107 protein-coding genes and 5 pseudogenes are annotated in these 110500 nt (G+C 32.9%); 18 read left to right on the top strand and 94 right to left on the bottom strand.

Annotated elements, in window-relative coordinates; all coding sequences use genetic code 11:
* Positions 1 to 129 precede the first annotated feature (129 nt).
* From ACFOZZ_RS01445 to ACFOZZ_RS01490, 10 genes are all read right to left on the bottom strand, one after another.
* On the bottom strand, positions 130 to 453 hold the full coding sequence (locus ACFOZZ_RS01445; RefSeq protein ID WP_279068422.1) for a hypothetical protein: 324 nt from the start codon (positions 451 to 453) through the stop codon (positions 130 to 132).
* On the bottom strand, positions 450 to 944 hold the full coding sequence (locus ACFOZZ_RS01450) for a methylated-DNA--[protein]-cysteine S-methyltransferase (RefSeq protein ID WP_055233371.1): 495 nt from the start codon (positions 942 to 944) through the stop codon (positions 450 to 452). Before ACFOZZ_RS01450 ends, ACFOZZ_RS01445 begins: the two co-directional genes overlap by 4 nt.
* 52 nt (positions 945 to 996) lie before the next feature.
* Positions 997 to 1362, bottom strand: a complete 366-nt coding sequence (locus ACFOZZ_RS01455) for a family 1 glycosylhydrolase (protein ID WP_376814595.1) — start codon at positions 1360 to 1362, stop codon at positions 997 to 999.
* Positions 1363 to 1411: 49 nt separating this feature from the next.
* Complete coding sequence (locus ACFOZZ_RS01460) at positions 1412 to 2278, bottom strand: N-acetylglucosamine kinase (RefSeq protein WP_376814538.1); 867 nt, start codon at positions 2276 to 2278, stop codon at positions 1412 to 1414.
* A gap of 127 nt (positions 2279 to 2405) precedes the next feature.
* Positions 2406 to 2549 carry a hypothetical protein gene (locus ACFOZZ_RS01465; RefSeq protein ID WP_376814539.1) on the bottom strand — a complete coding sequence of 48 codons (144 nt, stop codon included), beginning with the start codon at positions 2547 to 2549 and terminating at the stop codon, positions 2406 to 2408.
* A gap of 13 nt (positions 2550 to 2562) precedes the next feature.
* The gene (murQ, locus tag ACFOZZ_RS01470) at positions 2563 to 3462 is read right to left on the bottom strand and encodes an N-acetylmuramic acid 6-phosphate etherase (RefSeq protein ID WP_279078849.1); all 900 of its coding nucleotides are present in this window, start codon (positions 3460 to 3462) and stop codon (positions 2563 to 2565) included.
* 81 nt (positions 3463 to 3543) lie between these two features.
* Positions 3544 to 4380, bottom strand: a complete 837-nt coding sequence (locus tag ACFOZZ_RS01475) for a MurR/RpiR family transcriptional regulator (RefSeq protein ID WP_329967224.1) — start codon at positions 4378 to 4380, stop codon at positions 3544 to 3546.
* 141 nt (positions 4381 to 4521) lie between these two features.
* Entirely contained in the window at positions 4522 to 5088 is a 567-nt protein-coding gene (locus ACFOZZ_RS01480; RefSeq protein WP_376814540.1) for an RpiB/LacA/LacB family sugar-phosphate isomerase, read from the bottom strand.
* 66 nt (positions 5089 to 5154) lie between these two features.
* Positions 5155 to 5298, bottom strand: a complete 144-nt coding sequence (locus tag ACFOZZ_RS01485) for a hypothetical protein (RefSeq protein WP_376814541.1) — start codon at positions 5296 to 5298, stop codon at positions 5155 to 5157.
* A gap of 643 nt (positions 5299 to 5941) precedes the next feature.
* Positions 5942 to 6544, bottom strand: a complete 603-nt coding sequence (locus tag ACFOZZ_RS01490) for a hypothetical protein (RefSeq protein WP_376814542.1) — start codon at positions 6542 to 6544, stop codon at positions 5942 to 5944.
* Between the two features lie 130 nt (positions 6545 to 6674).
* Between ACFOZZ_RS01490 and ACFOZZ_RS01495 the strand changes: the two genes are divergently transcribed.
* Positions 6675 to 7241, top strand: coding sequence for a SprT-like domain-containing protein (locus tag ACFOZZ_RS01495; protein ID WP_376814543.1), 567 nt, complete (start codon positions 6675 to 6677; stop codon positions 7239 to 7241).
* 135 nt (positions 7242 to 7376) lie between these two features.
* Here ACFOZZ_RS01495 and ACFOZZ_RS01500 read toward each other — a convergent pair whose 3' ends face one another.
* The 22 genes from ACFOZZ_RS01500 to ACFOZZ_RS01605 form a co-directional block, all read right to left on the bottom strand.
* A complete protein-coding gene (locus ACFOZZ_RS01500; protein ID WP_376814544.1) occupies positions 7377 to 8690 on the bottom strand; it encodes a DUF4236 domain-containing protein in 1314 nt (437 codons plus the stop codon).
* A gap of 406 nt (positions 8691 to 9096) precedes the next feature.
* Positions 9097 to 9504: a hypothetical protein gene (locus tag ACFOZZ_RS01505; RefSeq protein ID WP_055233381.1), complete on the bottom strand. Its 408-nt coding sequence runs from the start codon at positions 9502 to 9504 to the stop codon at positions 9097 to 9099.
* A gap of 200 nt (positions 9505 to 9704) precedes the next feature.
* Positions 9705 to 10070, bottom strand: a complete 366-nt coding sequence (locus ACFOZZ_RS01510) for a hypothetical protein (RefSeq protein WP_376814545.1) — start codon at positions 10068 to 10070, stop codon at positions 9705 to 9707.
* A 240-nt stretch (positions 10071 to 10310) separates the two neighbouring features.
* Positions 10311 to 10898 carry a rhomboid family intramembrane serine protease gene (locus tag ACFOZZ_RS01515; protein WP_329966622.1) on the bottom strand — a complete coding sequence of 196 codons (588 nt, stop codon included), beginning with the start codon at positions 10896 to 10898 and terminating at the stop codon, positions 10311 to 10313.
* Positions 10899 to 10954: 56 nt separating this feature from the next.
* A complete protein-coding gene (locus ACFOZZ_RS01520) occupies positions 10955 to 12115 on the bottom strand; it encodes a toxic anion resistance protein (protein WP_215657841.1) in 1161 nt (386 codons plus the stop codon).
* Between the two features lie 18 nt (positions 12116 to 12133).
* Complete coding sequence (locus ACFOZZ_RS01525) at positions 12134 to 12997, bottom strand: toxic anion resistance protein (protein WP_055234570.1); 864 nt, start codon at positions 12995 to 12997, stop codon at positions 12134 to 12136.
* 59 nt (positions 12998 to 13056) lie between these two features.
* Positions 13057 to 14154 carry a 5-bromo-4-chloroindolyl phosphate hydrolysis family protein gene (locus ACFOZZ_RS01530; protein WP_376814546.1) on the bottom strand — a complete coding sequence of 366 codons (1098 nt, stop codon included), beginning with the start codon at positions 14152 to 14154 and terminating at the stop codon, positions 13057 to 13059.
* Between the two features lie 22 nt (positions 14155 to 14176).
* A complete protein-coding gene (gene hxsA3 / locus ACFOZZ_RS01535) occupies positions 14177 to 14755 on the bottom strand; it encodes a His-Xaa-Ser repeat protein HxsA3 (RefSeq protein ID WP_376814547.1) in 579 nt (192 codons plus the stop codon).
* Positions 14748 to 16187 carry an MORN repeat-containing protein gene (locus ACFOZZ_RS01540; RefSeq protein WP_376814548.1) on the bottom strand — a complete coding sequence of 480 codons (1440 nt, stop codon included), beginning with the start codon at positions 16185 to 16187 and terminating at the stop codon, positions 14748 to 14750. Before ACFOZZ_RS01540 ends, hxsA3 begins: the two co-directional genes overlap by 8 nt.
* Before the next feature lie 11 nt (positions 16188 to 16198).
* A complete protein-coding gene (hxsB, locus tag ACFOZZ_RS01545; RefSeq protein ID WP_376814549.1) occupies positions 16199 to 17590 on the bottom strand; it encodes a His-Xaa-Ser system radical SAM maturase HxsB in 1392 nt (463 codons plus the stop codon).
* Positions 17587 to 18693, bottom strand: coding sequence for a His-Xaa-Ser system radical SAM maturase HxsC (hxsC, locus tag ACFOZZ_RS01550; RefSeq protein ID WP_376814550.1), 1107 nt, complete (start codon positions 18691 to 18693; stop codon positions 17587 to 17589). Before hxsC ends, hxsB begins: the two co-directional genes overlap by 4 nt.
* Entirely contained in the window at positions 18690 to 19715 is a 1026-nt protein-coding gene (locus tag ACFOZZ_RS01555; protein WP_376814551.1) for a prepilin peptidase, read from the bottom strand. Before ACFOZZ_RS01555 ends, hxsC begins: the two co-directional genes overlap by 4 nt.
* Positions 19712 to 19915 (bottom strand): HxsD-like protein, encoded by a 204-nt coding sequence (locus tag ACFOZZ_RS01560; protein WP_055289723.1) that lies wholly within the window; start codon positions 19913 to 19915, stop codon positions 19712 to 19714. The genes ACFOZZ_RS01555 and ACFOZZ_RS01560 overlap by 4 nt, the downstream gene beginning before the upstream one ends.
* On the bottom strand, positions 19908 to 20273 hold the full coding sequence (hxsD, locus tag ACFOZZ_RS01565; RefSeq protein ID WP_215657411.1) for a His-Xaa-Ser system protein HxsD: 366 nt from the start codon (positions 20271 to 20273) through the stop codon (positions 19908 to 19910). The genes ACFOZZ_RS01560 and hxsD overlap by 8 nt, the downstream gene beginning before the upstream one ends.
* Positions 20274 to 20542: 269 nt before the next feature.
* Positions 20543 to 21199 carry an RDD family protein gene (locus ACFOZZ_RS01570; RefSeq protein ID WP_055234422.1) on the bottom strand — a complete coding sequence of 219 codons (657 nt, stop codon included), beginning with the start codon at positions 21197 to 21199 and terminating at the stop codon, positions 20543 to 20545.
* 14 nt (positions 21200 to 21213) lie between these two features.
* Positions 21214 to 22395, bottom strand: coding sequence for a MalY/PatB family protein (locus ACFOZZ_RS01575; RefSeq protein WP_278779890.1), 1182 nt, complete (start codon positions 22393 to 22395; stop codon positions 21214 to 21216).
* A gap of 1 nt (position 22396) precedes the next feature.
* Complete coding sequence (locus tag ACFOZZ_RS01580; RefSeq protein ID WP_376814552.1) at positions 22397 to 23485, bottom strand: M24 family metallopeptidase; 1089 nt, start codon at positions 23483 to 23485, stop codon at positions 22397 to 22399.
* A 56-nt stretch (positions 23486 to 23541) separates the two neighbouring features.
* Entirely contained in the window at positions 23542 to 24864 is a 1323-nt protein-coding gene (locus ACFOZZ_RS01585; RefSeq protein ID WP_055234428.1) for a PTS sugar transporter subunit IIC, read from the bottom strand.
* A 23-nt stretch (positions 24865 to 24887) separates the two neighbouring features.
* Positions 24888 to 25220, bottom strand: a complete 333-nt coding sequence (locus ACFOZZ_RS01590; RefSeq protein WP_006506879.1) for a PTS sugar transporter subunit IIB — start codon at positions 25218 to 25220, stop codon at positions 24888 to 24890.
* A 1-nt stretch (position 25221) separates the two neighbouring features.
* The gene (locus tag ACFOZZ_RS01595) at positions 25222 to 25542 is read right to left on the bottom strand and encodes a PTS lactose/cellobiose transporter subunit IIA (RefSeq protein WP_055234431.1); all 321 of its coding nucleotides are present in this window, start codon (positions 25540 to 25542) and stop codon (positions 25222 to 25224) included.
* A gap of 4 nt (positions 25543 to 25546) precedes the next feature.
* Complete coding sequence (gene ypdE, locus ACFOZZ_RS01600; protein WP_376814553.1) at positions 25547 to 26590, bottom strand: aminopeptidase; 1044 nt, start codon at positions 26588 to 26590, stop codon at positions 25547 to 25549.
* Positions 26583 to 28487 carry a BglG family transcription antiterminator gene (locus tag ACFOZZ_RS01605; RefSeq protein ID WP_278779885.1) on the bottom strand — a complete coding sequence of 635 codons (1905 nt, stop codon included), beginning with the start codon at positions 28485 to 28487 and terminating at the stop codon, positions 26583 to 26585. The genes ypdE and ACFOZZ_RS01605 overlap by 8 nt, the downstream gene beginning before the upstream one ends.
* A 175-nt stretch (positions 28488 to 28662) precedes the next feature.
* Between ACFOZZ_RS01605 and ACFOZZ_RS01610 the strand changes: the two genes are divergently transcribed.
* Both ACFOZZ_RS01610 and ACFOZZ_RS01615 read left to right on the top strand, forming a co-directional pair.
* A complete protein-coding gene (locus ACFOZZ_RS01610) occupies positions 28663 to 28995 on the top strand; it encodes a phosphoribosyl-ATP pyrophosphohydrolase (protein WP_376814554.1) in 333 nt (110 codons plus the stop codon).
* Positions 28988 to 29947 (top strand): HNH endonuclease domain-containing protein, encoded by a 960-nt coding sequence (locus ACFOZZ_RS01615; protein WP_376814555.1) that lies wholly within the window; start codon positions 28988 to 28990, stop codon positions 29945 to 29947. The genes ACFOZZ_RS01610 and ACFOZZ_RS01615 overlap by 8 nt, the downstream gene beginning before the upstream one ends.
* A 281-nt stretch (positions 29948 to 30228) precedes the next feature.
* On the opposite strand, the gene ACFOZZ_RS01620 is transcribed toward ACFOZZ_RS01615, so the two are convergent.
* From ACFOZZ_RS01620 to ACFOZZ_RS01665, 10 genes and pseudogenes are all read right to left on the bottom strand, one after another.
* Positions 30229 to 30609 (bottom strand): helix-turn-helix transcriptional regulator, encoded by a 381-nt coding sequence (locus ACFOZZ_RS01620; protein WP_376814556.1) that lies wholly within the window; start codon positions 30607 to 30609, stop codon positions 30229 to 30231.
* Between the two features lie 16 nt (positions 30610 to 30625).
* Positions 30626 to 30805, bottom strand: a pseudogene (locus tag ACFOZZ_RS01625) (hypothetical protein); the annotation flags it as partial.
* A gap of 558 nt (positions 30806 to 31363) precedes the next feature.
* Complete coding sequence (locus tag ACFOZZ_RS01630; RefSeq protein ID WP_376814557.1) at positions 31364 to 31993, bottom strand: ATP-binding cassette domain-containing protein; 630 nt, start codon at positions 31991 to 31993, stop codon at positions 31364 to 31366.
* Positions 31994 to 32132: 139 nt separating this feature from the next.
* A complete protein-coding gene (locus tag ACFOZZ_RS01635) occupies positions 32133 to 32393 on the bottom strand; it encodes a hypothetical protein (protein ID WP_376814558.1) in 261 nt (86 codons plus the stop codon).
* Positions 32351 to 34237, bottom strand: a pseudogene (locus ACFOZZ_RS01640) (heavy metal translocating P-type ATPase). The gene ACFOZZ_RS01635 and the pseudogene ACFOZZ_RS01640 overlap by 43 nt, the downstream one beginning before the upstream one ends.
* Before the next feature lie 36 nt (positions 34238 to 34273).
* Positions 34274 to 34501 carry a DUF1490 domain-containing protein gene (locus ACFOZZ_RS01645; protein WP_376814559.1) on the bottom strand — a complete coding sequence of 76 codons (228 nt, stop codon included), beginning with the start codon at positions 34499 to 34501 and terminating at the stop codon, positions 34274 to 34276.
* A 92-nt stretch (positions 34502 to 34593) separates the two neighbouring features.
* The gene (locus ACFOZZ_RS01650) at positions 34594 to 35448 is read right to left on the bottom strand and encodes an EamA family transporter (protein WP_376814560.1); all 855 of its coding nucleotides are present in this window, start codon (positions 35446 to 35448) and stop codon (positions 34594 to 34596) included.
* Positions 35449 to 35496: 48 nt separating this feature from the next.
* A complete protein-coding gene (gene tkt / locus ACFOZZ_RS01655) occupies positions 35497 to 37470 on the bottom strand; it encodes a transketolase (protein ID WP_278860903.1) in 1974 nt (657 codons plus the stop codon).
* A gap of 69 nt (positions 37471 to 37539) precedes the next feature.
* A complete protein-coding gene (locus ACFOZZ_RS01660) occupies positions 37540 to 38727 on the bottom strand; it encodes a M20 metallopeptidase family protein (RefSeq protein ID WP_279147916.1) in 1188 nt (395 codons plus the stop codon).
* 83 nt (positions 38728 to 38810) lie between these two features.
* Positions 38811 to 39212, bottom strand: a complete 402-nt coding sequence (locus ACFOZZ_RS01665; protein WP_279068538.1) for an SIS domain-containing protein — start codon at positions 39210 to 39212, stop codon at positions 38811 to 38813.
* A gap of 420 nt (positions 39213 to 39632) precedes the next feature.
* Between ACFOZZ_RS01665 and ACFOZZ_RS01670 the strand changes: the two genes are divergently transcribed.
* On the top strand, positions 39633 to 41324 hold the full coding sequence (locus ACFOZZ_RS01670; RefSeq protein WP_278779785.1) for an ammonium transporter: 1692 nt from the start codon (positions 39633 to 39635) through the stop codon (positions 41322 to 41324).
* Positions 41325 to 41340: 16 nt separating this feature from the next.
* Here ACFOZZ_RS01670 and ACFOZZ_RS01675 read toward each other — a convergent pair whose 3' ends face one another.
* Positions 41341 to 42657: an MATE family efflux transporter gene (locus ACFOZZ_RS01675; RefSeq protein WP_376814561.1), complete on the bottom strand. Its 1317-nt coding sequence runs from the start codon at positions 42655 to 42657 to the stop codon at positions 41341 to 41343.
* Positions 42658 to 42727: 70 nt separating this feature from the next.
* On the opposite strand from ACFOZZ_RS01675, the gene ACFOZZ_RS01680 reads away from it, so the two are divergent.
* A complete protein-coding gene (locus ACFOZZ_RS01680; RefSeq protein ID WP_376814562.1) occupies positions 42728 to 43342 on the top strand; it encodes a Crp/Fnr family transcriptional regulator in 615 nt (204 codons plus the stop codon).
* Positions 43343 to 43403: 61 nt separating this feature from the next.
* Positions 43404 to 44243 carry an HAD family hydrolase gene (locus tag ACFOZZ_RS01685; protein WP_215656836.1) on the top strand — a complete coding sequence of 280 codons (840 nt, stop codon included), beginning with the start codon at positions 43404 to 43406 and terminating at the stop codon, positions 44241 to 44243.
* 150 nt (positions 44244 to 44393) lie between these two features.
* On the opposite strand, the gene ACFOZZ_RS01690 is transcribed toward ACFOZZ_RS01685, so the two are convergent.
* From ACFOZZ_RS01690 to ACFOZZ_RS01800, 23 genes are all read right to left on the bottom strand, one after another.
* Positions 44394 to 44696: a hypothetical protein gene (locus ACFOZZ_RS01690; RefSeq protein ID WP_279147314.1), complete on the bottom strand. Its 303-nt coding sequence runs from the start codon at positions 44694 to 44696 to the stop codon at positions 44394 to 44396.
* Between the two features lie 523 nt (positions 44697 to 45219).
* Positions 45220 to 45405: a hypothetical protein gene (locus tag ACFOZZ_RS01695; RefSeq protein WP_279147315.1), complete on the bottom strand. Its 186-nt coding sequence runs from the start codon at positions 45403 to 45405 to the stop codon at positions 45220 to 45222.
* Positions 45406 to 45436: 31 nt separating this feature from the next.
* On the bottom strand, positions 45437 to 45874 hold the full coding sequence (locus ACFOZZ_RS01700; protein ID WP_279147316.1) for a hypothetical protein: 438 nt from the start codon (positions 45872 to 45874) through the stop codon (positions 45437 to 45439).
* 27 nt (positions 45875 to 45901) lie between these two features.
* Positions 45902 to 46528, bottom strand: a complete 627-nt coding sequence (locus ACFOZZ_RS01705; RefSeq protein WP_376814563.1) for a tetratricopeptide repeat protein — start codon at positions 46526 to 46528, stop codon at positions 45902 to 45904.
* 167 nt (positions 46529 to 46695) lie between these two features.
* The gene (locus tag ACFOZZ_RS01710; RefSeq protein WP_279148364.1) at positions 46696 to 47076 is read right to left on the bottom strand and encodes a hypothetical protein; all 381 of its coding nucleotides are present in this window, start codon (positions 47074 to 47076) and stop codon (positions 46696 to 46698) included.
* Between the two features lie 78 nt (positions 47077 to 47154).
* Positions 47155 to 48219, bottom strand: a complete 1065-nt coding sequence (locus tag ACFOZZ_RS01715; RefSeq protein ID WP_329966660.1) for a YARHG domain-containing protein — start codon at positions 48217 to 48219, stop codon at positions 47155 to 47157.
* Between the two features lie 14 nt (positions 48220 to 48233).
* Positions 48234 to 48482: a hypothetical protein gene (locus ACFOZZ_RS01720; protein ID WP_279078493.1), complete on the bottom strand. Its 249-nt coding sequence runs from the start codon at positions 48480 to 48482 to the stop codon at positions 48234 to 48236.
* Between the two features lie 2 nt (positions 48483 to 48484).
* Positions 48485 to 49603 (bottom strand): toxin glutamine deamidase domain-containing protein, encoded by a 1119-nt coding sequence (locus tag ACFOZZ_RS01725; protein ID WP_376814564.1) that lies wholly within the window; start codon positions 49601 to 49603, stop codon positions 48485 to 48487.
* Between the two features lie 9 nt (positions 49604 to 49612).
* Positions 49613 to 50599, bottom strand: coding sequence for a DNA/RNA non-specific endonuclease (locus ACFOZZ_RS01730; protein WP_376814565.1), 987 nt, complete (start codon positions 50597 to 50599; stop codon positions 49613 to 49615).
* The gene (locus ACFOZZ_RS01735) at positions 50592 to 51014 is read right to left on the bottom strand and encodes a hypothetical protein (RefSeq protein ID WP_279148353.1); all 423 of its coding nucleotides are present in this window, start codon (positions 51012 to 51014) and stop codon (positions 50592 to 50594) included. The genes ACFOZZ_RS01730 and ACFOZZ_RS01735 overlap by 8 nt, the downstream gene beginning before the upstream one ends.
* A gap of 1 nt (position 51015) precedes the next feature.
* The gene (locus ACFOZZ_RS01740) at positions 51016 to 53838 is read right to left on the bottom strand and encodes an ATP-binding protein (protein ID WP_376814566.1); all 2823 of its coding nucleotides are present in this window, start codon (positions 53836 to 53838) and stop codon (positions 51016 to 51018) included.
* Between the two features lie 11 nt (positions 53839 to 53849).
* Complete coding sequence (locus ACFOZZ_RS01745) at positions 53850 to 54926, bottom strand: zinc ribbon domain-containing protein (protein WP_279078503.1); 1077 nt, start codon at positions 54924 to 54926, stop codon at positions 53850 to 53852.
* A gap of 130 nt (positions 54927 to 55056) precedes the next feature.
* Positions 55057 to 56217, bottom strand: a complete 1161-nt coding sequence (locus ACFOZZ_RS01750; protein ID WP_376814567.1) for a hypothetical protein — start codon at positions 56215 to 56217, stop codon at positions 55057 to 55059.
* Positions 56174 to 56956 carry a hypothetical protein gene (locus ACFOZZ_RS01755; protein WP_376814568.1) on the bottom strand — a complete coding sequence of 261 codons (783 nt, stop codon included), beginning with the start codon at positions 56954 to 56956 and terminating at the stop codon, positions 56174 to 56176. The genes ACFOZZ_RS01750 and ACFOZZ_RS01755 overlap by 44 nt, the downstream gene beginning before the upstream one ends.
* A complete protein-coding gene (locus tag ACFOZZ_RS01760) occupies positions 56886 to 57383 on the bottom strand; it encodes a hypothetical protein (protein ID WP_279078507.1) in 498 nt (165 codons plus the stop codon). The genes ACFOZZ_RS01755 and ACFOZZ_RS01760 overlap by 71 nt, the downstream gene beginning before the upstream one ends.
* The gene (locus ACFOZZ_RS01765) at positions 57370 to 57942 is read right to left on the bottom strand and encodes a hypothetical protein (RefSeq protein WP_376814569.1); all 573 of its coding nucleotides are present in this window, start codon (positions 57940 to 57942) and stop codon (positions 57370 to 57372) included. The genes ACFOZZ_RS01760 and ACFOZZ_RS01765 overlap by 14 nt, the downstream gene beginning before the upstream one ends.
* A gap of 288 nt (positions 57943 to 58230) precedes the next feature.
* Positions 58231 to 58773, bottom strand: a complete 543-nt coding sequence (locus ACFOZZ_RS01770) for a DNA/RNA non-specific endonuclease (RefSeq protein WP_376814570.1) — start codon at positions 58771 to 58773, stop codon at positions 58231 to 58233.
* Positions 58770 to 58931, bottom strand: coding sequence for a hypothetical protein (locus tag ACFOZZ_RS01775; protein WP_376814571.1), 162 nt, complete (start codon positions 58929 to 58931; stop codon positions 58770 to 58772). The genes ACFOZZ_RS01770 and ACFOZZ_RS01775 overlap by 4 nt, the downstream gene beginning before the upstream one ends.
* Positions 58928 to 60091 carry a type IV secretory system conjugative DNA transfer family protein gene (locus ACFOZZ_RS01780; RefSeq protein WP_376814572.1) on the bottom strand — a complete coding sequence of 388 codons (1164 nt, stop codon included), beginning with the start codon at positions 60089 to 60091 and terminating at the stop codon, positions 58928 to 58930. Before ACFOZZ_RS01780 ends, ACFOZZ_RS01775 begins: the two co-directional genes overlap by 4 nt.
* Positions 60081 to 60860 (bottom strand): M48 family metalloprotease, encoded by a 780-nt coding sequence (locus tag ACFOZZ_RS01785; RefSeq protein WP_376814573.1) that lies wholly within the window; start codon positions 60858 to 60860, stop codon positions 60081 to 60083. The genes ACFOZZ_RS01780 and ACFOZZ_RS01785 overlap by 11 nt, the downstream gene beginning before the upstream one ends.
* 77 nt (positions 60861 to 60937) lie before the next feature.
* Entirely contained in the window at positions 60938 to 61987 is a 1050-nt protein-coding gene (locus tag ACFOZZ_RS01790) for a hypothetical protein (protein ID WP_376814574.1), read from the bottom strand.
* Position 61988: 1 nt separating this feature from the next.
* Positions 61989 to 63242, bottom strand: a complete 1254-nt coding sequence (locus ACFOZZ_RS01795; protein WP_376814575.1) for a type IV secretion system DNA-binding domain-containing protein — start codon at positions 63240 to 63242, stop codon at positions 61989 to 61991.
* Positions 63243 to 63322: 80 nt separating this feature from the next.
* Entirely contained in the window at positions 63323 to 66358 is a 3036-nt protein-coding gene (locus ACFOZZ_RS01800; RefSeq protein WP_376814576.1) for a CHAT domain-containing protein, read from the bottom strand.
* Between the two features lie 136 nt (positions 66359 to 66494).
* Between ACFOZZ_RS01800 and ACFOZZ_RS01805 the strand changes: the two genes are divergently transcribed.
* From ACFOZZ_RS01805 to ACFOZZ_RS01815, 3 genes are all read left to right on the top strand, one after another.
* Positions 66495 to 67355 (top strand): hypothetical protein, encoded by an 861-nt coding sequence (locus ACFOZZ_RS01805; RefSeq protein WP_376814577.1) that lies wholly within the window; start codon positions 66495 to 66497, stop codon positions 67353 to 67355.
* 168 nt (positions 67356 to 67523) lie between these two features.
* The gene (locus ACFOZZ_RS01810) at positions 67524 to 68342 is read left to right on the top strand and encodes a sensor histidine kinase (RefSeq protein WP_376814578.1); all 819 of its coding nucleotides are present in this window, start codon (positions 67524 to 67526) and stop codon (positions 68340 to 68342) included.
* Between the two features lie 11 nt (positions 68343 to 68353).
* Positions 68354 to 69061 carry a LytR/AlgR family response regulator transcription factor gene (locus ACFOZZ_RS01815; RefSeq protein ID WP_376814579.1) on the top strand — a complete coding sequence of 236 codons (708 nt, stop codon included), beginning with the start codon at positions 68354 to 68356 and terminating at the stop codon, positions 69059 to 69061.
* Positions 69062 to 69121: 60 nt separating this feature from the next.
* On the opposite strand, the gene ACFOZZ_RS01820 is transcribed toward ACFOZZ_RS01815, so the two are convergent.
* The 7 genes from ACFOZZ_RS01820 to ACFOZZ_RS01850 all read right to left on the bottom strand — a co-directional run bounded on the left by ACFOZZ_RS01820 (position 69122) and on the right by ACFOZZ_RS01850 (position 77197).
* Complete coding sequence (locus ACFOZZ_RS01820; protein WP_376814580.1) at positions 69122 to 71764, bottom strand: vWA domain-containing protein; 2643 nt, start codon at positions 71762 to 71764, stop codon at positions 69122 to 69124.
* 563 nt (positions 71765 to 72327) lie between these two features.
* Entirely contained in the window at positions 72328 to 72837 is a 510-nt protein-coding gene (locus ACFOZZ_RS01825; protein WP_376814581.1) for a hypothetical protein, read from the bottom strand.
* 272 nt (positions 72838 to 73109) lie between these two features.
* Positions 73110 to 73652, bottom strand: a complete 543-nt coding sequence (locus ACFOZZ_RS01830) for a hypothetical protein (protein ID WP_376814582.1) — start codon at positions 73650 to 73652, stop codon at positions 73110 to 73112.
* 9 nt (positions 73653 to 73661) lie between these two features.
* The gene (locus ACFOZZ_RS01835; RefSeq protein WP_055233054.1) at positions 73662 to 74696 is read right to left on the bottom strand and encodes a helix-turn-helix transcriptional regulator; all 1035 of its coding nucleotides are present in this window, start codon (positions 74694 to 74696) and stop codon (positions 73662 to 73664) included.
* Positions 74660 to 75280, bottom strand: a complete 621-nt coding sequence (locus tag ACFOZZ_RS01840) for a hypothetical protein (protein WP_376814583.1) — start codon at positions 75278 to 75280, stop codon at positions 74660 to 74662. The genes ACFOZZ_RS01835 and ACFOZZ_RS01840 overlap by 37 nt, the downstream gene beginning before the upstream one ends.
* Positions 75281 to 75392: 112 nt before the next feature.
* Positions 75393 to 76289 (bottom strand): hypothetical protein, encoded by an 897-nt coding sequence (locus ACFOZZ_RS01845; RefSeq protein WP_040390084.1) that lies wholly within the window; start codon positions 76287 to 76289, stop codon positions 75393 to 75395.
* Between the two features lie 47 nt (positions 76290 to 76336).
* Positions 76337 to 77197, bottom strand: a complete 861-nt coding sequence (locus tag ACFOZZ_RS01850; protein ID WP_278860299.1) for a DegV family protein — start codon at positions 77195 to 77197, stop codon at positions 76337 to 76339.
* A 95-nt stretch (positions 77198 to 77292) separates the two neighbouring features.
* Here ACFOZZ_RS01850 and ACFOZZ_RS01855 point away from each other — a divergent pair, with 95 nt between their 5' ends.
* Genes ACFOZZ_RS01855 through ACFOZZ_RS01865 form a run of 3 tightly spaced genes read left to right on the top strand, consistent with a single transcriptional unit; the run spans position 77293 to position 78948 of the window.
* Positions 77293 to 77889: an IMPACT family protein gene (locus ACFOZZ_RS01855; RefSeq protein WP_376814584.1), complete on the top strand. Its 597-nt coding sequence runs from the start codon at positions 77293 to 77295 to the stop codon at positions 77887 to 77889.
* 2 nt (positions 77890 to 77891) lie between these two features.
* Entirely contained in the window at positions 77892 to 78446 is a 555-nt protein-coding gene (locus ACFOZZ_RS01860; protein WP_055233045.1) for a manganese efflux pump MntP family protein, read from the top strand.
* A gap of 58 nt (positions 78447 to 78504) precedes the next feature.
* Positions 78505 to 78948 (top strand): dUTP diphosphatase, encoded by a 444-nt coding sequence (locus tag ACFOZZ_RS01865; protein ID WP_055233042.1) that lies wholly within the window; start codon positions 78505 to 78507, stop codon positions 78946 to 78948.
* A gap of 232 nt (positions 78949 to 79180) precedes the next feature.
* On the opposite strand, the gene ACFOZZ_RS01870 is transcribed toward ACFOZZ_RS01865, so the two are convergent.
* From ACFOZZ_RS01870 to ACFOZZ_RS01945, 16 genes are all read right to left on the bottom strand, one after another.
* The gene (locus tag ACFOZZ_RS01870) at positions 79181 to 80434 is read right to left on the bottom strand and encodes an aromatic acid exporter family protein (protein ID WP_376814585.1); all 1254 of its coding nucleotides are present in this window, start codon (positions 80432 to 80434) and stop codon (positions 79181 to 79183) included.
* A 2-nt stretch (positions 80435 to 80436) separates the two neighbouring features.
* Positions 80437 to 81228 (bottom strand): DUF4866 domain-containing protein, encoded by a 792-nt coding sequence (locus ACFOZZ_RS01875; protein ID WP_055233038.1) that lies wholly within the window; start codon positions 81226 to 81228, stop codon positions 80437 to 80439.
* Positions 81229 to 81343: 115 nt separating this feature from the next.
* A complete protein-coding gene (locus tag ACFOZZ_RS01880) occupies positions 81344 to 81889 on the bottom strand; it encodes a hypothetical protein (protein ID WP_320803615.1) in 546 nt (181 codons plus the stop codon).
* A complete protein-coding gene (locus tag ACFOZZ_RS01885; protein WP_376814586.1) occupies positions 81870 to 82637 on the bottom strand; it encodes a DUF4430 domain-containing protein in 768 nt (255 codons plus the stop codon). Before ACFOZZ_RS01885 ends, ACFOZZ_RS01880 begins: the two co-directional genes overlap by 20 nt.
* On the bottom strand, positions 82637 to 83773 hold the full coding sequence (locus ACFOZZ_RS01890) for a prenyltransferase/squalene oxidase repeat-containing protein (protein ID WP_376814587.1): 1137 nt from the start codon (positions 83771 to 83773) through the stop codon (positions 82637 to 82639). Before ACFOZZ_RS01890 ends, ACFOZZ_RS01885 begins: the two co-directional genes overlap by 1 nt.
* Before the next feature lie 2 nt (positions 83774 to 83775).
* A complete protein-coding gene (locus tag ACFOZZ_RS01895) occupies positions 83776 to 86151 on the bottom strand; it encodes a homocysteine S-methyltransferase family protein (RefSeq protein WP_376814588.1) in 2376 nt (791 codons plus the stop codon).
* Positions 86151 to 86798, bottom strand: coding sequence for a vitamin B12 dependent-methionine synthase activation domain-containing protein (locus tag ACFOZZ_RS01900; protein ID WP_055233028.1), 648 nt, complete (start codon positions 86796 to 86798; stop codon positions 86151 to 86153). Before ACFOZZ_RS01900 ends, ACFOZZ_RS01895 begins: the two co-directional genes overlap by 1 nt.
* The gene (metF, locus tag ACFOZZ_RS01905; RefSeq protein ID WP_055233026.1) at positions 86795 to 87658 is read right to left on the bottom strand and encodes a methylenetetrahydrofolate reductase [NAD(P)H]; all 864 of its coding nucleotides are present in this window, start codon (positions 87656 to 87658) and stop codon (positions 86795 to 86797) included. The genes ACFOZZ_RS01900 and metF overlap by 4 nt, the downstream gene beginning before the upstream one ends.
* A gap of 40 nt (positions 87659 to 87698) precedes the next feature.
* A complete protein-coding gene (gene mfd, locus ACFOZZ_RS01910) occupies positions 87699 to 91142 on the bottom strand; it encodes a transcription-repair coupling factor (protein ID WP_376814589.1) in 3444 nt (1147 codons plus the stop codon).
* Between the two features lie 9 nt (positions 91143 to 91151).
* Positions 91152 to 91706: an aminoacyl-tRNA hydrolase gene (pth, locus tag ACFOZZ_RS01915; RefSeq protein WP_055233022.1), complete on the bottom strand. Its 555-nt coding sequence runs from the start codon at positions 91704 to 91706 to the stop codon at positions 91152 to 91154.
* Between the two features lie 9 nt (positions 91707 to 91715).
* Positions 91716 to 93803, bottom strand: a complete 2088-nt coding sequence (pulA, locus tag ACFOZZ_RS01920) for a type I pullulanase (protein WP_055233020.1) — start codon at positions 93801 to 93803, stop codon at positions 91716 to 91718.
* Between the two features lie 138 nt (positions 93804 to 93941).
* Entirely contained in the window at positions 93942 to 96530 is a 2589-nt protein-coding gene (locus tag ACFOZZ_RS01925; protein WP_376814590.1) for a hypothetical protein, read from the bottom strand.
* 209 nt (positions 96531 to 96739) lie between these two features.
* Positions 96740 to 96997 carry a DUF1292 domain-containing protein gene (locus tag ACFOZZ_RS01930; protein ID WP_055234767.1) on the bottom strand — a complete coding sequence of 86 codons (258 nt, stop codon included), beginning with the start codon at positions 96995 to 96997 and terminating at the stop codon, positions 96740 to 96742.
* On the bottom strand, positions 96997 to 99393 hold the full coding sequence (locus ACFOZZ_RS01935) for a glycogen/starch/alpha-glucan phosphorylase (protein WP_278779611.1): 2397 nt from the start codon (positions 99391 to 99393) through the stop codon (positions 96997 to 96999). Before ACFOZZ_RS01935 ends, ACFOZZ_RS01930 begins: the two co-directional genes overlap by 1 nt.
* 3 nt (positions 99394 to 99396) lie before the next feature.
* Positions 99397 to 101304: a 1,4-alpha-glucan branching protein GlgB gene (gene glgB, locus ACFOZZ_RS01940; protein WP_055234763.1), complete on the bottom strand. Its 1908-nt coding sequence runs from the start codon at positions 101302 to 101304 to the stop codon at positions 99397 to 99399.
* A 92-nt stretch (positions 101305 to 101396) separates the two neighbouring features.
* On the bottom strand, positions 101397 to 102386 hold the full coding sequence (locus ACFOZZ_RS01945) for a nucleoid-associated protein (protein ID WP_279067800.1): 990 nt from the start codon (positions 102384 to 102386) through the stop codon (positions 101397 to 101399).
* 120 nt (positions 102387 to 102506) lie between these two features.
* Here ACFOZZ_RS01945 and ACFOZZ_RS01950 point away from each other — a divergent pair, with 120 nt between their 5' ends.
* The gene (locus ACFOZZ_RS01950; protein ID WP_055234760.1) at positions 102507 to 103772 is read left to right on the top strand and encodes an AI-2E family transporter; all 1266 of its coding nucleotides are present in this window, start codon (positions 102507 to 102509) and stop codon (positions 103770 to 103772) included.
* Here ACFOZZ_RS01950 and ACFOZZ_RS01955 read toward each other — a convergent pair.
* From ACFOZZ_RS01955 to ACFOZZ_RS01965, 3 genes and pseudogenes are all read right to left on the bottom strand, one after another.
* Positions 103765 to 104568, bottom strand: a complete 804-nt coding sequence (locus ACFOZZ_RS01955; protein WP_376814591.1) for a MerR family transcriptional regulator — start codon at positions 104566 to 104568, stop codon at positions 103765 to 103767. The two genes, ACFOZZ_RS01950 and ACFOZZ_RS01955, sit on opposite strands and share 8 nt — an antisense overlap.
* Positions 104569 to 104761: 193 nt before the next feature.
* Positions 104762 to 104917: pseudogene (locus tag ACFOZZ_RS01960) on the bottom strand (zinc ribbon domain-containing protein); the annotation flags it as partial.
* Between the two features lie 15 nt (positions 104918 to 104932).
* On the bottom strand, positions 104933 to 105925 hold the full coding sequence (locus ACFOZZ_RS01965; protein ID WP_376814592.1) for an RNA-guided endonuclease InsQ/TnpB family protein: 993 nt from the start codon (positions 105923 to 105925) through the stop codon (positions 104933 to 104935).
* 730 nt (positions 105926 to 106655) lie between these two features.
* Between ACFOZZ_RS01965 and ACFOZZ_RS01970 the strand changes: the two genes are divergently transcribed.
* From ACFOZZ_RS01970 to ACFOZZ_RS01990, 5 genes and pseudogenes are all read left to right on the top strand, one after another.
* On the top strand, positions 106656 to 107432 hold the full coding sequence (locus tag ACFOZZ_RS01970; protein ID WP_278780417.1) for an SDR family NAD(P)-dependent oxidoreductase: 777 nt from the start codon (positions 106656 to 106658) through the stop codon (positions 107430 to 107432).
* 10 nt (positions 107433 to 107442) lie between these two features.
* Positions 107443 to 107706, top strand: coding sequence for a hypothetical protein (locus ACFOZZ_RS01975; protein ID WP_376814593.1), 264 nt, complete (start codon positions 107443 to 107445; stop codon positions 107704 to 107706).
* A gap of 18 nt (positions 107707 to 107724) precedes the next feature.
* Positions 107725 to 108657: pseudogene (locus ACFOZZ_RS01980) on the top strand (OFA family MFS transporter); the annotation flags it as partial.
* Positions 108658 to 108802: 145 nt separating this feature from the next.
* On the top strand, positions 108803 to 109060 hold the full coding sequence (locus ACFOZZ_RS01985; protein ID WP_055233631.1) for a type II toxin-antitoxin system Phd/YefM family antitoxin: 258 nt from the start codon (positions 108803 to 108805) through the stop codon (positions 109058 to 109060).
* Positions 109050 to 109382, top strand: a complete 333-nt coding sequence (locus tag ACFOZZ_RS01990; RefSeq protein ID WP_376814594.1) for a type II toxin-antitoxin system RelE/ParE family toxin — start codon at positions 109050 to 109052, stop codon at positions 109380 to 109382. The genes ACFOZZ_RS01985 and ACFOZZ_RS01990 overlap by 11 nt, the downstream gene beginning before the upstream one ends.
* Before the next feature lie 66 nt (positions 109383 to 109448).
* Here ACFOZZ_RS01990 and ACFOZZ_RS01995 read toward each other — a convergent pair whose 3' ends face one another.
* Together ACFOZZ_RS01995 and ACFOZZ_RS02000 are read right to left on the bottom strand one after the other, a co-directional pair.
* Positions 109449 to 110015: a DUF4143 domain-containing protein gene (locus ACFOZZ_RS01995; protein WP_376814596.1), complete on the bottom strand. Its 567-nt coding sequence runs from the start codon at positions 110013 to 110015 to the stop codon at positions 109449 to 109451.
* Positions 109992 to 110351: pseudogene (locus ACFOZZ_RS02000) on the bottom strand (AAA family ATPase); the annotation flags it as partial. The gene ACFOZZ_RS01995 and the pseudogene ACFOZZ_RS02000, both read right to left, overlap by 24 nt.
* Between the last annotated feature and the right edge of the window lie 149 nt (positions 110352 to 110500).

Here is a 110500-nt window from a genome sequence, read left to right on the forward strand (position 1 = left end):
ATCCACGATTGAACAATTAAGGAGAGTTACTTTTTTTGTTTCCTCCTCGTCATTTCATATTGTCTAATAAACTGACCTACGCATCCTTCATCACACTACAAAAGAGAAGGATGTCTTTTTAGATTCAAATCAATCTAATGCATCTTCTGCAAACTTGATACTACTTGAAACATTATGTTTCTTATATTCATCTGGATATTTAATCATCAGATTCTTATATACCTCTATAACCTCCTTACTCTGTGTATTCTCTGCAAAATCATCAATAATTTCACTAATCCACCCGTACTCATCTGCAGTACATTCATTCTTTAGATATTCAATTGTTGATGGAATATCTTGACTTAATATTTCTATTTCTTTTTTCCAACATTGTTCAATTCCAAATGACCACTCATCAGACATTTCTGAACGTTCTCTTATTACTTCTCTGAACTTAACTACATCCATCATTTATTCCCTTCTAACTCTAATAACGCTTCTTTTCTATCTATACCACCTGCATAACCGGTTAAGCTTCCATTACTCCCTAACACTCTATGACAGGGTACTATAATACTTATTCTATTATGTCCTACTGCTCCTCCTACTGCCTGTGCAGAGAATCTTTTAACACCTCTTCTTTGTGCTAATATATTCGCTATTTCTCCATAAGTCATTGTATGGCCATACGAAATATCACAAAGAATTTCCCATACTTCCTTTTGGAAATCTGTACCTATTAAATGAAGAGGAAAATCAATAAGTGGCTGTTCTTTCTTAAAATAAAGATCAAGCCATCTCTTTACCTTTAAAATAAGTTCTGTTTCTTTTTCTTCATAAGGTTCTTTTAATCCTGCTGCATAATACTTCTGATTCTCAAACCATAAGCCATATACACCTATTTCATCTACCGCAATAAGTATATCTCCTAATGGTGATTGATAGTGTCCAATATAAGTCATATGAAATCCTCCATATGTCTATCATATCAAAAAAAAGACTCATAAGAGTCCCTTAATTGAATTGTTTATGTTTATTTTCAATAAAGTCATGATACCATTTAAAGCTATCTTTCTTATATCTCTTATAAGTACCCTGACCTAGATTATTAGCATCTACATAAACAACGCCATAACGTTTTTCCATTTCACAGCTTCCTGCAGAAACGATATCAATCACACCCCACATGATATAGCCAATAACATCTACACCATCATTAATCGCTTCATCTATAATATCCTGTGTGAGTAGTCTTGTAGATGTTGTCGCATCAGATTTTCTTTTTAAATAGGGTCTACAATCCTGTGTATCTAAGCCCTTACCGCCTTCTTTATAACCACCTTCATACTGGCTGCTAGCAGTGGCTCCACCCCATAATATATCTTTTGTTTTGCATAGTTGTCTTCTTCATTAAAAAAAACTAAGGTTTTCACCCTAGTTTTTTTGCAAACTTATAAGCACCATATTCCGGTGTATGGATAGGTGAAATAAGATTATCTATTGTTTCATTCAAAACAGGTAGAATATAGTGAGAAGCATGATCAAATACACCTCCAATATAAGAAATACGAGGTGTTGAATCATGTTCTTTTAAGAGTGTTTGTATGAGTGAACGAATTTCTAATGCTGCCTGTTTATATATTTCTATCGCATAAGGATCTCCCTGATTGGCAGCTAATCCATTGATATAAGCATAGGATGCAGTAGATGTACGATCAAGACTATTCATAAATGTGATGATATCATAATCAATATCTAGATGACATTCTTCCATAATCAAATCATAAAGAACTGTTTTTTCTAGTCTACCATCTATTTCTTTACAGAATGTATGAAACATCTTCTTCGCAATCCAATAAGCACTGCCTTCATCTCCTAATTGATAACCCCAGCCTCCACAACGTGTCAGCTTATTATTCTTAAGTGATAAGGCGATACTGCCTGTTCCTGCAATGACCACAATACCATCATGACCATCTAATGCACCTTCTATCGCAATTCTTACATCACTTTCTACGACAAAAGTTCTATCTTCAAATGCTTCTTTACATATGTATTCTATTTTATCTCTTAATTCTTTCTGTTGGCCATATCCTGCAAGTCCTGCACCAATAATGGCAGTATGATCAGGATCTAGCTGATTGACACCATCTCTTAATATTTCAATAGATTGATCTTGTAGCTGAGTGAGAACATGTACTGTAGGAAGGATTAATTCTTTTAAACGAGATCCGTTCTCATCAAAAAGAACCATCTTTGTTTTTGTACCTCCGCCATCTATACCTATATACAACATTTCTGTTACCTCTTAATTTTCAGATGTTTCGTTTGCCTTTTCTTCTTCTATTAATTCACAATCATACATCTTAAAGAATGGATAATACATAGTTACCATTATTAACACTATTTATATTGTGTGTTATTCATCCCATACCTAAAGGAGTGGGCTTTCCGCACAATTTTTTTAAAGCACTCTTGAAACCATACATAGGGATATCATAATCCGTCATACCAAAGACATTCTTGTTTTGTTTATTGTTTTGATTTTTTACAATGTACTTATTCATCTCATATCCTCCTCTATAGATTACTTTTTACAGTTTGACTGATATTTCCATTGTTTTTAAGAAGAGCTTCTTCACATTCTTTTTCATCTTTACCTGTTAAACCAGATAGAATCGCAATCTTTACATTGTAGTGACATTTAGTTAATAGTGCGATTGATTCTTCTTCAGAACAATCTAAAGATTGTGAGACAATGTTGACAGCTCTGATCTTAAGTTTTTCATTGGTAGGCTGTACATCAACCATAAGGTTTTTATAGACCTTTCCTCTTTTGATCATTACAGATGTAGAAAGCATATTTAAGACAAGTTTTTGTGCAGTACCAGCCTTCATTCTTGTAGAGCCAGTCACAACTTCTGCACCCGTAATTACTTCTATTGGATAGTGAGAGTATTTTGATATTTCCCCATTGTGAACACAACAGATAGAAACTGTTTGGCATCCTAGTGTGCGCGCATATTGAAGTCCGCCAATGACATAAGGTGTTCTGCCTGATGCTGCAATACCACATACAACATCTTTGTCTGTTAAGTGGATATTCTTTAAGTCCTCTATAGCGAGTTCCTGAGAATCTTCTGCACCTTCTATTGCAGTTGTGAGTGCGATGTTCCCACCGGCGATTAATCCTTGTACTAGACGAGGATCAACGCCATAAGTAGGAGGGCACTCTGATGCATCTAGTACACCTAATCTCCCTGATGTACCAGCACCAATATAAATCAGTCTGCCACCTTGACTCATCTGTTGATAGATACAGTCAACAGCATCTGAAATTTGCGGTAAGACGTCTTTTACAGCTAATGCAACCTTCTGATCTTCATTATTAATAGTAGTAAGAATATCTATCGTAGACATTTCATCTATATGTAATGAGTCAGGATTTGACTGTTCTGTATCTAAGTTATTTAAGTTCATTCTAGTTCCTCCCTTCCAATATCATTATAGACTTGTTGAAATATTATTTCCAAAACAAAAGACTCATAGTGAAATATGAGTCTACTTTTTGAGTATAGAGACATTGTCTTTAGAATCTATGAGATTCTTTTTATGTTCTTCAAAGTTCTTCTTAAATACACCATAGTACAATAAGTCAGTTATCACAAATGAAGAGATACGAGAAGAGATAGCACCAATACGTAGGGCTTTTTCTTCACTTGGTACTTTAAGTGAGTAGGTACTTAGTTTAGAGATTGGATTAGAGTTAATTTGTGTAATAGAAATAACTGGTATTTGTTTTTCATGTAACACTCTAGCAACATCTACTAAGCCTGTGGTAGAACCTGAGTAACTGATAATTAGTGCTGCATCATTTTGATCCATGCTTTGGGTGAAGGTCATCTGTACATGAAGATCAGCGTTATAGATTACCTTCTTACCTATACGCATGAGTTTTTGATAGATATCTAAACCAATAACAGATGAACCACCTACACCAAAGAGATAGATAGTAGATGCATTATTAAGTAAATCTATTGATTGTTCAAGGGTATCAATATTTATTAACTGATATGTTTTTAAGACTGTATTCATGTTTAATCTACAGCCTTTTTCTACTAATGTACTGATATTATCTTCTGGTTCAAAGATGAGATCTACTTCTTGTTGTTTTTCTTCTTTAGCTGATTGAGCTAGGTTCATCTTTAAATCACTGAAGCCTTTAAAACCTATTTTCTTTGAGAAACGGATAATAGCAGCTGCAGAGGTATTTGTCTTTTCACCTAGTGCTTGAGCAGAATCCTGTAAGATATCATTTTCTAATATATATTCAGCTATGAGCTTTTCTGTTGCAGTATAGCTATCATTGTATTCTTTTATTCTTAAATATGCGTTCATGGGATCACCTCCGATCACCCCTATTATAGCATATAGAAATAGTTGTTTTGTATATGAAAATATTCCCTAGAGAGGGGAGCTATTTTAAATAATCACAAGATAAACACTTAATTACATTAATCGTCATCTATCAAATTAAAATTATTGTGCATGTATTTTATGTTTTACTTTCTTAACCATATCCAAATCTAACTTATTCAAAAACATTTCAAAATCAATTTGTGATTTTGCTTTAATTTCTTTTAGTTTTTTAGCATCCGCAATCTTTCTTTTTGCTTCACTTTTAGGATATCCACCACCAAATGGTTCTGAAAATAATGCTTTGATTGTTTCCTCAAAATTCTTTTCACCTGTATATGTATACTCTTCCCCAAGAGGTAAAGATACTACATTTCCATTATTGATCTGTGCAAATAAATAGGCATCTTTCGCAGTTGGAACATACCCGCATAAAACACCAGGCATACTATTACAAGCAAGCATCATCCCTTGTCCTGAAGAACATCCAGTTACCACAAAATCAACTATATGACTGTTTATGAGCATCCCAATCAACAACGCAATCTCAACATAGGTAAAATTTTCATCTTCATCTACAAAACATCCAAAATTAATAACTTCTGCATCTTTTGCATATTTCTTTGTATATTCATAAAGCATCTCATTTTTTGATACTTGTGAACTTGCTTGTACAACCGCTATCTTCATTGTTACCTCCAGTAGTGTATCTATATTTTTAAGACTGTATTCACATTTAATCTACTTCTTGCATCTTTAGATCACTAAACCCTTAAAACCTGCTTTCTTTGAGAAACATATATTAGCTGTTGCAGAATCTTGTAGGATATAGTCAGCCATTAGCTTTTCTGTATAGGTATAGCTATCATTGTATTCTTCTATTATTAAGTATACATTCATAGGACTACCACCGATTACCCCTATTATAGCATATAGAAATACTTACTTTGTAAAGAAAAGAGCCTTTGTGTTTGAATAGTCAAATACAAAGGCTTTTTCAGGAGGTTGTCTAGTTATATGTAAATTTAATAATGGCACCTAGTCCTGACAATAGGACAATTGAGGGCATATATGATACAAATGTAGTAATCAAGTTTGAAACCGTACTCGCAATCCAAGGCCCAAACATAGGAATAATTAAATATATTAATAAAAACTGAATAACATGTTCCATAGGCTTATATACTAATCAATCCATTGATTGATTACCTTTCTTAATATTTTCTATTATGAGTTGTTTAATTAGACTGATAGAGATAAATCCTGCCTAAAGTGTTTCTAATAGATCTGTTACTTGGGTTAACCTTTATGACAAGTCATTATTTGAATGCACAATAGGCAGGTTATTTAAAAATTCTATGATTTGTTTTCCTTTTGAATCACCAACCTTCATTTATAATGTATGTCCTTTTATTTTTCCCTCTTTTTACACATTCTTTTTCAAATAATTGAATTCTATTAATCAAATATGAAAAAGAGGATAGATGGACTACAAATCATCCATACTATCCTCATATATAATTCCTACCATCTGTGATTTATTCTAATTTAAGTTTTCTTCGTCTACTCCCTCATATACTTTCATTAACTTATTATTGATACTCTCTTCATCTGACATCATTAAATGTTTAAATCTTTCTATAGACTCATCAAACATATTTGGATCATAAGTGATATGTTTACCCAAAAATAAATTACCAGCATTATAATAAGTATCAATCTTTAACAGAAGTGCGTGTTTAGTAATCATAATTTCATCCAAACAATGTTGCTGTACAATTTCGATAAGTTTAGTGTACAAACGTACCTTGAACAAATATTTAGACATTTTGTTTTTTCTAGAATTGTAATCATCACTCTTTCTAACAAACTCACGAGAAAATTTCATTATATATTTACTACGTTTGATATGATATTGATATGTTTTGTCATGATAGAGTTTGATGTTCTGACTAATATACTTATCAAACATACACTTGTGTTGCTTTGTATAATCTTCCATTCGTTGTGATCCATAGACTAATGCATGAGTGATTCCATGTAAACGTGTCAGAAATAAAGGGTGATTTAATCCTTTATATTTAATGCTATTCAATTCTTTAATTTCTTTTTTTGATTTAACTTTATCTAATGATTCATATTTCATTGTTATCACCGTCCTCACTTATAATGTATGTCCAGTTATTTTTCCTATTTTTGTCACATCTAAAACTCTATTCTTACTAAAACCGGGAAAAAAATACTCCCTTACATTATGAGTAAAGGAGATGATTAAAATGTCAAATAAAGTATGGGATGAAGAAAGAATTAGAGAAGAATTTAAAAAGCTAGATAGTATTACTGGACTACATGGGGCTGATTTACCTATCACATTTGGGAAAGCTAAACATACATTAGGATGTTTCTATATTGATACTATTAATAAAAAACCTAAAAAGTTTCATTTCTCATTGTTTTATTTTGGGAATCCTAAATGGTCTGAAGCATCTGCTTTAGATGTAATCAGGCATGAATATGCGCATTATATGGATTATATGTTTAATGGCAATTCAAGTCATGGTGCTTCATGGAAAGCGTGTTGTCGAAAGATTGGAGCATTACCTTCAAGGCTTTATAATCCAAAAGTAGAAGAGATTAATCTCCATATGGAGAATAAACAAAAGGAACTTGATACACAGATTGAATCTATTAAACAAGGAAGTATGGTTATTCACCCTACATATGGTATTGGTATTGTGAATAGTATTTCAGATGATAAAAGAAAACTATACATTAACTTCAACAATGAAATGAGATGTTTAAGTGCTCCATGGGTGACTGAACATTGTCAGATTATTAAGTAAGGACCTGGGAATTATTCCAGGTCCTTTATTATTAGAAGTCTATTTTATATTATAAAATGCTTTTTGCTTCATTTTGTACTTTATTTGATACTGTTATGCATAGTATCCAAAACTTATTAGTTTATTTACATATTCTTACTCAAATGGTTTTATCTCTCTTAATAAGCCTGTAGAAGTCATATTGGAACGATTCTCTACAGACATACAGAATTCAACAGGATTAATATTTGAGAATCTTTTATGTTCAAAATCACTTCTATTAAATCTAATAGAGTAAATATAACAATCAAAAATATCTCCTGTTTTTTTCTTTCTTTGTGTATATCCTGATATCTGTATTTTATTGATTACTGGAGAAATATTGAAAACATGACCACTAATATACATTGCAAGCCCAAACACTACCTGAGCATATTCATTCTTTAATTCGGCCTGTGTTTTCTTTTTTTCTTTAATATTACCAGAAGCATTTTTAACCATTACAGTAGCAGGCAAATCTTCTATTTCTGGTAAATCAACATCAAGATTGAATGCTTTATCATCATTATTCCATTCATAATTAATATTCATCTCAACAGGTAAATTAATACTAGAAACCCATTTGTCAAACATATTAAGTATATCTTCTTCGGAACCGTTCATCTTATTTATCAAAAGCATTTTTCTTTGTTCATATTCCTTTTGGAATTGAATATCTAGTTCTTGTTTCTTTTTATTCTCTTGCTCAATATGTAAATCATTTTCTTTATTCCATTGATTTAGTTTTTCATCAAATCTTTCTTGATAATGGTCCTCTACATACTGTTTTCTTTTTTTGCCAACAAATAAGAAGAAACCTTTTACAGTATCTTTAGCCTCTTCTTCTAATTCATGACGTACTAGTAATTCATTAGGTTTTTGTTTGCCGTATGCTGTTATCGTATATTTTTTAGGTTTAAGTCTCTCAATTTCTTTTTCAAACTGACTTCTACTTCTTACTGTAGGTGTTAACTTATAAATATTAATATATCTGTCTATTTCATCTTTTTGAGATTTTTTTACTATATCATCTATTCTTTTTTTACGCTGTATATCTAAAGATTCTACTTCTGCTTTGTACTCTGGTGTTGCTTTGATCCTTCTAATAAGAGAACTATTAGTTAATAACACGCCCCTATCATCATATATTTCTACTTTTCCTTTATCATCCATTCTTAATTGAAAATGGGCAATTGTATTGCTTGATGTATTAGTTGTAGTAGTTCTTCTTTTACGTGAATTGCTAGGTTGTTCAAGCTTAGTGTATGAAGAATAAGATAATCCAGTACCTGGAATACCTACAGTATTTCTAACACCGTGCTTATTGATATTAACAGAACATCCTCTTCCACCTAGTGATAAACTAGGACCTGATTTAGATAAATTCATTCTAACGCCTTTACATATTTTTATTGATTTTCTATATCTCATTCCCATTATGATTTCACCCCTAATTCTAATAACAATATATCTTATTATAACTTTTTTAATACAGTTATTCACATAAAAAAGATAATTCATTACTTAATGTTCTTATTTTCTAATCACCACACACATCACCAATATTTAACGTTAGTAGATTTCTGTTATTAATGCCTTTTCTATCATATAAAACAAAAAACCTCACAATAAATCATGAGGTATTTTATGCCACCAAAAAATTCAGGGTTCAACCTTTTAATACTAAAACACAGTATTTAGTCACTAGAAAACATAAACTAATTCTTATAAAGAATACAGGAATGTATCAAAATTAAACTGTTTATATCATTTTAATCAATACTTAAGAGGATTACCAGGATTCTATCTATTTCATTGGCCTTCTTACAGTCTTTTATTAATTATTCGATTTAAATTCTATATCTCCTTCAATTTTAAAGTATTCCACTTTACCATAAAATATACTTTTGCTTACCTCTATGTTTTTTAACTTATTTTCACTATACTCGCCTGACAACATATTATTCCAATATTTATCTATTTCTTCATCAGTCAAATTATCATCAAATACCTTTGAATACTTTATGAATTCTTCTTTAAGATCATCATTAGTCACGTTATTACGGGAATAACCTTGAACATAAACAGCCATTTCATCACCAATCATGTCTTTACCATATATCCATATTTCTAATTTATCGTTTGATATACCAACTATATCAGGTCTATCGTGTCCTCTTAGTGTTCTCATACTTACCATATCACTGGTAATATCTGGATCATTGATTTCGTTATATTTATTCAAAAAAGAGTCTCCCTTTTCGGAAAAGTGTTCCTATATGTATTTAGCTTAAACTAATATGAATATTTATTCATTTCATCACTTTTTATTCATTTCTCACTAAAACTAGGTGAATTTTTTATCATGTGAACACTTAGTGTTTGAGATGTGAATTTGAGAAAAGCCACACCAGATATGACTGATGTGGCTTTGGTTTTTATTTCTTATTTACCAAAAGTACTAGATGCAATCTCTATGTGACCTATTGATGTTCCATTTGATAACTCCTTTGTAGGACAGTATGTACAAGTTATAGAGCTATTTGTCTCATATCCTTCAATCATGTAATCTCCATCATTATTAGTGGTAAAATCAGCAATGGTCTTTTCTATTTCCTCATCAGTAGCACCTAATGTTTTTAAGCAATCAGTAAATACCGAATAGATTTCTTCCTCTGATAAACTGCCAAATGAATATGAAATGCAGAATGCTTCTGCGCCAGCATCTGTTGCATTTATCATTTCAAGATAACAATTATTTGCATATGCAAAGTACTTTGTGCGAATGTTTCCTTTGCTAATGTCTGTCATTTCATACCCTGCGATTTCTTGGAACTCTGAAATGAATTTATTTACTATTTCATCGTCAGCATAAATCAATTTTTCTTTTGCCTTTTCTTGACTCCAGAGGAATTATTTTCTGATGTATCTTTAATTGTACTTTTTGATTTATTTGTTGTGCCGCAACTTACTAATACCAAACAAAGAAGCAGTATTATTGTTTTTCTCATATTAACACTCCTATTCATTTCACTTTTACATTAAACATTACTATCTGTTAAATCCATATTTTGCTTTCACATTTAATCCATATCCAATGATTGCACCAACTATACCACCGACAATATGTGCCATATTTGAAATATTATTCTGAACCGCAATACCCTCATATACCTGTTGCCCGATAAAAATAGCTGCAACCAATATGAATGTGATTGGAATTTCACCTTCTCTAAAATCAGTAAATGAAGCAAGCATAATAAAGGCGAATACTACTCCACTTGCTCCACATAAACCTATATTCCAAAATAAGAAGTAGTTTATTAATCCAGTTACAACAGCAGTTATCAAAATCACTTCTAATATAGCTTTTGAACCATGTTTTTCTTCAAGCATTGGTCCAAGAAGCAATAAATATGATGCGTTACCAATAAAATGACTCCATCCAACATGACCAAATACATGTGTTACAAATCTAACATAAGTCATAGGATTCAAAAAAGAAGAGTGGTAAGTCATAAATAGCGTCTTTGTAATCTCACCATTAGAAGCAATTCCTAATAGTGTAGCAACAAAACAAATCGATACAAATGATAAAGTGACAGGTGCATTAAATCTTAGTTTTAGTCTTTTCCCCATATTCATTCAACCTTTCAAAAAAGGGAAGATATTCCAAATCCTCCCTGTTATCTTTATTAATTCTTTTCAGAACCAACTATAGCACTCTTTAATTCTTCTTCTAGTTTAACCAATTCTTCTTGTGCTTTAGCTCTTCGTGCAGCACCTTGTTCATGAATTGTAATCACTTCATTAATAGATGAAATCAAAGCATTATTGCATTGCTTTAAAGTATCAATATCGACAATTGAACTTTCAGATTGTTTTGCACTTTCAATAGTAGCCATTTTTAAAGTTTCAGCATTCTTTTTTAATAGTTCATTTGTTTTTTCTGAAAGTGCACCTTGTGCTTCTAATGCTCTGCTTGTATGTTCAATACCTAAAGAAAGTACAAGTTGGTTTCTCCAAAGAGGAATAGTATTAGCTAATGATGATTGAAGTTTATCCATCATCTCACGATCATTATTCTGAAGCATACGAACTTGAGGTGCTGACTGTAAAGAAATCACTCTAGTTATTTCTAGATCAGACAGCTTTTTCTCAAATCTGTGACACAAATCTTCAAAATCTCGATATGCTTGTACATCTTCCTGCTTATTTGTTTCTTCAGCAGTATTTTTTAATTCTACAAGTTTTGTACGTCTTGCTTTATCTAATGATTTTTTACCAGCAATAATATACATAGTTAATTCTTTATAATACTGATAGTTCAATTCATACATTTGCTGATACATAGAGATATCTTGTTCAAGCACATCTCTATGCTTCATCAAATCTTTTTCAATTCTATCAACATTACTTTCTGCCTTAGCATAATTCGCTTTGATAGAATCCACACTTCTTTTCGCTTTTTGGAATACTCCTAAAATACCTTTTTTATGAGGTTCTGTTGTTGCATTTAAAGCAACAGTAAGCTCCTTTAATGAATCGCCAACTTCACCTAAATCATATGTTTTTACTTTCTTTAATATACTTGTAGAAAACGCAGAAATATTAGTCTGAGCTTTCATCCCGTAATTAATAACCTGATTCACATTTCCAATATCAATTTCATTTGAAAACTTTTCTACCATTTGTTTTTCTTCATCAGAAAGCATACTTTCATCAAAAGTTCCTGCAGAATAAGTAGGTTCTTCCTCTTTTTTTACTACACTTTGCATTGTTGGAACAGAATCCAACAATGCATCATCAGGCTTTTGTTCAGCGTCTAATGTTAACTGTATCTTTTCTTCTTCCATAATAAAACCTCCAATATTTTATCTCAGAGATTTGTTCAACTCTAATCGAATATCGCCATCTCTTTTTTCAATTCTATCGAGTTCATCCAAAGCATTTTTTAATGATTCGTTCACCATTAATAATTCATCAATATCTAATTCTTTAGATTTACTTTTCTTCTGCTTGGAAATATAACCTTCTGCAGCCTTTACCATTCTTTGTTCTATTTCAATATTTTGGTTTACCTTCTCTACTCCTAGTAATAGAGTAATTTGATTTCTCCATATTGGAATAGTAGTAGAAACTGCCTCTACAATTCTATCTACCAACTGAGTATTATTCTCCAACATTAAGTTAATTTGAACTTTACTTTGCATAGCTACAGTATTTGAAATCTGCAAACTTTCAATTCTTTTAGAGAGCCTATTATACCAACTCTTTAAATCTTCAGAATCGTCATCATCTCGTTGATTTAAAAAGTTGTTGCCATATGCAATTACTTTATTCAAATTTGTTGAAGTAGTGTCTAATTGCTTCCCTAATTCTTCAAATATTTTAGATTCTTTAATAATTTGAGCTTCTTGTAATTTCAAAGAAAGTTCCATTTTATCAATATAGTAAAGTACATCATTGTATTCTCTCACTAAAGACCTTCTTTTCTTATCTTTATTTCCAAATAAGAATGTAGGCTTCTTTTTAATTGAATCCTGGAAAACATCTATTTGATTTGATATATCTTGAATAAGGTCTTCTAACTCATTGTTTTGAGTAAGTAATTGATTAGAAACCATTTTAGAAAATTCTCTTAAATGTTGTTGTGCATCACACCCAAAAATCAATATACTATCAGAATTTCCAACTAATAGTTGATCCTGTGTTGCTATATTAAAATCATCATCCAAATTGTTTCACCTCATCAATTCTTATCATTTCATAAGATTCTCTTGTTTCATAAGAATTTTTACATTGTGGAAATATCTGATGCTATATCAAGCTCTTTTGCTTGATAGAACTTATCTAATATACTATCAAAAGAAACTATAAGCTTATCAAAGGCTTCTGCAATATCTTTTTTAGATTTCTCCAAACTCTTTCCTTTCACTTCTTTTTCATCAATTTCAATATAAGAGTCAAGTAGTTTCTTTGTGGTAGGAAGATAATAATTCATAAACATTCCTAGTTTATCCGCATATTGTGGACTTAAATCTAATTCATAGAATATCATTGAGACTATTTTTTCCATCTTATCTAGTTTATCTGATATTTCTTTGTCTTTAATTATATCATTACTTTGATGAATCTTCTCAATATATTCTTGTCCTTGATCAAGAAGAGCTTGTATTTCTTCAGTACGTTCTCCCATTCTTAAACGTTCTTCCACTTTTTTCTTATAGTATCTATCATAAGATGCCTGCTGCTTTTTATATTTCTCGTACATTTCATTAGAAACAATAAATATTAAATTATCTGTTCCAAAATGTCCCTGTGGTATAAGTTTTAAGTCAATAGCCATATTTAGGTCTTTTATGACTTGAGCTATTGGTATTTTAGAATAGTCAGCTAAATCTCCAATTAATTCTATATCTTTATAACGAAGATCTTCATAATACAAATCATAACGTTTATAGAAATGAGATATGGAAACTGAATTTCTTACAACCAAAATGTTTAAGATAAAAATCACTACCGAAGCAATAATCCCTAAAATAGAAAGAATCATGAAATCTTTTGAATATATTAATGTGCCAATTAAAACAAATATAAAATATAAACATACAAGATTAATAAGTATTCCTATTGCACTTACAACCTTATCAATATATCTACGTTCATATTTGAAAACATATTCTCTTTCCGTAGTTTCTGTTGCTATTTTACTAATTTGTGCAGGCAATTGAGAAAATGAACCATTCAGAATACTTTTATTCAAAATATCAGTTGCTTTTTGTGATTCTTTCAAAAATTTGTCTTCAAAACTTATATCCTTTACTTCACTTACATTTTCTATAACTTCTGGTTCTCTATTCTTTTTTAGAAAGATTTTTTTTAATTTATCCATCAATTATCCCCCTTCCACACAATTACTTAATTTTCTCTGTTGCAGAAGGCTGATGTCTAATTTGAGCATCAACTTGAGCAGCTGAGCTTGAAGTTGGAACTGCAAGTGTCGGTATAGCACTTGATGCTGGTGTTCCGTTAGGAAGTTGTATAGTTTGATTAATACCTGCCAACTTAAATGTATCAGCATTTGCAGTTGCAGGTGCACTTTTTATAGTTGGTACTGAGGCAGCCGCAGAAGCAGCTGAATTTGAAGAAGAACCTCCAGCAAATGATCCAGAACCAGTATATGTTCCAGAAGTTCCATTACTGTGTGACGCGTGGTTTGAATGATTAGAGTGACTCGAATGACTTGAGTGACTTCTATGGCTGCTATGATTCGCATTGCCATGACTTCCACTAGATCCTGATTGATGTGAAGCATGTGATTTATGTGAGCCGTGTACTGCCTGAACAGCATCCATCTGCATCATACTTCCTAAAACAACAATCATTGTACCAAGCATTAATAGTTTATTACCTGGAATATTACCTTCTTCATCCTCTATAAGATCAGATATATTTTTTTTGAATTTTGGAAACATTTCTTCTACATTATTCATATTTTTTCACACACTTTCCATTCGACCAATCTGTCTTATAAGATGTTGTCGAATCAGTATAATAAGTACAGATTCCATCTGGACTGTTGTTTTTAAATGTACCTTCAAGTCTTTCACCTGTTGATTTAGAAGTATAATAGTAAGTACCTGATCCATTCATTTGATCATTAGACCAATCACCTTTATAAGATGATCCATTAGACCAATAATAGTTACCTGATCCTGATTTCTGACCATTATCTACTTTGCCACTATAGCTATCACCATTACTATATTTAATTTTTGCTTCACCTGTTAATTTGCCATTACTCATATCACCTTTATAAGTTGTACCATTATTTAATGATATATCTACACTTGTAGGTGTTCCTGAGGTTACTGAATACTCATAAGTTCCAGCATCATTTTTACAATAATAGTCACCATCAGAAAAAGTATTCATTTTAAAAGTTCCTTTTGCATAATTACCGTTAGAATACTTATATTCTCCAGAGCCTTCCATTTTATCTTCATGCCAATCACCATTATATTCATCACCTGAAGACCATTTATAAACACCTTTACCGCTTCTTTTTCCGTCTACAAATGCCCCAAAATAACTATCTCCATTAGTAAATACCATTGTTCCACTACCTGTTAATTTTGTTGAAGTACATGTTCCTTCATAACTTGATCCATCGGTAAACTTAATAATAGCTTTAGAAATTATACCATTACTATATGTGATATCATAATCACCTGTTTCATTTTTAAATGTGCATGTGCCTTTATAAAAATCATTTTCTGAAAATGTTCCTATATATGTAAAACCGTCGGGTGTAATGTATTTGCCTTTACCATGCATCATGTCATTTTTCCAATGACCATCATAAATCACACCATCTTTCCATTTAAAAACACCTGCGCCTTGTTTCTTTGAAGCTACAAGGTCCCCCTTATATGTCCCCTCTTTAGGTATATGAAGCGTTCCAAGACCTTCTAATCGGTTTTCTTTCCATGTGCCTTTATAATTCGCACCTGTTTTAAACGAAAACTGTCCTTTACCAGAAAAATAACCAAAATCAGTCTTCCCAGTATAGAGACCTTTTGTGAGTGTTATATGTCCAGTGGAACGCATTTCGTGTTCTCGAAGGACTCTACTCATTAAATTTTCAGAACTTATGTTAGATCCCAAAAGACATACAACAATCAATTCAGCAGCTAATAATAAACTTAATTTTTTTCTGTATTGTTTATTTCTATTTTTAATTGCTGCCTTATTTTCTTCTTTAGCAGTCATGACAATGTTATTACTGTTTTGCTCTTCATCATTAACTAATTCATCATTAATATCAATTGTATCATTATCCTCATTTTCTTCATCAATTATATCCACAGTGTTTTCATCACTGCTTTGATTGATTTCTTCTTGAGGTCGTTTCTCTTTTTTCATATGTATCCCTCTTAATCACACCAAGAATTTAATATATTAATCGTTTCTGTATCATTCTCATAGAATTTCAAAAATAAATAGTCTAATATTCCCTGATAAACTCTACACTTATATCCTCTTGGCTGTTTTTCTATAACATCACCATAAAGTGAATAATTCACAACTGGACATGTTCCACAATATGGCTGATAAACACAATCACAACAAGTAGGAATTGTTTCTAAAATACTTGATGCACATACAGTTTTACATGTTCCGTTATTTATTAAATCTTTATAGCTGCTTTCATATACATTTCCCAATTTAAACGTGCTTTGACCCATCTCATGTAACATTCTTCCTTCATCACAAGTAAAGATATTACCATCAGCATAATATGCTAACTGGCCTACACCTGCTCCACATGGAGATCTTAATTCCATGTAGTTCATAAAATAACCTTTAATTCTCTTTAAAAGAATTGACGCATGATTTTCTTTTATAAATCTTCCCTTTTTGTTAATTTCAATAATTTCACCTAATGCCTTTATATAGAACTCTACAAATTCTTCAGGAGTGTAACCTATATCCTCCCATCCCTTTGTCGCTTTACCTAGCGGCGTTAAAGGTCTAATAAAAATACAATCAAAACCTAAATCTACATATGCATGAACAATTTCTTTAGGATAGTTAAGAGAAAATCTAGTAGTTGTTTCTATTGCACCCACATTCAACCCATTTTCCCTTAATTTGTCTATTGAATTAATAACCTTTTTAAACGTAGGTTTTCCATCTGCATAAGGACGATTATGATTATGAACTAATTCATTACCATCTATTGATGTTGAAATATCAAATTTATACGATTTAAAAAAATCCAGTATTTCATCATTTAATAGTGTTAAATTGGTTACTACTGTATATGTTATGTCATGATCATCTTTATGCTTTTCTGTGTATTCTACAATATGTTTTATAATTTCAAAGTTAACAAGAGGTTCTCCACCCTGAAATTCAAAACATAATGATTTTTCTGGTGATTGCAATGCAATATCTACTGCTTTTTCAGCCATTTCTTTATCCATAACTAGATGTGAACAGCTTTCACCATTATTAGCCTGACAATAAATGCATGACATGTTACATATTGTTGTAACAACAAAGATATGTAACGCAGTTGCAACATTAACATGTCCTTTGATTCCCCTAAGTGCATATTGATTATTTGATGAAAACTCTAGTTCTGATTCATCATAAATCATTCTTTTTTCTATTAATTGTTTATATAACTCTGAATTTAGTTCTAATTTCAAAGAGAGTATCTTATGAAATTCTTCCTTACTAACAAATATATACTGCCCAAAATCATTTGTCATAAGAACTCTGTCACCAAATTCTTTAAAATTAAAGTAATTTAATTTCATACAATCGCTTTTAGTTCTCCCTTTTCCAATGACAGTGTTCCTGCAAAAACACCACCACATGATTTCTTCATTTCACATTCATCACATACTTCACCATATCTTACTTTATATGGTGAAATACTCTTCTTACACAATGTCCAAAATTCTTTACTCACTGAGCACAATGGGAAGTTGTATAACCTCACATCTATACCATTTTCTATTAATACTAAAGCTGCATCTTGTGCTAATCTGCCAGCTTCTTTATATGATATCCACACTTTGTCTTGATTAACTCTCGCACTTCCAGTCATTTCCATTGCCATAATACTAACATATTCTACTTCCGAAAACTCCTGAGAAATAAAAAGTGCTAAATCATGTAAATTTGAAGCATTCAACTTACTTACAACTATTCGTAATTCTACACGAATATTGGCTTTCAATAGTTTTTTTATTCCTTTAACTGTTTGTGCAAAACTTCCCTTTGACTGTGTAATCATATCATTTATTTGTGCATTAGAACCATGTATAGGAATAGCCACGATACTATTATCTGGTACTGTTTCAATAAATTTCTTCATAAACGAATCTACTGCAAAAATTCTACCATTTGTAAGAAATAAAAATTCAGTACATGTAAATTTATCATGTAAGTATTGAATGAATCTGAATATATCTCTTCCTATCATAAATGGTTCTCCACCTGTAATAGTGAGATGAGGCGTATCAGAAGGTATATGTTTTGCGATTTCTATAAGTTTATCAACATCTGAATTTTTCCCTTTCTGTCTAGATACATTGGGTGAAGGACACATAATACAATTAGAGTTGCATTTACCAGTTACAAAAAATGCATTATCTAATGATTCATCATCATAACAAGTTATTAATTTCCCATTTTCCCATAATTTAAAAACATCATAGTTATGTGCTGACTTGATTTTATCTATTATTTTTTCGTCTGTAGATATTATCACATCTTCTGGATACAATTTTAAACTATTATCATCCACATAAATAAAATCTAAGTCCTCTTTAAGCAAATTATCAAATGTATCCTGATCAAGAGCCAAAGATACTATTCTATGCGTTCCATTGTATTTTTCTAATTTAAAAATCATTTAATCACACCCCATATAACAAAATAACTTAAAAATCCACTAAATATAAAAATAGCAAATGGAATCTTACGTACAATTGTAATTGTTTCTATCTTTCTACTTTTAGACCATCTACAAATACTATTAACTTGTTCTTCTGTAAGTCTACTTTTTAAATCTTCTGTTGATACTGGTGGAAGTCCACGAACTCTTGAATTCTGCATCACCATAGAGGACATACTTGAAAGTATCATTCCTTTTTTTAAGTCCGCTATATTTATTTCTTCATATAATATTGTTCTTATAGTCATCTGAAAGATCAATAAAACTATTACCATAATGTAGTTTTCAGGATTAAAAGAAAAAGGTAAAAATCTAAAAAACAATCCAATTCCAATATTCAACAGATAAACACAGATAACTAATATCCACTTTTTTAATAGAACACTTTTACCAATAAACCATGCTAATGCCATACATATCGCCCTGATGATCCATTCATTTATATATATTCCCTGAATAGCGAGATAAATAAAAAAAAGATTAATTAAGCAGATATAACCTGAAGCAGATATAAAAGATTTGAAAAAAGATAATAAGTAACCTGTGATATAAGTCTTTGACAATTTAGTTTCCCCTTTGATTAAGGAGAACAGTGAAGATACTAATAGATAAATATAACCATAGAAAATACCTATGCAAAGAGCAAAAAATAATGTTGCCTTGCTTGTACCATACATTAAATAATTACTTGCAGGATATAGCAATGCCATAACTAAAGAAAGCTTACAGTCTCCACCTGCAAATGTATGTGTATAGAATAACGTCAAACTAATCAACGCAATGACTACAAAGTTCAATAAGAAAGATAAAAATAAATTTCTTGCAAAATAACCGTAATACACCGTATCCAAAATAAGACCCATTATCATAAATATTAATAATGTCTTGTTGTAAATACGTCCTTCTCTAGTATCAGTTATCGAAGCTAGAATACCAAGCACTATCAATAAGCTTATTAATAAAATTTCTACAATACTCATTTTAAATTCTCTGTATTAATTAGATAGTTTTCAAATTCTTTTATTGTAATATCAGGATCATATTTGCAGTCATCAAAGGTAAGTTCATAATATGAATCCTTTTTCGTGATTTTTATATCAGCAAATCCCCTATACGCTTCACAAGTTTCCCTTATGTTTGCATACGAATAGATATCAGTACTTAATAATAATTTAGTCATTAGAATCAAACCAATCCCTTAATATTTCATCTTCATTGTATTCTATTTCATCTTCTGTATCTAATTCTGCATTCTTTTCAGTTGAAGCAACTACACTCGTAGCCACTGCCCTCGCCAACATTAATTCGCGTATATTCTTAGTTTGTAGATATATTTCATGTCTAGCACTTTGTGCTAATATTTCATTCTCAAATTCTTTTTCAGAAACTTCTTGGTTTTCATTTTTAGATACTATAGATACATAATAATAATCTTTATCAGCATCTAAATGTAAATATGCTTTATCCGTAAAATTATAGGCAGCTTTAATAAGTGCCGTCTTCGAATAAAGTTCTTTACTGTATTTTAGTTGTCTCATTTTGTTTCCCCATTTTTATTTTTTAAATTACAGTCCGCATTTAGAAATGCTACTTTACTCATAAAATTTTTCCTTTATTTACATGAGTATCACACTTCAATATTACTCGTTTCTATAAAAATATCAACTCATGCAACACAAGAGGAAATGTTTTGAAGTGAAAAGTTTAATTCTACATTACCATTACTTCCCGTTGCTTTTTCCACTCGTCTTTTACATCTTCATACCTAGATGTAAAAAAAGATGGGTAAAAATGCCCATCTTGAGTCTTATGCGTGTTTATTTCTTTTTTTACGTCTTTCTTTTCTATTCTTAGGTACAGGTGCTTCTTCCTCTATACCTACTACTGTTGTTTTCGCAATATAGTCATGAATAGCTCTTCTAGAGCCTGTATTATAGACCATTACACCTGAGATAATAGTCAATACAGCACCAATAGCTGTTAAGTAATATTCAAAATAGATTCCTGTCGCAAGAGTCAACATCTGTCTTAAATAGCGGCTCACAATCATAGATACACTTTCAATAAGTAATAAGCCAACAATGTTTCTTAATACAAGTGTTTTGATATCTAGTGGCTGCCAGTCTAGTCTGACAATCTTTAATTTCATGATCTTCTTACCAAGTGTCTGACCTGGATACACTTTATATGGAATATATACAAAATAGATTACTGCCACTACTAAGCATAATAATCCTGCGACATAACCCCACCATTTAGGAAATCCTAAAGCGGCAAATACATATAAATCACTAAACATATCATCACGTTTAGTGACCATGCTGTAGATTGCGACGGCAGGTAATCCACAAAGGACACCTCCAATTACCCAGTCTAAAACATAGGCAAATACTCTAGAGGCAAAAGGGACTTTAGATGGCTTTCTATCTAGCCAGAATGTTAGTTTGTTCCATAAAATACGCATAAGACAATCTCCTTCTATTTATTATATAAGTAATCCATTGCTTTCTTGAATCGTTTTAATCCTTCTTCAATCTTAGAGCGAGGACAACCTAAGTTCATTCTTAAATACTTTGCACCATTTTCACCATAGATTTCACCTTTCATAATGGCGACTCCTCCCACATTCACAAGTGCATCCTGAATCTCATCAGAAGTGAATGGGACATCTCTTGCATCAATCCAGGCAAGATATGTGGCTTCTGGTCTTTGGAACTTGAAGTCTTTTAATTCATCTCTTATAAAGTTTTCTACGAGCTCCATATTTCCACGAATATATTCATTTAACTGATCAATATAGTCATCACATTCAGTATAACCAATCATAGTGGCATACATACCAAATATACTTGCTGAATTAAGAAAATCTCTTCTTCTTGTTACACCTAGGAATTCATCTCTAATCTTTTCATCAGGAATAATAACATAAGAACCTATGAGACCTGGTGTATTTAATGTTTTACTTGAAGAACTTGCTGTAAAGATATCTTTATATTCACCATAGTATTTCATTAATGGATGATGTTTCGCATCTTTAATTCTAATATCCATATGAATTTCGTCTGAAATGATCTTTACCTGATATTTCTTACAGATTTCAATCATACGATGCATTTCCTCATCACTCCATATTCTACCTGTTGGATTATGAGGTGAACAAAGAAGTAATAGAGTACTTTCCTGAGCCTGCTTTTCAAATACATCAAAATCAATCTTGAATGTACCCTCTTCCTTTATCAGATGATGTGAAACAAGTTCTCTATCATTTTCTTTAATCACACTAATAAAAGAATCATACATAGGGTTCATAGTCAATACCTTGTCATGAGGTTGACTTAATAAGCGAATGAGTAATGACACAGAATACATCACAGATGGGCTATAAAGAATCCAGTCTTCTTCCATATCTGTATCAAATCTTCTTTTAAAATAAGTAGTAATAGAAGATTTGAAATCATGATGATTCCATCTTGTATAACCATAAATCTGATGATCTGCTACTTCATGAATCTTTTTTGTGATTGGTTTAGGAATAATAAAATCTGTATCAGAAATAGAGAATGGTATTAAATCCTTCTTATTAAAACGGTCTTCAATATAATCCCATTGTGTACAATAAGTACCTAAACGATTATGTACTTCATCAAAATCATAATGCATACTATTTTTCCTCCAGTATTATATAGTCCTTAGTTGTTTTATTAAGTGGAACACCTACTCCATTTTCAATAAGGACATCATCTTCTATTCTAATGCCACCTACTCCAGGTATATAAATACCAGGTTCACATGACATCATCATACCTTCTTTTAAAACTGTCTGACTCTTACTATTTAAAATAGGTCCTTCATTACTATCAGTCACACCTATTCCATGTCCAAGTCCATGATCAAAATACTCACCATAACCTGCATCAACAATCACTTGTCTTGCAGCCTGGTCACAATCACTAGCAAGAGCGCCTTCTTTAATAGCCTTTAAACCAGCAAGCTGTGCTTCTAATACAACATCATAGATTTTCTTGTAACGTTCCTCTGGCTCACCAATAAAGCATACACGTGTCATATCTGATTGATAATTATTATACTGAATACCAAAATCAATCATGATGGGTTCATGTGCCTTCACTCTTCTACCAGTTGGTCTTCCATGAGGTAAAGCTGTTCTTTCACCACTTGATACAATCGTATCAAATGACATCTGTTGTGCACCTGATGCAATAGAATAATATTGAACTAAAGCACTGATTTCATACTCAGTCATACCAACTCGAATATGTTCAATCACTTTTGAATAGATATCATCTGTCATCGCAATCGTTTTTCTCATTGCGGCTATTTCTTCAGAGTCTTTCACAATTCTTAAATTCATTATATCTTCATCTAATAAACAAATATCAACGCCCAATTGCTTCATTTGTTCATATTCATTAACTAGTACTTCATCCGCTTCTACACCTAGATTCTTACAGTTCTCTTCCTTAAGTAGTCTTTCTACTGCAGCTAAATAGTTACGGCCTGTTGTATGAGGATTATGAAGAACGATTTCTAAATCAAATTCTGTTTCTTTTGCTTCTGTAAGATATCTACCATCTAGAATCAAATAACCCTTAGATTGTGTAATCAGAATCTTGCATCCACTTCCTGTCATTGTAGACATCCACTTCTTCATTGTTTTGCTTTTGAGTAATAAAGCATCTATGTTCTTCTCTTTTAAATAGTTCTGAACTATATCTATTCTTCTAGCCATATGTATATACCTCTTATAAAAATATAAGGGGCAAGCGAATGCCTGCCCCTTTGATATTAAAAGTCTAAGTCTAAATCGTCTAAAATTGCAGCATCTTCGTCTGAAATAACATTATTAGTATCTTTCTTTTCAACATCTTGTCCATAACGTTTTTCATAAATCTTGAAGAATGGATACCACACAACAATTGATGCAATCATCTGAGCCGCATTGACTACAATAGACATCATGTCGAAGTTAGTTAAGTAACCTTCTAAGAATACACCAACGTATGGAGGTGTAAAGATAGATTTTTCCATAATTCCAAAGTACATAGCGAAACCACCAAAACTTCCGATAATTCCACCAAAGATTACGTAAGGAATAAAGAATATAGGGTTTAATACGATTGGAGCACCAAATAGGATTGGTTCATTGATACCAAATAATGCTGGAATAAGGGCAACACGTCCTACCTGTTTTAAAGCCTTATTCTTAGATAATAAGCACCAGAATACTAATCCGATTGTAACACCAGTACCAGTGAAGTTACCGAATGCTGATTCAGGACCTGGACAGTAGAAATGAGGTAATGGCTGTTTAGCTAAGCTTGCAGCAATATTGTCAGCTAAGAACTGAGTTGAGATTGGGCTTGTAATAGGGCTTAATACTGATGGATGAATACCAAAGAAGAATAATAAGCACTGAAGCATTTTTAAGAATAAATAAGCAATTGGGTTATCCATTGAACCTACTAAAGGTGCGAATAACTTAGTAAAGATTAAAGGAGGCATTGTATTGAATACATTGATACATACAATACGTACGATTAAGAAGAAACCAATAACAATCACTGATAATGGAATCATTTCAAATGATCTAGATACGAAGTCAGGAACTGATTCTGGCATCTTGATAGTGAATTTCTTCTTTTTACACCAGCGGAATAATTCAACCGCAATAATAGATGCGAACATAGCCGCAAATAGACCCTTAGGACCAAAGAAAGTAGTATCTAATCCTCCACCTTCTTTTGTCTGGTAAGTCATGATAAAGAAAGAAATTAATGCCATGCTGACAGCACCAGGAATGTCCTGTTTATAGCTGTTAGCTAAATGATATGCAATAATGATTGATACATATACTGACATTAAAGCCATACCTACATTGTATGGAATGTAGATTAAATCAAGATTCTTTAAGATCCAAACTGATACAGGATGTTTTGCACCAATCATGTTTGGGATAGCTTCTGGAATCAAACAGAAACTACCAATGATTAGTAATGGTGTTAAGGCAACCATTGATTTTTTAATAGCACTTAAATGAACCTGTTTATCCATCTTGTTTGCAAGTGGAGTCAAGTACTTGTTCATTAAGGCTTCGAATTTATCAAACATTTTAGTCCCTCCAAATTATTTTTTTATTTTGCCATGTCTGCTTTTCTACGTGCGATTAATACCTGTTTCATAACAGTTGCACCATCCATTTTTCCATATACTTCTTGATCAACGATTACATATGGAATATGGTATGGTTCAATAATTGGCTTGATGTAGTCCAATTTATGCGCAATCTGTGGTCCAATAACTAATACATCGCAGTCTTCTACTTCACTCTGTAAGATATCTACTGGAATCGCAACAAAGCTGAAGTCATCTTCATTTAGCTTTGCACTCTTCTTGACGACAGCTTTCATGCTGTCCATCAACATAGTTGTTGAGAAACCACCTGCACAACATAAAACGATTTTCATTTTACTTTCCCTCCTTTGCTTCAAAGATTGTTATTAACTCTTCAATTAGATCCCTTGCTAATTGAGATGTCATGTAATGGTCCTGGGCATGAACCATTAATAACCCAACTACTGGCTTTTCTTCAGTGTCTGACATTTCAGCCTGAATAAGCTTAGTCTGAATAGAATGTGCTTCGATGTCTATTTTTCTTGCTTCATCTAATAGTCTTCTCGCTTCATCATATTCTCCTGTTTTTACTTTCTTCAATGCTTCAAAAGCCATAGATTTGCTTTGTCCTGCTGAAGAAATGATTCCGATAATTTGTCTTTCCATTTCAGTCATGTTCTTAACCCTCCATAATAAATGTTGTCATTGCCTGATATTGTGAATTATCTATTTGTATTAATTTACAAATCAATTGAATCAAATGTTGTAAGTCATTGCTATGAACCATTGAATAAGATCCATGACAATAACGTAATGGAATACCTAATACAAGTGCTAAGCGTCCTCCCGCTTCTAAATGTGCATTACCTGCATCTGTTCCTCCACCCTTAAACATATCGCACTGATAAGGAATGTTATTCTTATCAGCCACTTCTTTAACATAGGCCAATAATTTTCTATTAGGAGCCATTGTTTTATCATAATGAACAATCATTGGACCATGTCCAATCAATCGGGTATTTGTATAGTTCTTTACAAGTTCTGGATTATTTGCGACATCAATCGCATATACGATATCTGGATTAATAAGATGTGTAGCTGTTTTTGCACCACGTACACCGACTTCTTCACTACTTGTTGCAACGAAGTATAAGTCATGTTCATTGAACTTCACCTGCTTTAAGGCTTCTGCAAGTACATAACATCCTGAACGGTCATCCATTGCTTTACCCATATAAACATGAGGCTGAATTTGACGCATACTTGATGCAAAACAGACCATATCACCAATAGAAATACCAAGGTCTTTCACTTCCTGGGCTGTTTCACAGCCAATATCTACATACATATCTTTAACCTGGCCATTACTATCCTTAGTCACATTCAATAAGCCTTCATACTTACCTCCATCAGATGTTGTCACACGCACAATCTGCATTTCCTTACTCTTATCTAACACACCACCTAATGGCATTAAATAGAGGAAACCAATATCTGAGATATATCTCACTTCAAATCCGACTTCATCCATATGTGCACAAAACATGATCTTTAAAGGATTTAAACTACATCCCTTTTTATGAAAAATCACACTGCCTAAAGAGTCACAATAGACTTCGTCACAATAATCTTTTAATTCATGATAGAGAATATTTCTTACTTCATCTTCACATGATGCAATACTATCTGCATCACTGAGTCTTTTAAGTAATTCATCATTCATGTTGAACACCTCCTAACTCATCTAACACTGCCATCATTTCTTCAAATGACTGGACTTCTAAAATTCTTTCTATATATTTTGGTTCATGCATAAGCGCATAGAGCTTCTTTGTAAGAACCTTATACATTTCTATCTGATCCTTTCTTAAACAAACCATGAATACGAGTTTGACTGTTTTCTCGTGAGATTCAAATGGTTTCTTTAAGATTCTTACAGATATCATGTTTTTTAATGCATCTGTTTCTAATGGGTGAGGAATACAGATTCCATTCATATAAATCGTACTAACATAGGATTCACGTTCTAATACAAGATCCGCAAATCCCTTCTTACCATAGCCTTGTTCTTCTAATTCAATCGCCATACGATAAATCAAATTCTCATAATCATCATCTTCATCTATCTTAAAGAAGTCTTTAGAGAAGAATGACTGATACATTGGTTTATCATTAATCAACGTATAAGGATCATAGTCATCTGTCTGTAAGATCTGCTTAATACGCTGTAAATCCTTGTCATCCAGTAATTCCTTGATATAGATAATAGGTGCCTTGATATCAAAAGAAAGCGGCATAATTGTAAATACAAGGTCAGGACAATAATCTAGTAAAGCATCCTGTTGTAAGAATGAGAATGTCTTGACTGTTGCTTTTGGAAAAAGTGATTCTATCTGCAGTTTGATCATATAAGCACTGCCTCCTCCAGAGGAACAGACCACACCAATACGATCATAAAGCTGTAGTTTTTGTTGTTTTTCCTTTTCCATATGTCCTGCAAAATGCATAGCGACAAACCCGACTTCATCAAAGGTTGGCTTGACATCATAGAGTTCTTGAAGCATATCACAGAACTGTATGGCGATATTAAATACTACTGAATTGGTAATACTTAATTCGTTAGCTAATTCATTCTTATAGGAAATCTTATCATGAAGACGGTCTATAAGTAATGTGACATGGATAAGTAACATCTTCTTAAAGTCTTCATCCTGTAAGAATGTTGTTTCATACATTTCATCTGTTTTCTTTAAGAAGTCATTGATGACTTCTTCTAGGTTGGTACATTTAAAACCAATATTTTCTAAACGTTTTCTAAGATTCTTATTTAAGACTGTAATCAATCCATCAATGCTTTCATTAGAGAACTCAACATGATAGAGACCTTTCAACACATCAATCACTTTTTTAGCTAAGCGATGGATTGTAATATCCTGATATGTATAGTCTTCATCCTGTTCACTATGAATAGAAGCACTATAAACCATGATTTTTAAATAGTCTGTAATATTAAGTAACTCATTGTAGTTTACATTCACATTTTCCTGCGTAAGTAAACCTATAAAAGATTGTTCGACAAACTTAAAATCTCTTGTGACATCATTGACTGCTGTCTGAATAAAGAAACTGCCGTTAATGTATTCTTCTGTAAGGTACTTCTTAAAATCTTGGTCCAAGCCATTGATTTTAATTCCATAGTGTTGTTTTCTTTCTATTTCAAAATGATACACCTTCGCAATTTTTTCTACGATATGCATATCATTCTTGATCACTGTCTTAGAGACCTGAAAGATATCCGCAATCTTATTCATTGAGATATAATCTTCTTGAATGGCAAGATATGATAATATATGCGCAGGTCTTTCATTAGTAGAAACATAGAATGTTTCATTCAATGTTTCTAAGAAATCATTGAACAATGTTTCATTGGTGATTTCTAATAAGTATCCCTGTTCTCTTTTCATATGAAGCAGGAATCCTTTACGTGGAGAAATGCGCATGAGATAAGAAATATCATTTTGAATTGTTCTTTTGGAAACATTGAATTTTGTCACAAAGTAATTCGTTGGCAGATATTTAGAATTGTCTCTGAGTTCTTTAAGTATTGAATATAATCGCACGTTTCTCCCTCCTTACAATCACATTATATAAAGTAAGCCCTTCCAACAAAAGGTAACCTTCTTCATATATACATGCAATAAAATGTCCTTTAGTGATATTTTACCATACAGTTTTTTTTTAAGTAACTTTCATAATGATTTGGGGTGATGTATGATTAATGAAGAGGTGATGCCAATGAAACATATTCATAATAAGTTAGTCAGAGATCGTATTCCTGAAATCATAGAGAATGATCATAAGACTTGTGTAACAAGAATACTCAATGATAATGAATATCTTGTATGCTTGAAAAGTAAATTATTAGAAGAGTGTCATGAGGTAATGAATGCTGAAGGTGAAGATATTAAGAAAGAGATAGCGGATGTCTTAGAGGTATTAGAGGCACTAGAAAATACACTTCATATTGATCATAAAGAAGTACTTTCTATCAAAGAAAAAAAAGCACACAATAATGGTGCCTTTGATAAGAAGATCTATCTTGAATATGTAGAGGATTCTTATGAATAAGTATATACAGGACTGGCTTGATGTGATTGAGTACATGAATAATGATAATACATATAAGTTAGCATGGGGACGTGCTATTCTTGAGAATGTTTATTCACTTAATTTTGTAGAAGAAAATAATGTGATTACATTTAATGCAATAGCACATAAAATGGTGAAGTATTATTGGAATCAGACATTCTTCTTTAATTTAAGACAAGGATCTAATATCAAAAAGAAACCTGTCATAGTCCAGCAGGTTGATTTACTTATTGAAAAATATAAAGAGTTATCAGGGTCTTCTATTCCTATCTGGTTTGATAAAGCTGAACTTGTATTAAGCACAGAAGAAGACTTCTATAAGAATGTATTAAAGAAATGTGCAAGAAAGCTGAAGGATGATGTATCTTGGCGTTTTATGAATGTAAATAAGGAAACAAAGAATCTTTATGTACTTAATAAAGATTATCTCTACATCTCGATCAATAAAGAACAAGTATTCTTACTAAAAGAATATGGTTTTGTCTTATCACAACTACTCAATTACAAATGGGCACAGTTATTAGAGAAGTTTAATAATGCCCCACGTATTACTTCTAAAGTAAAAGGTATCTCTGATAATCAGATCAGAAGAAATAATCTCACTAAATATAAAAATATCTTACTTGAAAATATGAATAAACCGATTGATTTCTATACAGGAGAAGAATTACAGCCTGATGATATTAGTGTAGATCATGTGATTCCTTGGTCATTTATGTATAGTGATGATATCTGGAATCTTGTTTTGACTTCTAAAAGTCATAATTCTTCTAAGTCCAATCATATTCCTAGTAAAGAAATCATTGAACAATTGAATCAAAGAAATAAAGACCTTGTAGAAACAATCAACAATAGTAAATACAAAGAAGAACTGAATATTGCGATTGCGCATAGTTATGTGGATCAGTTCTACCTATCAATGAAACTATAATTTTTTCTAGTTTTTTGAATTTTATTGAATTTAGTAATAGAGTTTTCTACAATAATCATAGAGGAACTTAATTGATATTAAGCTGACTCCTTAAATAAAAAAGCCTATTGAGATGCTCATCTCGCCAGGCTTTTTTAGTTTGTATAAAATAATATTTATAAGGGGTTTTATTTTTAGATTTTTATTTGTTTTTTGTATTCAATTGCATTGCGACAAGGATTTTATTAGTATATTTATAGAATGTTTTTTTCATAATATATTTTCCTTTTTGTCTGGCCTGTCTATTCATTAGACAGGCTCTTTTCTTGAATACATTTAAGCAGGTCTTCGGGTGTGACCTTATATAATCTTGATAGGGCAATAAGATTGGTTGTATTGGGATCACTTGTTCCGTTCTCCCATTTAGAAACAGCTTGTCTACTTACACCTAATGTTTCTGCAACAAACTCTTGAGTCATCTTACAACGGAGACGGTTTTCTTTAAGGGATTCTCCTAAAGATTTCGCATTCACTTTTTTCTCTTCTCGTAAATCTTTAGAATTAATATATTTCTTAAGAGCTTTGACTACTAATATAAAGAGATAAACAGCTGCACAAAATAAGGAGATCATAAATACAATATACATGATGGCAATAATATGACTAATCACTTCATAGTTCATATCTCTCTCCTTTCATCTATTTTCTTCCATAACTCTTTATTTGATTTAGAGCACGTTGTGGAACTTTCGATTCAGATATAATCCTTTGGTTGATGACTATCTTCTTCTTTGTTTTTAACTTGATGTAAGTTCCTGGACAATAAGAGTCTGCTTGAATAAATGTCACACGCATTGACTCTCCTAATGCATTATAACAAACAAGAACATATTATTTACCAATGGGTTGTTTATGACCAAAATCATCGATGAGCCATGATTCTCTATTCACATCAACGCGAGGAATCTGTGTATAGTAGCAGTCAGATAAAGTATGGTCAGTACTGTAATATCTGTTTACTGCAATTGTTACTATACCAATTAAATAATAAATACAAACAATATGACCTTCTTTTTCATATTCACCCTTCGATTCTCCATTTTGTTGAATAATGCAATATAAAATAGACTTTCATGATCATGCAGGAAGATATTGGTTACTATGTCAAAAGGATCATGAAAGTCTTTATAAGATTCAACTGGGGTTATAGTTTAAGCAGGATGTCACTAAAGACTGATGTTGACTACATTTGAAAGAATTATCCGGTTATTTATTCTTCTGTATATTCTATGAAATTGAGAGTATCCGTATTAATGACTTAATCCTATTATGAGGGGAAAGAAGTCGAGAAATGTATATCTCTGGATTAAATAGCACAAAAAAATTGAATGATGTAATAACCTCAGAATCTTATTGGCATACTTATTCATGATTCAATCAAAGAGTTCCCTCCTTAATCTCTTTGATAGTTCCATATTCTATGATGCAATGGTGCGTGACAAGTCCTTTTAAGTGGTTGATACAATGACTAGAGAGCAGTTTCGTAATACCTTCTTTATTGAGTGCAAGAAGAAGCTGTCTAATAGAAGCTATTTCGTCATTATTGAGATCTTCCATTGGTTCATCAAGTAGGAGAATAGCTGGATGTCCTAAGAGAGCTTTCGCAATCGCAAGGCGACATTTCATATTGTGTGAGAAGTCACGATAAAGTAACTGTTGGTCCTGCAACCCCACAAGAGATAGGACATCTTTAACTTCTTTTTTGTCATAAATACCTTTTATGAGACAGTGATAGTAAAGGTTCTTAGATGCATTCAAATGATTAAAGAAGTGGCTGTTGACAGCGTAGCCTATTCTTTTTCTATTACGTCTTAAATACTTTTCTTGAGTACTTTCTAGAATACTCACTTGTCCTTGACCATAGTAGGTTTTACCAAGAATGATTTTAAATAGAGTTGTTGCCTGTTTTCCCACTATGCCATATATTTCTCCATACTTCACTGTGACGCTGATGTCGTTTAATAAGGGATATCTATTAGATATATGGTTGAGTGAGATTGCGTCCATTTTTTCAACTCCTTTTCATGAATAGTGCCTCAACAAGAATATTACAAAACCGCAGTTTCATCCACCAACTATCACGTAAACTTGAGTTGACATTTGTAGTTTTCCTAGGAAATAAAAAAGCCCAGAACGGGGCTGTACATCAATTTTCTAATAATGATGTAGAAGATGATATCGCAAATATAAATGTAGAACCATTATGAATAAGTGATGTTGTACTAGCAGGTAAGACACCAAACATACCTAATAATATTAATCCTAAAGTGACTATTCTTGTATAGTTACGCTTGATTCTTTTCATTAATAGTTTTGATAATTGTTTAAATACGACAATTTCTTCTAATGATGAAGAAGTAAGTGTCACATCTGCAAGTTCTTTCGCAATATCTGAACTATCCTGCAAAGAGATAGAGACATCTGCACAAGATAAGGCTGGAGTATCATTAACACCATCACCACTATAACAACGGTATGTCCTTCATCTTTGAGTTTCTTGACATAATCGGCTTTATCTTCTGGCAATACACCCGCTAAATAACCATCAATATTGAGTTCTTCTGCAATATGCTTAGCTGCATTTTCACTATCACCTGTCACCATGATGATATTCTTAAAACCACTGCTTCTAAGATTCATGATTGTTTCTTTTGCTTCTCGTTTAAGTGGATCATAAATAGAAATAATACCTGCAGTTTCTCCACCTATTGCGAGGAATATCAAAGAACTGGCACCTTCACTTTGTAAGTTATTGATGAGTGTTTCTATCTCTTCTGTTTTAGTAATATGTTCATCTTCAAATACAAAATGATCACTACCCATAATAGCACGCTGATCACGATAAATAGTCGCAATACCATGCGCAATAATATACTTTACTTCAGCATGTTCTTCTTCATGACGTAATTGTTCGAGTGATGCCTGTTTTACTATTGCATTGGCAACACTATGTGGGAAGTGTTCTTCTAAACAAGCTGCAATACGTAATACTTCTTCACGTGTATAATTTCCTACTGGTGTCACTTTCTAGACAAATGACTGAGCATTTGTGAGGGTTCCTGTTTTATCAAAGACAATCGTATCTGCCTGATCCATTGCTTCTAGGTATTTACCACCTTTAACCATAACAGAATGACGACCTGCTTCCTGCATCGCACTAATAACAGAAATAGATGTAGATAACTTAATCGCACATGAATTGTCTACAAGTAATACTGATGAAGCACGTATAAGATTTCTTGTGGCAAGTAATAATCCAAAGAAAGCCACAAAACTATAAGGGACAATTGCATCTTCAAGATGTTCAGCACCTGATTGAATACCTGCTTTCAATGATTCGTTTGTATCAATCATATCTACATTCTTATTAATACGGCTTTCTAATTGTAGATTTCTTACCTTGATATAAATCTTACCTTCTTCTACAACAGTCCCTGCAAAAACAGAACTTCCTTGTTTTACCATCTTACTTAATGGTTCACCAATAAAGCTTGATTCATTGATCATGGCTTCACCATTTACTACTTCACCATCTACTGGAACCATAGAACCTGTCTGTACAACGACAATATCTTCTTTCTGTAAATGAGTTGTAGGAATCTGTTTTTCTTTTCTTTCTTCTAATACCCATACTTTATCAATATTCACAGACAGTGTTTCTTTGAGCTGCAATGATGTAGTTTTCTTTGTATAGTATTCAAGTAATGAAGAGATATTCAATAAGAACATGATATTACGTGCTGTACCCCATTGTCCTGATAATAAAGAAACAGAAATACTAGTGGCATCAAGTACTGGTGCATCAATACGTTTATGTACAAGAGAGTCCAGTGCTTCTTTCACATATTGAATAGTATGATAAATGGTTAATACGTTTCTTATTGGTAGTGGTAGAAACCATTTAGAGGCATATCTTTTTGCGATAATACCAGTGAATTTTCCAATGTATTGATCGTTGATATCACGGTGATCTATAAGATACTTGTTTTCTTTAATGATCTTTTCATAGGGTGCATCATCAAAGTGAGGTATATCTAGAGAGTTGATTTTGTCAATCAAAGCATCTCTTTGATCAACACTATAAGTGAACAAAATAGAACCTGTTCTTTCATTGACATCGGCTGATTCAACCATATCCCATTTACATAATGCGAAATGTAAGGCTAGTGCCTTATTTCTAGAAAAGCGATAACGTCCATAACGTATTCTCATACGTCCTGGTATGTCATGTACTATACGATACTCTAACATTCTCTTATCACCTAAAAAATAGGAAATGACTATTTCCTATTTTGCTTCTTTCTTGCTTTTCGATTCAGCATAGATATCTTTTGCGTCTTCTACAATGGTATCATAAGTGGCAAGAGCTTCATCTTTGATTTGCATACCAGTAGCAACTGATTTTACAGCTGCATTTCTTGCGCAATCGCTCTTTACAAACTTACTACCTGCAACTGTAGCGGCTACACCACCTACAAATGAGCATAATAATTTGTTTTTGAATAAGTCTTTCATATTCTTTTTCTCCTCTGTTAGTCCTAACTAACAAAATCATGATCACACTATAGAGAAGGTTTGTTAAAAAAGTGAGAGGAGTATAACTTTTGTTAGAAAAGCATAACCAAGGTACCAGATACTATTAGTATTAATCCAAGCAATGATTTCTTAGAGAGTTTCTCATGAAAAATAAGATAAGAGAATAATACAGTAAATAGAATACTCAACTTATCTATAGGAGTGACTAAACTTGCTGGTCCATTTTGCAGGGCATGGTAGAAGCATAACCAGGAACCTCCTGTGGCTAAGCCTGATAACACAATAAAGAGATATTCTTTCTTTGATATACTCTTCATATTCATTTCACTATGCGTTACAAAAACCACAATCCAGCTCATAACAAGTACAATACTTGTACGAATGGCTGTACCTAGATTACTTTCAATATTTGTGATACCAATCTTACCAAGTATTGTCGTCAAACTTGCAAAGACAACAGAAAGAACAACATAAAGTAACCAGGCATTACTTGTCTGTTTATTATCTTCCTTCTTTTCTACCATTAAATATGTACCTGCTGTAAGAATGATCATACCTAAGATTTTATAGACTGTGACACTTTCTTTGAAAAATATAAGAGAAAGAATAATCGTCAATACAACACTTGTCTTATCTACAGCTGTGACTTTATTGATATTACCTAATTGTAATGCCTTAAAGTAACATAACCAGCTTGCTCCAGTAGATATTCCAGAAAGAATTAAGAATAGAAATGTCTTATGGGTGATTGTATGGATTGTATCAAATGAGCCAACTATTCCTACCATGATCCATGAAAAGATGAGTACAACAATAGTACGTAATGCAGTCGCTAAGTGAGAGTTTGTATGTTCAATACCACATTTTGCGAGAACTGCTGTAAGTCCTGCAAAAAAGGCAGAACCAAATGCATAAAGTATCCACATAAAAAAGCCTCCTTATAATACTATTATAAGAGGCTAAAATGAATTTGTTTAGAATTCTTTGATGGCTTTGATTACATCTTCTACAGTTAAATGGAATTCCTTGAATAAGTCTGCTGGCTTACCTGAAGCACCAAATGTATCCATAGTGACATATTTGCCTTTGAATCCTGCGAATTCACCCCAAGATAAACGGCTTCCTGCTTCTACAATAATTCTATTTTCTACACATGATGGTAAAATAGATTCTTTGTATTCTTCAGACTGTTCTCTGAATAATTCCTGACAAGGCATAGAAACGATTCTGATATTTAAGTTAGGGTCTTTTAATTGTTCTTTAGCTTTGACTGCTAAGTCTACTTCTGAACCTGATGCAATGATGATGATATCTGGCTTACTCATGCAGTCATCAATGATATAACCACCTCTTAAGGCACCTCTGTTACTGCCTACCATCTTAGGTAAGTCCTGTCTAGAAAGGATGAGAGATGTAGGTGTTTCTTTTGAACTCATTGCGACATACCAGCCGGCTTTTGTTTCAAATTCATCACATGGTCTAAATACATACATGTTAGGCATTGCACGAAGCATAGTCAACTGTTCTACTGGTTCATGTGTTGGTCCATCTTCCCCTACACCAATACTATCATGAGTAAATACATAAGTAAGTGGAAGCTTCATTAATGAAGACAAACGAGCCATAGGTTTTACATAGTCACTAAATACAAAGAATGTAGCCACATATGCCTTTAATCCACCATATAACATTAAACCATTACCTACTGCAGCCATAGCCTGTTCTCTTACACCAAAGTGGATATTACGTCCACCATAGTTGTCTGCACTGAATTCACCTTCACCTTTTAAGACTGTCTTATTAGAAGGTCCTAAGTCGGCTGAACCACCAATGAAGTTAGGGGCAAAATCCTTAATAAGGTTCATTGTTTCACCACTTGCAGCACGAGTTGCAATATTGTGATGTTTATTTGCCCAGAATAATGGATTATCCTTGAAAATTCTTGCAAAGTCAGGGTTAAAATACTGTTCCCATACAATCTTCATTTCTGGATATTCTTCAAAATATTTATCCTGCATAGAAGTCCAAGCATCATATAAATCATCTACACGTTTTTGTGTAGAAGCTAGATAATCATATACTTCTTCTGGTACATAGAATTCTTCCTGTGGAAGACCAAGTTTTTCTTTTAATGCCTTGACGTTATTCACGCCAAGTGGTGCACCATGAGTGCTTTCTGAACCTTCGTTTGGACTATCTTTACCGATAGTTGTCTTGATTTCAATGAACTTAGGTTTACCTTTAATAGTCTTTGCTTTTTCTAATGCAGCAAGTACTTCATCTAAGTTATCTCCATCTTCTACAGTTAATGTTTCAAAACCAAATGCCTTTACTCTGTCTGATACATTTTCTGTAAATGTGATGTTTGTGTTACCTTCGATAGAAATGTTGTTTGAATCATATAAGATGATGAGCTTTTCTAACTTAAGTGTACCAGCGAGTGATAATGCTTCTGAAGAAATACCTTCCATCATACATCCATCACCAGCTAATGCATAAACATAATGATCAAATAGATCATAACCTGGTTTATTAAATACAGTAGCTAAATGAGCCTGACCCATTGCCATACCAACAGCCATGCCTAAGCCCTGTCCTAAAGGACCTGTAGTGGCATCTACACCTACTGTATGTCCATATTCTGGATGTCCTGGTGTAAGTGAACCTAACTGTCTAAACTGCTTTAAATCATCCATAGTTAAGCCATAACCATATAGATGTAATAAACTATAAAGCATGCTTGAACCATGTCCTGCCGATAAAATAAAACGATCTCTGTTAACCCATTCAGGATGCTTTGCACTATGGTTTAATACCTGTGACCATAATACATGAGTGAATCCAGCAGCCCCTAAAGGAAGTCCTGGATGTCCTGAATTTGCTTTCTGAATCATATCTGCACAAAGTGCTTTAATTGTATATACTGTTTTTTGATCAATCTTGTTCATTTTTTCTGTTTTCTCCCATTCATCATTGGTAAATATTATACCTGTTCTCTTTTTGTGAATGCAAGATATTTAGTACTTCACATTCCAATTCATTGCAGCATTATATAAGAAATACAGGCCATACATTAAGCAGCCTTCATCAAAAACAGTGGCTTTGTTATGAAGACCATAAATATAACCATCCTGTTTACATCCTGCCGCCAGAGTCACAAAGAGTGAAGGTACATTGGCAGTAATATGGCCAAAGTCTTCTGAGATTGTAAGAGGTAGTTCTAACTTCTTAATATAACCACCAAATACATCTTTTTCTACATCCATAATAGATTTAAGTAATGCAGGATCATTATAGACACTTGGTGCCTGCTGTAAGATTGTAATGCCTGCCTGGGCATGATACATTGAAGCAATACTTTGTACTAATTCATTCACTCTTACCATAATATATTCCTGATCATCTGGACGATAACATCTTAGTGAACATTTCATATAGGCTTTTTCTGGAATAATATTATGGGCTTTACCTGCATTCATAATACCAATTGTAAGTACATCATCATGACTCATGCTGATTTCTTTAGGAATGATTTCCTGTAATTGCTGATAGATATGAACAGCCACACGCAGTGCATCAATACCTTTTTCCGGCATAGAACCATGTGAACTCTTACCTGTAATATTGATTTCAAAGATTGTAGACGCTGTTGTCATTGCTTTACGAATCGTACGGATTGTACCTGTCTTATCTTCTGTCGCCGGCATGACATGTAAGCCTACTGCCGCATCAACACGAGGATACTTTAATACCCCATCTTCTATCATCATCTTACAGCCAACTAGTCCTTCTTCATGGGGCTGGAAGACAATCTTGATCTGTCCTTTGAGTTTCTTTTCATTCTGTTTCAAAAGCTTGGCACACATCAACATCATAGAAGCATGCATATCATGTCCACATGCATGCATAGATCCATTAATAGACTTAAAAGGAAGATTTGTATGTTCCACAAGTGGTAATGCATCCATATCACTTCTAAGTAAAAGAATCTTCTTATCATGAGGTCCTACAAGTACTTCAATACTTCCTCCGGGATTCACAATAATATTCTCATAGCCATACATTTCAAGCAGTTTCACTATATATTCCTGTGTCTGAGGAAGAGGATGACCGACTTCTGGATGTTCATGAAAATGTCTTCTCAATCGTATTAATTCCTGTTCAATATCCTTGTTGTTTGATATCCATTTTTCTATCTTTTCCATAACTTACACCTACTTTTCCATTTCTTGAATAATACGTCTTGTATTAATAATCTTTTGTGCATATTCTTCTTTATTACGTTTCACTAATCCATAGTAAAGAAGATCAACAACATAAGTGAAGAATAACGAGAACTAATCGCTCCGATACGTAATGGCTGTTCCTGTGAAGGAATAGTTAATACATAATCTACTAACTTACCAAGCTTATTATAAGCAGATTGTGTAATTGCGACAGATGGGATGTTCATTTCCTTTGCCCATTTAGCCGCAGTGACTATACCTTTTGTTTTTCCACAATATGAAACAAAGATAGCTAAATCTTCCTGTGTCATAGCAGGTATAAAAGTCTTCTGTAAATGAATATCAGGGCAATAATTAGAAGGCTTCCCTATCCTCATAAGCTTATGTATAAAATCATCACAGACAATAGCTGAACCACCTACACCAAATAAGTAAACATGTTTCCCTTGTTCTAAAGCTTTCACAACATCTTCTAATGTAGATAATATGTTTAATCAATAGTCACAATCTGAGAATGATGTACTTTATTCATAAGTGTTGCCATATCTTCTTCTGGATGTACTAAAAAACTTTCCCCTTTTTATAATTACCCTCAAAAAAAGTATACCATGATTTTCTTTTTTATCGCATTTTTTATGCCATAATATAAAAATTATACATGTTTTAATAATTTTTTATCACTTTATAATATTTTTTTATTATCTATCAATAATTCATTTTATCATGAATATGAGGTGCTTTTTTTCGCTTATTCCGATAAATGTATATGATAATTTAACGTTATTGTGATAATTTTTTATTGACATGACCATTTTCTATTCGTATAATGCAGTCATACCAGAAAGGTAAAAAGAAAACATAAACATGATAAAGGGGGAGTGCTTATGGCAAAGGTTTTAACTGAAGTTTTTGGTATATGGTATTTAATTGGTGCCGCGTTTGTATTCTTTATGCAGGCAGGCTTCGCAATGGTTGAGGCAGGGTTCACCCGTGCTAAGAACGCTGGAAATATCATCATGAAGAACTTGATGGATTTCTGTTTAGGAACTGTTGCTTTTCTTATTGTAGGTTATAGCTTCTTATGTGGGAGCGATGTAGCTAACGGATTTATTGGCTGGGTTGGTTTTGGAAATGGTCCATTAACTAACTTTGCATCAACTGATTGGTCTAGCTTCGTATTCAACTTAGTATTCTGTGCAACTGCAGCAACTATCGTATCTGGAGCTATGGCAGAAAGAACTAAGTTCTTAAGTTATTGTATTTATTCATTCGTTATTTCTTTAGTTGTTTATCCTATTGAAGCTCATTGGGTTTGGGGACCTGATGGCTGGTTAGCAGCAATGGGATTCCATGATTTCGCTGGTAGTGCAGTTATTCACTTCGTTGGTGGTTTAACTGCTTTAATTGGGGCTAAACTTCTTGGTCCTCGTATTGGTAAGTTTAATAAAGATGGAAGCCCAAATGGTATTCCTGGTCATAGTTTAACTATTGGTGCTTTAGGTGTATTCATTCTTTGGTTTGGCTGGTATGGATTCAACGGTGCTGCTGCAAAGAATGGTACTCAGTTAGCAACTATCTTCGCAACTACTACTGTTGCACCAGCACTTGCAACATGTACTGTTATGATCTTTACTTGGTTAAAGTATGGTAAGCCTGATGTAGCTATGAGCTTAAATGGTTCTCTTGCAGGTTTAGTTGCAATTACTGCTGGATGTGATGCAGTCAATGTAATGGGTGCTTGTATTATTGGTATTTTATCTGGATTTACTGTTTGTTTCTTTACTTGGTTATTAGATTATAAATTACATATCGATGATCCAGTTGGTGCTGTCGCTGTTCATTTTGGTAATGGTTTACTTGGTACTATCTGTGTTGGATTATTTGCCTGCGGTACTGATACAATGCCTGAGGCTCAAGGTCTATTCTACGGAGGAGGCTTTAAGTTATTAGGTACTCAATTACTTGGCTTATTATGTATTGGTGTTTGGACTGCTGTATTAATGACTATTACATTCGTAGTTATTAAGCATACCGTTGGTCTTAGAGTTACTGAAGAAGAAGAAATTACTGGTCTTGATAAGCTTGAACATGGTTTAGAGAGTGCTTATGCAGGTTTCGCATTAGAAACAGAGACATATACTGGTGCTACTGCTGCAACTGTTTCAGCTCCTGAATTAAGTGTTGCAGAAGCTGTTCCTACTGTTGCAGTCAATGGGGAAGGTAAGATCAGTAAGATTGTTATTATTGCGAAAGCAGAAAAGATGGATGCTTTAAAAGTTGCTATGAATGATATTGGCGTTGCTGGTATGACAGTGACAAGAGTATCGGGCTGTGGTGTTCAAAAAGGACAGACTGCTTATTATAGAGGCGCTAAGGTTGATATCCAGTTATTGCCTAAAGTAAAGGCTGAGATTGTTGTATCTAGTATTCCTGTACAGACAGTTGTAGATGCAGCAAGAAGTGTTCTATACACTGGTCATATGGGTGATGGTAAGATCTTTATCTATAATGTAGAGAATGTCGTAAGAATCTCTTCTGGTGAACAAGGTCCTGAAGCCTTAAGCTATGAAGACTAATAAAAATGAGACTCGATTATTCGAGCCTCATTTTTTTGACGAGTAATAAACCTATAATAAGTGTAATGATATCACTGATACATTGTGCAAGAAGAATGCCCATATAGCCTAATAATGCCGTAAGGACAATCATTACAACAAAGAATATCACGCCCTGTCTTGATAAAGAGATGATCATTGCGCCTGTCGCATAACCTGCTGATTGAAAGAGTGTTGTGAGTATTAATACAACCCCTACAAAAGGTGTAGAGATAGATAAGCATCTCAACATTGTACTTCCCTGTGAGACAATTGCTTGATTCTTCATGAAACATGACATGATAGAAGGTGTAAAGAGACATAATATAAGTGTCATAACGCAGGCAAAGGATATAATGACTAAAGCATCAAAGCGTAAGACTTCTTTAAGTCTCTTTTTATTGCATGCTCCGATACAATATCCAATGAGTGGCTGTGCACCAAAGGCAAAGCCAACAAGAACCATCATAATAATCATATTGACTTTTAATGCGATTCCCATGCTGGCAATCGCATTTGATCCATAGGGACGTAAATATTGATTAGTAAGAGTGACTGCAAAAGACTGCATAATATTTGTAAGAGAAGCTGGGATACCAATAAAGATGAGACCTTTTATATGACGTGTATCACAATGGGCATCCTTTAAAGAAACACTGAGTTCTGGACATTTACGTTTAATCACATAAACTAAATATGCATCTGTAACAAAGTTAGAGAATACAGTCGCAATTGCGACACCTGTGGCTTCCATATGAAATACAAATAAGAAAATAGGATCAAGAATGATATTGATGACACAACCAAGAATTGTACCTATCATAGCATCCTGAGCATGTCCTGCACATCTGATTAGATTTGTAGGAATCATCGATAGAATTATGAAGACTCCCCCAATAGAAATCACATGATAATACTGTAAAACATAAGGTCTTGTAGATGCTTCTGTTCCAAGTAATGAAAGAATAGAATTCTTAAATAGAATCATGATTAAAGAGGTAAGAAGAGAGACCCCGATAGCATAATAAAAGCATACTGCACTGACTCTTTTTGCTTCTTTAATTTCTTTATTCCCAAATAGACGAGAGATTACTGAACTGCCTCCTAGTCTAAATATATCTCCTAAAGCAATCATTAATGTAAATAGAGGTGCACATAATGAGACACCTGCAACAAGATTTGTATTTTGTGTTTGTGATACAAAGAATGTATCGACTAAGTTATAGACTAAAGTGACCATCATAGAAAGAACTACTGGTAAAGCAATCTTAAAGTAAGCTTTCTTGACAGGCATTGTTTCAAATAATTCATTCATTGTATTAACCTCCTGCCCTATCTTATCAGTTTTGTTTGAGATTTATTGTGTCATATGTCACAATAGAGATGTGAAAGAGATAAAAGATAAACTGTTAATAGAGAAATATAGTGACTCTATATCTTCTTATGTTCATTTAGATAATGTAGGTCTTCAGATGTTTGAGTTTGAGAAAGGAGAGTTAATGATTCAGCCTTCTTTTCCTTTTCATTCTATTTATTTTTTAGTGAAAGGAAGCGTAAATGTTTATTCAATTCAGGCAGATGGTAGACAGTTTGTGACAGGTGTAAAGAAAGAAATACCTATTCTTGGAGATATTGAGTTTGTCACAAAAAAGAAGCCTCACTTATTTGTAGAGGCTTTAGAGAATGTAGTGGTATTAAGTATTGATACACTAAGATATGAGAAAGAGTTGAATGAAGATGTGTTGTTTCTTCATTCAGTCATTCATTCCTGCGTAGATATTATTCAATCTGTGCAGTATGATCAAAACTTTATGAGACTGGAAGAGAAAGTAGTCGCATATATGAAGTATCAGTGTGATGATCATATATTAAGAAGAATAGAAAAAACATCAGAAATACTTCACTGTAGTAGAAGACAACTACAGAGAGTGCTTCATGAATTAGTGGAGAAAGATATACTTATTAAATTAAGTAAAGGTGTTTATTGTTTCAAAAAATGATGGATTGATACTGTTTAGGTTATGGTTTATGTATAATAAGAAATATATAAAGGAGACAGATATGGGTAAAATAATATTTCTAGATGTAGATGGTACATTAATTGATTATGAAGCAAAATTACCTGCTTCAGCAGCTAAGGCAGTAGACATGGCACGAGCAAATGGACATAAGGTATATATTTGTACAGGATGTTCTAAGGCTGAAGTACTACAGCGTAATTTATGTGATTTAGATGGTATGATTGGTGGTAATGGTGCTTATGTAGAAGACCACGATGAAGTTGTAATGCATCAAGGATTGTCAAAGGAAGATGTAAAACATATTGTAGATTGGTGTAATGAGAGACACTTAGGATTCTATCTAGAAGCTAATAGCGGTATGTACTGCAATGACTATATGTTAGAGCAGGGGCCTGAAACAATGGTTAAGTATGCTCAGGGTAAAGGAGCCGACCTAGAGAAAGCAAAGGAATCTTCTAAAGCATTCATGGATGGATTTATTCATTTACAAGGTGAAGATTTATATAGAGATGATGTAAATAAGATTAGCTTTATCTTAAGCTCTTATCAGGATCATTTAGATTCTAAGGTGGAATTCCCTGACCTTATTGCGAATACATGGGGTGGTAAGGGTGAAGTAGCCTTATATGGTGATTTAGGACCTACTGGTATTACTAAGAGACATGCCATTGAAGTATTAATGGAACATCTTGGTGCTGACTTTAAGGATACTATTTCTTTTGGCGATGCAAAGATTGATTTATCAATGTTTGAATGTTGTGCTTATAATGTCGCTATGGGTAATGGTGGTCCAGAAATTAAAGAAGCAGCAGATTATATTACGACTGATGTCAATGATGATGGACTTTATAATGCATTTAAGCATTTAGGACTAATTTAAAAGCCGTTGTGAGTGTAATGCTCACAACGGCTTTTTTTGCAATATTTAATAAATCAAAAGAAAACTAACTTAAAATTCAGGAAATCCCAAGTTATTTTAAATTACCGAAACATGTTCAATATGCCTAAATCGAATTATAGGTAAAATTTATTAAGACATGAGCCATATTATAATACGCACCATCCATACACACCAAAGCAATGATAGTACTATCCCAAAAACACTCTTTATTGAATTCCATGTAGTATGAGAACTATCATTTCCAAATAGATCATAAATGTTCCCTACGACAAAGAATATACCTATCAATAAAGAAAGACCAAACATTGAAACTATCGCAATCCCTAGAATAGTATTTATAAGACCTCCCCATACCTCCCAGGCACCATACAGAATTAGTCCTATACCTGCAATTACCCAAGCAGGGATTATTATCCACCAAATAAGATACATATCACATCGCCTCCTTTTAAATATACCTAACGAAAGTAAATAAATGATATCATGAATTATTTAGCAAATTATTTAAACGTCATTTTTAGTTGGTATGTGACTCTTTTAACATCGCAATTAGTTCACTTTAATGCCTACAATAAAATAGTTTAATTTTCTCTCTTGTTTTGACTTCGGTTAATTGGAAGTTCTTGATCATCAAATAATTTAAACCTATCTTATTCATCCCCATATGCATGAATCCCGTTATCTAGTAAATTAAAAATAAGTGTTGGTAATACTAAAACATCTAAATAGAAATAATATGAGCGCAGTAAAGGGCAGTCATTTCTGACTGCCCTTTAAAAGTGGAACCCCCCAAACATTTAAAGCAAGTTTTCTATTGCCACACCTTAAAAATTAAAGGTTCAACTTATACTAGTCATCCCTCTTAATTCTATTTTCACTGCCACATCCAGATTATCATACCAAATATACACACACATATTTATGCTTTGGAAACTCTATTGCATACTATAAACAATTATTTGTAATGGAAACAACCATTTCTTTTGCTTGGATCATTGTATCCGCCATATGAACCACGACAATAAACTCTACCATAACTGTCTGTATCATTCCAATCAGCATATACACAATCACAACAATTTCCTTTAAATGTTCCTTCTGGAATTTGAATAACTTGATTAATCTTCTTTTCTTTCTTCATATTCTTATCTCCTTAATATAACTTCTAAATTCTATAAAGTTTCCACACATTCGACTGAATCTTGCACAATATTTAGTTCTGATCCATTCATAGAACAGCAATATGATATGATTTCTTTTTCTGGCAAAACAACAATCGGGAAATATAGTAACTTCTTTGATTTAGGCATTGCATGCAATATACTTTTAATATAGGTGATATCACCTTCAGATAAGGTAGAAACACTATGAAAATGTGTATGAAACAACCCATAAAATTCAATATCCTTCTCTGCCCATTCAAGAAGTATAGAATTCAACCTTTTTACATTTGGCGTATAATGACAATGCCTAAATTCATCTTGCCTGCCCTCATCAAATACTACAGATGTAATCGTGTTATTATTACCTCCTAGCATACCTCCTGACTCGGGCATATGTTCAGGAACATTGTTTATTATTTCCTCATATATTGACTTAAGAATTCTCATTACAATATACTCCCTTCCAAATATTTCTTATTTTGGGTTCTCTAGATATTGTGGATAATTACAACGAGCATTGTTCATTACATCTAGAATAAATTCGCTACCTCCTGGAATTCCATTATCAACCAAATGATTAAGAAGTTTTAGTGCATCAGCACTTTCTTTAGGTGCATTATCAACATGTAAATAGGCACAAGATAACCAAAAAACAACATCATCCAATGTATATCCATTTTGATTAGTCGTCATAATCATATTAGCTAATTCTATTTGTGATTTTGCATGTCCTTGTTTAGCTGCCATTTCAAAATACTGCACTGCTTTTTTGTCTCTTCCGAGTAATCCTATTTCTCCTGCTCTATAAAGAAATCCTAACATATACTGTCCAAAAGCAGATCCATTGTCAGCTCCGATTTTTAAATATTTGACTCCTGTTTTTTTATCCTTAGGGATACCATACCCAAATAATAAATGTATTGCAGTTTGAACATGAGCTTCTATATGACCATGATCTGCTGCCATCTTATAATATTTATATGCAAGTTTATCACTCTTCTCAACGTGCATTCCTCCATTATAGCAATTAGCAACCATCACCATAGCATTCACATCACCACTCTCAGCTTGCGCAACTAATGCTTTAAAATTTTGATCCATAACTAACTCCTTTCTCGCTTCTATTATTTATATCAGTACATATTAGACTTATACTTCCATATCGATTGTGGAGCGCTTTCTTTTTGCTCTTTATTATATTATTAACACCTTTTCTACAGTATCTTTATTTAAATGCAATAAGTTATTTTTAAAATTCATTTAATGTTCTATAAACTATTGATAGTAAAAGAAGCCGTTGTGAGTTTAATGCACACAACGGCTTTTTTAATATCTTCTTTTGTATCTGTAGAGAATTTAAAAGGTATTTTCTTATCTATTTTATATGTTGTACTGTATTCACGTAAATCATTATTCTTGTCATATGTCTTAATCTGAATGTTGATATATTGTTCTTTAAACTTATATGACTTGATATGAAGACATAGACTGTAATAGTCACCTACCATACGTGATCTATTTGTTGTACAGGTAATGCCATAGGGTACATCTATTTCTACAGGAATAGATGTTTCAAAGCGATGATAAGCAAAATAAAGAGCAATAACTGCAATAATAGAAAGACCTATTATAAACTTCTTCTTTTTCATATCAACGCCTCCCCTCCTTTAAATTCTAACAAATTAGAACATCGAGTACTAGAGGAAGTTCTCTAATTAAATAAAACCTTATCTATAGCCTTTTTCCTTAGCTACAGTTGTAAGTAAATTAATATTTTCACGCTCATAGTTATTTAACATGCTATCGTTCCATGTAGACTGATTTATATCTGGATTAGAGTGATACCAGCTTTTATCTTCAAAGTATTCTTTCAAATCTTCTGTTTGATATGTATAACCATGTCTTGCATAAATTTCATTAATAGCAAGTCTATTTTCTTCTTGTGATAAATCTTCTACATCACTTCTAGTGAGATATTCTGAATCACTTGTTGGAAGGATATAATCTTCATCTTCGTATTCATCATAGTCATCATCATAATCTTCATCGTCATCATAACTATCAGAAATATAATCATTATATATATCTGTGGCTTCCTCATACGCAAAACATCCCCATTTTGAAGGAGTTATATCACTATATTTATATGTTTTGTCTGGTGTTTCATAACGACAAAGTACACCATCATCATAATAACATAATTTATACCAATCATCTGAGTTATCAGGATCATAAATATATGCATACTTTAAACTTCCATTAGCAATGTAGTAATTTCTATTATATTTTTGATCTTTTTCATCAGATTGGATAAGAATAATACTATTTGAATATACTTTAATATTGCTATTAATAGACTTACAATTACTTGATTTTTGATGATTCATTATATAAATAATAGATGATGAAAATGAAGTTTTACCTAACGAATCATATCTATCCGTATCACCAGTTTTTTCTATATAAGGTTTCCAAAAAGATTTATATTTATCATAAGAATAATAAAGAGGATAATCCTCATCTTTCGCTGAACTTTTCAATATTTCAACGTCCTTATCTTTATCTGTTCCAAAAGCATAACTTGATTTCTTATTCTTAACAAAAAGAGCACCACCAATAATTGCAGCCACTACTAAAGCAATCGCAATCGCTTTTTTATTTGGTTTCTTCGTATTTTTTACAGGTTCTTTCTTAGGAATAACAGGAGTTGCATCTTGCACTAACTTATATCCACAATATCCACAGAACTTCCCATTATCTTCTATCTCTTTACCACAATTCGGACATATCATAACATATTCCTCCCCTATTCTAAGAAGTCTATAGTTCTAGACTTCTCTAACTTTTCAAAATTCTTTTTATTAGGCAAATGAAATAGATGTATATTTCCGTTTGCCTTATCAATTTCTATCGCATTAATACCAAACTTTCTTTTGCCTTCAATACCCCCACTAAATATCCATGAGTCTTCAGTTTCTTTACAATCAAGAATTACTTCATTACTTTTTGCAAAATAATCTTTTGCATGAGTGATTGCATCTACAAAATCTATCATATCTACACCTCTTCTACACAATCAAAGATAGCTCTATTTGGTTTTAAGTTATCTATTCGACATATACTTGTTTCATTTGATTCTACTGTTTTAAAGAAAGAATCTTCGAGAATTTCATTATTCTGTGGATCTACAAAGATTGTTTTACCTGCTCTTTGTTCAGCCACAATAAGATGGCTATCATCCGAACCTTTAAAGCCTATAGAAATTTCAGCACGTGATCCATCTCCCCATGATTTCATATATTGTTTGATATCTTTCAAACCACTACCTGAGCACTTAATTTCTTGTGGATTATCCCACATACTTAGATATTCATACTGATAGATATCATCATCACAAGGTAAAGGCTTTGCAGTGACATTGTATCCTCTTTTTCTCATTTCATATGCAGGTACACATCTCTGACAATTACCTTCGAATTCTTTACCCTTGCCATAATTTGGATTTGCTTGACTCAATATATCTGCCTGAGACACATTACTATCTAAACGAGGTAATCTATCAATAGCTTGATCAAGATTAAATGCTGGAATCTTAAAATCAGGATATGCTTTTTGATGTAATTCTCTCCATTTTGGATCTTGAGAATAATTATCTCCATGAAGATAATCTTCTTTTCCGTAATTCTTTGAAGCCATATACTCATTCAATTCAGTTTTCGCATTTTCAATGCTTAATTGTTTAGAAGCATCTTCAAGATAATCATCAAATTTCTCACCATTCACTTCTTGTAATTGCTTTAATCTCAATAAGTAATCAGTAAGCTGATTATCTTCTTCAACAACTACCTCTAAACTAGAAGTAACATCTTCACCGATTGCTTCTAAACCCTTAAGCTGAGAATAATCAGATTCTCTATCTTTCTTTTCCTCAAGAATTGAGTCGATTAAGTTTTCTATCTTTTCATTTGTCTGTGCTTTCTTTTCTTGTATAGCTTCAATATCTTTTTCAGTAACAGCCTTGTTTTCTTTAAGAATATTTGCAACAACCGTGTCAGCACTTAAATTCTCAATAGAAGATTCTATATGATTTAGAATACTGTTTTTTTCATTGAGTTCTTTACTTTGTTGCTCAATTTCTCTTCCACAATTTTCAATATCTACTTCATAGTCTCTCATAATAATTCCTTACATATACTCAGAAGCTATTTTTTCCCATTCTTCACGGTCTTTATGGCTCTCATTTGTAAATTCATAATAGTCATGAGAAATTTCACCTGTTGTCTTATTCTTTACAGCTACATGAATCATAACTGCTTCAGGTCTACTTGTTATACTGTGAAAATTTTCTACTTCATAATAAACAATGTTATTAGGATCAGAGGCTAATTTCTTAACATTCAATTCTACACGAAGCATATCTCTCTGGTTAACATTACAATTTTGTGCATCAAGGTTAACATCAGAAGTAACTCCACCAAGAATATAAGCAATAAGATGTCCACCTTGATCATCAGGACGGCGATCTTCACCACCTGCTTGAACTTGTGCCTTTGCATCTCGTTTACTCTGTGGACCTACTTTCACAATTCCAAATGCCTTTTTACCTGTAGGCGTTTCAATATATGTATAATTTCCAGGTTCTGCATCAAAATTAATACTATTAGAGCTTTTTAATACATCTTCATCATTACGACTATAATCTTGTTTTTCACTACTGCTGCTATTGGTTTCTCCAAGACCCATTTTCTCTCTTAACTCTTTTTCAAGAGTTTGATTATAATCCAAAAGATCGCTTAGTGTTTCAAGACACTTTTCATAGAATTCATTTTTTTCATCAAGCACTGCTATAGCATCAGACACATCTTCACCTATTGACTCTAAGCCTTCTAACTGACCATAACTCTGTCCATCACTTGCCTGTTCTTCTTTAATTGTAGAAATTATGTCAGTAATGCGATTCACAAGTTCATTGTTCTTTTCTTGAACTTCAGCTAGTTCCTCTTCTTTTAATTCTCTATTTTCCTGTAGTGATTCAACTACAGCCTGATCAGAACTTAGCTTTTGAATTGAAGATTCAATTTGTTTCAATGATTTTTGTGTTTCATCTTGTTCTCGCTTATTCTCTTTTAAGTCAGAAGATACATCTTCTATTTGTGATTCAATGTTATCCATTTATTTTATTCTTTAATTCCTTAATTTTATTTTTACCTTGCTCTATAGCTGCTGATCTGCTTTCTACAACCTGCATCGCTTCTGAAACATCTTCACCAATACTAGTTAAGGAATTTAATTCTGTTTTTGATGTATTATTTTCTTGCTCCATATTTTCATAATCAGACTCTAACTCATCTAAATCTGATTCTAGATTCTGCAACTTATCTTTAGCAGCTTCTACATCCTGTTCTCTACTTTCCTTGTTACCTTCTAATTTCTCTTTAACTTCATTATCCTCGATATTATTTATAGCTTCTTCAATTTTAGCTAGCTTATTTTGCGCTTCTTCCAACTCTTGTTTACTTTCATCAATTTCTTCAGCCTTACTCTCTAAATCATTCTCAACTGTTTCAAGGTTTTCTAAACTTGCCATCTTAATCTCCTTTCTTTTTTAGTGATTGTAAATACTTATCATAACTTTCATAATCATGATAACTTTCCAAGTATTCGGTAAGCTTTAAAGCACAATCATCGCATTTATGACATTGTGCTATCTGTTTCTTTGCAAATTCCTGGAAATGGATAAATGCACAATATCCAAATTCATCTCCTACTTCACCAAACTTTTCTTTTAAACGTGCATATTCTGGAATAACAAATGTCTTATATAACTGACAAATTCCAAGTCTTGCACGTAATGATTCACGTAGTTTACTATCATTCGCAAATTTTAATTCATAAAGATCTACATTATTTTCAAATGTTTTTCTTGTAAATGCTTCTACTTGATCTCTTACTCTTCTATTACAAGTTTTACAGCACTTATTACATAATTCATATGGCTTATAAAGTTCAGGATGATTCATTTCATAGTCCTGCATCATAACCTTTAATTCAGAATCTAGTGGTGGTTCTTCAACTTGATGGAATTCTTTAAAGTTCAGCATTCTTACAAGTCTTACATGATCTTCACCTTCATGATAAATATAGGCATGACCTGATTTGAAATGTACAACCTGTTTCATTTGTATTTCATCCAAGTCCATTGTATTACCAATAACTTCTCTATCATCTTTTGCAGTCATACGCATTAATACTTTAACGTTTGTTTGTTTAACAGCCTGTGCTGCAATTGCGGTAGGAAGCTGATCAGCAATCAAAATGCCTTCTCCTAATGCTCTCATTTCAGCAAGCATATTTACAAATATTTCAATAGTATGTGCTTTAGGGTCTGCTCTGTTTTCACTGCCATTACCAGTAGAAGCAATTAAGTTATGCGCTTCCTCTACTAAAAGCATATGTTTTAGTTTACTTCCTGATCTTCTTTCTACCTTACAGTATTCATATACATAAGTAAGAAGGAACATCATCATAAGTGATTTTTCACTACCATTTAAACTATCTAATTCAAGAACAACTGGACCATTCATTAAATCTTCCATTGGAATAGATTTCTTAGTATCCAGCATTTTTCCTTTAGAACCATGTCTTAATGAATTTAATCTTTCAAGCAATGATGCCTGGAAGTCACTCTTCATTTTTGCATCAAATCCAGAATGAGAAACAATATATTCAGCACTTTCACATAAATCTGATAATGTTGGTGTTTCCAATCCTGGTTCTCCACCCACACTACCGTCATACCAGCCTTTAAGCTGATATGTACGCTTAATAGCCTGTTCTAGGAAGATTGGTAATGGATCAAATAAATCAAATGCGCCAATAAAACATGATTGTAAGCTTGAAATATGTCTTTCTAGTTTAATACCTGGTAAGACTTCCATAGGGTTAAATCTAAATGGACTAACTCCTTCATCCCCTAATGTAAATACTTTAATATCTGTCATTTCTTTTAATGTCTTTAAAGCACGATATTCTGTTTTTGCAGGTTCAAGAACAATAAAAGGTATATGATGATCCCATAACTGATAAAGGATATTAAACATGGCAGTTGTTTTACCACTACCAGGAACACCTACAATAAGTCCATGCTTTGCGAACTGCTGTACATCAAAAGATGCAGGTAAATCCACACCACTTGAATCATCAAGATAGTTACCTAATCTAATTTCATTTTTAATTGCTTTTCTAGTAGAAAAATCTCTTAATCCTGTATCTAATCTAAGACCTGGAAATCCTGTCTGCTTTGGGATAGGAATTCTAAAATAGTTACTAATTTCTTCTAATGAACAAAGTCTATTGAATCTCTGTGCACGATAAGGTGCTGTATCTCTATTCGCAATCCAGTAAGGTGTTGGTTGAATACTTACATTAAGATATTCATAATCATTGAGCATAGTATCAAAGATCTTAACACCTTTTTTAAAGATTCTTACTTGACCTTCATTCTTAACAGAATTAGACAATAATGAATGTGAAATCATTGCCGCATTGTCTTCAGAAAATACTCTTATAGAACTTAAAAATAAACGACTTACTTCGTATTGTTTATTCATCTTGTCATAATTATCTGAAGGAACACGCATGATAGGGACTGGTTCACCTGACCAAAGAACATCTCTTGTTTGAGGTCTATATAGTTTTTGCCCATTCATGACTTCTTTCATGCGTTTTAGATTAATACTGATCCAATCTCTTTCATCTTCTAAATAATATGTAGGAGTAATACAGATATCAACAACTGCACGTTTGTCATAATGCATTAAAGCGTCACAAAGTGTTTCTACATTATTGTCTGTTGCCTGCCATGTAGAGACTGAATAAAACTTCTCTCTATAATCATCAAGATAGATTTTCTGATCATCTTCAACAACATAAGGAACTTCACCGCAGTATTCTTGTTCATGCTTTAAAACTTCTGCACATTCATTCGCAAAAGAAGCATCCAATACTTCAGAACCTTTTAAATCTTCATGTTCTATATAAGAGAATGTATATTCTTTAGGTAACATAGACATAAATAGATTTCTTTTTTCTTCAGATTCTTCAGAAGAAAGAATATCTAAACCACTGTATCTGAAAATAATATAAACATTGATTTCTAAATCCTTCTTGAATAATCTTAAGGAAATTGACCAATCTGATCCAAGATTATGAAATTGTCTAAGCATCAACATCTGCTTCTTAGCTTCTTCTATTACTTTTTCAGCTGTTTTTTCTGCGAGATAAGAGAATCTTAAATCAGAAAAATCTGGAACACCTTGTAATTTAAATATAAAATACTTAATATTTTTTTCTTTATAACAAGAGGTAAATTCTGTTCTACTTACCTCATTCCAATCGAGTATATTTGCCATAGTTATCTATCCTAACGATATTCGTTTCTTCTTCTAGATACTAACTGTTCCAAATCATTTAAGTCATTCTTCTCTACTTCAGAACTAACTACTTTACCTTTAATTAATTCAGCTGAAACCTGTTTAACAGTGTCATATACAGCATCAAATATTCTACTTAACTGACCATTAGAATCTTCCTGGAAAGAACACATAAGTGATTTTCTTTCCCATTCATCCCAAATTCTATTCCATTCTTTAATATCTTTATCAACTTGTTTATTGTGTTCAATAGCTGAAGCTCTGCTCATATTGAGGTTAATGCCATAGCCTATTAAACATATTCCAACAATAAGACAAACTAACAATAATCCAGATATTTCAGCGCCAACTGCCATCCCGATTACAATTGCAACAACTCCATATAAAATTAGAGATAGACCATTATTTGGAGGTAAATCCACTTTAGTTCCTGGTACTTTTGTAAGATGTGGAGGAGTGATAAAAATATTCTCTTCTACGAATGTAAACTTACCAATCTTATTAAAACTTAATAAACAGCTATAGGGATTCACAACATTCTTATCTAGTGAATGAATCACATAACGTGATTGATATTCATCCATTCTATCCCAGACAACATCTTCTTTCGAAATCTGTACAGGTACCATATTTTCATTAAGTTTTGCCTGTACAGCACTTATAAACTGATTTTCTTCAAGAGTTAATTCAATTTCATTATAAAAATGTTCTTTCTTAGAATCCTTTTTTAACCAAGTCCATAAAGGTGTTAAACCAACACTTACCTCAATGTTCTCACCATCATACTTCTTATATTTCTCTTTTTCTTTTTGCTGCTTTTCTTTAAGACTCTTATTCACTTTATTTGCAACATCTTTTGCACCTTCATATGCAGTGCTTGTAAATTCATTAATAGATTCTTTTGCAGCAGAATAATCAATACTATCAATTTTAGATTTCAAGTAATCACTATTCACTTTAGCCTTTGAAGCAATTGTTTGTTTCTCTTCAAATTTTTCTCCACAATTAGTACAGAATAACTGGTCATCCTTTAATTCCTGACCACAATTTGGACAAATTTTAGACATTATTATTTCCTCTTCTTTCTGAATATATTTGACTTAATTTTAACACTCCCCTACTTTGTCATTTCTTTATGTGTCATAAGAAGACTATAGAGTTCATATCTAACAAAACATAAAACCACTTAGCCTGGTTTTATGTTTCACTATCCTTTATTACAACTGTACGATTTAGTTTCGCCACCTCTTCATTAAATCCCTGCTCATTCCATTCATCTTGATGGTAGATGCTTTTATAACTAAATGAACAGATTTTATTAATCTTAGTGGGATCAACCCCTTTTTCTAATAAACCGTTCTTAACGGTTAAAGCACGCTCGTACCCAAGCTTCTGTAGTCTTTCATCAGATGTGGTCTTGTCGAAGGCTGTCGTACCATAGATATTTACTGCACCAGTATAGTTACTCAAAAAAGAGACAACACTATTCAACTTCTCTGGATTTAACAAATTGGATGAATTCTTTTGAAATTCCAGTCCAGTTAGGCAATACTTACTTTTAATGTCGTTATAACTATTACTTACCATTGAAACTGCGTTGTAATCTGTATCTTGGCCTACTTTACTAACTTTAGGAGCTTTATAAGCTTTATTACTAATTGGATTGCTGTCGACGAAATGAATCTTGTCTTTATTCATACCTGATTCAACAAGAAGCTTTGTTAAGAATTCCTTCTCCTTATGAATAGATGTTGTTGAAAGTTTCTGGTATGAGGCAACCTGACCAACTGAATATAAATAGATATTATTTATATTTTGAAGGTTTGGTAATCCATGTACTTCCTTTAAATTGCTCACTGTCTTGTTGATATCAAGGTTGCTTAAGGAACCAAGGGTAGTCATGTTTAATAGTCCTTTTGTAGATAAGCCTGATACGAAGCAGAGAATGTTATTATTTGATTTAGAACTGAAACTTTTAGATGCACAATTCAAACTTTCAATCAGATCGATTTCTGCTGATTTAGGTTTCACATTGTTCAAAACCTCAATCATATCTGAGCTATATTTCTCCAAATATGCCTTCTTCTGTGTAGATGTTGTATGTGATCTAAGAGCATCGATCTGTTCTGTCTTTACAACATATGGATTACCATCACTATTAATAATAGATAACTGACCACCCTGTGTATAAGTCTTATTTAGATAAGGTTTTGCTAGAGTGTAGTCATGAAGCAAGGAACAAGAGTTGTTCCCTGCAATGACAGATAAATTGTAATGATCTACTTTCTTTGATGAACACCCACATAAGAAAAGACTAATTATTAATAGGCTGATTGTTAATGTTTTTAATTTCTTCATGGTTGATATCTCCTTTGTCAATTACTTTAGATTCTTCAGTTAAATAGTCAGTACCTTCCTGTGAATTGATCTTCTTCGCTATTTCGAATTGTGAATGATTTTTTAAGAAGTTTGTGTTAGTCAATACAAGATCTTCTAATATAGAAACTTCTTCTTCATTAAAGGCAGATAAATCAATATTTTGAGTTCTCTGTAACTCATAGAGTTGTAGTTTTAATTCATTTGCACGCTCACTAAGATCTACATTATCCATCTGTAAGGTATTCATTAAAGCTTCATTTTTTTCCTGTTTTGTCTTTAAACTCAACACTAAACTTAGAATAGATGTTAATAAAGGCACAAAGATTAAAGCGATATTACCTAAGATCAACTTAGTATCCATATCTTCTCCTAGGATAATTGCGACTTTCAACAACACATAGGACAAATACGATCCTAGAAAGATTGCGAGATCAAGTGTCGCTCTACGATTAGTAAATATTTCATCAAATTCATTAACCTGACAACCCATATGATAGACAGACACATCTAAACCAATCGCAAAGATACCACTTGAGAGATAGAGGAATAGCGGATTTGCAGTGAAGAAGATCTGCTCAAGAGCATTTTCCACCACATAAAAGTCAGCAAATGTAAGAATTAAAATAATAATTCCAGAGACTACAGGATTATCCAACAAGTTCTTCTTGTGGATCTGCTGGTACTCTTTCTTGTAAAGCTTCTTGTTCATGTTCTTCATAATCTTCAAGTTCCTTTCCTAGGTTCATGATTTTTACTTCATTAGATTTGATATGAGCTTCAACCAAGTCTAACTCCTGTTCGAGATTCTTAATTTCAGCCGCTTTTTTAATATTAATCATTTCAATCAATAGATCATGGTTTAACTTATCACGATCTAAATAGTTTAGAACGAACTCCTGATCGATATTAAGAGTCTTATAGAACAACTCAAAGTTCTCTTCATCGATGTGTGAGAAGTCATGTAAGCACTGATTAATAGTACTAAGACTTCCTGCATTGCTGGAATCTATGACAGAGAAGATTCCATTGTATGAAGCAGGAACTACGTCTGTCAAATCATTTTCAAACTTAAGTAGTTTAACTCTTTCATCTTTATATTTTGATAACTTCTTCTTTCTATTAAAGAATCCCTTAAACAGTTTCATTGTCACTCACTCCCTTCATTACTTTCTCTAATAAGTCATCTTCTACTTTCTTATAATTGATAACTCTTTCGTCAGTACGATAATTAAGGCGAGGAATTTCAACATCAGATTTCTTTGAACCTAAGTTCATTCCTTTACCATAATGAGTCAAGTAAACCTGAAGGCTATTCTCAGCTCTATCTAATTCGTCGTAGAGTTTATTTCTCTTCTTTAAATAATCATTTTTTAAATCTAGAAGTTCGAGAGAGAGAGCATGATTCTTTCTTTTTACATTCATTACCTCTCTTTTACCTCTTAATGATGATGGATCAATACCACTTAACTCCATATAGTTCATGTTCATCTTATAAAGCAATTTCTCAGCTTCTTTTGAGAACTGCCCTAAGTTTTGATGTAATACCTTCATCATTTCATTTAGATAAGCGTTGTAGTCATCCATCTTCTTGCTGAAATAGACAATCTTATCATTTTCGTAATGTTCAAGATGGAGCTTAGAATCAACAGCGCCATACATTGTGATAAAAAATCTTGGGTACAATGTACCTTTAACTCTCTTCATATCTTATTCCTCCTTTTCATTTAATAATGTAATGGAAAGAGTTATTCCCACTTTTTTTAAATCTTTTATTTCTCCTTTCTTCACTTAACAATGTATGCCAAGAAATAATTCCCACTTTCTACGAAAATTAATTTAAAATATAGCGTAGACTTTTAATCCATTTTTGCTATGCATTGATATAATTAATCGTGGATACAAAGTGTTCTTCACACGTTTTATCATATATTTATCCTCCTCTCACTCTATAACTTATTGAGCATAGAAAATCCCTATTTTTTACATTATTTTTTAGTAATCCATATCATATTCACAGCATTCATCTGCATACATTCTTTCATCTTCAGACATTCCTTCATTCTGACTTTCATCTATCTCACTACAATTTTCATATACTTCTTCATTCCATGATTGTCGCAATTCATGACTCTCATTTTGAAAAGAAACGTGTTCATTAATTTGTTCACCTGTCATTTCATTTGTGACAGAATAATTAATCATAGTAGCCTGTGGCCTTTCACCTACAGGTGTATAGTTTGCCACACTATAGAAGACACTATTATTTGAATCCTGGGCATAGGAAGCCACTTCTCTTTCTATATGTCTTTGATCTATTTGATTCACATTTTTATTTTGTGGATCTATATTTTCAAGACCTGAACTTCCTTGCAAAGAATGCGCAATTAGATGTCCGCCATGGTCATTCTCCTGGCGATATTCACCTCCTGCAATCTTTTGATTATAAGTGTTTCTAGGCTCTACAGCCCCTACTTCTTCCACATACCCATAGGCAATCTTACCTAATGGTGTATTTTCATATGTAAATTTATTCATAGAATACTCCTTACTAAAATATATAAACCAACGAGAATAATAATACATGGCATAAAGGCGCTACATATCTGTATCAATGTTGGCATACCATCAAGTATCCATGCCCCTAAGCCAGGTATGAAATAACACAGTGCTACAAGTAATATTAAGTACTTCATAAGTAATCCCTCCTCATGAAATAAGGTATAAATAATTTAATAGATGGCTGATGGTTAATTAAACAGAATGCTTCAAAAGGTCGCAGCTTAAGTAAATCATTCATAGATACTCTAGGTAGATGACCTACTGTATCTCTATAACCACTCAACTGACTCATGTATGTCAGAGTATTATAATTAGTTGTCTGGAAACTGATAATATTCTGACAACAGTCCATAATAGTCTGTGCTACAGACTTACTATAACCAATCTCTAATTGATCCATGGATTGAATCAATAAAGTAAACTGGATATTTCTAGAACGTGCTGTACTAATATATCTTTCAAAGCTAGGTAATCTAAAATGAGCAAACTCATCAATAATAAAATGAAATGGAATATCTAACTGCCCGGTTTGATCACATGAATGATATAAAACATGAATAAGTTCTGTAAGGACTAAAGAAACAAGGCCATCATACTGTTCAGAATACTCTGGGTATTTTAAATATATAATTGTCTTCTCTTTAGGTATTTTTCTTATATCAAAGCTTGTCGTTCTTGTGATTCTCTTTATTTTAGAGTTTGTAAGAATAGAAGAGATAGTCGCAAAGGCCGTCATTAATATAGATGCTGTTGTTTTCTCACTATTTGTAAAGACACCATTTAATAATGAACTTGCCATAGGTGTACTACGACCTAATCCTAGAAACTCTATACGTGCAGAACTTTCTACACATAGATGTGATAATGCTTCTAAGTTTATTTTCTTACTTTTTGTTTCTAACAAGTAGTAAATAATGCCCTTTATATAGGTAGTAGAACTGATTGTCCAGAAAGGATCCTCAGATCCTTTCACTGGTTTATTTAATGCTTCACTAATTAATGAAATCAATTCACCACATAACACAGACTCATTCTCTTGATAGTAGTCCTTCACTAAATCTAAGCAGTTAAATGAATTTCCTTTATAATTCAAGTAATCAAGCAGGATAATATTGTATCCTTGAGACTTAGCGAGATCATATGTACTCTTATAGATTTCTTCTTTACTATTATCATTCACAAAAAGACTATGTCCTAGTTTTAAAGCATCTATTGTTTCATTAATCGCAATACAGCTTGTTTTACCGCTACCCGGTTCCCCAAGTACGATTGTATTTTTAATATCAGTTTTCATAGGTTTCCTCTAATTTTTTAACTCTTTTATAAGAATTTGGTTCATAACGATTGAGATAATGAATGAGACCATAACGATTGTTTTCATCCATTGTGATAGCATATTCATCTGCTTCATAATCTCTTATAGTCATATAAGAGTTTAAGAAAAGATGATCAAGTCCTAGTAATAAGTTCTGCATAGACTTCATCAGCCATCTTAAGAACTTTACAAAGAGTGATCCTGTAAAGTAAGTAGTAAATGAGAATGACCCAAGGATGAGTAAGATAATCATCATAAAGAATAAGAATGCAAGAATGCCTGAATAGAATAATAAGACAAAGAATATGAGTGCAAGGATATTGAATGATACAACTTGTCTAAAGAGGATATCACAATTATAAATATGACCACATTCATGTGAAATACAGGCACGTAAAGCATCTTCATCATGTAAGTTCAACATCCCTTTTGTGACTACAATAGTATGGAGGCCATAATGTGTTACTTCTATTGCATCATCTTCTAAGTAATAGAATTGAATATCTGGATGAGGAAGTTGAATATCTTCTACTACCTGTCTATAAAACATGGAATAGCTATTGACAGGCATTTGATCTAAGCGTATGGCTTGATTTAAAGAGATAGTAATACGTTCTTGTCCGTATCCTATAAAGATAAATAGGAGACTTATAAGGATACATAGTAGTAGTGGTGCATCAAATAATGTATTAAGAAAATACCAGTCTCCAAATAATAGGAGTACAGCAAGTGTAAGATTTGTTTTCATAGTGTGAGTCCTTTCTTTATAACTAATTCCTGAAAAAGAGGATGTATGTTTTCCTCTCTTTCAGGTTGGAGTGTTTTTTATGAAATGAGATTTGTATTTTTTAGCAATAATTGTAACTTGTTAGACCAGACAAATAAACGAAGTGTACTATCATAAGTCTGTAGGAGGCAGACATTCTTATTTAAGTACATGATTTCTTCTTTACTTATCTTGGGCTCCTTAACAGGAGCTAATGTAGCGACTGTTTCTGTCTTATCTGTACCAAATAGACGATCTAGAAGACTTTCACTTCCTATTCTCTTATTTCTAGAAATAGTAGAGGTTGTGTGAACAACTTCTACTTCACCTGCAAGCTGAGATATTATATTGGCAGAGTGTTCACTGTGATTGAGATATATTTTTGTGGAGAAGAGATAAGGAATCTGTGATATAAGTTCTTCATGTAAGAAGATATCTTTAAATATCGCAATAAGTGGATAGTCTTCTTTATTCATTTCAAAGAAATGTTTGAGCGTTTGTGTATTATATTGTTTATGATCTTCGATTAAAATGAGAGGTTGATGCATAACTTTCATCATCTCATTAATAAGATATAAATGGACGTCCTGGTTAATTTCATCAAGCTGGATAGTTGAGCATCGTGATGGAGGACAGCCTGTATTTTTAAATAAGAGGACGATAAACATTTCTATAGAAATAAATTCTGTTGTATGAAAACCTATGTATTGATTCATATAATAGTCAAATACAGAAAGATCGATTGCTTGAGTTTGAAGCAGTTTATTGAATTCCTGTTTTACTATTTCATAGTTTTCACATTGAATAAAAGCATCGAGTAGTGTCATATTCTTGTTGAGTACTCTCATAAGTTTCTTTAAAAATAATAGGTAGTTTTCTACAAAAATGATTTCTGCATGAGGAATCTCATGAACATACAACAAGTTCTTGATTAACTCAATCAACTGTTCATCGTTATATCTTCTAAAGTAGTCATAATAGTTAATATGAGAGGATTTCACAGCACCATCATAACCATCTAAAGTGACGACTGTTTTTTTGAACTGGAGTGAATTCATAAAATTATTTTTAAATGTAGGATTATGTCCTGAAATCAGTATTTTCTGCATATTAGACTCCTTTTAAGAATTTTACTTTAAACATAGGCTGATCAAGTATCTTGAGATATGCTTCACCTACTGTTAATGTTTCTATATCACGTGTTGAGATAAGATCATCTTTTTGAACAATAATTTCTGTATTTCCTGATATATGGGCTGGAAAGATAGAGGTTTCCATCATATCCTGTCCACCTAAGTGGACTATAAAGTCTTTTGTGGGAGAATCTCTTGGTCTAAAGAAGACAAAGTTCTGGAAGCCACCTAGAACTGATTGTTGTAGATGTTCATCAGGAGATTCTAGACATCTATAGAGTAGTTCTATAGATTGTAATCCTAAGATGACATGGATTCTTTTTCCCGCCCCAATGTTTAGGACCTGCACTAAATCAAAGTCACCATCTAATACAGAGGCTTCATCTAGAATTAGATACACACGTCTTTCTGGCGTATTTCTACTTAATTTTCTTTTAATGATTAATTTAAGTAACAGCTTCATCAGATAATTACTACTCTTCTGGAACTGAATATCATATTGAAGAAGGAGTAAATTACCCTCAACTGCAAGAATATCTTTTGTGGACATCAATACTGCATTGTCCTGTACAAAGTAATAATCAAGAATTAAATGCATAGTAGAAAGAATAGCACCGTTCTGACCATTCATTTTTGTTTGTCCAGCATAGAGGTATGTTTCCGCAATATAACCTAAACCTACGTTATGTAGAATATTCTTGATATCAATAAGACTTAAGCTTCTGATCCAGTTTGCGAGTGTTTTATTGTCTGCAATACAATTGTTTCTTAACTGGAAGAGAAGAAGCCCATAGAGTACTTTCTGAGCTGTTTCAGGAAAGAACTTGTTGTGTGCTTTTGTGAGTTCTTCATGAAAGAGTTCCATAGTGATTTCATTGAGGGCGTCTTCTGGATAAGGAGAGTCATAAGCCTCTTTGAGAATACTCCAATGAAATGTAGGATTCTTTACAGAAAAGAATGCATCATTTGATTGGATCAAGTCATTGTAGTCATCCTTTACATTCAATAAGATATATAAATCATTCGGATGTACATGTCTTAAACGTGTTACTAGATTTTTAATAAATGTGGTTTTACCACTACGTGTACCGCCAAATATAGCAAGATGTGACTCTAGCGTATTGGTATCAAAGGGAATATCTAACCTTGTATTTTTATAAATTGCAGGAATAGAAACCTTTGATTTTTCAAAGCTAATATTCACACTATAATCTTGACTTCTAACAAACATAGAATATCAACTCCTTTCACCTATAACGTATGGAGTGATATTTTTCCCTCTTTTTGAACAAAATAAAAAGATACATATAATTAAATATGTACCTTTCCTTGGATGATGAAGCCTTTCCAGTCTTCTTCTTCATAATGTCCATGCACAGTTTTCAACATCTTTTTCTGTGCCCTACATTCTTTTATTCTGTTGTCTAATTGTATAAGTTTCATCTTTAAAGTCGTTGGATGTATTTCTTCTTTAAGATAATACTTAAAGTCTTCTTTGAACTGAATGAGTTCTTTTATACCATTCTGATAGTCTGATAAATACAATTGAGTTTCCTGGTAAGACTGCATCGCATTTCTAGACTTCTTATAATATTGGTAGAAGATCTTCATAAATAGTGCAGCATTATAGTCATCTATTTCTTCTACAGTAAGTAAGAGGGTTTGAGCCCCTGCAAGTTCAAAAGCACGTCTTATACCATAGACACCTTCTCCACCCACACTCTTACCTTGTCCTGTCTGACAGGCACCTAATACAACAAGTTCTGTATCTGTTAAGTCCATGTCTTGTATTTCTGCAGCAGTGACATAACCAGAATCCGTTTTATTATAACCAGATAGACATAGACGACCATTTTCCATTAATTGGTCTGAGTCAACATATTCACCATGTGTACTAATATGGAGAATCTTAGGACTGATAATATCTAAGAAGTTATCATGATTGGCATCGTCACGTGATAAGAGTGTACTATCTTCAAACAATTGATTAATATACATGCCTTCAATATAGCTTCCATAAAGAACACCCTTTTGTCCTCTACTTTCAGAAGAATCATCATAATAATCAGGATAAATGACAGATACAATATCTAAATCATCATCACTTGATTGTTTATAGTCTTCTAATAGATCTTGTGGTGAAGAGAGATAGCTGATTTCTGTATTGATATATCTTGCGAAAGAAATATTGTATAGATCTCCATCAGGACAGATATAGAGGTGTTTGACATCCTTTAAATAAGGTTCTATCTTTTCCACAAAATCAGACATCATCTCATCTATATCTAATATCTCAGAAAAGTAAGTGGTTTGTACTTCTTTTCGTATAAGAACAGCACCATAACCTTTTTTACAATAATAGAAATCTAATAAGCATTCTCCTTCATATAACGCATCACGTAATGACTGGCATGAATCTACCTTATTAAAATCTTGAATGTAGTTAGAAATAATTGATTCTTTCTTCTCTTCTAATCGATGAAGTTTTCTTTCTATCCCTTTCTTTTGTGCTGCCTTTGAATGAATCAACTTCTTTTGATAAGAATCTGTTTCTTTTATCAAAGCCTGCAGAGTCTCATCCTTTGTGATAAGATACCATATTCTTTCAAAACTAAAGAGGAGATTCTTTACTTTTATAAGATATAAATAGTTTTCTTCATTTGCTTCCTTTTGAAAGAAATGAATAATAAGTGACTGATAATAAACTTCATTTTCTGAATTAATTAAGTTCATATACTTCTTTTGAGATATCATTTGATGAATAAAACCATCAATTACTGTATCAATATATTTCTTGATACAGTTAAAATACATGTCGTAGTCTGAAAGAGTAAAAAAGGTATTGGATAGTGTTGGGTATCCAATATACTTTTGATAAAAATCCCTACTTTCAAGCATATCATACGTTTGAAGACAGAGTTCATGACCCTCTTTCAATTGTCCTAATTCAACAAGAACCCCAATCATCAAATAATAACTCAATAAATCTTCTTGACCCTGTAGATCATATTTTTTATGTAGATTAAAGTTTTCTTTTACATATTGATAACGTCTTTTATCTGTATCATCAAATGAAAAATTAACTTGTAGTAAGAACTTAAATGTATCTGGCTGATTTTCCCCAAATACTTCCTTATTCAATTCATAACACTTTTCATAACACTTATAAGCATTCTCCTTATCATTTAAGTGATTAAAACAATCTGCAAGATATTCATAAGCGTCAATTGTCTCTTTAGTGTATTCGCCATATTGTCTGATACACTCATTCTTGTATACTTCGCAATACTTTACTTCTTTATTAAATTCTTCTAAATTCATAAGACATACAATAATATTTTTTAATGGAATCGTTAAAGACTCATTAGTCATATTGTTTTCTAATGAAAGAGAATAGGATTCTTTATAATACATTAATGCTGATTTATATTCTTTTTGACCAAAGTACATGTTTCCAAACTTTACCAGCAAATCTACCTGTTTATTTACTTGACCAGTGTTTTGGTAGTAATCAAATAGTTCATCTTTTAAAGCAGCGAATTGTTTCCACTCTTCTAACTTTAGACATAGTGTTAAAAGGAATTCTTTTGTTGTTATAACATCAAGATGTTTATCTCCAAACAATTCCTGCCTTAATTTTAAACATTCCAATAGGTCATTATAACTCTCTTGATAATGATTAAGTGAAAAATGATTACATGCAATTAAATAGTATGTTTGAAGTGTGTCCTTATTACTGAGACCTAGTATTGATTTCTGCAAGCTAAAACACTGCTGGGCTTTTAATAATGATTCATCATATCGATTCACCAAATATAGATCTAATGCCATACAATATAGTGCATTCAAAGTTTTTATATCATTATAACCGTAAACCGTAGAAAAAGTTTCACATTTAAGCTGACTATAGTATGCACGTGCCTTATAATCCTGCATTTCACTTACAATTTGGTAAATAAATGTAAGTGCATGACATACCAGCTCATCATCGTCATATGCTTTATGATGCTCGTTATAAAACAATTGTAAAATTTTTAAAGCTTTTTCTTTCTCTTCTGCTAAGTAGTAATTAATAGCAATTTGCCCTAAGCATATTAATGAAGTCATATCTGTTCTCCCATACAAATAACAACTTATTTCATACTTCATCAAACAATATTCTATACGTTCAGCTTGATTCTTACATATCTCAAGGGCTTCTGTTAAAACATTAAAAGCTTTTTCGTACTCATTTAGTTCTTTATATGATAAAGCCACACATTTAACATCGTCTAAATCATGTGTTCTTTCATAGTACTCAACTATTTCTTTGTACAATTCATTCTCATACATCTCTCTAATATTCATGATAATCTCCCTTGTCATATGTAATAAATACACTTTATATCACATTTTATACAATTCATGGCATTTACTTGTTTTTTTATGCATTATGAGCCGCTTTCGTAAATTTCCCATCTATAATAGAGACTAGGAGGCTCATATGCAATCATTTATTATATATATTCTTTATATGATCTATGTACTAACTAGCGGTCAGTACTTATATTATCAGCTATTAAAACCAAAAACAGATCATATTCTGCTTGTTGGTATCATACTTCATATTCTCTTTGTAGTACTTTATCTATTACTACAGAAACATCTGTATCTAGCTACTTATCTATTATACATCTTTATGTTTCTTCCTTCACTATTCTATGAAGGAGATATGAAACATAAATTAACGCTTACATTTATGTCACTTACCTTTACAATAACTTCAGAAATAATTTTTGCGATTGTTTTTGTTGCAATAAGTCCACTATTTCCACATATTAATATGGTTCCTGTATTATTTAAGACAAACAATCAATATATACTTATTAGTATATTCTCATTATTGACTGGATCATTCGTCTTGTTACTCACAGTAAAAGCGGCTTCTCTTCTTAAGAACTCCTTTACTGTTTTAAAATCAGGATTAATATTAAGAGCATGTTTCTATTTTGTGGCAGTGATCATTATTGATAATTTATTTGCAGCACCATCTGCTATAAAATTCTCTTTATTCCTTATTCTAATTAGTATGGTTGCAACGATTTTCTTTATTATTTTATTCAACCGACTATTTAATGAAATTTCTGAGTCCAGTCATGATATTGCCTTGAAACAACAGCAGGTAGAACTTGTAGAATCTCAATTAACATCTTATAAAGAAACAGAAGCACAATATATTGAGATACGTCATTGGAATCATGATATTGCGAATCACATATTATCATTGGCACATTTAATTGAATCTTCTAAAAATGAAGAAGCTAAAGAATATATTCGTAATATTATTGAGGAGGAGAAAGTGTGAAAATAAAATTTGTTATTAATCGAAAAAAATAAAGACATAGTAGATATTGCTTATGAAAAAAGTAAATCGAATAGTAATATCCTAAAAATATTTAGGTTAATGATAAATTAAAATTTTTATTGTATGTTTGTGTCCGACCGACGAAGGCGGACGGAAATGGAGGAAACAATGAAGTCTTATAAAATAACCTTTTTATGTATTATCTTTTCTTCTATCTTTGGCCTTTTAAGTAAAATGAGCTTTACTTCACCAGAATTAAGCTCTTTTATTAGTTTATTTCAGTTCCTCATGTTTATCACAATAATGGGTATTGTTGTATCAGTGTACAATACTATCAAAAAAATCTTTGACTTAACTGAACAGAATATTAAGCTTGATACAATGATGAAAAACCAGGAACTTAGAAAGAAACAGGAAACAGAATTAAAAGTAATGAAAGACAATGCAGAAGAATTCCAGAATGAAATTAAAAAGGCCTTAAAGATTGTAAATGGATTGTTGGAAAACAATGAAATAGACCAAGCAAAAGAAACACTTATGCAGTTATCTGATCATTTTGAATCTGTGAGAATGCATCCTATTTGTTCTGATTCTCTACTTAACGCAATTCTACAATCAAAGAAAGAATATGCAAATACACAAGGTATTGATGTTCATTATCATGTAGTGACTGAGTATGCGAATAGATTTGATACAGACTTATCTGCAGTACTTTTTAACTTATTAGATAATGGAATAGAAGCATGTCTTGGATGTTCTAATTCATCATTAACATTGACTATAAGTGATCATATGGGTTATTTACATATTAAGATGGTGAATTCAAAACAAGAGAAGAAGTTTACAGGAGAAACAACCAAAGAAGATAAAGTACATCATGGTTATGGTTTATCTATTATTACAGATATTGCGAATAAGCATGATGGATCAGTCCAATGGATTGACAATGGTGATACATTTACATCACTTGTTATGTTGAAAGTATAGGAGGTAACAATATGCTTAAGATTGGGTTATGTGAGGATAATGAAATACAACATAATCAGATATTATCCTTTTTAGAAACAATTTCTTTGCCTAAGCATTCGATTAATTCTTTTTATAAAGGGAATGATTTATACAATAGTATTCAAGAGGCAATGAAGGATAAAGAGCCTTATGATATTGTGATTATGGATATTGATTTACCTGATGGTAATGGCATTAAGTTTTCTAAACAGATTAATGTCTTTTCACCTCATACAATTATTATTTATATGACATCTTATGAAGATTATGTGAGTGATGTGTATGATACAGAACATATCTATTTTATTCTTAAGAAGAATTATCAGAAGTATTTACCACATGCTTTATCGCTTGCAAATGAAGCGTTAAATAAACAAAGAAGAGCTTCTTTAAAGATTTTCTGGAATAAAGAAGAATATAACATCTTACAAAAGGATATCTTCTATATGGAGAGACAATTAAGAACAACAATGATTATGACTCCTACACAGACTTATTCAACATCTGAAAAGCTTGCAGATTTACTGGGACGTTTAGAAGATTCATTTGCGCTGTGTCATCGTAGTTATATTATTAATTTAAAGATGGTACAGGAAATCACAAAAGATTCTGCACTTCTTGTAAATGGGACTTCTATTCCTATTAGTCGTCGTTATTATAGTGCTGTAAAAGACAAAATTAATAATCTTATTCCATGAATAAAGGACGATTAGATCACATGGTTTAATCGTCCTTTTTGTGTTTGTAAACTTCATTACTCATCTCTGATGAAGTTTCCATTTTTTAATCATATATAAAGCATAAATAGAAACAACAGTTAATGTAATATAAGCATAAATGTGAGTAGTATCTCCAGTACTTACTACTTTAGATTTTATAGGAGCAGTTTCAGTTTTTGTAATAACAGGTTCTTTTGTATTAGCATTTTCTTTTTCTTTAATATTCACTAATTTATCTCCTGAATCCACATACTCAACTGTTTTCTTATCAGAAATAACTATAGTATCTTTTTTATCTTTATTTTCAGCATCTATTTGAATATTTTCTATATTTTCCCCGTCTAACTTTATTCCTTTATCTGTCAAATGAATGGCTATATCACCATTATTACTTTGATCACCACTTACTGTATAAATTGTAAATTTGTTTTCATCGATTTTATTTGAAGCCAAAACAACTTTAAATTTGCCTCGATTATTCTTCAATGTAATACTGTTATCACTATTCATGACAGCACCTTCAGCTAATTCACTTTTAACTGATAAATATGTATCAGAATATAACAAATTAAAATCAACATCTTCTGCTTGACCAGATTGAGTAGTAACTTTATATTCACCTTCATTTTCAGGCAGAATAACATGCATAGGTGAATCATTATTATTTTCATTCATATCAGAATCAAAATAATACTTTAGTTTTTTCGTATTCCCCATTATTTCTGCGACATTATTACCAGTTTTATCAGATTTATTCAATAACCATTTCTTTCTTGAATTATTCAAGAAAAATGAAGTTCGATTATTAACCATCAACTCACTAGAATAATTACTGTGAGGATTTCTGAGATTCATATCATTTATATCACTATAAAAACTCTTAATTTCAACTTTTGCAATTCTTTTATCATACGCAGGAATATACAAACCATCTGAATAGCTATTGTAGTAAATATAATAATCATCATTTTTTACATATAAACCTCCTAGATTTAGAAATGAACTATTAGAATCGTATGTTAATAATCTCTTATGATAAGTTTTACCATTCTTCTTAAAAGTACCGATTTCATCTCCATAAACCACAACAGCATGATACCCATCATCCTTATTTTCATCTCTATAAATCCACTTCTGGCTCAATAAAACAGGTGTTCCTCCATTTTTAACATTTCTTGCAGCCGTCTCTAAATCTCTTAATTTATAATCTGGAGTTAATTTTTCATATTTATTTATATATTTTTGTTCAGAAGCACGTAAACTAGAAAAACACTGACTTGCTTGATAGAAATGAATTAAAGATTTTTGATTATCATCAACCTCAACATCATATAACTTTTTCTTATTCGCTTTACTTCGAATTTTTTCAACTCCCATTTTTTCTAAGATAGAACTTAATGATAAGCCATAACAATGACCTTTTTTACCATATCTAACCATTGCATCTTTTAAACCTGCAATCTCTGTAGGTTTTGATATTCCATGATAATATGCTTCATTTAAAACAGCATTCATATCTGCATCAGTTTCCTTATCTGTATCCTCATAATTGGGCTTCTTCCACATATCAGCTGTAGAAATAAATGAATTATCTTTTTTATTCCATGCATCAACATAAAACTCCATTTTTTCTCTTATAGTTGCAATTTCATCACCGCTAACAGTACATACAAAAGGCACCATTCCACCATTTCCAAAATCTTGTTTTGAAATTCTAAAGCCTACTTTTATTTCTTCAGCAGTATTTGGTGCTATTTTTGAAATAGTCTGACTTAGATTAAAATTATTCTTTTGCGTATCATAAGCGCTATCTGGAATTCCATGCACTGAAAGAATGGTATTATCGCAATCTACCTTTACATTATGTACCGGCTTAGATAAATTATCGTTGTTCACTCTTATTGAAACAATATAATCAACATAATCTTTATCATTATAACTGCTTTTATCTTTTAATGTTTCTACATCATATAAATAAACTTTAATATATTTATTTATGTTTTGTACAAGTTTTTTAAAATATTCAGTTAATTCTTTAAAATTATCAGTTGTATAATAACCTGAATAACCTAATGCTGTTAAGAATTTTTCAGCAACTGAATTATCATTTTTACTAACAAAACCTAATGTGTAAAGCTTATACTTTTGTTCAAATTCATTTTCTTTAACATAATCCATACATGCATTAGCATATTCATAACAAGATCCGTCACTTTCTTTAAATTTACCATCGTAAGAATATGGTCCTGATTGAGGAGCACCATCAGTCATTAAAACAATATTGTTGTCTTCAGTTTCATATCCTTTTAGAATGTCATTTGCTGTGACAAGTGCATCATAAATATTCGTACCTCCACCATCGTACAAGTCATTAATGCTTCTTTCTAACAGATTCATATCATTTGTTAATGGACATACTTGTTCAGCATCTGAATCAAAAGAAACTACTGATATCTTTGTATTATCAATAGTTAATAATTCCTTACAAAAATCAATAGCACTCTCTTTCATTAAATCAATTCTATTATCCTCTGACATACTTCCAGAAATATCAAGCAGAAGTACAATATTTCTTTCTGCATCATCCTTTATGTCATAAGAATAAACAGAATTTCTAAAAATTGTTGAAACACATAAAAATGCTACCATCAACAAAGCAAATACTTTTCTTTTCTTAAACATAAGAATCCCTCCCTTTTAAACAATATTATAAGCGCTTTCATTCTTGCTTATCTAATAAACATCATAGAATGATTAAATATGTAATTATTAAATCCTTTTAAATTGAATTATAACCATCATAATTCAATTCAACATTACTAATTCAATTTAAGTGGAAGCAATTTCGCAATTGTGACCTGTATACAATAGAAGATGATACAACTTTCTATTACACAAGTATCAGAAAAGGCAGTAACTAATATGAGAAAACTGTTCAAACTTACTATTCGTGAGGGGAATAATCCAGTAAACCTTGAGAAAGATGAAGTTTTAGAGGATATTCTTATTTGTTTGGAATATATTTCTGATTGAATTGATCACTTTCCTTAAATAAATAATTACAATAGAGATTCAAAATCATATTCAGATATTTCTGGAATAGACTTCTAAACTATAAAAAGACATGAGGTGGATTTCGCCTCATGCCGTTTGATAACTAATATCCAAGGATACCTAGTTATTTAAAATTACCATAATAAATATCTCTTGGTCATCTTTGAAATTTGGTTCTTATCTAGAACATACTATTTTTTCTTCATCTTGAATGCAATCAATCCAATCACTAGAATCACAACTGAACCAGCAATATAGATAATATTGTTGGATTTTTTGTTTTCTTTCACTTCTTTTTTAGACTCCTGTGTAGCACTTGTTTTTGCTTTCTGTGTATCATAAGTCTTTTCTTGAGTCTTTTGAATCTTATCGACATCTTCAAATGATGCAGTAACTTTAGATTCCCCTGCTTCACTCTTTACTGTTATAGTTGATTGAGTGATCTCTGGAATGATTTTTCCATCTTTATCACCAACAGAAACTTGATCTATAACGATGTCCTCATCTTTCACTTCATTATCTTTTGACTTTAAAGTGATTGCAAAAACATGACCAACAACTTCTTCTGCTGAAGCAAATACAGCCTTAATTTTATTTCCTTCATTCTTGTAATCCTTATTAACAGAAACTAACATATTCTGTTCTTTGTTTGATTTAACACTTTCAAGTTCTAATTTATCTTTGTTGTATTCAAAGATCAATTCTCCTCCATAAATATGTGAATCTTCTTTAACATCAACTAATACTTCAATATGCCCATCTTTAAGTGTGTTTTTTTATATAACTAAGTTTTCATTAGCTGCATAAACATTGTTTAAAAACAAACTACCAAATACAGTTATAGCCACTACTAATAATTTAAATACTCTCTTCATAAAATCACAAACTTAATTTAAACTATCGATAATTTCAGCATCATATCTTAATACCATGATGGCATCTAAGAAGCCTACTTTACCATCTTCATTGACACCTAAATGTCTAAGTCTTTTAATATGTCTTCAGATTCCACAAACTCAGGATCCATATGTGTTAAGAAATGCCAATCTCCTGTATCTCTATATAAGATGGCTTCGCCATCTTCAGAACCAAAATAAGCTCTCTCTACCTCATATCCTTTAGATTCTAAGTATTGTTTAACACATATATAGTTATATTCTCTTTTCTCTATGTAGTCCTCAAGTTCATCATTAGGAATAGAATAAGCATCCACTCTTGTTGCTCCTTCAATCATTCCATTTCCTGGTTTAGATAAGTCCACTATCTCATTCCAATAAATATCTACTCTTCCAACACCAGTAAACATATATGTAGTAAAAGGTACAATGTGACCATTATATTTTAGTTCTACATAATCAGGTACGATAGTAGGATCAAAGTATTCATACTCAAATCCTTCTATCACTTCATAGTGATAACCATGTAATTGTGATATAAACTCTCTACCTTGCTGTATTGTATGAAACAAACCAACATTGGTACTTAACTCACCTTGGCACAATTTTAATATATACATAATGTACACCTATTTTTTATAGTAGCTTAAGTTCTCTTCTAATGCAGACACAATAGAATCCTTTAATTTCTCTGGACCAACTACAACCATCATAGGACCAAACTGTCTAATCCAGTTCATCAAACCTGTATTAAAGATAATCCCTTCAATACGTGTTTCATACCATAACTGCTTATTATTATAACCAGTTGGAGGAATAGTCTTAGTCATAGTAATCTCATTTCCAAAACGAGAAACAACTTCTCTAATAAGTGCTACATCAAACTTAATATGTAATGTAATTTCTTCACCATCAAAGAAACTATTCATTGATTTCTCTAATGATTGTCTTAAAGATTCACTAATCTTCTTTTCATCATCAAAATCAAAATAATATGTACGACTATACTGTAAATCTCTAATACGATCCATACGGAATGTAGTTAATGAATCCTTATGCTTATTATAATAAGCACGTAAATAGTAATGACCATCCACAATAACTGTATTATAAGGACTTACATTATAATATTCATGACTAATACCCGCATTCCCTTTTGTAGAATGTGTTTCTACAGGATGTCCATCAATGATTGCATAATCGATATACTTAAAGCGTATATCTTTCTTATTACGTATTGCGGAAGTAATGGTCTTTAAGTTTCTACTAAGTGAATAAACTTCTTCTTCATCTTCTTCTAATTCAGGAATGATTAAATAATCCTTCTGTTTTGCAGAAGAGAATTTTAAAAGTTTATTAATCAATTCTACTTTATCTGCACTACTTAAGTCCTGACGATAATTCACCATATCAATCAATAACTGTAGTTGTGCTTCATCAAAATAGCCCGTTTCAATAATATAACCAAAACGTCTCACTGCTTTGATTATTTCTTTTCCAAACATTAAAGATGTAAATGCATTAATCTGTTTAATCACTGCATAAACAGCTTTTAAACCAATATCATAACCTTTTTCTTCTAATTGACGCTGTATTTCTTCTGCACTGATACATTCTTCTGAATTCATCAATAATGAGAAGACAGCCCACATTTTTTCTCCCATCTTATGCCTCCTGATACCTGGTAAGATACCTTTTTACTATAATGATCCACAAGTAGGAAATAACCAATCAAGTCATAAGATGCATAAAGATTTAAAAGTGATTCATCTGGTTCCACTTCGCAATTTTCTAAGTAGTCATAAGCTCCTTCAATATCTTCTTCTACCAAAGAGAAGTAAGCAGCCTGTGCATAAGTAATGACTTCTTTCTCTACTAATATAGAAATAAGAGCAACATATGAGAAAGGCATCAGATGTCTCACAATACGATACACGTCTATTGGTGATCCATTGTGCAGCATATAGTTACATAACTTTTTATTCAATGATTGAATACGTGGATGATTTCCAAATAAATATTCAATCATTACAAGATGATTTTCTAGACATTGCATATCATCAATTTCATAGAGTTTCTTTAAAGCAAGTCCTAAGTATTTCTTTTGATGTGCCTTAATATAAGCCTCTATTTTCTTCTGACTTCTGCAAGTATCAATAAATGAATCATGATATACATCAATGACATCTAAGTAGTCCTTTAACTTATTTAATGAGATTGATGTAATTTCTTTATAACTTTCTAACATATTCTTTCCCTCCTCTTTTTTCTAACACTATTATAGCGAAGAGAAAGAATTAATGCGTCAAAGTTTACACTGATAAAACCTATTTATAGGTGTTTTGATAATTTTCTTTTTATTAATAATCCCATAAGTTCATGTCCGGGTAGTTTGTTTCATATAAGAACTGTTCATTCATGACTTTAGTCAATATAGCGGCCCAGAGTATTAATGCATAAAATGAGTTATTTAAGCACTGAACAGTACCTCCACCATTGACCTTATCTTCATATACATAAAGTTCTTCTTTTTGTGATGGCACATAGTCTAATTCATCCAGATCATCTAATATACCATCATAAGGACGAGTACTCATTTCTTCTATCAAAGTGATCCACTTCTTATAAGCTTCTTCTGTATGATCATATGAGAAGAAACGTATTGCGGCACGTAGCTTATATATTGCAGCATAGACTGCATTGAATGTCATTTCTGTATATGGCTTTTCTGTAAGTAGCTTAGGTAGAAATATACCTGGTTTAAATGTAAGATGAATACTAGGCTTCACATCTGTATAATCATGAGTTATTCCTACGCTTGTGCGTACATATTCTCTTGATAATTTAATTAATGCAAGACATACACACATATTCGCATATTTCATATCATCCACTAATGGAAGTGAAAAACCTAAGTCTGCCCCATATTGTCTAGAGAAGAAAGGTTTAAAGACAGCTTCTTCATCATATTTATAAGTCACCGCAAAGGTATAATCCTTAAATACAATTCCATGAGTCTGAATAGAGTCTCTTAATGCTTCATCATAATCCTCATAGGTATTCTCCAGCATATCCTCTACAACTTCACCACTTGTCATAACAGCCTGAAAACTTAAATCCTGTAAAAGGACTGCCGCTTCTAGTCTTTTAGTAATTTCTCCCTTTGTGATACACGTCATATCACCGCTTTTTAATAAATAACGTAAACTCTGTGTAGCTGCACTTGTCTGTACAACCATTTCAAATTCTCTTTGCATGCGCCTCCTCCTTTCTATACAAAAAAAGCAGATTCATCATCTGCTTCCTATTCTGCGAGATTTTTGATGAATTGGATTCCTACACCACCAATTCCCATATGAGCACCTACAACACTTGGTAACTCTCTCATGGTAACTTGACATGGACCTAATTGTTCTTCAAGATAGTCTCTTACACGCTGAGCTTCTTCAGGTGCAAGAACATCTTCAATCGCAAATGTATAATCTTTCGCATTTGCGCCTCTTTCAACAACACGATCAGCAAGCATCTTACATGCCTTACGTGTTGTTCTTACTTTGCCTAAAGTATCAATCTTACCACCTAATTCACTATTCAATTCCATAACTGGAACAAGCTTCAACATATTGCCAAGCATTGCGACTGCAGGCGTAATACGTCCACCCTTTTTAAGGTGATTCAAGTTTGGTGTAAAAATAATTGTACCTGAATGCTTAACCATATCTTCAAGCTTTTCTTTAATTTCAGAAACAGACTGACCCTTTTCTATGAGATTTCGTGCTGCTTCAATAAGCTTTTTTTGAACATGTGCTGTTCCTTGAGAATCGATTAAAGTAATAGGCATTTCTACTGTATTAGCTGCAACCTGCATGCCATTTAATGTAGATGATAAACCAGTTGCGATAGGAATCCCAATTAACTCATCATAACCATCTCTTTTCGCATCTTCCATAGCCTTCATTAAAGAACCAGTCGAAGGCTGAGATGTCGTATACATATCATCTGTTTCCTTCATCTGATTAAATACATCAAGACTTGTGATTTCTAATTGATCTAAATATGTCTGACTACCATGACCAATACATAATGGTGCAATATAAATACCTTCATGCTCTCCATTGATATCAATCTGACAGCCACTGTCTGCAATAATCGCTATTTTACTCATTTTTAATACCCCATCAGTGATAATTCACTATGTATATTATAGTTTATTTCTTTTTATTTTACAACCAATGGGATATAATACGAACGGGTGAAACTATGAGATCAATTAAAGAAACAACGACAAATACAATCATTATTAAGAAATCAGAGTTCATTACAACCCTGATTCCATGTAATGATGAAAAAGAAATCAAAGACTTAATAGAACTCTATTCTAAAGATGATGCAACACATAACTGCGTCGCTTATCGTGTCGGTCCTTTAGAAAAAGCGGATGATGATGGAGAACCATCAGGTACTGCAGGACTTCCTATGTTGAATGTATTACAGAGACAGAAGATCGATAATGTGATTGCGATTGTGACACGTTATTTTGGTGGGATTAAGCTAGGAGCCGGAGGATTGACTCGTGCTTATACAAATAGTGTTGCAGATGCTTTAAAAGAAGCAGAAATAGTCGATAAAGAACTCGTCAAGCTTTATCGTATTAGTGTTGACTATCACTTCAGCCGTAAGATATCTTATTTAATACAATCTAAGAATCTATTATTAATGAATACTGAGTATGATGAAAAAGTTCATTATGATGTTTATTTAAGAGATACTTCTTTCTTAGATGAACTTAATGAACTGACTGCATCCAATATGCATTATGAGGTTGTAAAGGAAGATTATATTCCAGTTGAGGTGTAAAGATGTCTAGTATAGAAATATTATTAATTGGCATTGGGTTATCCATGGATGCTTTTGCGGTATCTGTATGTAAAGGATTATCTGTAAAGAAGTTATCTATTAAGAATGTATTATTATGTGGTGTATGGTTTGGTGGATTCCAGGCATTGATGCCATTTATTGGTTATTGTCTTGGTTCTACATTAAGTGGTTTAGTGGATTCTATTGACCACTGGATTGCGTTTATCCTACTCGCATTTATTGGAATCAATATGATTAAAGAATCTTTTGAAGAAGAAAAACAGAATGATGACTTCTCTTGGAAGACAATGTTGATGCTTGCTATCGCAACTGCTATTGATGCACTTGCAGTAGGTGTTACGTTCTCTTTTGAATCAATCAATATCTTCATGGCTATTTCTATTATTGGTTTAACGACATTTATTATTGCATCTGCTGGTGTTTATATTGGTCATGTGTTTGGAAGTAAATATGAACAGAAAGCACAGATCACTGGTGGTATTATTCTTATTCTCATAGGTATTAAGATTTTAATAGAAGGTTTAGGAATTATTTAGAGAATCTGCGTGATTCTCTTTTTTAATTGACTATAATAGTATATAAGAGGTGATTTAAATGAATGAATTATCAAAATTATATCAGTTAGTATTAAACAGAGAATTAGATATTCCTAAAGGTCAGATTCTAGATATTAAGAAGATTGATCATAAGCTTCTAGCATTTATGCAATGTGTGTATAATACAGGAGAATTAGGACATGTTTATACATTCTGGGATAAAGATACTCAGGTTGATCAAAATGCTCTTTTAGACACTTATATTGAAGGTATGCGCTTATTAATGAGTATTGCGTATGACTTACAGATTGATGAAATCAAGAATCATGAGGAAATGCCTGAAAAGAGTAGTTCTGTTGATTTACTCTTTAAAGTCAATCAGGATATTCTAGATTTAAGAAATGGTTATAGTCCTATTAAGTTACAGGATGCTTTAGATGACTACTTCCATTTTGGTTTTTCTTTAGGTATCACATTTGATGATATGTTAGAAGGATTGTAAAAAAACATAATAAATACATAGAGAATACATACGAATTCCATAACTGACATGTATAGTATAGGCATGAAAGAGGTGATTCTTATGATCTATATTATTTTAACTATTATTGCAGTATTATTAAGTACTTTAATCATGGGAGTTGCAAATAAGTATACAAACAAAAAAATCCATGATATCAATCATGAATTGAATATACATTGAGACTCCCCCATGAATGAAAAGAAGACAGCTATCATGGCTGTCTTCTTTTCATTTGAATTCCTTCATATTCGTTATGAATACTTTTTACTATACTATTGAAATCATTGTCCGGTACTATGACATCACATATTGAATCAGATGAACCATAGACAAGACTTTCTTTAATATCTAACTTTTCCTTTAATCTTTCCAGCATATTTTCTGGAGTGGCTTCATAAGAAAGAATCTTAAGTAAGCACATGCCTTCAAAATAATCTTCTTCTACAAAATAGCGCAATTGTTTATGTAATCCTAAATCTATCAGGTCATCTATAATATCATAGATAATCTCTTTTGTATTAAGAACACTGATATAAAGAGGTTGATATGAGTGTGTAGGCATACCAAAGATGTAATTACGATAAGGGGATTGACGCATCATATCATAATAGTCCATTTGTTCGGACTGGTCGAAACTATTATAATATGTCAATAATACATCGTCTTTGAGAATGTGATAGAAGTAATTAAGATGTTTATCATCTAATAATCGAGTGATCTTTGAACCTAATGTTTGTGGTAAGGAATAGGTACATAATAGTTCGTTTTTTGGTACGTCATACAATATTGCGCCATCTAATGCGATCACTGGTAGATGTAGTTTAAGATGTTCAATTTCTGCCTGCATGGATGCAGGTGTTCTTTTAGTGATGATAGTAAACAAGGCACCATCATCTACAAGTTTATTCAATTGTGTCTTATTGAAGTTATTTAACTGCTGGTGTGCTGTCTGTTCCATATCATCAAGTTCAGCTACAAAGAGAACATCATTTCTTCTTTTAACTGGTAAGTGTAAAGTACAGACAAGATAACCTACCCCTACACCAATACATGTATCTAAGACACGATAGAATAAGAATGCATAAGGTGAAATACCAGCATGAGGAATAACTGCAACACTTAGATAAGCCACACAGGCCATAAATGCCATATGTTGTACTTTAAATAAGACTGTTAAGTAAATAGTCAACATAATAAATAATGCATTGAGTAAATCCCATGCGAAATCAATATGGATGAAAGGCTGTAAAAACATGACAATAGCTCCAGTAATAGCCCCTATAAGTGTGCCGAGGGCTCTTACAAGTGCCTGGTTTTTTTCATTCTCTTTATCTGGCTGAATACAGATAATTGTGGTTATAAGGACATAGAAAGGTGATTTCTGTACACCAAAGAGAGTGAATAATACCATGATGATGAAGACGGCAATACTTGTTTTAATAATACGTAATCCGATTCTAGGCATAATTACAACTCCAAACTATCATTACCGGCTTCAGCCATCATTTTTTCTCTACAAGATAGAACTAATCCATCAACGATTTCCATATGTTCAACCATCTGTCTTCTAAACAAATGAGTAGGAAGTAATATTGCGATTTCATCATAGTCTTTATCATTCTTCTCTCCTGTTTCCTGTCCATAATAGACACGAGCAAGAGGTGCTTCTTTTTGAATACTGAAGAATGTATCCCAGATGATTGCATAAACTTGCGCAGCTGTTAGATGAAGCTTCTTAGTATCAGGAAGTGCATAAAGAAGTAAGATGCCTCTGACTGCATCTGTCTTTCTCTGGTCTACTGATCCATCATGCTTATAATAACGTTCTATATCATAGCCATCAGCCAGATAAACAAGGGAACGGGGAACAGGCTGATGTTGTGAGAGGATATTTTTAAAACGTCTCATTGTATGATGTGAGACATCCTTCCCCTCTAACAGATCTCCAGAAGGTGATGTAAGTAGTACTGGATTTTCTCCTGCTTTACCATGAAATGTTTGAGGAATCAAATAAGCATCACGTAATAAATCAAACATAGATTTACCACATATGGCTAGTAGTAATGCACTGATATCCTGATTTGAATAACTATCTAGAACGACTTTTGAAAAGGTCTCATTGTTTAATTCTTCTGATTCCTGAAAGTCTTCTAGACTTGAATTGAATGTTTCTCTCAGTCTTGCACAAGCTTCTTTACTTGCGAGTATTTTGTGAAATATGTTCTCTACTTCTTGAACACGTGGAAATAATGGTGTCATAGTTTTAACCTCCATCCACTTGTGATTATAGACTTTCTATATCATATGTAAAATGTATCTTTTAGATGTTGATGATATGTTTATTACATAACAAAAAAAGTGATTCGCAACTGAATCACTTGTAATAGCCTTTCGTATATTGAGACATTTCTTTTTTAAATAAGCGCATAAGTATAGGCGCACAAAGTAAGTAAAAAACAAAATTACCTACTGCATGGAATGTATCAAATAAGAGCCCCTGGACATAATAGATACCAAACCAGACAGGACCACCAATGATCAATTGTTCGAGTGAGACGATAAATCCAAAGACATACCCCATTAAAAAGGCATAGATAGCCATAAGAAATAATGGTGGTTCTTTGTTGATCTTCTTATAGAAATCACTGATACATTGAGTGAGTAAACATATGACAACCCATGAGAGGATCTGAAAGATTGTCCATGTTCCCATGCCTAAGATCATATTTGAGGCAATCGTAGTGACTACTGTCAGTTTAATACCAAATGATAAGCCAAATAAGAGAACAGATATAATAATGATAGATGTAACAGGTTTAAAGTTTGGTAAAGCCTGCATTGCGACTCTAGAGGCAATATTGACTGCAGAGAGAATACCTATCAAACATATTTCTCTTGTCTTATTGTTCAATGTTGACATAATACCAGATGACTGTGTCTCCTGCTTTCACTTTATAGGCTCCTGCCCCAATATTAGGTGGTGTGCCATTCACTTTATACATCCATCCAGAACTTGGTCCATGATCAAATTCCTTTAATCCATCTATACCTGATACATAAACAGTAGAACCAAACCCTTTTGTAGAGATACTCTTACCATTCTGTTTCGCAAGTTCTCTTAAGACACTATAAGCTGTAGAAGCACTATTCACTTCTATATTCCCTTGCATCATTGTCGTATTAAGTCCAATGACTTTAATAGAAACTGTCTGTTTTACAGGTGTGTCCTGCTTAGGTGTTTCTACATGCTGAGGAGCAGAGGTTTCATGTTTACTAGAAGAAGTGTTTGTTTCTGTCTTCTTTGTCTCATGTTTAGTAGAAGAAGATTTTGTTTCTGTCTTTTTTGTATCTTGTTTACTAGAAGCGGATTTTGTCTCTGTTTTCTTTATTTCCTGCTTCTTAGTCTCTTGTTTACTAGAAGAATCAGATGATTTTGTATCAGTCTTCTTTGATTCTTCTTGTGACTCTATTTGTTTTGTCTCTTCTTGTTTTGTTTCTTCTTTTTTAGAAGTATCTTTCTTCTTTGTGCTTTTCTTTACTTCTCTTGCAACCTCAGGATGAGATTGAAATTGTCCTGTTAAGCCACGATAAACTGTAAAGCCAAATATAAAGAGAAAAGCGATTGCGACAAAGGCAATCGCTAATTTTTTAGTCGTGAATTTCTTCATTACTTCTTCTTACTTTTTATAGTTAATGCAATCACACCAATTGCCGCAATTGCAGCCACTACATAAGCCATCACATTAGTATTGTCGCCTGTGTTGACTTTCTTTACTGTTTCTTTCTTTGGTTCTGTTGTAGCTGTTGTTTCTGGTTTAGTTGTACTAGGTGTTGTTTCTGGCTTTACAGCTGGTTTAGTTGTAGTAGTACCAGGTTTAGTCTCAGGTTTTTCTGGTGTAGTACTATTTGAGATAGTCTTTGCATAATCTTTTCTTGCCTTTAATACAAAGCTTCCGTTATTGATGACACCAAGTGCTCTTGCTCCTTCTAATGATGCATAAGCGTTTGGTTCAAGCTGGTATGTGTTATAGTTTAATGCATTGAATGTACCATCTTCATTCTGATAAGAAAGAAGATAGTTATATGCCTGATTATCTAATTTATAACCAGCCACATGTAATCCTTCTAATACACAAGACTGTGTATCTGCATTACCGCCCCATCCAATATCATAAGAGCCATCTTTACTATTTAACTTAGACTGTACAAAAGTATATGCTTTTGAGATAGCGGCATCATAAGTAGAACGTCCTGCAACACTTAATGCTTCCATAGCCCATCCAGTTGTATCTAGATCCGCATTTGGGCCCTGGTATTCATACCAATATGCACCATTGTCCATGGCCATAGTTGAAAGCTTATCTGCAACAGTTTTTGTTTTATCTGAATTCACTGTTTCTAAAGCCATTAATGTCCAAATAGTAGCTCCACATCCACCATTTTTATCCTCTGTAAGAGTACCATCAGCCTGTACTCTGTTTTCTAAGATTTCTACTAAGTTAGTCTTATTGAAATCTGCAGGGTTATCCCCTAATAAAGAAATCGCAATAATAGATTTAGCAAGATCGCCATAAGATGCAGTTGTATAATCTACATCCTTAAAGTTTTCTAATAAAGAATCAGCTTTACCATCTGCTTCAAATCCTGCTGCTTCATACGCAATAACGGCATCAGGACTATCTAAAGTAATTGTCTTTAAATAGTTCTGTGATTTGACTAACGCATCATCACTCGCAAAAGCGGCTGAGAATGATAACGCAAAAGTTAATGCGATTGAAGTTATAACTGTCAATATTCTTCTCACTTTTATTCTCCTCCAAATACTTTATCCGCAAAACGCACTGTTTCCATTGCGTCTTTCGCATAACAATCTGCACCGATACGATCTGCATATTCCTGAGTCATAACGGCTCCACCTACAACTGTAAGTGTATCAGGCTTCTTTTCCTTCAACAACTTAATTGTATCTTCCATACTCACAACTGTCGTTGTCATTAAAGCACTGAGTCCTACAAGTTTTACATCTTCTTTAATCGCTGTATCCACAATTTGTTCTGGTGGTACATCTTTACCAAGATCAATAACATCATAGCCATAGTTTTCTAACATGACTTTCACAATATTCTTTCCGATATCATGAATATCACCTTTAACTGTCGCAATGATGATTTTTCCTTTCATTTCTCTTGGTTTTCCTGCCATGGAATCCTTAATGACTGCGAAAGCAGCTTTGGCTGCTTCTGCACTCATTAACAACTGTGGCAGGAAGATTGTGCCTTTTTCAAAGCCTTTACCTACTTCATCAAGGGCAGGAATCAATTCTTCATTGATGATTTCTAATCCTTCTTTAGACTCAAGCTGTTTCTTTGTCGCTTTACCTGCATTTTCACTCATACCACGCTTGATACTTTCATATAACGACATATCAACCGCTTCACTCTTTATAGGAGTGGCTGGTGCACTATTTCCATAGGCACTAATATATTCTGTAAAGTTTGTATCGAGTCCACTTAAGGCAAGATAGGCACGATATGATTTCATCATTGCTTCTGATGAAGGATTGATGATTGCACAGCTAAGTCCTGACTGCATCGCCATAGTAAAGAAGTTCGCATTCACAATGGGTCTTTGTGGAAGACCAAAAGAGATATTAGAGACACCTAGAATAGAATGTCCATGAAGTTCATCTCTAATAATACGTAGTGTTTCTAATGTCGCAATGGCAGAAGTAGGATCTGATGAAATAGTCATAGCGAGTCCATCGATTACGATGTCTTTAGGTTCAATACCATATTTACCTGCTTCTTTATAAATTTTCTTCGCAATACGAATACGATCTGCCGCATTATCAGGAATACCATCTTCGTCTAAGGCAAGTCCTACGACAACACCACCGTATTTCTGAACAAGAGGGAAAACAGCATCCATGGATTCCTGTTTACCATTGACTGAGTTAATCATGGCTTTCCCATTATAGTGTCTTAAAGCTGCTTCTAAGGCGATTGGATCTGATGTATCAATCTGTAATGGCAATGCAATGACAGATTGTAATTTTTTCATCACTTCTACCATCATCTTAGGTTCATCAATTTCTGGTAAACCTACATTAACATCTAGAATATGTGCCCCTGCATCTTCCTGTTTTAAACCTTCAGATAAAATATAGTTAATATCTCCATCACGTAAGGCCTGTTTAAATTTCTTTTTACCTGTTGGATTAATACGTTCACCAATAATCACTGGCTTAGGTCCTATTTCTACAGCCTGTGAGAATGAAGTCACAACACTCATATTCTTCTTTACAGGTGGTTCAATAGGTAAATCTTTCACTAATTCAATAGTTTTAGAGAGATATTCTGGTGTTGTTCCACAACATCCTCCAAGAACATGTACATTCAAAGAGGCAATATCTTTCATCTCTGATGCAAATTCATCTGCATTCATATCATAATATGTATGACCTTCATCATCAGTCTGAGGTAAACCCGCATTTGGTGTCACAATAATTGGTGTAGAAGAAACTTTAATCATTCTTTCTACAAAAGGTTTAATTTGTGTTGGACCTAATGAACAGTTAATACCCAATGCATCAATATGTAACCCTTCAAGTAAGGCAACAACTGATTCAGGTGTACCACCTGTCAACATCTTACCTTTTTCATCAAATACGACAGTGGCACATACTGGAAGATCTGAATGTTCCTTTGCTGCAAGAACGGCTGCTTTTAATTCATAGCTGTCCTGCATTGTTTCAATAAGGATCACATCTGCCCCCGCTTTAGTTCCATTCTCAATGACTTCTGCATAAATATCCACTGCATCATCAAATGATAAATCTCCTAGTGGTTCTAAGAGTTTACCTGTAGGACCTAAATCAAGCGCAATCAGGGCATCAGCACGTTCTGTAAGTTCTCTTGCCTTTTTCGCATGTTCTACTGCTTTTGTAACTATTTCTTCTAGATTATCAGGATATTTCAATCTATTGGCACCAAATGTATTGGTGTTGATGATATCACACCCTGCTTCTAGATAACCTTTATTTAATTCTACAATCTTTTCTGGATGAATGATATTCCATGTTTCAGGTAATTCACCAGCCTGTAAGCCCCAGCTTTGAAGTACTGAACCGGTACCGCCATCCCAGAATAACCATTCTTTTGTCAGTCTTTCTTTAAATCCCATTACTCTCCCCTCCTGAATTCACATTGTGCAGGACAATTGGCACAGTCTTTTGTATGACGTGGCTGTGCATGATGTGTAATACCAATGATCGCCGTCACTGATTTGGATGGGACCATTAAGAGACTTTCTAATAAACTGATACCAATCTTATCCATCTTTAATATACGCATGAAATCTTTTTGATGATCTAATGCAAGATCTCCATAACCAGGCGAAAAGCGTGGCTTTAAGAATTCATTATTCTTATGAGCCTCCTGATTGAGTTCTTCATTCACTTCATCACAATACGCTTCTATCATCGCTGCCCCCGCTGCTTGATAAATTACTGCATCACTCATCTTAGTCAGTTCTGTACGTTTAATTAAACGATCGACTTCTATTCCAATTGTAGCTGCAAAGAGATAAACGGCATGACAGCCTTTTAAGTTATTCTCTAGATTACGACTATGAATCACCATATCACCAATGGTGATTGTATGGTTCTCTATTGTGACAGGAAATCTTTTCACAATATGACGTGGTACAGCTGTTTTCTGTAATACTTCTATACAGTGATCAAGTGCGTTATTGATTTCTGTAAGGTCACCTTCAATGGATTGACGGTATCCTAAATAACGTAAAGCTTCTTTACGATTGATATCTATCATTTGAGAAACTCCGATAAATTATTCATAATACCTTCAGCAACATCTGGCTTATTCATAGTATAAACATGAATATGTTTTACACCATTCGCAATCAAATCAATAATCTGTTCAGAAGCATAAATAATACCTACCTGCTTCATGATTTCTGGATTATCACCAAACGCATCTACCATCATCTTAAAACGATAAGGAATAATAGATGTACCTGACATCTGTACAGCACGACTTACCTGCTTCGCATTTGTGATAGGCATAATACCAGCCACTACAGGTACATTTATTCCTGCTTCCTTGATCTTATATAAGAAGTTATAGAAAACATTGTTGTCAAAAAACATCTGTGTTGTTAAGAAATCTGCCCCCGCTTCTACCTTCTCTTTTAGATGCTGGATATCTTCCTTAATACTAGGTGATTCTACATGTCCTTCTGGATAACATGCTGCCCCAATACAGAAATCACCTTTCTCTTTCAATTCTTTAATTAACTGACAGGCATACTGGTAATCTTCTCCCACCTTACCATCAGAGGGAATATCTCCTCTTAATGCCATGATGTTTTCAATACCATTCTCTTTAAACTGTTCTACCATGGATTCTACATGTTCTCTTGTAGAAGAGACACATGTCAAATGCGCCATGACTTCAACACCATATTTCTCATGGATATCTTTCGCAAGTGCCACAGTATGTACACTTGTTCCTCCACCTGCACCATAAGTCACAGACATGAAATTTGGATTTAAAGATGCAATCTTTTCTGCAGCTTTTAAGACATTTTCATATCTGCCACTTGTTTTAGGTGGAAATACTTCAAAAGATAAAGTAACTTTATCTTCATTTAATAAATCAATAATTTTCATTGATACTCCCCCTTTTTTCCTATTCTACCTTATTTTATTTTTAAACACTAGTGTGTGTTTTATAATATTGTTTCAAAACTGTGTCTAAAAATTCAGTAGATGCAGAGACATAGTATGGTTCCATACCACTCACGATCGTCAACATGCCTTCTGTATATTTCATTTGTGGCTTCTTGAACATATGATTCACATATGCAAAGAACTTCTGTCCATCTAGGTCTTCTAAGAAGACTTTAGAGAAACGAATCTCTAATCCCTGGCTTCCATCCTTGACATCTTCAATAAGTGGATCATGTGAGAGGATATCAAATCTTCTCTTTACGACAATATTACGTACCTGTGATGGTAGTACACCATAAAGGTCTGTTAATTCCTGCTCCACACGTTTGAGGGTTTCTAAGTCATTGGCTTTATAAACACGCTGGTAGAGTTCTAATTTCTCCATATCACTCTCTACATAATCTTCTGGAATATAACCATCCACAGATACATTACGTGATGGAACTGTATCATCTTCCTTGATCTTACCCTGCTTTTCATCTATCGCATCCTGCAAGATCTTCATGTACATATCAAAACCGACCTGATCAATAAATCCAGCCTGTTCACCACCAAGAATATCACCACTTCCTCTAATAGACAGATCTCTCATCGCAATCTTATAACCAGAGCCTAATTGTGTGAATTCCTTAATGGCAGTGAGTCTCTTTTGGGCTTCTTCTGTCATAGCACGATCTTTTGTATAGAGAAGATAAGCATACGCAATACGTGCACTTCTACCAACACGACCTTTGATCTGATAAAGCTGTGCTAAACCAAACTTATCCGCATTCTCAATAATAATCGTATTCGCATTCGGTATATCAATACCTGTTTCAATAATTGTTGTACATACTAAAATATCATATTTCTTTTCTACGAAATCAGTCATGACATCTTCTAGTTCTGTCTTATCCATCTGACCATGTCCTACCCCAATACGTGCATGAGGTAAGAGAGTCTGTAAAGTAGAGGCTATTTCATAGATATTCTCTGTTCTATTATGAAGATAGAATACCTGACCATTACGTGATAATTCTCTTTCAATCACCTGTTTAATGAGAGCCCAGCTTTTTTCTGATACATAGGTCTGTACAGGTAATCTATTTAATGGTGGTGTTTCTATTTGTGAGAGTCCTCTAATTCCCATGATGGACATCTGTAATGTACGCGGAATTGGTGTGGCAGTAAGTGTAAGAACATCAATTGTTTTTCTGAGGTTCTTGATCTTCTCTTTCTGTCTCACACCAAAACGCTGTTCTTCATCGATACATAGTAATCCTAAATCCTTGAACTCTACATCCTTGGATAAAATACGATGTGTACCAACTAATAAATCAATATTACCTTCCTTTAAATCAGATAGAATCTGTTTCTTTTCTTTAGTAGTCGTAAAACGATTGAGTAACGCAATATTCACTGGGAACTTCTCAAAACGTTTCTGCATTGTACGATAATGCTGGGAAGAAAGAATAGTTGTAGGACATAGGAAAGCACATTGTTTCTTCGATACAATTGCCTTAAAGCAGGCTCTTAAAGCCACTTCTGTCTTACCAAAGCCAACATCCCCACATAATAGTCTATCCATCGGACGTGGTGTTTCCATATCTTTCTTGATTTCTTCTACAGCCTGTGCCTGGTCTGGAGTCAATTCATAACCAAACTCACTTTCAAACTCTAATTGAAGATCCCCATCAGGTTCAAACGCAAAACCTGGCTGTCTCATTCTTTCTGCATATAAGTTAATCAGATCATCAGCAAGACCATCTACCTTCTGTCTGACTCTTGCTTTCTCTTTTGCCCATTTAGGTGAGCCTAAAGCATGAATACGAGGTGGTTTACCATCTCTAGATGAATATTTTCTAATTAACTGGAACTGTTCTACTGGAACATAAAGGATATCATTACCTTTATAGGCAATATGTAGATAATCTTTATGCACACCATCAACGACTAATGTTTCAATACCCATATATTGTCCAATACCATTTGTATCATGAACAACATAATCTCCTACCTTTAATTCATTGTAGTCAGAGATTTTAGTCGCATCTCTGTATTTAATATATTTCTTCTTTGTTTCTTGTACCTTGAAAAGTTCCTGGCTTGTGAGTAATACAGTCTTCTCTTCCACAAAATTCATTCCACAAGGTAAATGTCCTAAGAATAGGTTAACGCCATCATAGATCTTATTTGTGGCACTTGTGAGAGTAAAAGGAATAGCATGATCGGTAAATAAGTTGACTAATATATCTATCTGACGCTTTTCATCTACACCAATCATGACACGATTGTATGTGAGTAAATCCTTTAACTGACTAATAAAGATTTTTTCATTAGCCATAGAGATCATGACAGGCTGCGTCATAAACATGATCTGTTGATCATTTTCTCTAAATCGAACAAAGTCTACATTCTGACGTTTTAATATAGTCTGAGGATTATTAATCAGTTTAAGTCCTCTGATCATCTGTCCTATTTCTTCTAATTCATGATAATAGAGGTAGTTCTCTTCCATATATGTCTTATAAGAAGCAAGAATAGAAGCGAAAGATGCAGTAATAATTGTATAATCACGTGCATAATCCATGATTGTGGCAGTTTCAGGGAATAAACCTAAATACTGATAAATACGTGGATTATAGTCATGTGCTTTAAGTGATTCAATATCTAATGCATAGGTCTGTTCAAGTTCATCCTTGAAATCATCCTTGACAGTCATCTTATCTTTTAATGTCTGGATAGATGCTTCTACTTGTGGTAAAGCCTCATCTTCATACATCATATCTGTAGCTGGAAGAATATCGATAGACTCTATTCTATTTGTTCTTCTTTGTGAGTCTTTATCATAGAAAGAGATTTCTTCTATTTCATCATCAAAGAATTCAATACGAACAGGTTGGTCATACTGAATTGTATAAACATCAAGTACTTCCCCTCGTCTAGAATAATAGAAAGGTGAATCAACTCTTTGCGTATTCTTATATCCAATAAACTGTAACCTCTTCTTGAGTTCTAAAGGATCAATAGTATCTCCCTTCTTCAAGCTTATAATACTCTTCTTAAAAAGCTCTACAGGAGTAATGTAACGTGTCATTGAGTGCATATGACAGACACAGATCATCGGTCTATCCTGTGTCATAGCATATAATGCATTAATTCTCTCACCTAATAGTTCATAAGAATAAGCCACTGATTCAACACGTAATGATTCATCTGCTGGGAAATAGACCACCTGATTCACAAGTTCAGTTAATGTTTTATAGAGGTTAAATGCCTCATATTGGTTGTTTTTAATAATCAGGATTTTTCTTGGATTATGCCAAAAAGAACCAGCAATGAGATAAGCCTCATCGCTAGTTGAGTTTGTGACAATAGTTCCATTGTCTGTATCTAAGGTACGTAGGGCCTGATTATCTTTTAAAAGATTCAGTATTTTTTCCATAACAATCACCTAGTTATATTTATTCATTGCTTTATTAAAACCATCATCTAAATAACATAAGACAGCTTCTGTCGCACGTTTAGCACCTTCTGATATAAGCTTTTCTTCTTCCTTAGAGAAGTGTCCAAGTACCCAGTCCACTACACTATAAAGCTTATTCTTAGAAATACCTACACGAATACGCTTGAAGTTCTGAGTACCTACATGAGCAATAATACTCTTGATTCCATTATGTCCACCCGCACTGCCTTTTTCTCTTAAGCGAAGCTTACCAGTAGGCATATCCATATCATCATAAATAACTAATAGATCTTCAACAGGAATCTTGAAGAACTGCATCACTGCCGCAACAGATTCACCAGAATTGTTCATATAAGTCTGAGGCTTAAGTAAGATAACATCCTCACCCTTGTACTTGAATTTAGTATATAAGCCTTTGAACTTTTCTTTATCAATAGATTGATTCATTTCATCACTTAAGACATCTAAACAATAAAATCCTGTATTATGTCTTGTCATATCATATTCTTTACCAGGATTTCCTAATCCAACAATTAATTTCATTCCATACTCCTATCTTGCACATACAACCATGGATACACCAAATACATTGAGCTGTCCATTTTCTATTCTTTCATTTGACATACTATATAATATCTTAAAGTCATCTTCAATACCAATAGTAATCACATCATATGAAGGATTAAAATAAATCTTAAATTCTTTATAATCTCCTTCATCCTGAGTCAAATGATATTCTACCATACGATAGTAGATATTGTTGATAAATACATGCTGATGCATCTCTTCATAGTCATAATATCTAAAGCACTTGTTGTTTTTTCTTAAATCTATAAAGAACTTTACAGCCTGTACAACATTCATATAACGGTCATGACGTTCCCAGTCTAATTTATTGACTGCATCTCCTGCATTATAAGAATTCTGATTACCATTCTTAGTTCCTAAGAATTCCTGTCCGGCATGAATAAAAGGAACACCCTGAGCTAGAATAGTCATTGCAAGTGTTAATAAGCATCTCTTCTGACGACAATATTCATCTTCATGTCCATTAGAAATAATGAATTTATCAAATACAGTCGCATTATCATGACATTCAGCATAGTTAATACTCTGTTCTATTGATGAGAACTTATTGTAGTCACACATTGCGATAATGGCTTCATTTGTCTTATATGTATCCCCAGATGTATAGCCTTTGACTTCCATCTGATTAGGTCCCTTGATTGTATCTCTGAAATGATCATTAAAGAAACCTACATGAGGTGTTTTATGGTTATTTTCAATTGTTGTCTTTTCTGAATCAGGTAATGCAGTACCCATATTCCATCCTTCACCATATAGCATAAATGATGAATCTAATGAATGGCCCTGTTCATAAATCATATTCACTGTATCAATATCCACAATACCCATGAGATCCATTCTAAAGCCATCTACACCATAAAGAACCTGCCATCTCTTGCACATATCTAAGATATATTTACGACACATCTTGGCAGTACTATTTAAATCATTCCCACACCATGAACCATTAGATAATTCACCCTTATCATCTCTTCTAAAGAAATAATAAGGGACTGTCTTTTCTAATGCATTATTATTTACATCATGCATATGATTATAGACTACATCAAGAATAACACGCATATTATGCTTATGAATACAGCGTACCATACGTTGACATTCCTGGATTCTCTTATAACCATCATTAGGATCAGTAATATAACTTCCTTCAGGTACATTATATTGTGCTGGATCATAACCCCAGTTATAAAGTAAATCTGGATGATCTTCATCTACTGTTGCATAATCATTGATTGGTAAAAGCTGTACATGAGTTACACCAAGCATATCTAAATAGTCCATACCTGAAGAAAAACCATTCTTAGTCACTGTGTCTTCTTCACAGAAACCTAAGAACTTACCTTTATGTGTGATCTGTCCATATTCATCCACAGAGAAGTCTCTGACACCTACTTCATAAATAACTGCATCTGTATTATGTTTAAGTTCTGTCAAAGGATAATCCACTCGTCTTACCTTATCTAAATCAATGACTACTGAACTATGCATATTAGCTGTACAAGAATAAGCATATGGATCAGCTGTTTCAGTGGATTCCTCATTCATTCCAATAATATAAACATATTCATAACCATCTAGATCTTTCTTAATAGTTGTACTATAGACCCCCTTATCTCCTCTTTCTAAAGGATAATAATGAAGGTCTTCATCTTTCCAAATTTTTAATACAACTTCCGTAGAAAGAGGTGACCAAACCTTGAATGTTGTTTTCTCTTTTGTATAATGACTGCCTAAATCATCACCATCATAATAAAAATGATCATCAAACTCTTTACTCATAGAAAGCTGACTAAAATCTAAAAAACAAGCGAGACCATAATTATCAAACACTTTATATCTTGTACCTACAGAAAAGTCTGTATGCAAAAGATACGACTGGAATCCATTTTCTTTCTCAGTCGCTTCGCCTTTAAGTATCTTGACTTCACTTGTATCTAAATTTTTTAAATAATACTGACTTGAAACTCCGTTATAATAATTTAATGATAAATCAACTTTGATCAAATCAAAGTCAATCGCATAAGCATACATACGTATTGATTCCCTTTGCATATTATAAACCCACCTTTTCACATTCCCTATTCTATCATAAAAATATGAGAAAAAAAGAAAGTATTTAAATTTGAAAAAGAAAGCCATATAACACAAAAAAGACTTAACAACATAAGTCGTTAAGTCTATATAAATCTATTACTTTGTGATTGTAAATGTACGAATAATAGGTGCTGCCTGATAGTTTCCACCTACAGTCACTGCTGTCATAGTATATACACCAGGTTCAGTAGGTGCTGTAGTTGTACTAGAATAAGGCTTTAAGTTAGACTGTACACCAGTATATAAGTAATGAACGTTTTCATCAGAAACAACTTCATCATTATATGTAAGTGTAGCCTTGAAATCAAAGTTCTGAGCTTCTTCTTTAGAAATCTTACCCTTAGTGAACTTCTGGTTCCATATTAATTTAACACCCTTTACATGCTGTTTTACAAGTAATGCCCCAATACCAACACCAGTTTCATAGTTCTTGTTGTCAGTAACTGCAGTGACTGCATATAAACCAGCTCTATTTGGAGTACCAAATCCAACACGTACATTATCTGCAATACCAGGTAATTTGTTGATAACTTTTAAGATCTGTCCAAATGTACCTGTGTCAATATGTAACTTTTCTAATAAATCTAATAGTTCCTGAGTGCTGAATAGTTTTCTTAATTCACCAACAGTGACACCATCCTGCATCATCTGAGTAAATGTTTTACCAAATACACTTTCTACTACAGGATCAAGAAGTTTTAATACATTATTATCAGTGAATCGAGCAGGAAGATCTAAATACAGACCTAAACTTACATTACTTGTAGCACCTGCATAAACAGTATACACATCGAACTTATCAGCTGGATTTGTAGTAATGAAATCCTTTGATAATTCTTCATCCGCAAAGATATTAGTAGAATGAACACTCACCTTTACTTTTGCCTTCTTAACAGTAATAGTCGTTTCACCACTTGTGCTTGGACGATAATCACTATTACCTTTATAAGTGATTCTTACTTTCTGCTCACCTGCTGGCATCTGTGGATAATCTAATACAAGATTAACTTTACCACCTTCAACAGGAGCCCAATTTTTTACACCACCATCAATATTACCAGCAAGAACGTTTGTGCCGTAATATTCATAAGTGAAATCATCTACTGATAATTCAGCTTTTGAAGGTAATGTAGACTTACTGAAATCAATTGATTCAAATAAAGCCTTCTTCATTTCCTGTGCATCCATATTATAAGTAATAGATGTACCTTCTTTAAGTGTAACTGCAGATTCTAAACGATTGTCTTCTACATTTACTGTTACAACAATATTACCGCCTTTATATTCTTTTGTCGCATTCCAAGAAAGTCTGATTTTCCAAGTACCTGCTTTAAACTTATTAAGATTTAAATCTGAACTATTGCTTAATTCATACCATATTTCTCCAAGATTTATTGGATTTGCATTGTATTCAACCTTGAAATCTTCAAATGATAATTCAGGATTTGTAGACTTGATAACTGCTTCATAAATAGCCTTTGCAGTGGCATCATAGTCATAAGACTGATCCTTATTAAACTTCATAGAAACATTATAAGGACCTTCATTAGTCACTACATCTACAGTAGCACGGTCTACTACATTGATTGTAGTTTCTTCAGTATGAGGTTGGTAATCCTTACTTCCCTTATAAATAATTCTGATTTTCTGTGCGCCTTCAGAAATTGCAGGATAATTAACTACATCCTTACCACCTTCAAGTGCAACCCAAGCCTGTGATGGAACACCTGCAGTTTTAGTAGATGCATAATACTGAATAGTTACATCATCAACAGTTAAATTTGGAGTAGATGATTCAACTACTTTATTAAAGATATCTTCTCTTATTTTATCATAATTGACTGTTACGTCATCATTATAAGAAAGTTTGATAGTCTGATCATTTTTCACATTAATTTCAGATGCAGCACGTTCTTTAAAAGAAACCTGCGCTGTTGCTTCTACATCAGAATAAGCATCATTTCCTGCATAAGAAATTTTAATTTCATGAGCACCTGCAGTAATAGCTGGTCTACCAGCTTCACCGTCTAAGTTTGTCCATAAAGTAAATTTTCCAAGGGTGTAAGCATACTTGATTTCTACATTTTCCCAAGTTAAATCAGGAGTTGATTCTTTTACAACTTTTTCAAAGATAGCTTTTTTCAATACGTCATAATCAATATTTTCAGCATCTTTATAAGGTAATGTGACTTCAACGCCTTCATTCACTTCAATAACACTATTAAGCTTTGCAGCCTTAGTGACAGTCACTTCCTTAGTAGTCCCTTTAATTCTTACCTGATAGCTGCCATCACTATTTGCAGCTAAAGATGGATGTGTATAAGTTGTAGTAATACCAAGAAAGTTCTTTTTCGTTGATTCAAATCCGTTAATTGAACCCCATTCAGTATTTTTTGATGCAATTGAACTTTTCCCTTCACACTGATATTCCCACTCAATGCTAGAAGTGTCCACATTGTCTAAATTCTTAATTAATGCCTTATTAAGAATTTCTGTTACCTGTTCTACTGTTGCATCAGATGGAATAAGCACTGTCGCATTCTGTAATACAGGAGATTCTGTTGTTGTTTGTACAACTGGTGTTGTTTCTAGTGCATGTACATTGAATACGCGTGCTGGCTGTGCAAGTGGTGCAACAATCATGGCAGTCGCAACAACTTCAACCAAAATCTTCTTTGTCTTCATTTATTTTCCCCTTTCTTTATATGACTCTTTAATTATATAAAAAAAATTATAGTTAGACTACTAAATAAACGTCAAATGTTGGAAAAGGTTACATTTACCAGGAAAATGTATACAAATAAATTATTCGTGCGAAAAATCACACTTTTTGTGTTTATATAATTTTATTCTACATATAGAAAAAGAGGATAGACATGCTATCCTCTCATTCGTTATTCTTCATCTTCAGACATCATTGAGTCTAATACTTCCTGTATAAATGCATATTCTTCTTCTGTTTCAATAGGAAGAATATTATCTGCATCCTCAGGATCTACCTGTGAAGCATAGATATTCAACTGATCATCTTCATCTGAACTGTTATCTGTATAAATGATATATTCTTTTCCTGTTGCGTCATCTGTAAATCCTAAGATAACTTCACAAGTCACTTCTTCACCATCTACATCTAGTACGAATGTATCTTTCATTAGATTTTTACCCTATTTAAATGCCAGATATCCTTCACATAATCTTCAATAGTTCTATCACTTGAGAAATGACCACTCTTCGCAATATTAGCTAAGCACATCTTAGACCAGTTCTGACGATTCTGATATAAGTTGTTGATCTTTTCCTGAGCAAGTCTATAGCTTTCGAAATCCTTTAATAAGAAGTATTCATCATTTCTGCTCATTAATTCATCAAAGATAATTTTGAATTCTTCTCTTGATGGATGGAAAGTACCATCGACTAATGAATCAACAACCTTCTTGATGTTTGGATTATTGTTGTATTCATTCCAAGAATTATAAGTACCTTTTGCCTTTAATTCGTTGACTTCATTATCCTTCATACCGAAGATTACAATGTTGTCATCTCCAACTAAGTCAGCAATTTCTACATTGGCACCATCTAATGTACCAAGTGTTACAGCACCATTCATCATGAACTTCATGTTAGAAGTACCACTTGCTTCCTTACCAGCAGTAGAGATCTGTTCAGATACATCTGCAGCAGGAATAATCTTTTCAGCAATAGTAACACCATAGTTTTCAATAAATACAACCTTTAAGTATTTATTTGTTTCTGGATCATTGTTTACCTTATCCGCAACGCTGTTGATTAACTTAATAATCTTCTTAGCTAAATAGTAAGAAGGAGCGGCTTTTGCACCAAAGATAAAAGTATGTGGATAGATTCTGAAACTGCTATCTTCTTTCATTCTCTGATATAAATAGATAATATGCATTACATTTAATAACTGTCTCTTGTAAGCATGTAATCTCTTAACCTGAATATCAAAGATAGAATTAACATCTACATCAATACCATTATGTTCCTTAATATAATCTGCAAGAATCTGTTTTCTCTGCTGTTTTACATTGTAGAATTTACTCTGAGTAATTGAGTCTTCTACAAATGGTGCTAATTTCTGTAAATCATCAGGTCTATGCATCCAGCTATCCCCGATTGATTCATTGATTAATGAAGTTAACTCTGGGTTACAATATGCAAGCCATCTTCTATGAGTCACACCATTCGTTTTATTGTTGAACTTGTTAGGATATAAAGTATCAAAATCCTTCATTTCTCTTTCTTTTAAGATGTCAGAGTGAAGCTGCGCTACACCATTAACACTAAATGAACCTGCAATCGCAAGTCTAGCCATATGTACCTGATTATCTTTAATGATCATAACTCTCTGTAATAAGTCATTATCATTTTCAGTCTGCTGTTTTACGAAGCCAATGAAACGTCTATTGATTTCTTCAATGATCTGATAAACTCTTGGTAATAAGTCTCTCATCATATCAACAGGCCATTTTTCTAATGCTTCAGCAAGGATTGTATGGTTTGTATATGCACAAGTCTTACATACGATATTCCATGCATCATCCCATTCCATTCCATAATCATCAATAAATACACGCATTAATTCAGGAATAACTAATACTGGATGTGTATCATTTAACTGAATAACGTTCTTTTCATGGAAGTTAGTTAAATCAGGATAAACTCTTAAATGTGCACGAATAATTGAATTAATACCAGCACATACAAAGAAATACTGCTGTTTTAAACGTAATACTCTACCAGCATGAGTAGAATCATCAGGATATAATGTCTGGCAGATATCATTAACTTCCTGAGCATACTGACGGAAATCCTTATTTGTAGGGATATTTTCACTAGGTTCAGCTTTCCATAATCTTAATGTATTAGTAACCTTAGTATCATTACCAACAATTGGCATATCATAAGGAACAGCACGTACTGCTTCATAATCTACATGCTTCCATCCACCAGTTGCATCATCCCAGATTACTTTACCCCAGAATTTAACTTCTGTTGCATGCTTAGGTTTTCTTACTTCCCACATATTACCTAAACGTAACCACTGATCTGGTACTTCTACCTGATATCCATTTTCAATCTTCTGTTTGAAGAAACCATAATCATAACGAATAGTATTACCGAAAGCTGGATAAGATAAAGAAGCTAAAGAATCCATGAAGCAGGCAGCAAGACGGCCTAAACCACCATTACCTAAACCAGCATCAGATTCTAATTCTTCTAGATCATGGATATTAATACCATAATCAGCAAGACCTTCTTTTGCAGTTTCATAAATACCTAAGTTCATCATATTGTTGACTAATAGACGACCAACTAAGAACTCCATTGAGAAATAGTGAACCTGTTTCTGCTGCTTAGCCTGAACTGCCATCTTTGTCATAGCCCAGTTAACAGATGCATAGTCACGTACCATAGTTTCAAGAACCATGAACTTTTCCGTTAAATGTGCTTCTTCTACTGTACGACCATATGACTCAATGATTCGCTTAGAAAATTCATATTTAAATTCTTCTTTTGTATTAAACATTTACTACTTTCCTTCCTTTACAACACTTTTCTTTGTCTTCTTCTCCTTAGAAGACGTTTTTTTAGCTGGTTTATGGTATTCAAATACCATAGCGCTAAATGGTGCTAACTTTACATGAATACTCTGTGCTTCATTGATACAAGTACCCTTCTTTGATCTTAAAGCACGTGTATTTGTGTAATTAGAACCGTTATAAATATCTTTATCTGTATTCAAGATTTCTTTATAGCTTCCGGCAAATGGTACTGGCACAGCATAATTCTTATGACTATTACCAATAAAGTTAGCTACTACAACTAAACAGTTGCCTTTCTTATCAAATCGAGCATATGAGAATACACTCTGATTATGATCATCTACAACCAGCCATTTAAATCCTTCTGGATCATAATCCATACTATAAAGAGCTGGATGTTCTTCAACCATCTTATTTAAATCCTGTATAAAATGATGGAAAGAATCATGCTGTGGATATTCTAAGATATTCCAAGCCAATGCTTTTCTTTCATCCCATTCCTTGTATTCACCTAATTCATTACCCATGAAATTAAGCTTCTTACCAGGATGAGTCATCATATATGTATATAAAGCTTTTGCCTGTGCGAACTTGTCTCCATCAAGTCCCCACATCTTATTTAAAATAGTGGCTTTACCATGAACCACTTCATCATGTGAGAATGGCAAAATAAATCTTTCTGAATAGAAATACATCATTGAGAAAGTTAATAAATTATGATCATATTGACGATAAACTGGATCTTCTTTGAAATACTTCAATGTATCATTCATCCAGCCCATATCCCACTTATAATCAAATCCTAAACCGCCATCTTTAACTGGTTTAGTAACATATGGGAAATCAGTTGAGTCTTCTGCAATAGTCATTAATGTAGGATATCTTTCATGAATCTGTTCATTCATAGTCTTTAGGAACTCTAAAGCCCCATTGTTTGCACCGAAGTCTTTATTACCTTTCCAGTAAATAAGGTTGCTGACAGCATCAAAACGAATACCATCAATATGGAATTCTTCTGCCCAGAAATGAACAGCACTCTTTAAGAATGAACGTACAGTATCTTTTGTTACATCAAAATATACTGAATCCCATTCAGTATAACGGTTATTCACATCTGCATATTCATAAACCCAGCCTCCATCAAACTGATAAAGACCATGTCCATCTTTAACAAAATGAGCAGGCACGAAGTCCATAATGACACCTATACCTTCTTTATGACAGGCATTAATGAAATTCTTAAGCTGTTTTGGATGTCCATAACGACTTGTTGCACTAAAATAACCTGTTGCCTGATATCCCCAAGAGCCATCAAATGGGAACTCATTTAAAGGCATTACTTCAATATGTGTATAGCCCATCTTCTTTACATAAGGAATGATTTCATCAATCATTTCTTCATATGTATAAAATTCTCCATCAGATGTATCTGTAAATTCCTTTTTCATCTTCCAAGAACCAAGATTCGCTTCATAGATATTCATGTTACGATCATAGTTATTAGAACGTGACTTCATCCATCTAGAATCATGCCAGTGATAGCCTTCTAAGTTATATACCTTAGATGCTGTACCTGGTCTAATTTCACTGAAAAAGGCATATGGATCTGCACGATCAACAATAGCTCCAGAAGGTGTTTCAATTCTATATTTATAAAGGTCATACTGCTTTAGCCCTTCAATATAGAGAGTCCACACACCACCATCATTATATCTCTCCATATAATGCTGTGTTCCGTCCCAGTTATTAAAATTACCTATAACCTGAACACTTCTTGCATGTGGTGCATATACTGTAAAGCGAACGCCCTTTTTATCCGGATGAGCACCGAATACCTTATATGCCTCTAAACACTTTCCTTCAAAAAACAATTTTATCAAAAAATTATCTAACATACCTATATGTCTCCCTTCATAAACTTTATTATACAATAAATATGACCAAAATTCATTCTTTTCAGACAATATAGGCAAAAAAATGTAAACGGTTACTTGATTGTGATGTCCTGAATGTTATTTAATACGATAGAAACTGTTCCATCAGGGTTTTCTTTCTTTTCAAAAGTAGAGCCATTCACATATTCATCTACTGGCATAGTTATCTGAATATTCTCATCAAGAGTAATCTTAACAACCTCTACAGAACGTCCTAATGCGTTTAAAGAAATTGTATCATCTTCACCAATTCCAAGATCCTTTAACATTGTTTCTGATTCTTCCTGAGCCTGATAATCTCTTTCCATAACCTTACGAACTACTTCTATCGGTTTAACAAGTTCTCCCATCTGTGTTCTTTCTAATATTTCCTGTTTCACAAGTGGAAGTGCTTCTTTATCATTCACATGATAAATATCATCAATCTTATTTACTACTTTCTTCATAGTAGAAATCTTCTGACGATCAGTCAACTTCTCTTCACCCTTGATCCACTGACTATTTAAATAAGTATCCATCTTGCCATCAATCAAGTACTTCTTCTCAATAAGAGATATCTTCTTATGATCTGTATCTATAATAATTGCTTCATCAACTGCCGTACCAATCTGAGGAAGAACCTGTCTTCTTGTAATACGGACATTTTCCTCTTCTACAAGAGATACAGAATTATACTTATAATTAAGCTTTAAAGCAGCAATAATATGCACACCATCACGATAGCAGTCCACATAAAGAATATTACTATTAGGCATTTCTTCAATCACTGAACCTAATGCAAAGAACTTTTCACTAATTTCCTTTGCCTGCTTCTTGAATTCTTCATCGTCTTCAAGCATCTTATCTGCACGAAGTAATAATTCATGAAGTGAAGGAACAACGAGTTCTTTAATAGCTGGACTGTATAAAGCTTTTTCTACTTTTTTATGATAATATTCCTGAGTTGTATCATTTAATTCACAGAAATCTTCACTTAAATATATCTTACGATGCTCAAAATCAAGCATATGCATCATGATTTTATTAATAATAATTGTGTTCATTTAAATTCTCCTTTCACGTGTGTCATTATAGCAAATTTCTTCTATTCCTCAACCTTTTCTTCTTCAATTTATTATAACAATACCCCTCATTTTGTGGTACTATTTCCTTAGGTGATTATTATGGACAACAAAAATTTTAATTTTCCAGATGATAAGATTTTCCAATATATTACATATGGTATTGTCTTAGCTTTTATTCTTTTTAATTTAGAATCAGTATGGGACTTCTTCCTTAATGCATTAGGGCTTGCAAGACCCTTCTATATTGCGATAGTCATTGCATTTGTGATTAATATTCCAATGAAACTAGTAGAGAAGTTGCTTGTGAAAGCAAGAGAACAATTGACGAAGAAAAAACCTAACCTAAAGCTTCCTCGATTCTTAGTAGAGGGAACTCGTGGTATTGCGATGGCTATCACTATTATATGTTTACTATTAATATTAGTGATGTTCTTCTCATTCATCATTCCTAGAATTGGAGAAAGCTTCTCATTCTTATTCTCTAACTTAGATAATTATGCAAGAAGACTTGCTGTCTATATTACTTCTATATGTAAAAGATTTAATATTGATTATTCAGTAACAGTAGATGAAGTACAGAAATGGTTTGCCTCTATTGATTTAAGTACAATTCTTGCGACTGCAGGTAATTTCCTAGGTAATCCTCATTTTAAAACAACAGAATTTGTATCAAATGTTGGTGGTTCATTCATTACTGCCATCACTTCATTCTTTATGGCTCTCTATCTTCTTGCAAATAAGGAAAAACATCTTGAACAAGGTAGAAAACTCATTGCATATATATTAGGTCATAAACGTGCAGGTGTCGCTTTTGATATCATGAGTGAAGCCAATCATTACTTTAATAGTTTTGTGACAGGACAGATGTTAGAAGCAACATGTTTTATGTTGGAGGTTTATATTGCGATGCGTTTATTTAGTATGCCTTTCCCTGAATTAATTGCGATTATGGCTTTCTTATTTAGCTTTGTACCAATGTTTGGTAATTTTATTACCTTCTTTGCGGGACTCATCTTAGTGGCTGCAGCACAGAGTAAGAGCATGTTAGCTTTTGCGATTATTTATCTTTGCTTACAGCAGTTTGAAGGTAATTTTGTATATCCTAAGATTGTAGGTAAATCTGTAGGTATAGGTGGTTTATTTGTCTTATTAGGTATTACTATATTTGGTAATCTATGGGGTGTTGTTGGTGTACTTATTGGTGTACCTCTTACTGCTTTGATCTATGCTGTTATCTCTAGAATCATTAATATCGGACTCTATCAGAAACATATAGAAGTTACATACAATAACCTCTATAGATTAGATGAAGATGGAAATCGTTTAGAAAATAAAGTCAAGCCAAAAAAAGATTCCTCTATTTAACAGGAATCCAAATATTATGCCAGTTGAAGTATTCTTCTTCTGGTTTCCACATAGAAACAATCTGAGTAAAGATGTCACCATCTAACTCTAGATTGTTTTTTTTCATATATTCAAAAGCAGGTTCTAATACTTCATAAGTGAGTATTTGTGAAGAACGTGATGAGAAGCTCATATAAAGACAAGTTCTAGGAGGATAGTAATGCACATATTCTGTTTCTTTAATATCAAATAATGATGCAAACTGTTCTTCTATCCCAACGCCAAAATAAAAATCTTTGTTTTCTGTTTCTATATGTTCTTTTGGAAATAATGCAGTAGAGAAAATAAAAGGAACATATTGTGTAAACTGTTTAAGTTCTTCTTTTTCCTGTTCACTTAAGTTCAATGTATAACATTTCTGTGTATCTATACGAAAAATACCAGGACTTGTTCTTAGAGTGAAATTCTTTTCTTCAAAATTATTAATGAGAGCTCTATTAGTACGCATCTTCTTTAAAAGATTCATATTATAAATGATGTTCTGTTCGATGATTTTTTCCTGATTATCTAATACATCATCTATTTCTTCTAATGTGCGCTTCTGAAGGATTTTAGATGTTTCATCTATAGTAAGTCCAAAACCTAAATAACAGCGTGCACGAATAATCATATGAAGATCCCAGGTTGTATAATAGCGATAGTTTGTCTTTTCATTATGAATAGGAGCAATGATTCCTTTTCTTTCATAATAACGTATTGTTTCTGGTGTAATACCTAGTATTTTCGCAAGTTCTCCAATTGTATAAGTATTATACATTTCACGTCCTGCCACTCAAAATGTGATTAAATATACCCACATCGAGATAATGTAAGTTCTCACGAACATTACTTACTATTTTATTGTGTATGCTTTCGATTGACCGAAATCATATCTACTCACAAGTTCTTGTACACTTCATAGTCGTAAATTCCCGAAGTAGCCTTCGGTACATACTTACGTTTGCGTTTGTTTATGCAACTTCGTAAGTCGTAGCATCTCTCAGATTAGTAGCAGCATTGAAATCTTTGTCTTCGATATAGCCACAGTCACATCTGAAAAGTCTATCTGAAAGCTTTAAATCTTTCTTGATACTTTTGCAGCAGTGACATGTCTTAGATGATGGGAACCATCTATCTACAACTCAAAGTTCAATTCCATTCTCCCTGCACTTAGCTTGAAGCTTTGTTTTAAATTCATAAAACTTCTGAGAAGAAACTGCCTTTGAAAGATGCTTGTTCTTCATCATTCCTGATACGTTTAGATCTTCAATCGTTATATAAGATGGCTTGGTTTTCACTATCTCTGCGATTATCTTATTGATGTAATCAGTACGAGTATTGTCGATTCTCTGATGAAGCTTCTGTATCTTAAGCCTTTGTTTTTGTATATTTCTTTTTTGAGTGGACCCTCCTTTCTTTATATTTTCATACTTTCGAGAAAAACTTCTTTGTTCTCGAATAAGCTGTTTTTCAAGCTTCCTTAATTTTGCAGATTTATTGATGTTCTTATAAGTCTTTCCATTAGAGACAATCGCAAAGTCCTTTAATCCAAAATCAATGCCAATTCCTTTACTGGAATGACTGGCTATCGCTTTGTCTAGGATTTCTACAAAAACTGAAACGTAGTATCTGTCAGCCTTTATTGAGACATGACCGCTCTTAATTACGTATCCATCTTTTGTAGTTGGAATATATCCTTTCTCTTTGATGCGTACCCAGCCAAGTGACGGAATCTTGATTCTGTGTCTTTCGCAAAGGCAATCTTTTGGATTATTCCTTACAAAATACATTTTCACATCAGACTTGCCTTTCTTCTTGAATTTTGGAAAGGCGCTCTTGTGATTAAAGAAATCTTCAAATGCGGTCTGTCCGTTATTTACTGCCTGTGTTATCGATTTTGAATAAGCTTTCTTGATCCAAGAATATTCTGGATGGCTCGGAAGAAACTCATTGTTGAGCCATACTCTGAACTGGCTGCTGCTCATAAACTTTCTGCCACTTTCATGAAGTTCCTTATTATGAGCAAGATAGAAGTTATAGATAAATCTGCAAGTACCTATTGTTTTACGAATCTTGACTTTCTGCTCATCTGTCGGATTTATTTCCGTCTTGAAGCTCTTCAGCAATTCCCTCATCCCTTTCTATCAGCTTTTTTATACTTACGAAGCCCTTTACAACCTGCAGGAGAACACATGAAGTATTGAAACAATATCCTGCATGAGTTCTTCATCTGATTTGTAATCTAATTGTAGAACAAATGGAAAATCCATATATTCAGTTTAGCTTCATGAATGCCTATTAATCGGTGTTAAAAAAATAATTTTCACTAACCTATGGTTTGTAGGTATTCAAATTATGCTTTTGATTTTATGTTCCAATACTTCATCTAATAAATCGTTACACGGTTTCCATAATCTTCAGTACACTGGTCTGCAATAATTCTTTTGCATTACAAAACTATCTTAAAAATGTAACTTGATTTAGTAAATGATGATTATAAGTATAATAATGCCTTTAGTTTGGGTTCGGTTTGCCTTTAAAGTTCCTTTTCTATCTCAACGTTATAATATCTTGACAGATACGCCTAAAAGTTCAGCAAAATCCTTTAATTTGTAATTTATGATATTTGATGTGTTCATTTTAACGCTCTTCTTTGAGCAGATTTGAACACATTTAATCACAATAGTCAATATATTTAGTTACTTATATTTTCCTCCTTAAAACTGTTTGAGAGTTCTTACCCATTATATCAAAGAAAACCCTATCATTTATGCTTATTTTAAGCAATTTTAACCTATTGACTCTCAAACTATTTGAGACTCTATAATCAACTTGTAAATTTTTTAACAAAGGGAGAGAAACGAAATGGATGAAAGAAAAGTAGTTTTGATCACTGGCGGAGCCATGGGTCAAGGACGTGCACATGCATATAAATATGCAGAAAATGGATTTGACGTTGTGTTAGCTGATATGCAGGAACCAACTAGTGAAGCATTTAAAGAAACAATCGCACATTGTAAATCAATAGGTGCAAAAGTACTTGCTGTTAGGGCAAACATCACTTCTACAGAAGATATGGAAAACCTATTCAAGAGTGCATGGGATACTTTTGGACGTATTGACGTTGTCATTGCGAACGCAGGCGTTATTAACTTTGCCTACACTTGGGAACTAACAGATGAACAGGTAGAAAAAGTCATCAACATTAACCTTATCGGTACTTGGCGTACAGATAAGTATGCAGCACAGTATATGTTGAAGCAGGGATTTGGTCGTATTATTAATATTTCTTCTACTTCAGGATTATATGGCACACCAAAGCTTGCAACATATTGTATGAGTAAATGGGGGATCTTAGGATTAACTAAGACACTTGCAAAAGAAGTAGGTTCTAAGGGTATTATCGTGAATGCATTATGTCCTACAAAGGTTAAAACACCTATGTGTGAAACAATGGAATATGTACAGTTTATTAATGATTTAACAGGTAAAGATTTCAAATCTGTTGAAGAAATGTACAATGGCGTACCATTCCTTGATGTAGAAGATATTTCTTCTATGGTTTATTGGTTAGGTACCAGTCGTGAAGCAGGCAAATTTAATGGCCGTGAAGTTGCTTTAGACTTAGGTACATTACAGTAGGAGGATTATCATGAATATTACGAAAGCAACACGCTGGCGTGTGTTTGCAGGAGTATGGATTCAGTCTTTATTCACTTCTGCCACTGCCTTCTTCAGTTTATTCTGTTTGCCATTATGTAATCAGTTTGGATGGAGTACTTCTGATTTCTCAATGGCTTATACTATTTATATGTTTATTTATTGTGCTGTAGGCTTTATTGGTGGTATTTTAGCTGAAAAGTTACAGCCTAGAGTTGCTATCTATATGGGTCTTGCATTATTTGCAGGTGGATGAGTATTAACAGGTTTTGCGAATACAATCCCATTCTTATATGTAGCTTATGGTGTAATTGCTGGTGCTGGTGCTGGTATGATTTATCCAGCATGTCTTCCAACCGCTTTAAAATGGTTCCCTGACAAGAGTGGTTCTATTTCTGGTTTAGTACAGGCTGGAGCCGCATGTGGACCATTCATTATGTCCCCAGTCGCTCAGATGCTTATCTCTACATATGGTGCACAGACTGCATGTAAGATTCTTGGTGTGATCTTCTTAATTGGTGTTGGTACTGTTGCTTGGATGATTGTACCTTGTCCTGATGGATGGACTCCTGAAGGATGGACACCATCAACAACACAATCTAAAGAATTAAATACAAAAGACTATAACATCCCACAGATGGTTAAAACACCTATCTTCTGGGTATTAGTAGTTATGTTTATCTTTGCGAATGCAGCAGGAACTATGATGGTCTCAGCCACTTCACCAATTGCTCAGAAACAGATTGGTTTAAATGCGATGAGTGCAGCACTTTGTGTATCACTTATGACTTTATTTAACATGTTTGGTCGTATTTCATTTGGGTTTATCTATGATAAATTAAAGGGATGGAACTCACTTATTCTTGTATTACTTATTAACGGTATCTCAATGTTGATGTTAACTATGGCCCATTCTTATGCATACTTCATCTTATGTATTGCCTTAGTAGGATTCTCATTTGGTGGATTACTTGTCGTATTTGCGCCTATGGTTAAGATCATCTTTGGTTCTAAGTACTATAACAGAAACTATGGTTTAATCTTCATTGGCTATGGTATCGGTGCTTTTGTAGGTCCTAAGATTTCAGCAAGTTTCTTTGATGCCACTGGATCATATGTAATGGGTTATATCGGTTCAGCTATTCTTGCAGCACTTGCGATTGTATTAGTACTAGTAGCTAAGAAGTTACAGAAAACTATGAACTAATATTAAAACGACACTTGATGTGTCGTTTTAATATCTAAAGAAACAACAGAAGAAACACTCCTTTATTAAGCTATGATAATTCACACCCACTCGCAGTGTGGCTAAATATAGACTATAATATAGCCACATGAAAGGAGTTGATTCTATGCAGATTATTCCAATGCGTGATTTAAAAAATACGGTTGAAGTAGAACGTCGCTGTGCAGAAGAAAACGGCCCTGTATTCGTAACCAAGAATGGATACGGCAGATTAGTTGTTATGGACATCGATTATTATGAAAAAATTATGAGAAAGATGGATGAAGCAATAACAATATTGGATGGTTTGAAAGATGTAAAATCCGGAAACACAGTAGAAGGAGATGCTGCAATTTCTAATATAAGGAGCAAGTATGGCATCTAAATTTGGATATCGACTGACCAAAAGAGCAGAATCTGATTTAGACGGAATTGTCTCATATATCGCAATTGACCTTGCAAATCCACAAGCTGCATCAGATTTCGTAGATAAGCTACTGTATAATATTGAAGAAGCAAGAGTTTTTCCTGAAAATGGTTCTCTTGTAGATAATGAATTTTTACAGTTAGAAAATGTGAGAAAGAAATTGATTGGAAAATATATCATGTACTATCTTCCGAATACTGTAGAGAATATAATCTTAATCCTACGTATTGTATATGGTAAACAAAATATCACTGATATTCATATAAAACTGGATATTTGATCACGTAAGCATCGGTCACGAATTGATCGATGCTTTTATTTATAGATCCAGATAAGTTCCATTCCTTTATAGTGCCTTTTGCGCACTTATAGGAATAATGCCATCTTCTTTCTCTATCAAGAAATCAGTATCATCTGCGCAATATATACTCACATGTTCTGTTGCCATAAACTGCTGACATATATATTGTTTACTTAGTGTATGCTCATCAAGTTTTGCTATACATCCTAATAATCCTATATCTAATAGATATAATTGAAATGTATTGAAATCCTCATGTATTTTCAAGGGTGGTTTTACCTGTCTCACACGATTCACTATGTATATCAATCCACAATCAGCTAACCACTTAACAGCCACATCAAAACCTTTACCACGTTTCCCTTCATATGTATTATTAGAAATCTGAATTGGAATACTATTCCATACTTTACTTATTTTTGGACGCGGAAAATCATGTTCATAATCTAATAGAATTCTCTTCTGTATATTGCGTACTTCATCATAACTATGATGACTCACAAAATGTTGTACAGCTTCTGGCATACCACACACAAAATAATAGTCCTTCAAAGCATCAATTTGTTTAGTTGCTAATAAGAATTCCTTATAGCTAAGTGGATAGAGGTTCATAAGATATACTTTACCTACTGGAAATGATGTCCTTTGATGAAGCGCGATACCCAAAAGTGAGCCTGCACATACAATATGATATTCAGGCGCATTTTCATAAAAGTATTTTAAAGCAGATAACGCTTGCGGAACTTCTTGAATTGCATCAAATATAAGAAGTGTATTATCCGGATCAATTTTCTGATCACTAAACAGTTCTATTCCTATTATTAAACCATTTGTATATGAATCATAAGAGAATAAGTCAGACATTGTTGTATTTGAATCAAAATTAATATAGATAGTCTTATTATATACTTTTTCTCTAAATTCTTTCACCAGACAGGTTTTTCCAACCTGTCTAGTCCCCTAAATCGAAGCCTTATGATTTGCCTTTTATTTCTATCTAAATATAGCAAATTGATACATATAAATATCCCCTCGTATAATATGTACGTAATCAGTTAATGAATTCTATCGATTCATTATTGATTGTACATTCTAAT

Source organism: Catenibacterium sp. GCM10023432 (assembly GCF_042651925.1).
Taxonomy (GTDB): domain Bacteria; phylum Bacillota_I; class Bacilli_A; order Erysipelotrichales; family Coprobacillaceae; genus Catenibacterium; species Catenibacterium mitsuoka.

Coding starts and splice junctions, on each gene's coding strand:
- ACFOZZ_RS01965 (WP_376814592.1), bottom strand. CDS start 105,925: ATGAGGGAATTGCTGAAGAGCTTCAAGACGGAAATAAATCCGACAGAT.
- ACFOZZ_RS01485 (WP_376814541.1), bottom strand. CDS start 5,298: ATGAATGTATACTTAATAATAGAAGAATACAATGATAGCTATACCTAT.
- ACFOZZ_RS01875 (WP_055233038.1), bottom strand. CDS start 81,228: ATGACACCATTATTTCCACGTGTTCAAGAAGTAGAGAACATATTTCAC.
- ACFOZZ_RS01650 (WP_376814560.1), bottom strand. CDS start 35,448: ATGTGGATACTTTATGCATTTGGTTCTGCCTTTTTTGCAGGACTTACA.
- ACFOZZ_RS01490 (WP_376814542.1), bottom strand. CDS start 6,544: ATGAAATATGAATCATTAGATAAAGTTAAATCAAAAAAAGAAATTAAA.
- ACFOZZ_RS01895 (WP_376814588.1), bottom strand. CDS start 86,151: ATGGGATTTAAAGAAAGACTGACAAAAGAATGGTTATTCTGGGATGGC.
- ACFOZZ_RS01805 (WP_376814577.1), top strand. CDS start 66,495: ATGCAATCATTTATTATATATATTCTTTATATGATCTATGTACTAACT.
- ACFOZZ_RS01540 (WP_376814548.1), bottom strand. CDS start 16,187: ATGAAAAAAGAGAAACGACCTCAAGAAGAAATCAATCAAAGCAGTGAT.
- ACFOZZ_RS01795 (WP_376814575.1), bottom strand. CDS start 63,242: ATGTTTGTTAGAAGTCAAGATTATAGTGTGAATATTAGCTTTGAAAAA.
- tkt (WP_278860903.1), bottom strand. CDS start 37,470: ATGAACAAGATTGATCAAAAAACAGTATATACAATTAAAGCACTTTGT.
- hxsA3 (WP_376814547.1), bottom strand. CDS start 14,755: ATGAATAATGTAGAAGAAATGTTTCCAAAATTCAAAAAAAATATATCT.
- ACFOZZ_RS01445 (WP_279068422.1), bottom strand. CDS start 453: ATGATGGATGTAGTTAAGTTCAGAGAAGTAATAAGAGAACGTTCAGAA.
- ACFOZZ_RS01835 (WP_055233054.1), bottom strand. CDS start 74,696: ATGGGAGAAAAAATGTGGGCTGTCTTCTCATTATTGATGAATTCAGAA.
- ACFOZZ_RS01745 (WP_279078503.1), bottom strand. CDS start 54,926: ATGTCTAAAATTTGTCCAAATTGTGGTCAGGAATTAAAGGATGACCAG.
- ACFOZZ_RS01845 (WP_040390084.1), bottom strand. CDS start 76,289: ATGCAAAGAGAATTTGAAATGGTTGTACAGACAAGTGCAGCTACACAG.
- ACFOZZ_RS01900 (WP_055233028.1), bottom strand. CDS start 86,798: ATGATAGATATCAATCGTAAAGAAGCTTTACGTTATTTAGGATACCGT.
- ACFOZZ_RS01705 (WP_376814563.1), bottom strand. CDS start 46,528: ATGGATCAAAATTTTAAAGCATTAGTTGCGCAAGCTGAGAGTGGTGAT.
- ACFOZZ_RS01730 (WP_376814565.1), bottom strand. CDS start 50,599: ATGGATAACATTGAATCACAAATAGAAGATGTATCTTCTGACTTAAAA.
- ACFOZZ_RS01985 (WP_055233631.1), top strand. CDS start 108,803: ATGCAGATTATTCCAATGCGTGATTTAAAAAATACGGTTGAAGTAGAA.
- ACFOZZ_RS01580 (WP_376814552.1), bottom strand. CDS start 23,485: ATGGCTAGAAGAATAGATATAGTTCAGAACTATTTAAAAGAGAAGAAC.
- ACFOZZ_RS01610 (WP_376814554.1), top strand. CDS start 28,663: ATGAAACATATTCATAATAAGTTAGTCAGAGATCGTATTCCTGAAATC.
- glgB (WP_055234763.1), bottom strand. CDS start 101,304: ATGTTAGATAATTTTTTGATAAAATTGTTTTTTGAAGGAAAGTGTTTA.
- ACFOZZ_RS01760 (WP_279078507.1), bottom strand. CDS start 57,383: ATGAAACTGTTTAAGGGATTCTTTAATAGAAAGAAGAAGTTATCAAAA.
- ACFOZZ_RS01615 (WP_376814555.1), top strand. CDS start 28,988: ATGAATAAGTATATACAGGACTGGCTTGATGTGATTGAGTACATGAAT.
- ACFOZZ_RS01855 (WP_376814584.1), top strand. CDS start 77,293: ATGAGATCAATTAAAGAAACAACGACAAATACAATCATTATTAAGAAA.
- ACFOZZ_RS01530 (WP_376814546.1), bottom strand. CDS start 14,154: ATGGATAAATTAAAAAAAATCTTTCTAAAAAAGAATAGAGAACCAGAA.
- ACFOZZ_RS01710 (WP_279148364.1), bottom strand. CDS start 47,076: ATGAAAAAGAAGAAGTTTATAATAGGTCTTTCTATTATTGCAGTTATT.
- ACFOZZ_RS01645 (WP_376814559.1), bottom strand. CDS start 34,501: ATGAAAGACTTATTCAAAAACAAATTATTATGCTCATTTGTAGGTGGT.
- ACFOZZ_RS01850 (WP_278860299.1), bottom strand. CDS start 77,197: ATGAGTAAAATAGCGATTATTGCAGACAGTGGCTGTCAGATTGATATC.
- ACFOZZ_RS01800 (WP_376814576.1), bottom strand. CDS start 66,358: ATGAATATTAGAGAGATGTATGAGAATGAATTGTACAAAGAAATAGTT.
- ypdE (WP_376814553.1), bottom strand. CDS start 26,590: ATGAATGATGAATTACTTAAAAGACTCAGTGATGCAGATAGTATTGCA.
- ACFOZZ_RS01630 (WP_376814557.1), bottom strand. CDS start 31,993: ATGGACGCAATCTCACTCAACCATATATCTAATAGATATCCCTTATTA.
- ACFOZZ_RS01690 (WP_279147314.1), bottom strand. CDS start 44,696: ATGTATCTTATTTGGTGGATAATAATCCCTGCTTGGGTAATTGCAGGT.
- ACFOZZ_RS01500 (WP_376814544.1), bottom strand. CDS start 8,690: ATGAGATATAGAAAATCAATAAAAATATGTAAAGGCGTTAGAATGAAT.
- ACFOZZ_RS01495 (WP_376814543.1), top strand. CDS start 6,675: ATGTCAAATAAAGTATGGGATGAAGAAAGAATTAGAGAAGAATTTAAA.
- hxsD (WP_215657411.1), bottom strand. CDS start 20,273: ATGAGACAACTAAAATACAGTAAAGAACTTTATTCGAAGACGGCACTT.
- ACFOZZ_RS01925 (WP_376814590.1), bottom strand. CDS start 96,530: ATGAAGACAAAGAAGATTTTGGTTGAAGTTGTTGCGACTGCCATGATT.
- ACFOZZ_RS01585 (WP_055234428.1), bottom strand. CDS start 24,864: ATGTTTGATAAATTCGAAGCCTTAATGAACAAGTACTTGACTCCACTT.
- ACFOZZ_RS01685 (WP_215656836.1), top strand. CDS start 43,404: ATGGGTAAAATAATATTTCTAGATGTAGATGGTACATTAATTGATTAT.
- ACFOZZ_RS01670 (WP_278779785.1), top strand. CDS start 39,633: ATGGCAAAGGTTTTAACTGAAGTTTTTGGTATATGGTATTTAATTGGT.
- ACFOZZ_RS01970 (WP_278780417.1), top strand. CDS start 106,656: ATGGATGAAAGAAAAGTAGTTTTGATCACTGGCGGAGCCATGGGTCAA.
- ACFOZZ_RS01945 (WP_279067800.1), bottom strand. CDS start 102,386: ATGAACACAATTATTATTAATAAAATCATGATGCATATGCTTGATTTT.
- ACFOZZ_RS01590 (WP_006506879.1), bottom strand. CDS start 25,220: ATGAAAATCGTTTTATGTTGTGCAGGTGGTTTCTCAACAACTATGTTG.
- hxsB (WP_376814549.1), bottom strand. CDS start 17,590: ATGAAATTAAATTACTTTAATTTTAAAGAATTTGGTGACAGAGTTCTT.
- ACFOZZ_RS01675 (WP_376814561.1), bottom strand. CDS start 42,657: ATGAATGAATTATTTGAAACAATGCCTGTCAAGAAAGCTTACTTTAAG.
- ACFOZZ_RS01575 (WP_278779890.1), bottom strand. CDS start 22,395: ATGCATTATGATTTTGATGAAGTACATAATCGTTTAGGTACTTATTGT.
- ACFOZZ_RS01450 (WP_055233371.1), bottom strand. CDS start 944: ATGACTTATATTGGACACTATCAATCACCATTAGGAGATATACTTATT.
- ACFOZZ_RS01740 (WP_376814566.1), bottom strand. CDS start 53,838: ATGGCAAATATACTCGATTGGAATGAGGTAAGTAGAACAGAATTTACC.
- hxsC (WP_376814550.1), bottom strand. CDS start 18,693: ATGATTTTTAAATTAGAAAAATACAATGGAACGCATAGAATAGTATCT.
- murQ (WP_279078849.1), bottom strand. CDS start 3,462: ATGAACTTAAATAACTTAGATACAGAACAGTCAAATCCTGACTCATTA.
- ACFOZZ_RS01870 (WP_376814585.1), bottom strand. CDS start 80,434: ATGCCTAGAATCGGATTACGTATTATTAAAACAAGTATTGCCGTCTTC.
- ACFOZZ_RS01475 (WP_329967224.1), bottom strand. CDS start 4,380: ATGAACGCATATTTAAGAATAAAAGAATACAATGATAGCTATACTGCA.
- ACFOZZ_RS01810 (WP_376814578.1), top strand. CDS start 67,524: ATGAAGTCTTATAAAATAACCTTTTTATGTATTATCTTTTCTTCTATC.
- ACFOZZ_RS01950 (WP_055234760.1), top strand. CDS start 102,507: ATGGACAACAAAAATTTTAATTTTCCAGATGATAAGATTTTCCAATAT.
- ACFOZZ_RS01765 (WP_376814569.1), bottom strand. CDS start 57,942: ATGAAGAGAGTTAAAGGTACATTGTACCCAAGATTTTTTATCACAATG.
- ACFOZZ_RS01780 (WP_376814572.1), bottom strand. CDS start 60,091: ATGAAAACTGATATTAAAAATACAATCGTACTTGGGGAACCGGGTAGC.
- ACFOZZ_RS01860 (WP_055233045.1), top strand. CDS start 77,892: ATGTCTAGTATAGAAATATTATTAATTGGCATTGGGTTATCCATGGAT.
- ACFOZZ_RS01520 (WP_215657841.1), bottom strand. CDS start 12,115: ATGGAAGAAGAAAAGATACAGTTAACATTAGACGCTGAACAAAAGCCT.
- ACFOZZ_RS01715 (WP_329966660.1), bottom strand. CDS start 48,219: ATGATATGTCCGAATTGTGGTAAAGAGATAGAAGATAATGGGAAGTTC.
- ACFOZZ_RS01775 (WP_376814571.1), bottom strand. CDS start 58,931: ATGAAGTACTTAATATTACTTGTAGCACTGTGTTATTTCATACCTGGC.
- ACFOZZ_RS01515 (WP_329966622.1), bottom strand. CDS start 10,898: ATGGGGAAAAGACTAAAACTAAGATTTAATGCACCTGTCACTTTATCA.
- ACFOZZ_RS01695 (WP_279147315.1), bottom strand. CDS start 45,405: ATGAAGAAAGAAAAGAAGATTAATCAAGTTATTCAAATTCCAGAAGGA.
- metF (WP_055233026.1), bottom strand. CDS start 87,658: ATGAAAATTATTGATTTATTAAATGAAGATAAAGTTACTTTATCTTTT.
- ACFOZZ_RS01660 (WP_279147916.1), bottom strand. CDS start 38,727: ATGGAAAAGATAGAAAAATGGATATCAAACAACAAGGATATTGAACAG.
- ACFOZZ_RS01955 (WP_376814591.1), bottom strand. CDS start 104,568: ATGTATAATACTTATACAATTGGAGAACTTGCGAAAATACTAGGTATT.
- ACFOZZ_RS01510 (WP_376814545.1), bottom strand. CDS start 10,070: ATGACAGACATTAGCAAAGGAAACATTCGCACAAAGTACTTTGCATAT.
- ACFOZZ_RS01990 (WP_376814594.1), top strand. CDS start 109,050: ATGGCATCTAAATTTGGATATCGACTGACCAAAAGAGCAGAATCTGAT.
- ACFOZZ_RS01995 (WP_376814596.1), bottom strand. CDS start 110,015: ATGAACCTCTATCCACTTAGCTATAAGGAATTCTTATTAGCAACTAAA.
- ACFOZZ_RS01770 (WP_376814570.1), bottom strand. CDS start 58,773: ATGAATAAATTTACATATGAAAATACACCATTAGGTAAGATTGCCTAT.
- ACFOZZ_RS01790 (WP_376814574.1), bottom strand. CDS start 61,987: ATGCAGAAAATACTGATTTCAGGACATAATCCTACATTTAAAAATAAT.
- ACFOZZ_RS01620 (WP_376814556.1), bottom strand. CDS start 30,609: ATGAACTATGAAGTGATTAGTCATATTATTGCCATCATGTATATTGTA.
- ACFOZZ_RS01750 (WP_376814567.1), bottom strand. CDS start 56,217: ATGAAGAAATTAAAAACATTAACAATCAGCCTATTAATAATTAGTCTT.
- mfd (WP_376814589.1), bottom strand. CDS start 91,142: ATGGAAAAAATACTGAATCTTTTAAAAGATAATCAGGCCCTACGTACC.
- ACFOZZ_RS01465 (WP_376814539.1), bottom strand. CDS start 2,549: ATGAATAAGTACATTGTAAAAAATCAAAACAATAAACAAAACAAGAAT.
- ACFOZZ_RS01785 (WP_376814573.1), bottom strand. CDS start 60,860: ATGAAAACAAATCTTACACTTGCTGTACTCCTATTATTTGGAGACTGG.
- ACFOZZ_RS01880 (WP_320803615.1), bottom strand. CDS start 81,889: ATGTCAACATTGAACAATAAGACAAGAGAAATATGTTTGATAGGTATT.
- ACFOZZ_RS01755 (WP_376814568.1), bottom strand. CDS start 56,956: ATGAAGAACATGAACAAGAAGCTTTACAAGAAAGAGTACCAGCAGATC.
- ACFOZZ_RS01725 (WP_376814564.1), bottom strand. CDS start 49,603: ATGAGAGACTATGAAGTAGATATTGAAAATTGTGGAAGAGAAATTGAG.
- pth (WP_055233022.1), bottom strand. CDS start 91,706: ATGAAATTAATTGTTGGATTAGGAAATCCTGGTAAAGAATATGATATG.
- ACFOZZ_RS01815 (WP_376814579.1), top strand. CDS start 68,354: ATGCTTAAGATTGGGTTATGTGAGGATAATGAAATACAACATAATCAG.
- pulA (WP_055233020.1), bottom strand. CDS start 93,803: ATGCAAAGGGAATCAATACGTATGTATGCTTATGCGATTGACTTTGAT.
- ACFOZZ_RS01935 (WP_278779611.1), bottom strand. CDS start 99,393: ATGTTTAATACAAAAGAAGAATTTAAATATGAATTTTCTAAGCGAATC.
- ACFOZZ_RS01555 (WP_376814551.1), bottom strand. CDS start 19,715: ATGAGTATTGTAGAAATTTTATTAATAAGCTTATTGATAGTGCTTGGT.
- ACFOZZ_RS01480 (WP_376814540.1), bottom strand. CDS start 5,088: ATGAAGATAGCGGTTGTACAAGCAAGTTCACAAGTATCAAAAAATGAG.
- ACFOZZ_RS01830 (WP_376814582.1), bottom strand. CDS start 73,652: ATGTATATATTAAAATTGTGCCAAGGTGAGTTAAGTACCAATGTTGGT.
- ACFOZZ_RS01975 (WP_376814593.1), top strand. CDS start 107,443: ATGAATATTACGAAAGCAACACGCTGGCGTGTGTTTGCAGGAGTATGG.
- ACFOZZ_RS01840 (WP_376814583.1), bottom strand. CDS start 75,280: ATGTTAGAAAGTTATAAAGAAATTACATCAATCTCATTAAATAAGTTA.
- ACFOZZ_RS01460 (WP_376814538.1), bottom strand. CDS start 2,278: ATGTTGTATATAGGTATAGATGGCGGAGGTACAAAAACAAAGATGGTT.
- ACFOZZ_RS01700 (WP_279147316.1), bottom strand. CDS start 45,874: ATGAGAATTCTTAAGTCAATATATGAGGAAATAATAAACAATGTTCCT.
- ACFOZZ_RS01820 (WP_376814580.1), bottom strand. CDS start 71,764: ATGTTTAAGAAAAGAAAAGTATTTGCTTTGTTGATGGTAGCATTTTTA.
- ACFOZZ_RS01930 (WP_055234767.1), bottom strand. CDS start 96,997: ATGAAAGATACATTCGTACTAGATGTAGATGGTGAAGAAGTGACTTGT.
- ACFOZZ_RS01735 (WP_279148353.1), bottom strand. CDS start 51,014: ATGGCAAGTTTAGAAAACCTTGAAACAGTTGAGAATGATTTAGAGAGT.
- ACFOZZ_RS01595 (WP_055234431.1), bottom strand. CDS start 25,542: ATGACTGAAATGGAAAGACAAATTATCGGAATCATTTCTTCAGCAGGA.
- ACFOZZ_RS01720 (WP_279078493.1), bottom strand. CDS start 48,482: ATGATAGATTTTGTAGATGCAATCACTCATGCAAAAGATTATTTTGCA.
- ACFOZZ_RS01865 (WP_055233042.1), top strand. CDS start 78,505: ATGAATGAATTATCAAAATTATATCAGTTAGTATTAAACAGAGAATTA.
- ACFOZZ_RS01570 (WP_055234422.1), bottom strand. CDS start 21,199: ATGCGTATTTTATGGAACAAACTAACATTCTGGCTAGATAGAAAGCCA.
- ACFOZZ_RS01560 (WP_055289723.1), bottom strand. CDS start 19,915: ATGACTAAATTATTATTAAGTACTGATATCTATTCGTATGCAAACATA.
- ACFOZZ_RS01885 (WP_376814586.1), bottom strand. CDS start 82,637: ATGAAGAAATTCACGACTAAAAAATTAGCGATTGCCTTTGTCGCAATC.